Below are 115343 nucleotides of genomic sequence, written 5' to 3' on the forward strand. Positions count from 1 at the left end.
TTCTCCAAATCGCCTGCAAAGTATGCCTCGAAGTTTCTGTTTTTTCATCATACGTTACTGCCCAAATCTTTAAGAAGTCCTCTAATACTCTTTCTTCGGGATCACTTTTTGCTGCCAATGCGCATAAAAATTGTGCAGCACTTGCACGTACATGTCCATTTTTGTATGTAAGAGCTTGAACAAGTTGTTCCCAAACTGAATATGTCCAATCAACTGGTTCTTGCATAATTTTCATTAATTCTTCGTATGATTTGTATTGAATATCAAGGTCACGCTCTGTTAAATTACTAAAAAGTTGCAAAATCTCTTTTTCCATGATTCATCCCTACCTTTATTGTTTCAGAACGTAAAAATGGTAAACTTGTAAGTATTGTATTAATTTCTATCATTCGTTACTTTACTACTACGAAACTAAAGTCACAAACACTTTTAATTTCAAAGTAAGGTCCCAATTATTATATTTCAAAATTATCAGAAATGAGTATCAATATGCAAGGAAACATTTCTTTCGGCTATAAAAGACACATTTTACATGTTAGCTTTATAATCGGAATTAGCCTTCTATGAATCCAAGCGAAATACGCTATAACGATGGCAATCATTATATGGATAATTGATGCTATACCTTACATCGGCTCTATTTTCATTTTAGTAACTGGTAATATGGTAGTAAATATATCTACTTATGTAAATAAATTCATCCTAGATGTTATTTTACTCATTATTCATCGACTAGTCGAGCCTAAATTAATGGATCACTATATCAGGGATGATAGGTTTACTCGCAAAATCTTGAATACCGTCAAATATTAAAAAAGGTCATCTTTGTAATTTTTTTTACAAAGATGACCTTTTCGCTATTTAAATCGTCTATATAATAGTAGGGCTTATTGAATACGACCGAAGCCTACTAAATATTGATTCCACCAATCAAGTGATTCAATGACAACACCTTTATTTTGAGCATCGATCATCGTGTTATTTCCTAAGTAAATACCTACATGCGCTATGCCTGAACCATAGCTGAAGAATACTAGGTCACCTACACGTGCTTCACTTGCTGAAATACGTTGTGTTGCTAAATATTGTTGTGATGCTGTACGTGGTAAAGATACGCCTGCTTGTTTGTAAGACCATTGCACAAGACCTGAACAGTCAAATCCTGTTGATGGGTTACTGCCGCCCCAAACATAGCTACGGCCTAAGAATTGCTTTGCAGTTGAAATTGCATCACCTGAAGATGCAGTACCTGAACCAGAACCAACAACGACTTTTTGTAGTGATTTTTCATTGTTCGCTTTGCCACTATTGTTAGTGTTGCTAGTATTACTGTTACTATTATTATTGTTACTAGTATTATTGTTAACGTCGTTATTTGTTGCTTGTACTACTGGAGTAGCTGCTTGAAGTGCACGTAAACGAGCTGCTTCTTCCTCTGCTGCTTTACGTTCTGCTTCTAAACGTTCTTCTTCTTGTTTCGTTGCAATTTGTGCCTTTAAAGCTAGAGATTTCGCTTCATTCTCAGCTTTTTTTACTTCCATTTCGCTTTCCTTTTGTTGAAGCTCTTGGAATTGTTTTTGAAGCTCTTTTTGTTTTTCATCTAATGTTGTTTTTTGTTTCTCTAAATTAGCCTTATCCGCTTCTTGTTGATCTACTAATTCTTGGTCAGCATCCATTAATGTTTTTACCGCTACGACACGGTCCATTAAATCTGCAAAGCTTTTCGATTCAAGAACAGCACTTAAATATATACCTACAGTGTTATCTTGAGCTTGGTATGCAGCCATACGTTCACTTAAAATTGTTGAACGTTGCTCAATACGTTTTTTAGTATCTACAATATTTGCATCAACTTCTTTAATATCTGCTTGTACTTTGTTAAATACTTTTACTTTTTCATCGATCTCTTTTTGTAAATTAGTTAATTCTTCTTGTAGCTTTTTAACCTCTGTATCTATTTTAGCTTTCTTATCAATCATTTGTTGAGATGTTTCTTCTGCGTGCACTACGGTTGGTTGAACTGTATTAAATAATAAGCCGCCAGCTAGTGCTAATGCTAGCACCATCGACTTACGCCATTTATTGCGTTTACCCACGTTATTCTTCCCCTTCACTAGTCAATTTCGCTCTTCGTATTTTAATGTAATCACTGGAACGATTTCTTTTATTTTCTCTTATATATTTATTAGCCTTTTAAAGTTTAGCATTATTAGCATAACTTTTATACTATTTCACGGCTTTTTAATCGTTTAGTAAAACTCGCAACATTCTTGTAATATTCACGTAAATTCTATTAAATTCTACAAAACTACATTTTATTCTACATAACAACGTTTTTAACTGCTTTACCATTAGACCCAATTTCTGTTTTGTAATGTTTTTGTAATATTTCTCGAGAACATTTACCCATTATGCCTCTGCATAATTGCGTCCAGAATCGGCTAAAAGAAGTTAAAATAAAAAAAAGGTAAGGGAGCATTTCCCCTACCTCATCTTGTCGCAAATGTATTTCAATGAACAAAGATATTAATTTCCACTCCAAGTTGGCGCTTCCTATTGCCTCATAGAACGTAACGCTTGGATAGAAAGGCGTACCAAAAGAATGGCACATAAAAACAATCCCAAGTATGCAGCTGTATTTAAATAAACAGCGTATGCATCACGAATAAATTGCGAGATTGCTAAAAGTGCTACAGAAACAATGCCAAAGGTAATACCTACGAGAAGTAAGACGAAACGGGAAAACAAATTTGTAATAAAACGAGCATTATCCTCATCCGAAAAAACATCGTGATGTAAGATAATTTTTCCACTCTCTACCCGTTGAATGAGCTGGTTAACTCGTCTTGGCATTTTGCGCAATGCCGGAATAAGCATTGCTAATTCTTCTTGTAAACGTTCCTTCGTTGCCATCGGTTCTTTAAATGGCTTCAGGAAGGATGCTCGCATATATGCAGATGAAAAATCTTTTGCTTCCGTAAAAATATCAAAATTCGGGTCAATTACCCGTAAAGTCCCCTCTAATGTTACTAATGAACGCAGCGCTAAACCTACTGCTGGATAGAAAGCAAGACCAAAATCCCGAACAACCGTAAATAACGCATGTATTAATTCTTCTGTCGGAATTCGATCCACGTAAGAAATTTTCAAGAGAATTTGATCAATTGCTTGTTCTATCTTTGCACGATCTGCATGATCAGCGTTTTCAACCAATAATGTTACACCGTCAAATAAAGTATTTGAATCATTTAGATGAATCCCCATTAAAATTAGCTTTAAGCCCTCTTGTTGTGTAGCTCCCAAACGGCCAACAGCCCCAAAATCAAGGAGGATCGGTGTGCCATCCGTCTCATCAATCTGAATATTTCCTGGATGTGGATCTGCATGAAATATACCCGAAACAAGCATCTGTTCAATGAAGGAGTATAAAACAGTCCGTGCAAACTGCCTACGATTATTTCCTAATCGATTAAATTCAGCCGCAGCATTTGCAACGCTTTTCCCCCGTACATATTCCATGACAATAATATTTTCATTACAGTATTTTGTATAGATTTTAGGAATCTTCACCTTATAATCGCTTTTAGTAAGAGCATTCGTCACCTGCAATGTATTACGAGCCTCAATATCTAAATGAACTTCCTCGCGTAACCCATCGCCAAATCCTTTAGCAAGCTCTCGAAAACCAAGTGACTCAGCCCATGTAGATTTGTTTGAAAGCCAATTGGCAAATTCCTCTAAAATATCGAGATCGTCTCGCATGATTTCCTTCACGTCTGGACGTAGTAGCTTCACCACGACTTCATCAAAATTTTTCAATCGTGCCTTATGTACTTGTCCAATAGATGCTGCCGCAATAGGCTCCATTTGAAAGCTTACAAATATTTCATTCATAGGCTTCGGAAGTGAATCTTCTAAAATTTGTGATACCTGCTCTGACGATAAAGGCTTCACATTATGTTGTAGCTTCTCTAACTCGTCAATAAAAATAGGCGAAAACAGTTCCTTACGAGTAGAAAGTACCTGACCAAATTTAATAAATATCCCACCACATTGCTCCAAAGTTATCCTTAAAGCAACGGCAAGCTCCTTTTCATTTTCTCGTTGTCTTGCGTATTTAATCGTTTGAACAACACCATTTGTCACTGCTATTTTTAACACCTGACGCAAACGCTTTTGCTGCCGCCAGTAACTACGAAGGCGCAATAATAAATTTTTTTTGCCATTCCGACGATCTCTAGCTGTAATACCACTTGGATCAAAAAGCTCAAAAACGAGGTAGAGTAACATCGAAATTAGTAGCATGCAACCAATCCAAACAAGTGTACTAACCTCTGTCACTGTTTGCATCATTGGTTCGTATAAAAAATCTGTATGGCGTAAATAGGTATACCAATAAACAAAGGACGTTAGCGTCACACTAATAACTACAGAAAGAACCCTACGTATAAAATTAATATTTGAACCAATTAATCGACCACTTACAAAATAAATAAGCACTGATACAACAATGAGTTCGATTAAAAATTTCAAAAAAATCAACAGCGTCACCTCCGATGCTACTTCCTAATACTGCTAGTATAACAAAATACGACCTGTACATCTTTGTATAAAGCCAGAGAAATAGTTACTTTAATAAAGGGTGTGGTTCTATAATAGTATCTTTTTTCGGCATGAGGTCACCATCTATATCTTGAAAAAATAGAGGCAGTCCTTCCGCTAAGACAGGATGTATAACTTTCGTTGGATCTTGTCTTTGATGGTGAATATGCAAATGAGGCTCCGAGGATGAACCGCTATTTCCAACACGCCCTATGAAATCTCCAGGTTCTACAGTATCTCCAACTTCAACAGATACGCTACCTTTTTTAAAATGATTAAGTAAAAGATACGTACATGTTTCGTTTATTTTTATGTACACGTAATTTCCTTCAATCGACTTAAAATCTTCTGTCCCTGGTGTAATGTCAGCTTCATTATTTGAAACAGCAATAACAACTCCAGAAACAGGTGAGTAAATTTCTTTATTCCATATTCTGTAATCCTCATTGCTTTCACTATTAATATTATATGGTTCCATTACTAAATCGTAGGCCCATCTCTCTGATGCCCATACTGCATGAGGCAAATTATCTTTAACATCATTACCGCCCCACCCAACTACAGTTTCTGCAGTTAAAGGCCAGCTTACAGTTATAGATGGTTGGGCACGTTCAATAGTGTTCGGGTAAGCATAAGAAATAATATTCATGGTCATTAGTATTGGAAAGATTAACATTATGTTTACGACTATATTAATAAACAGCTTTACACCTTTCTGCTTTTTAATAATAAATATAATCACCATAATCAAATTAATCATCAATCCTAGCGCCCCTACGATTGGTAAAACTAATTTAAGTATTGCCCATGAATACGCTCCATATATGCCACCAATAAAAAAGACACTGATCCATAACAATAAAATAAATCCTATTAAAGCACCATTTGTGTAACCATACTTTCGCAACACTTTTTTAATAATAAACTTCCTCCTTATGTCTAAAATCCGTAATAATAATCACCATTACTAAATATAGCAATCGAAGGATAACGCGCCTATACGGCCTCAGATGTAGATTTCCATCTTTAGATAAAAAAATACCTTTAGACAAAAAATTATCTAAAGGTAAATCGAAACGTATATTATTTCTACTCGCAAGAGATGGTCCCTCATCTTAATTAGTAGAAAGTACTTGCTCCCAATTTATTGTGCCATTTTTAACTTGTTCCCGTTTTTCTTTATTCATAATATCATTAGGACGTCCGCCTTCTGGCCAATCTTTATCATGATTTGCCCATTCAGGTCGATCCTGCGATAAAATAAAGGCTGCTAAATCAGCGGCATTTTGATCTGTCAAAGTACCCTCTGCACCAACTGGCATATTATGTTTGATGTAGCCAGCCATTTTTGACATTCTCGCCATACCCGCTCCATCATTGAATGAGTTTTTACCCCATAATGCTGGGCCTGTATTAGCACCTGTACCTGAGCCATCAGCTGCGTGACAAGCAATACAAGACTGGGCATATACTTCCTCACCGTTCTTAACATCTGGTATAGGAATGTTCTTCATAGTACTTGTACCTACCCATTCACGCTCTGCCCCGATCGGTACACCTTCTGAAATATAGGCGAAGTATGAGACCATTGCTTCTAACTCTTTACTATTCATGTCAAATTTCTTACCGTTCATACTGCGAACCATACAACCGTTAATACGCTCCTCAATCGTTACAATATCACCTGAGCGTGCAATATATTGAGGATAATTCGCCATAACACCTACCAATGACGAAACTTGTTCATCATAACCCGCTCCTGCATGACAGCTTGTGCAAGACAACTGATTCCCAACATATTCTTCTGCAGCAACATGTGTATTATTTACAAGCTCATAGCCGTATAATATCGCTTCCTTCATAGGTCCATCTGGTACTTCTTCAATACTTGGCGGCGCATAGACAACTGACTGAGCAGCTGCTGTCGTTGGTATTTTTGTTTGTACAGCAACTTCTTTACTTTCTCCTTTAGCATCCCCTAAAATTTTGTCGCTAATGACCGCCCCCACAAAAAGTGTACCTACTAACAGCACTGTCCCCGCAACCCCTGCTACTATAGGTTTCATCTACAATACCCCCCTTTGTATAATCACCTATATTTTAGCAAAACGATATGTTTTTCGATGTGATTTTTCTCACATTTCACGTAAATAGAACCATTTAGAGGATATAATTACAAATTCTTTTGTTCTATAACACATTAAACAAGACTTAATACCTCATACAGTATGAATTATTTCCTAATACAAAAATGCCGAGCACAGCATTGCACCCAGCATTTTAGCGTATTCTTATAATTTACATTCACCATCAGCACAAATAGCTTCACCATCACCTACCATCTTTAAAACCGGCTGAATACCCGCTATCTCCGCCGCTTGATGTAAAGTACGTACGAAAACCTCAGTTGGCTCTGCACCTTTAATACCGTAACGATTTTCAAAAACAAAGAACGGAACACTTTGTATACCTAGCTGTTGGGCATCATATCGATCTCTATCTAAAACTTCACTGAAGTCTTTTGATGCTAGTACGCCCTTTGCCATTTCAACATCTAAGTCTAAATTTTCAATGACTTTTAACAAGAACCTATCATCGTTTAAGTCTTTTCCTTCCAAAAAATAACCACTCATAAGTTCTTCCGTATAAACCGACTCTTTACCAAAATCTCTTGTCCATTTTGCCAATCGATGGGCTTTTTCAGTATGAGCTGTTTTCATATCCTCAAAATTGTAATGCAAGCCAACCTCTTCGGCCCGTATTGCTATACCCTTAGTTATTTCCTTTACTTCTTCTATCGTGGAGTCAAATTTCGCAGTCATACCCTCATATAAAGTTGGTGCATCTTTCTTAGGCGTATCTGGTCCAATTTGATATGCTTTGTATTCAATTTCTACCTGCCCTGAATAACCTGCTAAGTCAATAGCACGCTCCAATTCTCGTTTGCCAATATAGCAGAACGGACATGTAAAATCGGAAAAAACCTCAATTTTCATTTACAACTGCCTCCTATAATATATTCATCCAAATTTTGATAGCAGTTGCCAATATAAGTACTGCTAAAATAGCCTGCAAAATTTTCGTATTTAAATTTTTCCCTGCCCTTGCACCTAATGGAGCAGCTACTAGGCTAGCTATAATCATAATGACTGCAGGATAGTAATTAACTTGTCCCGTCATCAATTTTCCAATCGTTCCACCTATTGAGGATATCAAGGTAATCGCAAGGCTTGTAGCGATTGTCATACGTGTGGGTATACCTAATACTACTAGCATTATCGGTACTAACAAGAAACCACCAGCTGCCCCGACAATCCCCGATCCAATACCAACAATAAACGCTAAAACGGCTGCTATCGGTTTATTGAACGTTACCTCATCTAAAGGCTTGTCGTCAATTTGCTTCTTAGGAATAAACATCATCACCGCGGCAATCAACGCCAATACACCATAAACGATGTTAACTCCCACTTCAGATAAAAATTTAGAACCATAACTACCAACGAAACTCCCTACTAATACGGCACCACCCATATATATAATCAGTGATTTATTTAAATAACCACCTTTTCGATATGCCCATACTCCTGCCATAGAAGCAAACAACACTTCTACTGCACTAATCCCTGACACCTCGTGTGCTGAAAATGCTGCAAAGCCAAGTAAAGGTGGGATATATAATAACATTGGATATTTAATAATTGCTCCGCCAATTCCTAGCATTCCTGATACAAACGAACCGACAAAGCCAATCAAAAATATTGTAATAATCCATGCTAAATCCATACTCTTCCTTCTTTCTGGTTACTTCACTAAGAACCAATAACAAAAGGAGGGGTGTTCTACTTTCCAATAGACAACCCCCTCCAGTCTTAAGCTTTCTGAATAAAGAATGTAATGACACCAGCGTCTTCAGTTTTATCTAAAATTGTATGACCACCGGCTTTTACCCAAGCAGGGATGTCCGCTAGCGCTCCTTTATCTGTTACTTGAACCTCTAAAACTTCCCCTGAAGCTAATGTATCTATCGCTTTTTTTGTTTTCACTATAGGCATTGGACAAGATAGACCTTTTGCATCTAGTTGTAAGTTTGATTTCATATTTTTCTCCTTTGGAACGGCAAAGGTTGTAAGCGATTTTGCCGGTTCTGTTTGTTTTTTCACGACTTTACGAAGGATGAGCGCCTTCGCTTCGCGGTATTTACATGCTATAACCATGCATGCGTACTCATTGCATTTCACTTAACGGACTATCGAACTGCGCAGCGATTCGGACCAATTTCCATCTCTGTTTGCTCATCCTGCGTCGGGGTAATCTTACCCATATTTACTTGACGAATTTCTTGATATGCATTTGGCTGTGGAGGCAAATGCTTTGTTACCACGCTTCGGAATTCTGCTTCATCTTTAATATTTAAGCCGTGATTTTCGGCAAATAATTGCCCAAGATGTTTTGCTACAGTTCCATCTTCATTTAGTTCATCAATAATCATAAAATGAGCCGGTAAAACAATTAAATCATCCGATAATTCTCTGTATCGTTTGTAAAGTGTTTCGCGTAAATCACCAACCCAATCTTCTGCAAGACCCGCTAAATCAGGGCGTCCAATTGAATCAATAAATAAAATATCTCCAGTTAATAAATACTTGTTGTCCACAACAAATGACGTTGAACCAATTGTATGACCAGGAGAATAAATCGCTCCTACATCAATTTTAGAGGCGCCAACTTGTACAGTTGTTCCATCCAGTAAAGGTGTATAGTCAAACACAACCTCTTCTGCATCTTTTGGTGGTAAATAATACGCCGCACCAGTAGTAGCTGCTATATGTCGTCCACCAGAAATATGATCAGCATGCAAATGTGTATCGAACACATATTTAATTTTTACGTTTTTCTCTTCCGCAAAGCTTGTGAATGTGTCAGTAAAACGCACAGCATCGATAATCGCAGCTTCTCCCTCAGAGATGACCATATAAGAAAGGCAACCCTTCCCTAAACGTACAAATTGATAAAGCTCACCACCATCTGTTAAATCTCCAACTTTAATCGGTTCTAAATATTCACTCCACGTTTTCATTCCACCTTCTAAATAAGCCACCGTGCGTCCCGCTTCTGATAACATCTCGGCTACCATCAGAGATGACCCTTCTTTCGCACAAACGACTAACACATCCATATCAGCTGGAATCTTCGGTAAAATATCCTCGACGCCGTCTAATAGCTCAAAATACGGAATATTAAGGTATTCAAATTTATGTCCATCAATTTTCCAATCTTCGAATGCATCCGCATTTCGAACATCTAAAATAAATAATTCTTCATTATTAATTACTTTTTTCGCTACTTGTGCTGCGCTCCATTTTAGAACTGACACTTCAGTTACCCCCTTAGGTATTGTTTTATTGATTTTTTTAGCGGAAAGGACTGTCCTCTCCGCCTGTATAGTTACAAATTAATTAGAATGTTAATGACGGTGCTGCATCTTTTGCAAACTCTAAGAATGTCACAGCTCCCCCAACCTCGATACCTTCAATAAAATCTGCTGTCGTTAAACCCATTACATCCATAGTCATTTGACACGCGATCATCTTCACACCTAATTCTTGTGCCATTTCCACCAATTGCGGAATTGCTGGTACATTAGCTTTAGCAAACCCTTCTGCAAAATGCTCCGCTCCCGCAGGCATAGGTAATGCGTGCATTCCTTGTTTATGAATTAAATTTAAACCTTCGAATGTAAAGAAGATGGCTACTTCTTTCTCTGTAGCAGCCGCTGCCGTCGCAATATTGAACACCTTATACGCATCGAAAAGACCACCGTTACTTGCAATTATCGCTACTTTATTTGACATAATAAATTCCTCCTAAATATTTTTTGTTAAATTTCCCGTCCAGGAAGTCATCCCTGGTAGAACGTTAAATACCTTTGTAAAGCCATGTGCTGTAAGCTTTTGAGCAGCTAAATCACTACGCTTCCCTGTTCGACATACGACATAAATCTCTTGTTCTTTATCAAGCTCAGAAAGACGAGCTTCTAGTTCCCCCATCGGAATAGACTTTGCTCCCTCAATATGCCCAAAAGCAAACTCCGCCTTCTCTCGAACATCGAGAATAAGACCTTCTCTTTCCATAACCTCTTCTAACTCAATTGTCTGTTCAAATGTTCTCTCATCCATTGTGTCATCTGAACATTTACGAATGTAATGTTTAAGCACACTCTCTTCTTCCACTGTCCCAATATATTGATGACCTACAGATTCAGCCCATGCAGCAATATCCGCCTTCGAACCCTTGTCTGTCGCTGAGACTTCTAAAATTTGACCATCTACTAAATCAGCCATTGCCTTTTTCGTTTTAACAATTGGCATAGGACAAGAAAGCCCCTTGGCATCCAGCTGAAAATCTGCCTTAATACTCATAACTTCCTCCTATATACCTACAAGGGTATTATTTTTACTAAAAAAATATAGCAAGCGTTACAGGTTTTACTTTACTTCACCATTCCAAGCGAGCATACCACCAACCATATTGGATACGTTGAAACCTTGGCTTTCTAAAAACTGAGTAGCACTTCCACTACGACCACCTGATCGACAGACCATAACATATGGTTCATTTTTATTTAGCTCATGCAGACGAAATTCAAGTAAGCCAAGTGGGATATGAATAATGCCCGGTATGTGACCTGCCTCAACTTCATCTACTTCACGTACGTCGATTAAATTTATTGCCTGACCTTGCTCTAAAGCTTGTTGTACTTCTTTTGTTGAAACTTCCTTCATGCTATTTTCCTCCTAATACGCACTCATGCCACCACGGACATTTGTGACACGCTCAAATCCTTGTTTTTTTAATTGCTTACACGCCTGACTACTACGCATCCCACTTTGACAAATGACCACTACCTCTTTATCTTTCGGTAATTTATCAAAACTCGAACCAAGTGGAATATTTTTAAATTGCGGGATATTTCGCCCCTTATATTCAGCCGGTGTACGCACATCGATAAAAACTTTATCCTTATCATTCAAAATATTTTTCAATTGCGCCGCCGAAATTGACTGCACCCCTTTCGTTGGCTTCATTCGCCAAACGAAAAATGCAATAACAACAGCAAGTAAAATCCATGTTCCCAAGTAACACCACCTCCTCCTGCATACTATTCAGGGTATATAAATTTATCTGCTTTTCACAACTAAATCCATCGCTTCTTGGATGGCTGTATTCACTTTTTCCGCATCCCCTTCAGCAGTCGTAACACATTCCAATAAATTTTCACTAACAATTACTCCAATAGTCCGATCAACCGCAGAACGCACGGCAGATAGCTGTGTAATCACATCTTTACAGTTTTTTTCTTCCTCCATCATGCGTAAAACACCACGCAATTGACCTTCTATTCGCTTCACTCGATTAGCTGTTTTTGTACCGTAAGCCATACTATCACGCCTCCCTTCAAAACGATCGATTGAACTTGCTTACGTGATTCATAATATACCCCATTAGGTATAATGTCAACATGAAAGCTCGAATTTTTCTTAATCATCGTTACAATGTCATTTCCCTCTTGTAGCAACGTTTTATCTCGTCAATAGACTGAGTTCCTCTATTTCAGCGGGTGTAAACACCGCTGAAATAAGTTAAAAAAAGCGAGAAATCCGACGATGCATCATCGAATTTCTCGCTTAAATAGAATTTATAGCACATTGCTATGAAGGCTTATTTCTTTTTAATAGTAATTGTCCAAGCAGCTTCGCCAACTTGTTCATACTCCGTTACCTCGTGCCCTTCTTCAGCAGCCCAACGAGGAATAGATTCTGTACCTTGTGTACAATCAAATTGCACTTCTAATTCATCGCCTGAATGTAAATCTTTTATAGCTTCTTTTGCTTCTACTAAAGGAAATGGACAAACCATCCCCATTACTTCTAATGTTTTTTTCAAATGAATACACTCCTTTTTTATGCTGTTATTACTCGCGCAGCTTGCTTAGCCTTTTTACTTGGTCGAACGAATACAAAGTAAGATGCTGTCCATGTACCTAAAATCATAAACCCTAATGAAATCCAACCTTGCCAAGTCATCATCGCTGTCATCACCAATCCATTACCAATTGAGCAACCTCCTGCTAAACCTGCGCCGAACCCCATCATAAGTCCACCACATAAGCTGTTTATCGCTGTTTTTGTATCTGGAATACGGAATCTAAATTCGCCACTCATTTTTGCTGCGAATAATGATCCTAAGAAAATTCCTAGTACAAGGAAAACACCCCAGTTGATGAAGCTAATTTGTCCTGTCACTAAAAATTGCAAAATATTAGCAGAAGGTGTTGTAACACCTAACCCACCTATGCGACCAGTAGCAACACTTAATGGCCACGCTAAAGTTGCAATTACGCCAATAATTGTTGCAGTTATAAATGGATGCCAACGTTTTTCAAATAAAATATGTGCTAATCCCGTTTTTTTCGGCTTTAACCCTGGGATTTTCAATCGTGGCTTCTTGAGCTCACGGTAAATGATCAATGCAACAACTACTACAAAAATCGTAATAATCAACCAGTTGTTTACGCCAATTGTCTCGGCAATAGAATTACTTTCAATGCTCGTTTCTTTAATAGCCTTATCTAATGGCAGCAATACACCTGATTTCATCATTGCTGCTACAAGCATATACCCAGCTAATGCAATCCAACTGCCAATTAAACCTTCTCCAGCACGATACCAAGTCCCTGTTGCACAACCACCAGCGAAAATAATGCCAATCCCAAAAATAAATGAACCAACAATAACAGCTACTATTGGTAAAGAACCAGCACTGAATTCAAATACCTTTAAACTAATTAAGGTATATACACCAACACTTTGAATTGCTATCGCAATCAGTAATGCGTAAAACATACGATTATCTTTTGTCAAATACATATCGCGGAAGCCGCCAGTCAAGCAAAAACGACCACGCTGCATTACAAATCCTAGTAAAGCTCCACAAATAAGTCCTGTAATAACCATTTGGACCATCCATAATTCCCCTTTCGATATCCAAGTATTCTTATAAGGTATATTACCACCTGTTTTACTGCGAATTCAATCACTTTTTTAAAAAAAATGAAAAATCTAATAACTCTTTCAAACCTACGCACTCAAAAACCCTTGCTACAAGTGCAAATAACTGCTTCTTATAACAAGGGTTCATTTATTTTGTTAATTGCATGGCTGGACCAAAGAATTCATAATGAATTTTTTCGTCTTTCATGCCAATCTCATGTGAATTTTTGATTTCTTTGTAAAGGTTTCTTATAGATTGTTTTCGTTTTTTTCGCAGTATGATTTCAAAGGAATTGTACGCTCTGCACAAATAAAAACATACTTTATAACACCCCCTATTTTTTATTTAACCTATAGAATTACAATGTTTTAATGGTTAAAAATACTGTGATTTAGTTTTGTGCTAACATGTTTATGAAATTCCGGTAATTCCTTTAACGGTTCTTTAAATGTAATTAGTACCTTTTCAATACCGATGCTACTTAATTCTTGTAATTTAGCAATTACTTCATCATAACTACCGATTAACCCTGTACGAAAACCTTCATTATTAGCTACAAAATCACTTAACTGAGTGGCATTTTTCCACATCCCTAACGTTTCTTTGCGATTCTGGAACTGCAGGATTGCTTCTTCATCTGCATGGTCAATAATAGATTGAAATTCTCGGAACGCTTCTTCAGAAGTTTTACGGGCAATCACAAATGCATTAACAGCAAATTTTATCGTCCGCCCCTTTCTTTTCGCAATCTCAGTTACATTTTCAATCTGTTTTTGCAACTCTACAATCGGAGCTCCGTTCATAAAATAAACATCACTGTGCACGCCTGCCATAACTTGAGCGTCTTCTGAATTACCACCTTGATAAATTGAAGGATATGGCTTTTGAATTGGTTTTGGTGTAAGCGTAGCATTTTTTATTGTATAGAAATCGCCCTCATAGCTAAAGTTGTCTTGTGACCAAAGACCTTTCAATACCTCTAAATACTCTGTTGAACGTCGATACCGATCTTCATGGTTGATCCACTCAATACCAAAGGTTTCTTGCTCTTTTTTAAACCAACCACTCACTAAATTAATATGAAATCTCCCATTTGAAATGACGTCTATTGTTGAACCTATTTTAGCTAAAGTTGCTGGATGGATGAACCCAGGCAAAACAGCTGCTATAAAGTGAATATTTTTCGTTTCAGCAAATAACGCTGCCGCAATCGTTAGGGCATCCAGCTGCCCTTCTTCAGCACTATCATTACCACCAATATTACCCATATATCGAATTGGAAATAAAACAGCATTTATATCTAACTTTTCAGCCAATTTTATCAATGTTTTATTGTACTCAAAGCTTCCTTCTGTATTTTGCTCTATCCTAGAACGTAAAAATCCACCTGCTAAATTTGAGCCCCAAATAACAAATTCCATTCAATGATCACTCCATTTACTCAAATAATGGCAATACCTTTTCTCCGAAAATTTCCGCTTCCTCTTTATGAGGGAAGCCTGATAAAATAAAGTGCCTTACGCCGATATCAATATACGCTTGCAACCCTGCTTTTACTTGCTCCGGTGTACCAACAATGGCGGTTCCTGCACCTTTTCGAATTTTCCCGATACCTGCCCAACTGTATTGATCAAATCGCTCGTTTTCAGCAGTAAGGACATTCATTCTTTTTTGAGCCACTGAATCTACCGTTTCATAATATCGATTAAGATTCGATTGTACAGGGTTTTCAATTTTACTAATAATGTTATAAGCAGCATCCCAAGCCTCTTGTTCTGTATCCCGTACAACTATATGAATTCGAATACCGTACTCTAATTGACGATTATACTTTTTAGCTCGTCTTTCAACATCTTGAATTTGTTCCTGAATGCTCGCAATTGGCTCCCCCCATTGCAAATAAACATCTGCAGCTTTAGCAGCTATTTCCTTAGCCACATCGGAAGAACCTCCAAAATAAATAGGAATACCTTTTTCTTGATAGAGAGTAGGAATCAACTTTCCTTCAGTTACATTAAAAAACTCGCCATCATGATGAAACGATTCTCCTCGCCATGTTTCTTTCACTACAGTTAAAAATTCATCTGTACGTTCATAGCGTTGTTGGTGTGATAAATAGTCACCGTCTTGTGCTAGCTCTTTTTCTGAACCGCCCGTTACAACATTGACCAACACTCTCCCCTTCGAAAATCGATCTAAAGTTGCTGCCATTTTAGATGCAACTGTCGGTGAAACAAAGCCGGGTCTAAATGCAATTAACGGTTTTATATGCTTTGTCTGATGAATGATCGCAGACCCTACAAGCCAAGAATCTAAATAAGGAATACCTGTTGGAATCAAAATCCCTTCAAATCCTGCTTTTTCTGCCGTTTGAGCTACATCTACTAAATACTCAAAGGTCGGCTCTCTTTCAGGTTGCTTTAACCCTAAATACCTTCCGTCTCCATTTGTAGGAGCAAACCAATAAAAATGTGGTTTCATAGTTCTCTCTCCTTACCTAATTAAATTCTTCCACTAGCTTTAACAATCGATCCTTTTCACTGTAATTTTGATATTGCGCTGCAAAGGTACGAACAGGATCACCTGAATAAAAACGTTCATATAATTCGTGACGCGCTCCAAGTTGACTACCTATTAAATCCCAAGCTAGTTTAATAAATTTGGTTCTTGCAAATGCACTTGTATGTGTACCTCCATAATACGACTGTATCTTGTCGCCTATTGGCCCATTGATTTCTTCAATAGTAGACGGCACTTGCAGTAATCCGCTTGCTCCAATTTGCTGTAATATTTCCAAAGCACGTGGATAATAACGTGTACCTAAATTTCGGGCAGTCGTTAAAAATCGTTGTTTAGGTAGATAAATTCCATTGTGTTCGATAGCTTCATATTCAGCCGCATTTAATAAGCCCTTTATAGTTTCTAACTGTATGATTAACTCACTCAACTTCTCTTTTACATGTAAAAACTCCGTCGCTCCAGCTGTTTCCGCTAGTTCGTTGCCAATTGAGACGACCGATTCTAATTTACTAATCAGGCGTACAACCGTTTGATGCTGACTTAACAAGGATGATGCCGTTTCTATTCGTAACTTCCAAGCTAATTCAGGATCTTCTGCTACCAACACCCTTTCCCAAGGGATTAGAACATTATCAAAAATTAAGACAGCATCCATTTCATCAAAACGAGAGCTTAAAGGATGGTTGTTTGTATCAGTTGAAGCAAACGATTCTCGACATACCATATGTAGCCCTTGAGCTGAGGTTGGAACATAAAATACATTTGCCATTAGTGCTTCCTCTAACCCTCGCTTATGATAAGAGGTTATGAGCAGTTCATCTACATATGGTGCTGCTGTAGCAATTGTTTTGGCACCACTCACAAAAATGCCTTCTTCATTTTTAGTAACTACACGTAATTTCCCGTGCTCTATCTCTTCAGCAGATTTTGAACGGTTTTTTTGCGGGTCATGTGCAGCTACCGTTGATAATAAATCTAAATCACGCGACTCTTCGTATAGTTTTTCAAGCTTTGTTGCAATGCCCGGTGTCAAAACATCTAATTGTTGTCTACTTGCATACCAACCTACTAACTGCGAACGAGAATATTCGGATAAACGGCTCATTACGCCAAATGTTTCATCTACCCAGCATTTATAAGCTAAACTTTTCCTTTTCAAATCATTGATTGATGTTGGAACTAAAAAAGATAAATGGGCATTTGTACCTTTTTCCGTTTCATACGTTAAAATCGATTTTGTCGGCTCCACTGTTTGTAAATTTAATAAATGCTGTATTGTTTGAACAGTCCCTTTAAAGGCGTTATGGTTTTCTAAATTATTAACAATCTCCCCATCTAACCAAACTGTTCGCCCATTATTCAACCTCTGCAAATACGGAATCGGCGTATTCATCTTCGTTTACCTCCCCTTCAATCAAATTACTCAAAAAATGATTTAGCTTATTTTTCAAATAGGACTTATCATAAGTTTCATACTGCAATGCATAAACGCGAATTGGATCCCCTGTATAAAACCGTTCGTATAAATCATGACGTGAGCCGAGTTGACTACCAATAAGCTCCCACCCAATTCTAAATAACTTTTCTTTTGTTTGTGCATCCACCTTTGCCCCTTTATAGTATTTAGAAAATAACGGGTATAGCTCATGATTTTCTGGGATCGGAGATGACGATAATTGAATAAAGCCTCCTGCTCCAATCTGCTTTAAAATATCTAGAGCACGGCCATAGAAATGGGTACCTAAATTTCTTGCTGTTTGGAGTGGCGTAATATTAGGTAAATAAACTTTCTGCTCATTTAGATGCCCTTCTTTTTCAGATGAAATTAATAAAGCTTCAATACTATCAATTTGTGTATAAAGCTCCCCTATTTTTTCTTGAACATGTAGAAAGTAATCTGCACCAATTGATTGAGCTATTGCTGTTGTAACTCCAGCAATAAATTCTAATTTTGATAGTAAACGAACCACCGTTTGATGCTGTGCTAGCGCATCGATTTGCTGATGCTGATGAGCTTTCAACACGCCCTCAGGTGAACCTTTAATAAGCACCCTATCCCACGGAATTAAAACATCGTCAAATAATAAAACAGCGTCCATTTCATCGAATCTTGAACTTAATTTATGATGTTCTTTATTTGAAGCAAATGATTCTCGACAAACAATTTGTAGTCCAGGTAAGTTTAATGGCACAATAAACATATTTGCTTGTGCTATTTGATTTGATGATAATTTTTGCGGAGAGGTAACAATGACATCATGTGCATACGGAGCACCAGTTGCAATCATTTTAGCCCCTCGTACAACTACCCCCTCCTCGGTCTCCCGTATAATACGTAATAATGCATCTTCACCTTGCTCTTCTGCTAGTTTCGAACGATCAATTTGAGGATCCAAAATTGCAGTAGTCACAATTCGCCGTTCATCTCTAGCTAACTCATAATATTTCGTTATTTTTTCAACAAATTCAACATCATATTGCGCAAACTGATGACGATCCAAATAGTATCCGGTAATTAGAGAATTAGCATAATCTGATAAACGACTCATCACTCCATAGGTTTTATTCGACCATAGAGCAAATGCTTTTTTACGCTTTATTAAATCCTCATAGCTACGTGGAATATAAAATGCACTATGAACAAATCGATTACTTTTCGGACTTTTAAAGCCTGCAATGCTTTGATTCTTCTCATCATCTAGAAGTGCTATTAAATTTGTGATAGTTTCTAATGTTCCCGTAAAGGCAGGATGAGTTGTTACGTCCACTTTTACTCCGTCCAGCCACACACTTCTTCCATCTTTCAAACTTCCACTAAAGGACATTTATTTCTCCAACTCCTTTTCATGAACACAAAAAACTCCCACCAAATCTCCTTCGCAAATCTTCGCTTAAGACATCAATGAGAGCTCCATTTTTATGGTCACTATGAATATTTTTTTAGGCAAAAAACAAAATCGGAGCTTTTAGTTCTAAAACTAAAGCTCCGATTTTTTCAGTCGCCACATTATATAAATTAATTTACATATTAAACCAAACAAAACCAATAAGTCAAGTATACTTTTAAAATTAATTGATCAATTTACCGCGGCTAAATTGCGTCCGCCGCATTCATCTCACCACCTATAGAAGTGGGAGACTTCTGTTACCTGTCTCTTCGCTTTCGCTACCAAAACACTTACTGAAAGAAGTTAAAAACTTATTGATTTATAAAAAAGCGTTTGCTATAATCCTACTAATCCAATTGGTATTAAAATAATTACTGACCGGAATCACCGGAGGCGTGTAAACAATTGTCGTTTACGCGTTTTTTTATTGCTTATATCTAGTAGTCAGTGTCAATATTACTTTTTTAGATAATGGAGGATAAAAAAAATGAAACAATTTCTTTTCCTTTTAAGTACTATGCTATTGATATCAGTGTTAGCAGCTTGTAATTCAAACGGGACTGCACAAGATACATCAAATAAAACAATTAAAATAGGTTTTACACCCGGTCCATACAGCGACCAATTTCAACTTGGCATTGCACCGATACTAAAAGAAAAAGGATACACAATTGAAACAATTGAATTCAGTAATATTATCCAGCCTAATATCGCTTTAGGTGATGGCTCAATTGATGCTAATATTTTTCAACACACAGCCTATTTGGAAAACTTTAAAAAAGAGAAGCATTTAGATTTGACAGAAATACTTAAAGTTCCTACTGCACCAATGGGGGTCTATTCAGATCGTTTTGATTCTATCGACAGTTTAGAAAAAAATAAAGAATATACAGTAGCAATTCCTAATGATCCAGCTAATATTGCACGTGCTCTACGAATCTTAGACGATCTTGGATGGATTGAACTAAAAGAAGGTTATTCACCCACTACAGTGAGTAAACAAGATATCACTAAATATGTATACACTATTGATTTCGTCGAAATGGAGCAAGCACAATTGCCACGTTCACTGTCTGACGTAGATTTTGCACTTGTAAATGGTAACTTTATTTTGTCATCTGGAAGAAAACTATCATCGAACTTAGCATTAGAGAACCCAACTTTCGAATACCAAAACCTATTAGCAGTTCGCACTGAGGATAAAGATAAAAAATTTGTAAAGGATTTAATTGAAGCATATCATTCTGCAGATTTTCAGAAATTTATTGAATCCAATAAAGACTACGAAGGATTTCATCGACCAGATTATTTTAAAAACTAATTCTTTATGAAATTAAAAAGATGACGTGCTTTTAAATAAAAGCACGTCACCTATAATTTTGAAAATTTTATTTTACTAATTGCATGGCTGGACCAAAGAATTCATAATGAATTTTTTCGTCTTTCACGCCAATCTCATGTAAATTTTTAATGACCGCTTCCATAAAGCCAGCAGGTCCACATACGTAAACATCTGCATTGTTGGCTACTTTTTCAGCTAAAAATTCTTTTGTTATTTTCTTATCTTCATCCGAATATAACGCTGTATATGTTGCATTTGGAAGCACATTTACTTTCTTTTGAATGTCATCGCTAAATGCTACAACTTTTTCATTGCGCGCACATTGAATAAAGCTCACTTCATTTGCCGCATCATCTTTTAGTGATTGCAGCATACTGTTTAATGGTGTTACCCCGATACCACCGCTTACAAATGTAATTGGAGCAGAAGTTTCTTCTAAAACAAATAGTCCTGCTGGAGCACTTACATCCACTAAATCTCCGACTTCTAATACGTCGTGAATAAAGTTAGATACTTTACCATTTGGCGTATGATCGCTTTCACGTTTTACAGAAATACGATAGCCGTCTTCTGTACTTGCTTGTGAAAGTGTATATTGACGGTTCATTAAATACTCTTCACCTGGTACTTTCACACGAATACTGATATATTGACCTGGCTCATAAGCTGGTAGAGGGGAACCATCTTCATTTTCAAAGTAGATAGATGTAACAAGATCACTTTCTACTACTTTTTTCGCTACTTTCAACGGTTTAAATAAGCGCCATCCGCCATTACCCTCAGCTTTTTGATATAGCTCTTCTTCTACTTGAATGAAGATATCTGCAATGACGCCATATGCTTCAGCCCATGCATTAATGATATCATCTGTTGCTGCATCACCAAGCACTTCTTTAATCGCTTTTAGTAAGTTTTCTCCTACTATTGGATAATGCTCAGGTAAAATTCCTAGACTACGGTGTTTATGAGCAATTAACATCACCGCTGGTAAAATAGCTTCTAAATTTTCAATATGAACTGCCGCAGCATAAACTGTGTTTGCTAATGCTGTTTGCTGACGACCTTTTTCTTGATTTGTATGGTTAAAAATATTTAATAATTCTGGATGAGCTTGGAACAAATTTTTATAAAATGTTTTAGTAATTTCCACTCCGTGAACTTCTAATACAGGAACTGTTGCTTTAATAATTTGTACTGTTTCTTGTTTTAACATATCGCTTACCACCCTTTCGTGATTACAATATAACGCTCTCACTTTTTAAAAGCAATATATGAAATACATCTTTAACAAAATGGACATAATTAATGTATTTTAAATACATCTTTAAAAAAGTATTGAATTTATAATACTTCAAGGTAAAAATGCTATAATTATTTTGAACTATAGAAAGTAGGGTGTTCTTATGCGCTTAACTTTATACACAGATTATTCCCTCCGAACACTCATATATTTGGGTGCGAAGGAAGATGGCCAATTATCAACTATCCAAGAAATTTCAGATGCTTATAATATATCGAAAAACCATTTAATGAAGGTGACACACCAACTTGGATTATTGGGCTATATTGAAACGATTCGAGGGCGTGGCGGAGGAATTCGCCTAGCAATTGATCCAAAGACCATTACAATTGGTGAAATAGTACGTCATACAGAAGAGGATTTTCATCTTGTCGAATGCTTTGACAAAGAAAATAATCTATGTAAAATTGCTCCGGAATGCCAGCTAAAAGGCGTATTATACGAAGCATTACAGGCCTATTTAACCGTCTTAGATCGCTATACTCTAGATGACTTTTTACATTCAAAAGAAAAGTTGATGGCACTGTTGCTTGGCGATTAAAAATACCCGCACAACTCAAGTTGGACGGGTATTTCTTTATGTCTAAAATATTTTACAATGCCTTTGAAAAGAAAATCATATCTAGTGCACGAATGCCATTTTCATAGATTGGCTCTGGGTAATTACTGAAAAAATCTTTTTCAATGGCTTCCATACGAAAACCTGCTTTTTGATAGAAGGCAATATTATCAATACTAGAATTTGCAGTACCAACTATTATCGTTTGATATCCTTGTGATTGACAAATGGTTGTTATTTGTCGCAGTGCTTCTTTCCCAAGTCCTTTACCTTGATACTTCGGTACAATCGCTATATTTTTCAACTCAACTGTTGAATCAGACTGTTTAAGAAGTAACGCTACGCCCGCTAACTGCTCACCACATTTAATCTCGTATAATTCACCGTCATTTAAATATTCTCGAACAGCGACTTCACTTTCATCAGCTAATAATAATTGTGGCAAATAGTCTTCCCTTACACCTTCCACTTTCTTTAAGGTTGTACGATATTGAACAAAATCTTCGCGCTCAAAAACATTTAAAACACACGGCTGCTTTTCTTTAATCTCTAGCCATGAATGCTCTTGCGGAAAATCATTCTCAACTCCTAATCGAATAAAAGACAACTTTTCCTGTGCCTTTTGTGAGCGTATATTGACCTTTCTAGCTCCTGCAAAAACACGCTTTAGCCCTAACTCAAAGAATGCAATATCTAAGATTGCAACTTTTGCTTGAAGATTATAGCCCTTTCCCCAAAACTCATGGCCCAGCCATGAGCCAATATGACAACTCTTTTTATTGTGATCAATAAACATTAACGCCGTCACACCAATCAGTTGCCCTTCCTCATCTAAGACAACACGAGGGACTGTCTTTCCAGCTTCTTCGTCCACACATTCACGTTTAATAAAATTAATCGTATCTTCCACTTTGCCAGCAGGTAACCCTAGTGCATCTCGAACCTGTGGCATAGAAGACAGTGCATGCATCGCTTCAGCATATTTTATATCGTGTCTCACTAAAGTTACTACCATATGCTATTCTCCTTTTAACATGATTAACAACGGACTGTGTAACATCCTCTACTAACATAATGAAGTTATTTCATCCATTTATTTATATATATTTCTTCTGAAAATCAATTATACGTTAGTTGCCAAGATACACCAAAACGATCCTGAATCCAGGCAAATTTCTTAGAAAATCCATAATTATTAAGTGGCATTAAAGCTTGTCCACCTTCTAAAATTTGAGCAACTAGACTGTCGATCTCTTCTTCAGACTCACATTCCATAAAAATAGAAGTTGACGGTGTAAATGTAAAGTTATGCTGTATTACACTATCATTCACCATCATTTTCAAACCTTTTAAATAAAGAACAGCCATCGCAACCTGTTGTGAGTTTTCCATGTAAGTTAAGCTTTCCACCTGTAATTCTGAAAACCACTGTTGATATTGCAGAATAGCTTCATTAGCTTGTCCCTGAAACATTAAAAATGTAGTGGCACTTTTCATTTATTTAACTCCCCTTCATATTTTGTAATCCATTGTGCTGGTGTCATTTTCGCAACAAGCTCACCTATTAATTCATACGGAATATTTTTAGTGCTTGTAAAACGAATACAGCTTTTCCCCATATTGAGTTTCGTCGGTACTCGTTTCGCATACTCCTCTTGGAACCACGAGAGTAACGCTTGATCTGTATAAATGCCCATATGATAAACTGCAATATGGCGTTTCTGTGCAGCAAGACTTATAAAGGGCAAGGGAGTATTCGGCGTGACATGATAGCCCTTCGGATAAGTAGTTAGTGGAACAACATAGCTTACCATGTCATAATACATGCTTTCTTCAAAACCCTCTGGTAAATTGCTTTCTACCACATCCACAAGTTTGGCAAAACTCTCCCGCCATTTTTCATCCACTTGCTCAATATATGAGTTCTTCATTCTCTGCCCTCTTTTCAACATAGTAGTGTGTGTTTTTATTAATTAGAAAACTCATTCCATAACATAGAATTGATTTCCGCTCCGACTAAATATTTAATCGCTCCGCTACATAATAAATCCTAATTGCTGTCTTATTTCACTAACTAGGCTAATCATAGGATTGCCAATTACAATGAATATAGCATCATTTATAGGAATCAATAAAGCCTCTATGTAATTTATGCTTTACCCTCCGCCTTTGCTTTTCGGTATAATTCCTTTGTTTTGTAGCCTAATCTAATAATTTCGCGCATCTCCTCTAAACGTGCTACTTGCGTCTCTTCCTTTTTTGCACTATAGATATATCGGGCCCAGTCCTTTTGATAACCCGGTGTTAATCCATCATAAAATATTAAATCACCCGGATTTTCCGCAAGTGAATCACACAATTGAGGAATCATACCTTCATAGTCACTAACGCACTGACTACTCGCTGTCTTCTTCTTGCCGCGTCCCTTGCCATCTCTCTTTATACTTACTATAGAAAATGTCTCATCTAATGACATAAGACTTGCAAATTTATAATCACTGCCAACAATGTATTTTTCCTCGTCCACTTGAATTGCTGGGAAGATTTCATCGCGGTGGATAAACTGATCATACTTCTTATTACCTTTTTTCGGATAAACAAAAAATAAATAACCTTGTTCCTTAAGAGTGTTTAACTTTAGTACATTTTGTAAATACGTTACCATTTCATCAATAGTAAACACAAAGGCAATTATTCGATCATGAGGTGCGTTCCCTGTTTGAGCTATTCCCTCTAATTGCATCTCCTCTGGTTGATTATGAATGGCAATGGATAGTCCATCCTTAATTTTAAATTTCTTTTGCATAGTTTTGACACCTCTTCTAATTATCAATACAATTTTCTCTTAGTTTTGATAGTATAGCTGATTTAGTGCCATTTTCGTACAAAAAAACGCTCGAATATTCTCGAGCGTTTAAGATTGAGATAAGCTATTTAATTTTTGTAGCCGTAACTATCCCTCTAATAATCGGAATGGCCATTACAATTAACACCGCTGGTAGAAACCACCAACCAAGACTCTCTGCCTCTCCAAGTGCAATACGTACCATTTGGAATGATATAGCTGTAAATATAATTAGACAAAGGTTTTTTATTTCATTCAATATTTTTCGGCTATTTAAATAAAATGCCTCTACATTACTTTCATTTAAGCGTGCTGGGTAATTATGAATATGCGGAATTTTTTCAAGGAGCCCTAGTAATATCCACAGCAATATTCCGATAAACGGAAGGATGAGTAACTCTATTTTCGAACCCCACCGATTAACTTCTCCTGCACCATTAAAATGACCTGGAATCTTTTCGGGTAGTTGGCCCCACATTACAACAATATAAAGGATGGACAGTACAAATAGCCCGCCACCGATAAAGTCCCAAATCTTTTCATATTTTGTTTTCGGCAATTTCAAAATTGGCCTATACATCTTCCCACACCCTTGCTTGTTCCTTTATTCATTTTACGTTACTACAGTTCAATTAGTTTCAAATTTATGCAAATTGTCATAATTTTTGAGATTCATAGGTAACTATCCGCCTTTACTTACTGTAAAAAAGCGAATCATTCAACTTTTTTATCATTCTACCCGCGACTAATTACCTTATTACCCCTTTTACATATTGTAAAAATAATCACAATACTTTGTAAAATTCGTATAATCTGATATAAATGGTATATACATATTTCACTTTTTTGTAACATTTCTACTAAATTACTGAGAAAGGAAACAACAACTATGCGATTTACTATCTACAAGAAGTTAGTACTCGGTTTTTTTATTGTTATTTTAGTATTAGTTGGAACAATCGGATTAAATTTTAAACAGCTTAATGCAGTAAACAAAACATATCGTGTGTTACTCGAAGAACAAACAACTAAATCTATTAGTATTCAAGAGCTACGCACAATTGCTAAACAAGAAATTATAAATATCAGAGGTTATCTATTACTTGGTAACGAGCAAAATTTTCAAAGTAATACGGCTTCACGTGAAGAATTTAAAAAGAAATATGATGAATTAAAGGCTTCGTTCGATTCTCAAAAATCTATTGAGTTATTAGAGGCAATCAATAAAAGCGAGCAAGATGTCCAACAGTTCGCAGATCGAATGTTTTCATTAAAGGCTGCTGGAGAAACAGAGCAATACGAAAAGCTTGATAGTACACAAGGCCGCCTACTTATTAAACAATTCGATAACCGTGTGGCTAACCTTGCTAACTACCAAGATGAATATATAAAAGGGCAAATAGCTGCTACATCAAAAGAAATACAATCCATTAAATTCCAAATGATTATTCTTGGCGTTTTTGCCGTCGTCATTAGTCTGATAATTGCTATGGTCATGGGAAGCCTTATCTCCCGCCCTATCAAAGGTATGGCAAAAGCTGCGAAAAAGATCGCTGATGGCGATTTAACAGCTGAGCAAATTCACATTAAAAATCGTGATGAGGTAGGTGATTTAGCACTTGCCTTTAATCAAATGGCAACAAATTTAAAGGATCTTATTACAAATGTACGTCATAACACCGTGCAAGTAAGTGGTTCTGCTGCTGAATTAACTGCAAGCGCTGAACAAACAATCCAAGCGACAGAACAAATCACTTCCTCTATACAAGAAGTTGCAAGTGGCTCCGAGGCCCAAGGAAAAAATGCTACTGAAAGTTCAGCAGCTATGAAAACTATGACAAAAGGCATTCAACAATTGGCTGCGACGACAGCTGCCGTTTCAGAGCTTGCTATAGAAACAAATACTGAAGCTAATAACGGAAATGAATCGCTACACCGTGTTATTACACAGATGGACACAATTAATTCAGCGGTTTTAGAATCGGCTAGCGTCGTGAAAAATTTAGGAAATCATTCCATTGAAATCGGAAATATTATTAGTCTCATCACAGACATCGCTGAGCAAACAAATTTACTAGCATTGAATGCTGCAATTGAGGCAGCGCGTGCAGGGGATCATGGTCGCGGTTTTGCAGTAGTTGCGGATGAAGTAAAGAAGTTAGCGGAGCAATCTAAGCAATCTGCTGAACAAATTGCAAGTCTGATTTCAGATATACAACAGGATACAAACCGTGCCGTAACTGTTATGGATACTGGTACACAAGAGGTAAAAGTCGGTATGCAAGTTGTAAAAGTAGCTGAGGAAGGCTTCTCAAAAATCGTTGAACTGATCGAACAAGTATCCCACCAAATTCAAGAAGCAACAACAGTTTCAGAAGAAATGTCATCGAGTGCTGAGCAAATTTACGCATCCTTCGATGAAATTGCAACAATCGCACAGATGTCTTCTTCAAATCTACAAAATGTAGCTTCTGCTTCTGAGGAACAACTAGCGACTATTGAAGAAGTTGCCGCTTCTGCTGCCACACTATCAAACATGGCCGAGGAATTACAAACACAGGTTTCGCGTTTTAAGGTGGATTAAGGAATTTGGTAAAGTTTCTATAATAGCTAATTATCATAACGTGGGGTTGATTTCCGTTCCGACTAGGCGCTTTCCTGGGGGCGTCCGATGAGCCGCTTCGCTTCGCTGCAGGGTCTCGGGCCAACACGATGTTGGTCACGAAGGAGTCGCCTAACCTCCACTCCAATAACTTGAATACATTGCATGCATTTTAACAATATTATGCCTCGAAGCACCACGACTATAGTTAAACGTATGAGCTGTTTTCAAAGTATCTACCTGGTAAAATACAGAAAACCATTGATTCTATGAGTGCAAAGTCAGCTCATAAAACAAATATATTTATCCTTTTCTTTTTAAAAACCAAAATAGTATAGCTACTATGAAAAGAACAAATGGTGTGAGTCCAATATATTTAAAAGTATTTTCTGCTCCTAAAAAATAAAATGCTATAGGCAAAAATGAAATTGTACTAATCAGCATAAAAACCCAAGACTTTTTAAAAATACCTACTATTAACGTGACACCAGAAATGAAAAACGAGAGCTGCCAAAGGAACAAAATTGTGTTAGGATCTACCATATTACCTTCTCCTTTTTAACATCTTCCTATATGAGAACGGACTCTGATTATCCATAGATGGTATCTATCGATGACATTCATTGTATGTGTACTGGAGTCTTCGATCTATGAAGGATTCCCAATACAAGTAGCACAGGAATCTAATCAGTTAAAGCCTCTTCTTTGTACTTTTCATTTAGCACACTTAACATCTTAATTATTGCCGTCTCCTCACTTGATACTTGTAAAGATGCAATCTCACGTACTTTATGTTCACCTACACAAACGCTTTCTTTCGCCTTTGCAAACATGGACGCATCATTCGCATCATTACCAAACGCGACAAATTCACCTTCAGCGATACCTAGCTTCGTCAGACCACTCCATTTATCTATGCCGTTCGGGCTCATATCTACAATATTTTCGGATGTATGTTCATATAACGAGATTGGTAGTTTTTTTAGCTCACCTACTATTTCTTTGCGTTGCTCTCCAGGAAATAATACAACTTTCACTATAGCCTTCAAATCCTGCAATGACACGTTTTTCGCAAGCTTTAGCGGATCTAAATTTTGATAAATTGGATGTACCTCACTTCCTGTATATGCATAATCCCAATCACCGTCTATTAAATACGGCAATCGAAATGCTGAAATAATATTTTGAATCTCTTCTACAATTATTGCTTCAAATGCTGTTACTTCAATAATTTCTCCGTTCCGTGCAACAAATGCACCATTTCCCCCAACCATTGAAAATTTTCGCATTGTTTCAGGTAATACTGGTAGTAAATCACGAATCGGACGAGCTGATGCAAAAATGATTTCATGCCCGTTTTCGATGCAAGCTTCTAGAGCATTAGTAATTCCCTCACTTAATGGTTGGCCCTTAAAACAAATCGTACCGTCTAAATCAAATACAAATTTCATAGTCACGCCTTCTTTCTAAACTGTTAATTACCTCCTTATTATCTCATAAATATTTACATTGATTGTGAAAAATAATGATTATCCCCATAACATGGAGTTGATTCCCGTTCCGAGTGGGCACTCCGATGAGACAAAATTAAGAGTACTTTTTTATCATTATCAAACGATTGATCATTGCCTCAACATAACACAGAAAAAATATAATTTTTAGAATTTTATTGACAAATTAAAAATACCCAAGTATCATTGCTTTCAACAACACATTATTGTAGGCCAAGATTGGAAATAGTAGAAATGCAAGTGTACTTGTAGAGAGTCGGTGGTTGGTGCAAACCGATAGGCACACATTTTGAACTCGTCCATGAGCCACTCCCTGAACTTTAAGTAAGGGACGTCGGTTTCCTCCGTTAACGGGATAGACAGTGATGGCTGTCGATAAGGGGACTTTTTCTATAAAGAAAAGGTCAATTAGAGTGGTACCGCGAGCATAAACTCGTCTCTATATTTTTATATAGAGGCGGGTTTTTTTGTTTTTATTTTATTGGCCTAGGTGTGGATTTCGTCTCTATTATGCAAGGCAGAGACTATCAATATAATGACAACTACTACAAAAGGAGTGTTTGAAAATGGGAAGAAAAATTTGGGTGTTTGATACAACTTTACGTGACGGCGAGCAAGTGCCTGGTGCAAAACTGAATTTATACGAAAAAGTAGAGATTGCACAGCAACTCAAAAAATTAGGCGTCGATATTATCGAGGCTGGTTTCCCGGCTTCATCACAAGGAGATTTTGATGCAGTTAAAGCTGTCGCACAAAAAGTTGGTCATACAAATGACATTATGATTACTGCTTTAGCACGTGCTGTACAGGCAGATATTGATGCTGTTTATAACGCTGTAAAATACGCTGAAAATCCGATGATTCATATGGTGCTTGGTACTTCTGATATTCATGTTGAGAAAAAATTTAGCAAATCCAAGGATCAAATTCTACAAATTGGCGTTGATGCAGTAAAATATGCGAAAACTCTTCTACCACAAGTCCAATATTCAACAGAAGACGCATCTCGCTCTGATTTTGAGTATCTTTGGAAGACCATTGAAGCTGTGATGAAGGCTGGCGCAACAATGATTAATGTACCTGACACAGTAGGCTTTGCAGAACCAGAAGAGTTTGGAGCGATGATTTATAAACTAAATGATCGTATGAAAAACTTAGACGATAGCGTTTTGTTAAGTGTTCATTGCCACAATGATCTTGGTATGGCAACTGCTAACACGCTTGCTGCGATTAAAAACGGCGCAGATAAAGTAGAATGTACGATTAACGGCATTGGTGAACGCGCAGGAAATGCAGCATTAGAAGAAGTCGTTATGGCGTTGAAAACACGCGGCTCTGTTTACAATGCTGAGACCCGTATTAACACAAGAGAAATTATGAATACGTCTCGTCTCGTTTCAAGCTTTATGGGCTTAGACGTACAAGTAAACAAAGCGATTACTGGGGATAATGCTTTTGCCCATTCATCTGGTATTCATCAAGATGGCCTTCTTAAATCTCGTGATGCCTATGAAATTGTCCATCCAGAAGATGTAGGTCTAGACGATATGGAGTTAGTCCTAACAGCTCGCTCTGGGCGTCACGCGGTGAAAAATGCCCTTGAAAAACTGGGCTTTTCAAATCTTTCAGCGGAGGAATTCGAAGGAATATTCGAAGGTTTCTTGAAGTTAGCAGATGCAAAGAAAGAAGTTTACGATCACGATTTATATGTTATTGTTGAAAGCTATTATGAAAAACATGACGCAAACAATGCCAATGCCACTCATTACAGTGATCAATTCTTCGACTTCGATGATCTACAAGTCGTCAGCAACGCAAGCTTCCCTTCAGCAAGCGTGAAAGTACGTAAAGGTGGCGAAGTATTTAAAGCAAGTGCAGTTGGCTCAGGTCCAATTGATGCCCTATATTCAGCCATCGCAGAAATTACAAACATGGATGTGAAACTTGTAGAATATAATATCAATAGCGTTTCTCGTGGTAAAGAAGCGCTTGGAAAAGTAAAAATTACAATCGAGCATGAAGGTGAAAAATATATCGCAAAAGCTGCAGATACAGATATTTTAAAAGCGAGTGCGCTAGCTTATATTAATGCGATCAATAGTATCGTTGTTGCTAAATTAACGCCTGTTATGAATTAAATAGTTGAAAGCAGTATGACACTATTGAGTCATACTGCTTTCATTTTCTCTATCGACTGCCATCTACTAACTTTCGATATTCCTCTTCAATTAATTCAACATCAAGACGTTCAAACAATGGTGTCACTTCACTAATGCTTGTCGGTAAGTCCACTTGTTCATGCCACTTCACTTCTTTGATTCCCAACATACCCCTCACCTTCTCAGCTGAAAACGGTAAAAATGGATGTAACAGTTGTCCAAGGTTAGCAATGATATAAACACACGTTGCCAGTGTTCGATTTCCAGCATCAACATTCTCTTTCACCTGTAACCATGGCTGCTGCTCGTCAAAATAACGATTAGCCGCACGAATGTATTCAAAAATAACCTCTAAAGCTTGTTTAAAATGACCCGCTTCTATATGAATACCAACATCATTAAATAGCTGAATGGTTTGTTCTCGAATAGTGGCATCTATTTCGACTTGAGGTACTTGACGATCAAACGATTTTTCTAAAAACTTCAATGTTCGATTGACAAAATTACCATAAGCACCAAGTAATTCGCCATTATGACTATAAATAAATTCTCGCCAAGAGAAATCCGTATCGCGATTTTCTGGCGCATTCATTGTTAAAAAATATCGAATGGAATCTGCATCGTATCGACTCAAAATATACGGCACCCATACCGCCCAGTTTTGGCTCGTCGATAATTTTCGTTTTTCTAATGTTAAATATTCGTTCGATACAATATGTGTAGGTAAGGCCTTTGCCCCTATCCCCATAAGAATGGCTGGCCATATAACTGTATGGAACGGGATATTATCTTTACCATGCACATAATACGATATCGTTTCTTCATTCCACAAATCTTCAATCGCTATTTGATGTTGCTTCGCCCATTCAAAACTCGCTGTTAAGTAACCTGCTACTGCTTCAATCCACACATATATTTTTTTGCCTTCAAAACCTGGTACGGGCACATCGATACCATTTGGCAAATCCCTCGTTACAGCGCGGTCAGGGACCCCTTCTGCCAAGTAACGTTCTGTTAAACCTAAAGCATTGTCTCGCCAGCGTTTTTCCGCCTTTGCCTCCGCTAAATAAGTCTCCAACCTCCCTTGAAACTGACTAAAAGCAAAATAAAAATGTTCTGTCTCCCTGATAATTGGCTCATTCCCACAAATTTTACAGCGCTTATCAATTAAATCGAGCGGGTCTAAAATGGTTGAGCAATTATCACATTGATCACCACGCGCCTTCGCACCACAGTTTGGACAAATCCCCTCTACAAATCGATCAGGCAGAAACTGCTTGTCCGTTTCACAATAGGCTTGTTCAATTTTCTTTTTGTATAAAAAATTGTTCGCCAGTAGCTGTAAAAAAATGGTTTGAACAGATTCATGATGGTGCTGCGCATCTGTTCGCGTATACAAATCATAAGTAAATCCTAAATCATTGAAGCATCTTGTAAATTCCTCGTGATAATGATTAGCAATTGCTTCCGTTGTCGTGTTTTCCTGTGCAGCCCGAATAGAAATCGGCGTGCCATTACAGTCACTTCCCGAAACATATAAAACCTTCTCGCCCTTTTGTCGGTAATATCTAGCCAAAATATCACCCGGTAATAATGCGGCAACATGCCCTAAATGCAAAGAACCATTTGCATATGGCCACGCGCCTCCAATAACAATTGTCATCCTAAGTTGCTCCCCTCTAAAATCAGAAAAAAAGTGTAGATCAATTACGCCTCGGTGTAATTGCCGCTGACGCTTCGCTTTCGCGCAGATAAACAATGCGTCTGGATTTTGAATTGTGCTAGCACAATTCTTCCTTTTAAAATCCATGACATCCGCCGGAGGCTTTATCTTTATTCAGGTAAGCCCTGAATGAAGATAAAAAAAACGCCCTAATCAAAAATTGATTAGGACGAGTATACCCGTGTTACCACCTATATTTACAAATAGCTCACACTATTTGCCTCCATCAGTGCGTCTCATTTCAAATTTCAATGAGAGATACTGCCGCTGTTATAACGAGTGCCCATCTCGTCGTAATCTACTCGCAAACTTGCTTTCGGTACGAAGCTCAAAGGTCATTTTCAAAAGGGATCATTTACCTCATTTCCACCAACAGAGGCTCTCTATATAATGTTTCTCCAATTTACTTTTCCTTATCAATGCTTTTACTATAGATTTCCACCCATTTTACTCTTTCTTCTTTTAAATTGCAATGCACGTCGATAAATATCTGAAAATTCGCGATAAGACAAAAAAGTTGGGTGATAAATCAGAGAATGTAGTCGATAAAATTTTATCCTAGCTTTAAATCAAGTAGCTCATTTAAATCATCGATGACTATGTCTGCTTTCTGTAATTCTGTGTCCTGCGCAAAGTCGAAACGTACACCAACAGAGAGTAACTGATTGTCATGAGCTGCCTGAATATCAGAAGAACGATCTCCTACAACTGCTCCGCGTTCAATGGCATTTTCCTCGATGACCTTTTTCACTAAATCAGATTTATGACCGCTCGAAATGGACTGAATACTATATGTATCTTTGATAAAACGTTGTAATTGATAGGTTTCTACTATTGCTTGCAAATACTCTGTTTGCCCATTACTGGCAATGAATAAATTATAGTTTTCTGCCAACGTAGCAAGTGTTTGCTCTGCATTTGGATACAATGCGCCCTGGCGATTACGTATTTGTTCAATAAGCTTAACATGGAATAATGCGTTGCTTTCTTCACGTGTCTCTAGCGTGTGCATAGGACATAACGTTGCCCAGACAACAGGTAATGGAACCCCCATAATTTCACGGTATTTCTCTATTGGTGTTTCTCCCTGCCACAAGCCCTTTGCACGTAGCACATCGAACGTTGCCGACAGTGCTGGCTCTAATATTAGATTTGTTTGAAATAAAGTACCATCCATATCAAAAATAATAGCTTTTTTCATAAAATCACCCCTTCTACTATTATTTCATTTTCCCAATCATTAGACATCAAAAAACTCCATATGCATTTTTTCCTTCTTATAGTAGTCCAATCGGTCCTGTAAAGTCCCTGTATGAAATTCGAATTTATGACCATCTAGATCCGTGAAGTAAATCGATTTTTTATCTCGTACATCTCTTCGTCTGCCTTCCAAAATGTTGACATTATAATGGACTAGCTTTTCATACATTTTGTCAAAATCGTCCTCCTGGATAGAAAACGCTATATGTGTATAGGATTGATGTATGTCATTGCGTGGGATATCCTTTTCTACATTCAGGGCAAGCCACAGCCCATTTGCATCTAAATAGGCTGTAGTTCTACCCTTCACTAATAATTTTGCGTTAAAAACCTTTTCATAAAATGCGATGGATTCCTCTAAATTTGAAACTGAAAATAATAAATGATTAATATTCTGGATTTTCATGCGTGTACCCCCAACTATGAAATCACCGATAAATCGCTCACTCTTATATCAAGTTTAATTTGATTTTTTGCCTTTCTTTAAGCCTTTCGCAATTTGCTTCGATTTGCGTTGCTCATTTAGTCTTGCTTGAGCATTTGTTTTGCGTTCGATAAAAGCAAGCTCTCTTTGCAATTTAAAGTAACTTTGGAGACGCGATTGTTCAAGCTCGCCAACAGTAATTGCTTGCTGTACAGCACAATGTGGCTCCTTCTGATGTGTGCAATCTCTATAACGACAGGCTGCAGAAAGTTCTTCAATATCCCGAAAACTAGAGGATAAGCTGTCACTTTGATCCCATAACTGTAGCTCCCGCATTCCAGGTGTATCAATTAAACAACCGCCACCTGACAATAGAACTAACTCACGATGTGTTGTTGTATGGCGCCCCTTCGCATCATCTTCACGAATATCCGAAACTTTCATAAGCTCCTCACCACTAAGAGCATTTGTCAAAGTGGATTTCCCTGCGCCAGAAGAACCAAGCAATGCTCCCGTCACACCTTCCGTAAATAGCGCACGAATATCTTCTAAGCCCTCGCCTGACAAAGCACTAGTCACAAAAACATCCACACCAAACGCTACAGACTCAACCTCACGTATTTTACTAGAAACATCTTCACAGAGATCGGCCTTCGTCAATACAACGACCGGCTTCGCACCTGAATCCCACGCAGCTACTAAATAACGTTCTAAACGACGAATATTAAAATCAGCATTTAAGCTCATAACTAGAAGTACGATATCAACGTTCGACGCTACAATCTGCTCTTGTATTTCCAGCCCCGCGGCCTTGCGGGAAAAAACTGATTTTCGTGTAAACAATTTATGAATAATCGCCTTTTCCTCACCCGGCATTTTCTCCACTAGCACCCAATCCCCTACCGCAGGGAAATCTTCACGTGCTAATGATGTATACGCGTAATGTCCAGCAATCGTGGCCAGCCACTCTCCTTCTTCTGCCAGCACACGATAGGAATGCTTATGCTCTAAAGTAACCCTAGCCGGCACACAATTCGTCAGCTTAGCCTCCTGTTTAAATCCAGTCATTTGCTCTTCAAAATATGTTGAAAATCCTAAAGTTGTTAAATTCAATTTGTTTTCCTCCTAAATGTGAATATCCTTTGTAATCAATTGATAATAAACAAAAAAACCTTGTCTCTGCGCAATTCGGCAGTTACAAGGTTCACAGGCACATTTAAGAGAATATACAAATCACCACAATTGTGAATTAAATACACTACGTGGTCAATTTATATATTTTAGGCGTGTGAAACTGAACAAACCGAATTGCAGTTCGTTAAAAACGGATCTATTCATCATGTCACATCACCTACTTCCGATTTAGTTGTTCTCAATGTAGCAAAATATTCTTAAATTGTCAATTGAATTCTAACAAGCATGTATCCCCTCCCCTCCTGCATACAATAAACCAGTCCACTATTTATGAAGGAGATGTTGAATTGTCAAAAATCATTTCTATCAGTACATACCAACCACCGTACACATTACAACAGACAAATGCCGAGGAGCTAACAAAGGAGCTTTTCCATGCAAAAATCCCTAAATTAGAACGCTACTTAAAAGTTTTTGAGAATGGTGGTATTGCAACACGCCATTTTTGTGTACCGCCTGAATGGCATCGTACTGATCATTCCTTTGAAGAACGCAACGATTTATATATTGAACTAGCTACACAATATAGCGTTGATGTCATTCAAGCCTGTTTACAAAATGAAGAGTTTTTACAATCACCGGTTTCTCCTAAAGACATTGATGCCATTATTTTTGTAAGTAGCACTGGTATTTCCACACCAAGTATTGATGCACGAGTTATGAATAAACTTCCTTTTTCAGACAGACTTAAACGTATTCCACTTTGGGGACTTGGCTGTGCTGGTGGTGCGGCCGGTGTTAGTAGAGCCTATGATTTTTGTCGTGCCCATCCAGAAGCAAAAGTTCTTGTCGTTTGTGTTGAGCTTTGTAGTCTAACCTTTCAGCCAAATGATTTTTCAAAAAGCAATTTAATCGGTGCCTCTCTTTTTGCAGATGGAGCCGCATGTATACTCGTCTGTGGAGATGAAGTGAATATCGCAGTAAAAAAACCAATACCTGCTATTATAGGGACTGGCTCTAAATGGATGCCCGATTCAGAAAATGTTATGGGCTGGAATATTAAAAACAATGGACTCCATGTCGTTTTTCAGAAAAGTATTCCTGCCATAATCACCAATTGGCTCGGCCCATTCATTGAGCAATTTTTATTGGAACACGAACTATACAGTGAACAGCTTAACCATTTCATTGCACATCCTGGCGGTAAAAAAGTGTTAAAAGCTTATGAAGATACTTTGTATCTAGCTTCCAAAAAAACCGATATTTCTCGGGAAATATTGAAATTTCATGGAAATATGTCATCTCCTACGGTGCTATATGTATTGGAGCAATTTATGTTACACGAAGGACAAGTAGAGGATACTGGTTTACTAGTCGCTCTCGGCCCTGGCTTCTGTGCTGAAGCTGTATTACTTAAATGGAGGGAGTAGCATGATTATTTACATTATTTTGATCCTCGTCATTCTACAAAGATTGACAGAAGTTTTCATTGCAAAACGCAATGAAAGATGGATGCTTTCACAAGGGGCATATGAAGTTGGTTCTTCTCATTATCCATATATGGTTTCTTTGCACACCGGTTTCTTCCTATTTTTAATTATTGAAGTAGTTACTAATCATAAAAGTTTATCGCCTCTATTTCCGTTATTATTCTTATTATTTATTGCCGTTCAAATATTACGCATTTGGTGTATCCGTTCATTAGGGTCTTTTTGGAACACAAAAATACTCATATTGCCGGATGCAAAAGTTGTACGGAAAGGTCCTTACACATTTATGCGTCATCCAAATTACGCTGTAGTTTGCTTAGAAATTATTCTACTGCCATTAATGTTTCAAGCATATTTCACAGCATTTTGCTTTACACTCTTAAATGTAACAATGCTGTCTGTGCGCATTCCAATTGAGGAAAAAGCTTTGCGAGATGCTACAAATTATAATCATGTATTTCAAAAGAAGATTTCGGAATCCTAATTTATTAAAAGTCAATAACTAATTCATTTAAGTTGTTATCTTAGTTAATTTATTAGAATGTTGCACATTTTAATGACTCTTTTAAGACGACATCCATCTATATGATGTCGTCCTGTTCATTCCTATACTTGCAGTTTTATAGAAAAGATTGATTAAAATCATCTCCCCTCTAGAGATTCCTTAGTTGAGAGATGGTTTTTTTATTGTATATTTATGTTAATATCACTATGGATATTGTGAAGAAATGTACTTAAACTAACGGAGCAGCTTAGTTGAATAAGTAAAAAATTACATATATGAAATAAAGCAATACATTGTTAAGATTTGATAGGTTAAATATTCTAAGGAAAAATCTTTAGAACGAAGGGAAGTATCTTAATGTGTGGATGGGGAGAGATTCTTTCAGGTTTTATCCTTATAGATAAAGCTCAAATAATTAGTGATACCTAATTAAGCAGTTATACCGTTTTCCCTGGTTTAACGTTCCAAGATGTTTCTGAATGACTATTATATTATGATCTGTAGAGAACCCTGTAGCTCATCGGAGAATTTGCGATAAGCTACAGGGTTCCTTTATTTTACGAGAAATTCTTTAATATATTTAATTACTCTGTAATCAGTATCGCCGCTGGGGTGTTAAGCGAGCCAGCTGTAGAAGTATAGACTGGATGTGTAACACTAGTTCCTTTAGGTACAGTAAATGTAGCAATCCGAACACCTTGGGTATTGGAAGACAGTGTAGGAATACCTTGAGTTGTACCGTTGTTCCAACGTACAGCACCGCCGTATGGACCTCCACGACCTGTCAAATATACCTTTAATGTCTTATCGGCTTGAGTTGGGTTTTTGAAAGTGATATTCGCCTTGTAAATAACACCATAATGCCCCTTATTAGTTGCTACAGCATCACCAGGCGAATAGCTAGTGTCTTTAGTCATTAAGTTGTCATTATCGCCATTATTTATGGAGAAACTTTTATTGCCGTCTCCGACAGTATATAGAGCAGCAGAGCCACCTGAAGTACCAAAGCCGTCGATATTGGAAAAGTTCCAAGAACCACGCGGATGAGTCCCAACTGGTGACACAACTGCATTTTGATTACTACGAAGATCGGCAGTAGTACTTTTAGCAGCTACTGTTCTGACTTTATAAGACATTGCAGAACTAGACGATAAAGTAAACTCAATAATTCCACCTACCAAATAACCATTTGGTACTTTCCATTCTTTAACTAATCCAACTTTCCCCGCTACAATGGAACTATCAACCGGAGAACTAGGAGTTAATGTATTCCCGAGTAAAGCTTTTGCGGCACATTTCCCATGAGCTACAAAGCCGGTAATAGTATCGATACAGTCTTTAACACCAGAGACTTTATAAGTACTGCCACTTGAACCATTACCAATGGTAACACCGAACTTGATAGTCGCACCCGTGTTATTTAGATGCCAAACAAACATCCGATAAGTTACACTCAATAATCCAGGTGCAGTATCTGCCCAAAGCGTTGCATAACCATTAGTAAATGGAACAGAGCTACTAATAGTCTCTGGATTATCAGACAAGAAAAAACGTTGATTATTACTTGCTTTACCGTATAACTTTAAAGATGGTACAACATTTGGGATTGTCACAGCAGTTAAATCAGATTGAGAACATGAAGCCATTATTATTTCCTCCTAAAAGTTATTTGAGATGTGAGACTAGTGGATGTCGTTGATTAAGGTTATCCACGAACCATGTTATCAACGATTTTTCGCTCTCATATAATTAAAGTGTTTAAGAGGGGAAAAAAAACAACCTTCATTTTATTTTTTTTGAACTAACGACGCAGTTTAGTTGAAGAGTGTTGTTTAACTTGTTGTTCAACAATCGGGCCATATTATTGAATAACAGCCTTTTATGAAATGTTACCAAACGACGCTTTGGAGGTTTTATATATACTATAGACTGGAATTCATAAAGTATTTCGGAAGGTGGTGTTGTTAATTGGAAAACAAAGAAATAATACTTAATATCTTAAATGAAATCAAAAATGGAAATATACCTGTTCATACAGATTATAATTTAAATTTAGACATGTGGGCAGATCTTATTGAGTATATGCATGATAGAACATATATTGCTGATGTTACTATTTATTGGTTTGGGGATGATGATACATATTACGATGAAAGAGTTCACTCTGTTGACCTATCTAAAGCCAGACTTACAACTTTTGGAGAAAAATTTTTAACTGAAGAAATGAATTTTCACCTTGTGCCATTACTTGTCCTAAATGTTACAGACCAGCCAAAATCTTCTTTTATTCCACGTTAATCGCCTCATAACATAAAAAAAAAATGGCTGTTTCACCTTACTTTTGAAACAGCCTTCCATAATACTTTATATAGTTTCATCAGCATTTATTTCCATAGTTAGCTCGTTTAATTTGTGTTCCAAGTCATCGAGCAAACGTAATTTATAATTCAACTGCTTTTCAAAATCCATTGATTGAGCCAATACCTTATTTACTTGAGCATCCAAATGTGCAAGGAACTCTGGATTCATCATTGTTTTTCGATCTAAAGAAAAGCTATGTTTTTTTACATCCGCTAATTCTTCCGATAATTTTTCTATTTCAGTACTTTTCCCCTCTATTTCTAAGACTAAATGCTTATTAAGAATGTCTAAATCGGCTTGTTCTAATTGAGATTTTTCAACGGCTTCAATCATAATCTTCATTTGTTGGCTTATATCCTTTGTAAAAACATTCAACTTATTTTCAAGGCCTTCCAGAATTGACCTATCATTAGCATCTGAATTCATAGAAAGCAATTCTTCTTTAGTGAATTTTAAAGATTCCTTTATTAATTTATTTTCCGCACGCAGTTCTTCTAATTCTTTTAATAAACTCTCTATCGCCGAAAGTTGTTTTTTCTTCTGGATTTCTCTTGCTTGTATATCGTCGTAGTAAGTTTTTATCTTTCTTTCATGGTCTCTCTTCTGCTTTAAAAGCTCCATCGAAAGCTCCTTTTTCTGATCTGTTAATTGAACATTTTCTCGCTCTAATCTCAGTACTAGTGAATAATAATCACTATCTCTGAGCCTTTTAACTTCATTTTTATATTTCGCTAATTCGGCTCTTAAAAAAATGATCATTTGCTGCAGCTGAACAGGATCATTGTTTTTAACAATATCATTATCCACACTTGCACCACCTATCACGACATTTTTCTAAGTAAACTAATCACTTCTTCAAATTGCTCCTTACTATCCTCTAACATCTCATCAAGCTGCTTAATAATCTTAATTTCTATTCCCTCATCACTAATTTCTTCAGCTTTGCTCTTTTCTCCTGACATTAAATAAGCAAGAAGTAGATTCAAAGTTCCTTTCTCGAGATAAGCAAAGCTGTTATTTTTCGTATTACTATAGTTAGATAGATTCGTAAGCTGTTCCTTTATTAGTTGATGGACAACACTATCTATTTTTTGATTTATATTTTCAGACTCACTCATTTTCATCCTCCTGTGTATGACTAATTCCATTGAGATTAATAGGATTTAAGACAACGACACCATCTTTTAGCTGATCACAATATGTAAAACCCATGATACTTCCTGAATAAGAAAAATTATGACCCCATTTGATTTGAAAGTTAGGGAATGATAGTGTTTCGTTTGGCTCCAGCGTTGTTTTTCCTATAGGTCTAAGCCAGAATTCCTCCTTGCTTGATTGATCATTGATTCGCTCCCAGCTACTGTTTCCTTTTAAATTTGGTGCGAAATGTTCATAGACATACCTTCCTGAGAATGAGAATGGAGATTCTTCAGGCAGTTTTATACATAGATACGGATTTGTTATAGGCTGATTACCTATATTGCGAATATGATAAGAGCCCAAGCATAAGCTCTCCTCATCAGGATTATAAGAAATATTGAACGAGGATGTGAAATAACTTATGATGTTGACACTATCCGGAATAAAAAGCTTCTCAACCGTTTTTTTAATTTCATGAACATAAAAATCCGTTTGTTTTTTTAGTTCATTTATTTTTTCTTCTACACGATCGATGCGAGTAAGCATAATCAGTACCCCTTTGCTAATAATATTGAATTAACCAAAGCAAATTCAAACTTCTTTTTATGGCTGTTACGTCCTTCCATAAAAAAAAAGAGAGGATTATCCTCTCTTTACAATATGATTTTCTTCTATGTGTTAGTACCATTAACCGACAGACGGGAATACAGCAGGGCATTGCGCTGGGCGAACTACACCCGGACATGCGAACGGTAATTCTGCTCTTGGCTCGCAGAAAGTTGCTAAGAATTCCACAGTAACTGGGAATGTAGATTGAATACTTTGGCAAACAGATACAGTAATAGTTAATGCAGAAAACGTAATTGTACCTGCTCCAGCTGTTAATGTTCCAGTTGTACACACGAAACAATCTAAATCTGTGAATAAAATTTCTACATCTGTCCCTTGCGGCGCACATAATGTAACTTGTTCGCAACGAGAAAGTGGAATAGTATTGCTTGTGAACATAGTGCCGTTCGGTAAACAAACAACTATCGTAAGAATAAAATTCTTTTGAATAGTTAAATTTTGAAGACATACAGTTGCACCATCAATTGTGAATTGGCGATTCTCACGGTTCAAGATCACAATAGGATTAGTTGTTGATGGAACTACCTTACATGTAACTACCGCACCTGTTAAATCAGTCGTTGGCGTTACTCCTGGAAAAGTAATTGGTCCAGTAGGGGAAAAATCAAAAGACATTTCCTTTACAATCCAGTCAAATACCTTATCGACGTTGATACAAATTAGTTCTTGCGCCTGGGATGGCATATTCTCTAGCATCCTTTTGACACCTCCATAAATTTTTTATCTTTCGTTTGTATCATATGTTTTCTAGCTATAAGTGTATGGGCTAATGAATAATTTGTTTTGATTTTTAATCAATGATGCCTCGGCATAGTTGCCGCTGTCGCGCAGGCAAACAATGCGTCCGGAATCGGCTTTGCACTTAGCCTGCAGATGTTTTCTGTGCGAAAGCGTAGCAGTAGAGGGCCGACACGATGTAGGTCATTTCAGTAATGCCACAGGCCGTGGCGTCTTAGACTGCGTTTCTCTATTTCAGTGGGTGTTTGGATACCCACCGAAAAGTAGCTTAAATACGCATTCATCTCTCCACCTATAGAAGCGTGAGACTTCTGTACCTGTCGCTACGCTTCGGTACAAAAGGCATTTGCTAAAAGAAGTTAAAATTCTTCAGTAACAGTATGTATCATTTTTACTTACATCTCCTCTTCTAATGAAGGAACTAAAATATTCAAAAGGATTGGTATATTTGTAACAGAAAGTAACTATTTTTAATAAAATATTAATGGACAGAAAGGGGTGAAATGCAATGGAAGATTCAAAATTGTACTCCACTCAAGAAATTGAAAAATTGAAGCAAAGGATAGAAGCCTACAAGGATACGTTAACTTCATTAAGAATGGGAACTTCAATTGAAGATTCCCTATTTATGAAAATGGATTTTGATGAGATTAAAACACAAATGGCATTTTTAGAAGAGCTTACTGAAACAATGGGTGATAAGCAAGAAAATTCACAAATCCGAGGCTATGAGGAGCAGGTAAAGTTTCTATCGGCACAAATTGAGTCTCTGAATCAAACGATTGAGGGCAGGAACCGAGAAATACTAATGGTTTTAAACAAATTACTCACGATTGAAAATACTGAAGCTTTAACCACTATACCTAAAACGGAAAACACATCTAAATTTATTGCTAACGGTGTACAAAGGGACCCAATCATTACACAGACAACAAATCAATCGGGGATTACATCAAAACAGCCATCTTATAAAATGTTACAAAGTCTGGCAGGTAAAGCTACAAATGCGCAATTAGATGGTAACAATAGCATACCTTCTACTCGCAACGGGAATCAAAGAGATGTACCCGAGGAACGCCATTTTAATCAACAATACTTTCAATCAATAAATACTCATCCAAGCCAAATATATAATGGCTTATATAGAAATACCACAACCGAATCCACCTTCCATTTTAAACACGCTACAAGCACGCAGGAAATTCCAGTTAATATGAATGAATCTGCCTTACCATCCGACAATGCCTCAACTCCTGACAATTACAGAAAAAAAAATACTGCTGTCACTGTAGATGAAATGAACTCAGAAATAACAAATAAGCCTGGCAATCATAATGCAGTTGAAACTGTTAATGAGCCTGACATCCTTGAAGTAGCTGAAACTATTAATAAGCCTGTCATTCTGGAAGTAGCTGAATCTGTTAATGAGCCTGTCATTCTGGAAGTAGCTGAATCTGTTAATGAGCCTGTCATTCTAGAAGTGGCGGAAACTGTTAATGAGCCTGTCATTCTAGAAGTGGCGGAAACTGTTAATGAGCCTGTCATTCTGGAAGCAGTTAAAGTGGTTAACGAGCAAGAGGACACAAATAAATCCCCTAGTTTAAAAAGTAATGAATGTGAATTTTTCGAACCTTCATCAGGGGTAGAAACCCAAGCACAAATTGAAGAAGTAAACAAGCAACCCGAGCTAAAAGAAGAATCACCTGAAGAAAGCCAGAAAAAAAATAAGGGTTCTTTGTTTTTCAATTTCTTTCGAAAATGGAGTTAGTTTAAAGTTGTGGTGTACAGTCTATGGAGATTTTACGATAAATCCGTCCAATACGTATGAAAATACATATTGGACTTTTTTCTGTTCAACTAACATTTTAGTAGAATGTCAAATTAATTAACGAATACTTGCCATCGACAAAAATCACCTCTAAAGAAGCCCCAATATTTCCGCATATAAAAATTGCAATAGAGTTAATTGCCCTAACCCTATAATCTTAGCTGAATAGAATAATGAAGAAAGGGGGTGTAAAAATGTGTATGAATTGTATGAATTCAACGTGCGGCGGCTGCGCAAATAAAAATGAGTGTACTGCACTCGGTCCTTTTGAAGCTATAGAAGCTGCATGTATTACTACTCCACCAGCAACAGGCTCGATCATCCCATTCGCATCAGGAACAGTTCCTGTTATTTTAACATCAGTTCTTGGTGGCGCGATCGGTACAGTAAGTATGGTAGGATTCGGTACGTCTATTCCAGGGGTAACTCTTACTGGTACAAATATAGACTTAACAGCTGCTACAGGAACAGAAGCCTTTTCAGTTCCACGTGCTGGTACTATTACATCTATTTCTGCATCATTGTCTGCAACAGTTGCTGTAACCCTTACAGGAACAGCAACTGTCAGAGCACAAATTTACCGCGCGGTTGCGGGAAGTAATGTTTTCAGCCCTACAGATGCATTTGTTGATTTAGCACCAGCTCTCTCAACAATAGCAGTAGGTACTATTACATTTGGTACTAGAAACGTTACACCAGTGCCAGTAGCTGCTGGTGATCGATTACTAATGGTGTTCTCCATTACTTCCTCAGGGATTGTTGCTACTGTTACTGGTAACGCAAGTGCAGGAATTAATATTGTATAAAAATTTATGTTCGTAAGTTAGATTAAAGCTACCATACAGTATCATTATCCGTGTAACATACGATAATTACTTGAAAACAATTTCAAAAGTAGGCGATTTTCTTCAAGATTAGGAAATCGCCTACTTTTCGCTCTAAAAATATAGTTGTTATTTCGCTAAAGCAATCTGTATATGTGCTAGATGATGCTTTCCATGCCAAGCATATAGTGCTACAGCTTTTTCAAGCGTCATTAATCCTGAATCAGGATGATGAAATGCTCGTTGTAATTGCTCTACTGTTAAGCTTGTCAGCAAATAAACCCAGCGTGCATGTAAGCCCTCAATCATTTTATAAGATGTCGAAACAGGCATTTCCGAATCCGGAAGCTGTGCCCATTCCACTTCGTTATAAGGTTTAATTGTCGGAGTATCCTCTGTTAAAGCTAGCTTAAAACGGATGTAGCTATTCATATGACTATCTGCAATATGGTGGACAAGCTGCGTAACAGTCCAACCATTTTCTCGATAGGATTTTGTTAAGGCTTGTTCACTTGCTCCGCTAAGTGCCTCTGCTAGTTGTGTCGGTAATAGACGAATATCCTCTATCCAATCCTTTACTTGCTGCACTGTCACTACTTCCGGAAATTGAAATTGTCCAATTGGATATCGTAAATCGGTCATGTAGCTATCCTCCATTTCTATTTTCTTACTTTTCATATTACCAATTTTATATTTTTCTCGCTATTCACCTTAATTTTTTTAAGTAAAACCCTCATTTTATAAGAATTTCTGCTTACAAAACGAGGGTCACATTATGTGGAATATTAACTTTTTATTTAGTAATAATTAACGTATCAAAATAGCTTCCATTCGTATAAAGTAAAATTGCCCATTCTCCAGGCTTCGGGATTGTCACATTCGAAGGTGCATGAGCATCTGCACCATTAGCAGGTCCTCCAAGCCCTATAGTCCAACCATCTACTAAAATAGGATGCACTGTTTTAGAATCTTTATGATACCCGACAATTGTTAACTTGGTATCTTGACCTTCTTCAATTCCCCAAATATGCCACATCCATTTTTGAGTGTTTAAACTCGGCATATCGGCACCGATAACACCCGATTTATTTGCATTACCAATAATACCTCTCTCTCCAAATTCAGCTACCTTTTGGTCCCAATCAATTGATTTAAAGTCACTTTCTTGCACAAAATCAGGTAAATCATTTGGCAGAGCAATCGCTTTCTCGCTCATTGTACAGCCTGCCAACAATAACAACACGGTTACCATAAGTACCCATCGCCTCATTACTACACTCCCTATAAGTTATGGCTATTTCCTATGAAACGAATTTTTCACACAAATCGTTACAGAGTATTCAGAAAATTCAGTGCGGACTATTATTCTATAGACTTCATCACAAATTTAGCTAACGACTTTAGCGGATGAGTAATCGTTAACGTTGACTCTTTTTCGAATCGCCGTGCAGCCTCAACCATTGAAAGTTGCGCAACTGAGATTTGCCGTTGTTCCTCCGCTAGATAATGAAGAGTTTGTCTAATAGCGTTATTATACGCTTCCTTTTTCCCCTGCATAATCAGTTCAAACGTATTGTCGATAACTTTTGCTACTGCATCTACTGTTTTTTCATGTTGCTCAGCGTATTGCTGAAGTCTGTTCATCGTACCTTCTACGGTTTCAGGATTTGTAAAAAGAATCATTTGAGGCTGTTTTTCTTCACATACTGTTTCAAAGAACGGCTCATCTATTTTAATAATTGGAATAGAAAGTTCCAGCTGTTCTTTCTCTAACAATGCAATATAATTCGTGCACGTTATTAAAATGGCATCCATATCACAACTTTCCATCCATTTGAGTTGCTCTTTCACCTTAAAACTAACCTGTCTGCCCCTTTCGATACTTGAAGTATAAGACCTGGATCCACAAAATGGACTAGTTCTACGTTCTCAATGTTTTGAAATGCCTGTTCTATATACTCAATATTTGAATGATGTGCATGTAAACAGCCAAGCTTTTTCCTCAAGAGCAGTCCCCCCTAATTCGTAAGCTGTTTCTCCATTGTCGCCACAGAAAGAGAGAAACCGTTACGATTTTCTTCCTTGCTTTCTTTTGTGACAATATAACCTAATGAGCGATATAACTCAATATTTCTTGGTACACTCATACGCACTTTACATTCACTAATCCTTTTTCCTTTCGTGCGCGCGAATTGTTCAAGCTCAGCAATTAATACTGTAGCCAATCCTTGTCCTTGCTTTTCTGGAATTACAGATAATCTAAAAAAATAAATTCCTTGAGCGCTAAGTGTAAATCTTACCATTGCAACTGGTTGTTCATCGATATATCCGATGAAGGCATGCTCTCCTTTCTTCATCATCGCCTGTTCAATCGATTCAATCGTTTCATTTAATGCACTTGATGGTGGTGTTGCATGTTCATACTCTTTAAAGGCTTGTAGCATAACGTTATGAATTACTGAAGCATCCTCTACTTGTGCTAAAATAATGTTCATCTGTCAACACTCCTTTTGTGGTTAAAAATACATTATAATGCATTTTTAATCATAAATAAACCGCATTACCTTAAGATAATGCGGTCACCACTCTTTATTTTTTGTTCACAAAACGTATTGCTCTACTCATAACAGTTGGAACGATTGAAGCATGATTTTCCTCCAACGCTTCATAGAAGGAGATATCCATGATATTCTGCAATTTACTCGCGATTTGTTGTGCATCATCAACCATAAAGGTTTCCAGTTCTCCCACACCGATGAATAGTTTTTCATAAGCAAATGGACGCTCTTTTAAAAATGTTGACGCATAACCTACTAGTTCATGCTCATTCCACCAAATAGAAGGACTAATCGCTATATAGCGTTGGAAACTTGCTTGATGATGGAATAATTGCCAAAGTACAAAGTAACCCGCTAATGAATGTCCAAATAGTGCTTCATGTTGCATATTTACAGGGAATTGAGCCTGAATATTTGGCTTTAATTCCTCCTCTAAAAATCTACTAAAGTTCTCTGCACCTCCATGTTTCTCATGGCCCTTACCTTTAAACCTAGCAGGATAAGTATACGTTTCGGCTTGTCCTGTAAAATCATAAAATCGTCGTTCATGCATGTCTGCGCCATGCCCAATGCCAACGACAACGGCTGGTAAAACTCCTGTTTTAGGTGCATTACGACTTTGTAGGCGAACCGCTTCCTTTACAAGATGAAAATAAGACGAGCCATCTAATACGTATAAGACTGGAAAGCCTCCTTCTGGTACTTCTCCGTTCGGTACATAAATATTTACCGTATACGTATAATCCGTAAACTTCGATACAATTTGCTGCGTCATATAATCAAGTGCTTTCACGATTTTCTCCTCAATCATTTGTTGGTCTCCTTCATAACATCATATCCATAGCATACTGGTGTTTTCGTAACTGGATCTTCCATAATACGTGCATTAATATTGAAGACGTTCCGCATAACATCTGCACATAAAATTTCCTCAGGTGTTCCGGTTTTCATTACAGCCCCCTGTCGCATTGCAATTAAACGATCGGAATATCGTGCCGCGTGATTAATATCGTGCAATACCATAACGATCGTACAACGATGCTGCTCGTTTAAATTTTTCACAATTTCTAACACTTCTAACTGATGTGCCATATCTAAATATGTTGTCGGTTCGTCTAATAACAAAATACTTGTTTCTTGCGCTAAGGCCATTGCAAGCCATACACGCTGGCGTTGACCTCCAGAAAGCTGAGCAAGCTCTCGATTTCGGTACTCCATTGTATTTGTCACATTTAAGGCCCATTCAATCATTTCCTCATCCTTGTTTGTTAAGCGATTAACGTTATTTCGATGTGGATAACGACCATAAGCAATGAGCTCTTCAACCTTTAACTGACCTGGCGCAACAGGAGTCTGAGACAAGATAGCTAGCTTTTTCGCAATTTCCTTCGTCGATAAATTTTGCATGTTTTGATCCTGTAAATAAACCGTGCCCTGTTGCTTCTTTAATATACGACCAATTGTTTTTAATAGTGTAGATTTCCCACATCCATTGGGACCGATAATGGTCGTAACCTTTCCTTCTTCTATTGTTAAATTCAAGTCTTCAAACACACGAATCTGCTCATAGCCAGAAGATAAATTTTCCATTCTAAATGCAGTTTGCACACTTTTTCCTCCTATGCCTTCGATTTCACTAGTAAATATAAGAAGTACGGAATCCCAATAATCGAGACGACAATACCAACTGCCAGCTCAGACGGCGCAAATACTGTTTTCCCTATAAAATCAGCTAATATAAGCAATCCCGCGCCTATCAACGCACTTACTGGCATGACATAACGATTTTGTATACCAACAAGCTGTTTAGCAATATGTGGTGCCATTAATCCAATAAAACCGATACTACCTGATACTGATACACAGGCACTTACTAAGCCGACGCTTGCCAATAACAGCTTCATTTTCTCTTTTTCTACCGCTATTCCTAAGCTAGTAATACTATCCTCTTCTAATTGAAAATAATCGAGCAAATACGATTTCCGATAAACATAAAAGCCTAATAAAATAAGCCACGGTAACATTGTCACAACAAAGATCCAGTTTGCATTATAAATAGAGCCTGCCATCCAAACAGCGGCAGCTTCATAATCTTGAGCATTCATTTTCAATGATAAAAACAGTGACAATGCCCCAAAGCCACTATTAATCGCAATCCCCGTTAAAATTAGCCGTTGCATATCTAAATGACCATTTTTTCGGGCAAATGAGAAAATCAACATAGCTGCCATCGCACCACCGACGAATCCAAAAATCGGCATCATCAAAATCGATAACCAGCTACTATAATCAGCGGATGTGAGACGTAATTGAAAGAAAAACATAAATATGACCACCGCTGCACCAGCCCCAGCATTGATCCCTAAAATCCCAGGATCTGCTAGTCCATTACGCGTAATGCCTTGTAGCACAACACCTGCCATCCCTAGGCCAACACCTACTAATGCTGCAATGACAATACGTGGTAGACGGAATTCAAAAATGACAAGATCAAATTTTTGATTTGGTTCAATGCGTAGCAATGTTTTTAAAACATCCATCACCGACATATCAAAGACACCATTTGTCATATGGAGATAGCTGGCACCTAAAATAAATAACATGAGTATGGAAACAGTCATAACGAATACACTTGAGGTTTTTTTACGCACGTTGTTCACCTCCGTGTTTACGAACTAAATATAGGAAGAATGGGACACCAACCAAGGCCGTTAATACGCCGATTGGAGTTTCGAATGGATAATTAACAAAGCGACTGAGTACATCACAGAGCGCTAAGAAAAACGCACCTATTACAGCTGCACATGGAATGATAAAGCGGTAATCGACTCCAACAAGGAAACGTGTAATATGAGGAATGACTAACCCTACAAAGGCTATCTTTCCTACAAGTGCAACTGCTGTACCTGTTAAACAAACTACAGCAAGCATACTAATAATTTTCACTGCTTTTGTTTTTTGTCCAAGTCCAATAGCGATATCTTCGCCTAGTGAAGTTATTGTAATAGCCTTAGCTGATAACAGTGCAAGAACTAAACCAATTAATCCAAATGGAACAGCTAACATGAGCATATCCATATCCACCATATGTACTTTTGTGTTATACCAAACACTTACCGTTTGTGATACTTGGAAATACATCGCAATGGCTGTAGCAATACTGCTTAAAAACGTACCAATGACCGTTCCAATAATGGCTAGCCTTACTGGTGATAAACCATTTCGAATTAAAGAGCCAAAACCAAAGACAATCCCTGCCCCTAATGCTGAACCAAGCATTGAAAGTAGAATCATTTGGTAATTAGGAAGCCCTGGGAAAAATACTATTGCTAACGTAATCACAAATGCTGAACCATCATTAACTCCCATTAATGATGGGGACGCTAAATAATTTCGTGTAATACCTTGCATCACTGCCCCAGCTACTGCTAAAAATGCTCCAACTAGTAACACTGCGGCAATTCTAGGGATGCGTCCTGTTCGAATAATTTGGTGATCCACATTTGAAGGGTCAAATGCAGTAATCGACTGCCACACCGTAATTGCGCTAATGTCTTTTGTGCCATACATAACAGATACTAATGCCACAACCGCAATTAGGAATGGAGAAGCTGCTACTATTGAAAATGCCACCATGTTTGTTTTTTTCAATTTCCACACCTTTTTCTATATCAATTATGCCTTTAAAAGGCTGGTAATAGCCTGGTGATGCCACCAAATCTACTACCAGCCTGTCTAAACTATTTAAGTAATTTTTCAGCTGCGATATCTAAGAATTTCACCTTAGACCATGCAGTACCACCTTGTGCTAACGGTTCAATTGCATTCACGAAAACCTGTTTATTTTGTGATGCCTTTAAGCTTGCGAAAATCGGATTTTTTTGTAGCTCTTCTAACGCTTTTGGTGCGTCAGCATTTTCTGATTCCTCGAATTGAAGGAAAATAGCATCAGGATTTACCTCTGCTAATGTTTCAAGCGATAGTTCGGCCTGTGCCTTTGCTGTTTTTAAAACCTCTGGTACCGGAGCCCCTAAATCTTCATATAAAACAGGGTTTAAGTAAACGCCTGCTGGATAGATATACATTATGCCACCACGTACCCGAATAACTAGAACTTGCTTGTCCGCTAATTGCTCTTTAGATTTCACTTGGGAATCAGCAACCTTCGCTTCATAATCAGCGATGATTTTTTTCGCCTCATCTTCTTTACCTGTAAGCTGGGCAAGTAATGTTAGATTCTCCTTCCAATTTGTAGAGACATGTGAATATGGAATCATCGTTTGAATTTTTTTAAGCTTTTCAGCCATTTCCTCAGGGTATTTTGAGGAACCTAAAATAACATCTGGATCAAGTTTAAGAATGGCTTCAGTATTCGGTGTCATTTTATTTCCAACAAGCTCAGCACCTTCTAATTCAGAAGCAAGATAGGAAGGAATTTTTCCACCGATATCAAGTACACCAACAGGCTTAATACCGAGCATTGCCGCATCTTCCATAGATTCTAAACTTGCAGCTACAATGTTTTTCACTTCTGCAGGAAGTTCATATTTTTCGCCTAAGTATGTAATCGTCTGTGTTTTCGCCTGATTTGTTTGTGTTTCTGTTGCACTAGTTTCTGCCGTATTATTTGTAGATGTATTAGACTCTTCCGCTTTATCCGTACCACATGCAGCCAAGGATAGAGCTAATAAAGCGGGTGCGCACATTTTAAAATATTTATTCATAGATTTATTCTCTCCTAACGAACTTAATTATATTGATAATGATAATCATTTTCATTTATAAGTCAATAGACTTTATTAATTTAATTGATATTCATTATCATTTACGGATACTATCCTAACAAAGAGAAAACCTGTTGTGAATGGACAATTTCATGAATCACATGGACTTTTGCCGATTTGAAACAACAAAAAAGCTGCTTCTTTTTTCAAGAAACAACTTTTTATACGTATTTAGCTTCCTCCATCATTAATTTCCGATAAGCTGTCGGGGACATTCCCGTACATTTTTTAAATACTCGACTAAAATAAAAGCAATCTACATAACCTACACATTCAGCTATTTCCGCTACTGGCGAATTGTCATATTTCAGTAACTCCTTCGACCGTCGTATACGATATTCCGTTAAGTAAATGCTAGGATTCATCCCAGTATGCTGTTCAAACAAATAGGCAAACCTACGACGCTCCACGCCAAATTCTTCAGCAATTTTCGAAACAGAAAGTTGTTTAGCATAATTCTCATGTATATACTGTAAAGCTTGCTCCATCTGCTCACTTGCCGTATCAAGAACCTTCACTTTTGCCGACATAAGAATGGCTTCCAAAAGATTCATAAATAGAATCTTTGCTTTGAATATTGACATATTACCTGGCATTGCTTGGCTTTCTATTAGCTGCTGTACATAGTCAATAATTTTTGTATGATAGCCTGTATTGATTAAAAAATGCTGAGCTGATAATGGATATTGAGGTATTTCTTCGGGAGGAATATGATAATGTACAACTGCATACTCCCATTCCTGATCGCTAGTAACTTTAATTTCGATTGGCATTTGTGGCCCTGCGTGTACGACCATACCCGGCTCCATTGCATAAGGGATACCGTTAAAGCTAAATATAGCGCTACCCGCCAGCGGCACAACCAAGCCACACTTCCCAGGAGCTGTTGTTCGACCAATATCTATTTGGCCCGGCTCCATTTTATTTGTAAAAACATCTGTAAAACTTACAGACGCATGTGCATAATAATCGATTAAATGCTTGATATCCACTTTATACCCTCTATATTCTTTAAAACTTTTTGTACTTGAGAAAAATGATGCAAATCATGATCTACTAAACTAGCAAAATAACCGGAAAGTGTTAATTCTGACGCACCTATTGTAAAAGGCTGCTGCCATTGCTTAACCACTATTTGATAAAGTGCGTCAATTAGTTGCTGTCTCTGAGTGATAAAATCGGCTATCGTTTCTTCTTTACTTTGTGCACGACTATTCCTTGCCGCACTAGCATTCATCTCTTCTACAGCCGGTCCTTTTGGTAAGCTTTCTTCTGTAAAAAGAAACGGTAGACGTTGTTTTACCACAAATTCATCCCACGGAGTAAGATGGCCAATGACCTCTGCAACCGTCCATTTTCCAGGCTCTATAGACGTGCGCCATTGTTCTTCTGTTATGTTTGATAAACTTTCCACAAACACGATAGATCTTTCATAATGCGAGATTATTTGATGTTTATCGTAATACAAGTCTTCAGCTCCTTCGCTTCATTTTAGTAGACAATCTGTAGCTTCGACCAGCTTAATTCCCACTGTTTGTTACGAACTCTATTCATATAAACCTCATGCATTGGAGAGCCTTTCATCCATGTAAAAAGATGAAAGTTGGATTTTGTGAGTCGCCCCATTGATTTATATTCTGTTTCACTGCTACCATCCCCTTCGCTCAATAATGACTTCCATTACTTACAATAATAACTATTTATATTTCAATTTCAAAGGGGCTATGCAGATGAACGTAAGCATAATAAATTAGGAGAGGTTGAAGCTTTAAGGAGACTGTATTTCGAGTAGTATTTAAAAAGAAAAAATCAGTTGTACTTTGTATAAATATCATTTATACAAAACGAAAAATAATATATTAGATTTATAAATTGTTTACCATTACCCTTTAACTAACAACATTAAAGGAGCCGCTTATGAAAAAAATTTTTATTTTCATTGTGACCGTTGCCATTGCAATAGGACTTTTTTATACAAAGCTTTCACTGACGCTCGTCGGTATCGGAGTTATTGCTGCTTTTATCGGTACACTTGCTGGAGGTGCTGGGCTAATTACGATCCCTGCTATGATGCTTGTTGGTATACCTATTCAAACAGGCATTGCTACGAATAAATTTTCATCGGGCATTGCAGCGTTGTCGAGCATCTTTTATCTTCTTTATCATAAAGAGCTTCGTCTAGCAGCTATTATGAAATATGTTGCTGTAGCAATTGCCGGAGGCGTGTGTGGAGCACTCCTAACAGTATCCATCTCGGAAAAAACAATGAATATTATTGCATGCATGCTACTTATTTTCGCCCTATTTATAACGTTGAAAAATAAAGAATGGACTATTAGCTCAGAAGAAAATAACACTAAACACAGTAATAAATTATGGCAGCCATTTTTAATTGCAGTTTATGATGGCGGCTTTGGACCCGGCTCTTCAACCTTCAGCATACTGCATTTTTTACGCTATCATTACTCCTACATAAAGGCTGTGCAGCTCACACGTGTACTTATATTCGGGAGCTGTACAGGGGCATTTTTAGTATTTTACCAAACTGGCTTTATTCAATGGCAATATGCAATAGCGATGGCAATAGGCTCCATTATCGGCTCCCAACTCGGACTTTTAATTCTACCGAAAATTCCGATAAAAGCAGCTAAAATACTACTAATAATCATCATTACATTACTACTTATTCAAGTAGCAATAAAAATCATTTAACTACTTAAATGTTCATGAATTAACTTCCATTCATTGTTTAGGACAGTAAAAATATTCGTTGCCCTTCCGCTACCTGATACAAATTTTCCGTTATGATAGCCCTCATAGTGGTATGTATAAATGCAGGTAGCTGATTGTTCATCAACCGTAAGCCACTGGACATTAGTAGCTGAATATATCTCTTCCTTTATCAAATTCCAAGCATTATTAAAATAAGCACCTATTTCTTCTAAGGTTATGCATGTTTTATCCGAAAACCAATACACTGCTTGCGGATGCAAAATTTCCTTTACGTTATTAAAATCATGGGAGTTTGTCGCTGCAATATAACTCTCTAAAGCTTGTTGATACGGCATGGTAATTCCCCCTTTTTACTAATATTAACCGGAATTCTACTACTTAGAAACAAAAAAGAATGAAATAGCAGAAGGTGTGACAAGACTATTTCAAACAGTTTATGATGAGGTAAAGTAAATAAGGAGGATCTTTATGCTCGCTACTATTCAAAAACAACAAAATAACTATGTCGTAAAATTCAACCGTCCGCTGTCACATTCAGCTGATGCTGTTTGGGCCGTATTAACGGAGAATGAAAAGCTTCAAAAATGGATGAATAATTTAGAAATCATTGATCTTCGAAAGAATGGCAAAATCCATTTTAATATGAATGATGAAACAAATGCTTATAAGGAAATAGCGATTACAGACTATGCCGAGAAGGAAGTACTCGAATTTGAAATTTGATTGGGGCAAAGATACAGTAAGATTTGAACTCTCCCCCACTGACAATGGCTCTATATTAGTATTACTTGAAACGATTGGTGGGCTAACTGACCATACGCCTAAAGATTTAGCCGGCTGGCATATATGCTTAAACCTGTTTTCGGACTTATTAAACGGAACTGTACATGAGAAATTTCCAATGGAAGAATGGCAAAAATGGTTTGCAGAGTATAAACAACTTGTGGATGCTGTAGAGGAGATTTAAACATATCACGAATAAAACTCCTAGAGCAGAGACACATGCTTTAGGAGTTTTATTCTTGTTGAAAAATAAAATGGTCAATGCAGACGTTTAGGTGATTTACGTTTTATTCGCTTTCGGAATAACATACTAGAAGATACATGCTAAGTAATATAGTTTGTCTTCGTTCCGATTAGACGACTTCTTGGGGATTAGTAATAGAGGAACAAAGTTTAACATGGCTACTTAATACGCCTAATTACCATCTCGAACATTCATACGAGCGAATATTTCTTCTTGCAATAGTTTGGAAGCGCCAACCACTTCTACTACTCCAACGGAACCCTGCAATAAACTCTCTTCCTACAGCAGTTAGGAAGAACCAAAAGCCTGTTCCATTTAACATCCATATATACGTATTCCTGAATAAGCATGATTGAATACCACTTGTACCTACTCCAAAAGGTGGAAGTGATGGCACAAAGCTAGGCGGTGGTCCAAGAGGCATTTGACCTGCTGGTGGTGGTCCAAAACTAGGTGGTCCAAATGATGGTGGCGGCCCAAAACCAGGCGGTCCAGACGGTGGTGGCGGCCCAAAACTTGGTGGTCTAGATGATGGTGGTGGTCCAAAACCGGGTGGTCCAAATGATGGTGGCGGTCTAAAGCCAGGAAGTCCAAATGATGGTTCGAAACCGGGTTCTGGCAGTGGCATAATTTCTTCATATGGATTGTACATGATAAACCCCTCCCTTTACATAATTCAATATATGTAAAAGGGCTAATAACCGTTGAGCAAATTGCCCATTGGTCTTGTATTCAGTCGTTCTAAAGCGTAATCGTATTTACAAGGTATGTTTTCCAAGAAAAAAAGTCGTACCTTTGCTGAAAAATATCATTTTAAATTCTATTAAAGCCCCGCAGGAACTAACTAAACACTCGGCAGTAATGTCCTATTCAATAGTACTTATAATCCTCTCCGTCAAATAACACTAATCGGAGGGGATTTTTTGTAATGTAATTATCTAGGCAAATACGCGTTCATCACTCGCCAATCCTCAAGCTTTTCTTCAAAAGATTTAATATTTTTACCTGGTATTGGGCTAGTAGAAGGCATTTTCTGATATGCTCGACCATCTAAAACCTCAAGGCCAATATGCTTTTTAAAAACTTCGAATGACTTTGCGCCATTGAAAAGCACTAACTCAATATTTGGATAGTGTTCAAAAAGCGTTTTAAAATCATTCGGTTTTTCATTACGAATGGCCGCATCTAAGCTTCCTTTACGCTCACACGATTCTATTGTATCCCAGAGACCAATATGATGGTCCTTTAGCCATTTTAATCTTTGTCCATAATCCTGAGGTACATCCATCTCTAATATTTCCCCAATAATCGGCCAAAAGTGATTGCGTTGGTTACCATAATATTGTTGTTTCTCTAATGATTGCTTTCCTGGCATTGAGCCGACGATTAACACCTTCGTTGATAAATCAATAACTGGTCGTAATACATTTTTAAGTTCATTCGACATTACAATCACTCCTTCCTTAAATTGTAGCGGAAAATTTGTGTCAATGTCATTGAAGGGCATGTATCAAATATCAAAAATCAAGGTTCATCACTATACAGTGGGGTTGATTTCCGTTCCGGCTGGGCGCTTTGTAGCTGACGCTTTGCTTTCGCTACAGAAAACATTTGTTATTGCTGTCGCTTCGCTTTCGCACAGAGCAAAGCTTCCTGGGGGCGTCCGATGAGCCGCTTCACTCGCGTTGCTCGCTCCAGGGTCTCGGGCCAACAGATGTTTTTTGCGCGAAAGCGTAGTGCTAACGTAGCGGCAGCAGCACCGATGTTGGTCACGAAGGCGTTACCACAGGATGTGATGGTTTTAGCCTTCGTTCCTCTATCGCTAATCCCCAAGGAGTCGCCCAGCCTCCACTCCAATCAACTTTCAAAGCCACTTATAACAAATGTCCTCCACATCTTTTAGTGATGGTTTCTCCACTATCTTAAAATAAATCAAGCTTGAGGGCCTTTCTCTATTTGTTGGATATTTATGATAGACTAATTCAAATGCACTCTTTTTGAGATGTTTTTGTTAGCATACTGTCACTTATTTTGTCACTTATTTTTTAAAAGTGCCTATACGAAGAAAAATTAATTCCGAGTATCAAACTACATAGAGGTGAAATATGAGAAGTTGGTTCCAATCTCTTACAGTTAAAATGATTTTTTTAATAAGTATTTTGATTCTTTTAATATGTGGTATGTTTATGTATCTTTTGCAAGAACATATTCGGGATACGACAGAAAAACAGATGGGAGAGGAAGCATTAAATATTGCAAAAACCCTCGCATCTATGGAAGAAATCATTACCGCATTTGATAAAGAAAATCCAAGTGAAATCATCCAACCAATCGTCGAGCCTTTAAGAAAAGAAACTGGCGCAGCATATATTGTCGTTGGTAATTCTGAAGGAATTCGTTATTCACATCCTATAAAAGATAAAATTGGAGAAAAAATGGTTGGTGGAGATAATGATGCTGCATTGCTAGATAGACAAGCTTATATTTCTAAAACTATAGGGTCATTAGGCGAATCTATTCGAGGTAAAGCCCCCATCATATTAGACAATAAAATTATTGGTGTTGTATCTGTCGGTTTTTTAACAGAAAATATCGATACAATCATCGAAAGCTATATTCACAAATGGATCAAATACACCGTATTTATTCTTATAATAGGCATATTGGGTGCAATAGCTATTTCCATTTATATTAAAAAGTTATTGTTTAATATGGAACCTATTCAAATTGCTAAGTTATATCAACAAAACAAGGTCATTTTAGAAACAACAGCCGAGGGTATAATAGCTGTCGATCACTTTAATCAAATTACGACCATCAATAAAAGTGCTTATGAAATGCTAGATTCAGCTCACAATAAATCTCTATCAGATTGGATGGGTGCAAAAATTGAACATATTTTTACGCCTAAAATTGTTGCAGAGAAAAACATTCATAATCTAGAGCTACCACTTGATGAGCATATTATCATTTTAAATAAAACGCCTTTAGTTGAAAAGAAAAGGAAAATTGGCTCACTATACACCTTTAGAAAGAAAGTAGATATTCAAAAAATCATCGATGAATTAAAACAGATGAAGCAGTATGCAAATGTTCAACGGGCATATACTCATGAATTTGCTAATAAGCTTCATATCATTTTAGGTTTACTTGTTCATAAGCATTACAACGAAGCCATTGAATTTATTAAAGAAGAACGAAATATACAACTTAAAAATCAAGCTTTTTTAAATAGCAATGTAACAACCCCTCTTCTACTTGCATTAATTCAGGGGAAAATTGCAGAAGCCGCAGAACTAGGCATCAAACTCGAGCTAAACGAAATTTCTTCATCTATCGAATTATCTAAGCAGCAAGAAAACGCTATTCTAACAGCTCTTGGTAATGTACTTCAAAACGCTATTGAAACTTTAAAAAGCTGGGAATCCTCAGATAAAGTGATTCAACTATCAATTAACAATTATAAAAATCATTACTTATTTGAGATTCAAGACAATGGACCAGGTATTGATAACAATATGTACGATAAAATTTTTACAAAAGGGGTATCTACTAAAGAAGGGTTAGATCGCGGACATGGGCTAGCTATAAGCAAGAAAGCCCTTCAGGAGATAAATGGGGAAATTTTATTGGATTCAGGTGATTTATCAGGAGCATGTTTTTTAATAATAGTTCCTAAAGGAGACATTGAGAATGACAATATCAAAAAGTGTATGGATTATTGAAGATGACTTTAGAGTAGCAAAAATTCATGCAGATTATGTTCATAATATAAAAGGATTTATCGTTACTGAAAATTTACGCACAGGAAAAGAAACGATTGAAAAGCTAAAGACGACCTCTAGTTTACCAGAAATTATATTAACAGATTTGTATATTCCTGATGTTGAAGGTAGCTCATTAGTAAGCCATATTCGCCACCTCTATCCATCTATAAAAATTATCGTAATCTCAGCAGCAACTGAAATAAGTTTAATAAAGGATATATTGGACTTAGGGATTTCAGATTACTTAATAAAACCCTTTGAAGAGCAACGACTTCAAAGAGCATTTCAGAAATATTTACAGGAACATCATTTATTTCAAAATAGCAAAAATGTCACTCAAAAGGATCTTGATTCATTATTTTATAGGGAATCCACCAATAAAATAATAGATGAAGAAACGTTTGTAAAAGGCATTGATTTGCACACATTACAGATTGTTAAAAGCATTTTCGAAGATCTCAAAACCCAGGAGCTTACAGCCTCACAATTAAGCGAACTCATCGGTTCAAGTCGTTCAACAGCCCGCCGTTATTTAGAATACTTAGTTGGCGAACAGTTTTTACAGACAAAATTGATTTACGGCACCGTCGGAAGACCTGAACGGAAATATGTATATCATGGAACTTATGAACAAAACTAATATTATATTCTTTATTTAACATATGACTATATTGTTTTCCTCCTTTTGGCACTATGATATTTTTTAAATAATCAGAATGATTGATCACAAAGGGAGGAAATATTTTTGAGTTTAAGTATAATTGGATTTTTAACAATTATTATTATTGTTGCTCTACTTATTAGTGGTCGTGTATCACCACTTGTAGCAATGGTAATACCACCTATCGTAGCAGCATTTATAGCTGGCTTTAATTTTGATGAATTAGGAGAATTCTTTAGTTCTGGATTAAGCTCTGTGATGAACGTAGCTGTTATGTTTATCTTTGCTATTATTTTCTTTGGTATTATGCAGGATGTAGGATTATTCGAACCATTGATCAATAAAATGATTGCGCTTTCAAAAGGAAATATTATTGTCGTTGCAGTAATAACAGTGATCATTGCTGTAGTAGCGCAGCTAGATGGTTCTGGTGCTTCAACATTTTTAATTACAATCCCAGCATTATTGCCTTTATATTTACGTTTACGCATGAATCCATATCTATTGCTGTTACTAGTTGGGGGAGCTGCAGCAGTTATTAATATGATTCCTTGGGGTGGTCCATTAGGTCGTGTTGCTTCAGTTTTAGAGACGGATGTAACTGAACTTTGGTATCCTTTAATCACTATTCAAATCATTGGTGTCGTGTTAATGATAGCTTTAGCAGTGTTCCTTGGTTTTAGAGAAAAGCGCCGTATTCTAAAACAATATGGTACCCTTGACTTCACAAATGATGATCATGTTATTACACAAGGTGTTGTTTCATCAGAAGTAGACACAAGCTTACAACGACCAAAACTATTGTGGATTAATGCAATTGTTACTGTTCTTGTTATCGGCATTTTAGTTGCAGGTATTTTACCAGCAGGACTAGCCTTTTTAATTGGGGTGGCCATCGCCTTACCAATCAACTATCGTTCTCCTAAAGAACAGATGGAACGTGTACGAGCACATGCTCCGAATGCCTTAACGATGGCATCTATCATCATTGCTGCTGGATTATTTTTAGGTATCCTTAATGGTACTGGGATGTTAACTGCAATTGCCAACAACGCTGTAAACATTCTACCATCAGCCCTATCATCTTATTTACATATCATTATCGGGGTATTAGGGGTACCATTTGATTTATTACTAAGTACAGATGCATATTACTTCGCTTTATTCCCTGTAGTTGAACAGATTGGCTTATCTTTCGATATTGATTCTCTTTCAACTGCCTATGCAATGATTATTGGTAATATTGTAGGTACATTTGTATCGCCACTTGCCCCTGCTGTTTGGTTAGCTTTAGGCTTATCAGGCTTAGAAATGGGGAAACACTTAAAGTACTCTTTCTTCTGGATGTGGGGATTGAGCATTACTTTACTTTTCATTGCTGTAGCACTAGGAATTATTGCTATCTAATAAATTAACTAGAATACCAGTTGTCGAGTATTAATCGGCAACTGGTTATTTTTCTATCCTCATAGCGTAGGGTCGATTTCCGTTCTGGCTGGGCGCTTTCCTGGGGCGTCCGATGAGCCGCTTTTGTTGTTGTTGTTGCTTTCGCACAGAACACATCCGCTGTGCTCTAGGGTTTCATCCGTGACGCTGCGATCTGTGATCTTGATCTGACCCCAAGGAGTCGCCCAGTCTCCACTTCTCCTTTTACTTAGGTATTGATTATAATGGAAAATCAGAGCCATCAAGTATTTCCTTTGAGCTTTTTACATGCAGGTTATTGGATGAATGATTTTTTTTATACGTCCTTACAATTTCATAACCAATACAATACCCTATCCATTGAGGAAGCTTTCCACCATATAAAAATTCAGCATGATTGTTTAAACCCTGAATATTGATTTGATGTAAAAAATGTTCCTTCCAAATTTCTAGCATTTTATCTAATGAGTAGGACCTCAACCATGGCGCTAACCATTTATCACCGTAAATCTCCTCCACTGCACATTCTGCTAATCCCTCTAAAATTAAAGAATCTAACAGAGTCACTTCATCTAGAGATTTATCTAAATATTGCAGACGACAAACATGATTATACTCATGTGCAAATAACGCTTTAAGCTCCTGCTTTTCAAGCTCTCCAATATATAAAAACATAGCATTTGGATAGGCTACACCGTTTTTATTAGTAATCGTTTGCTCCTGCGTGATCGGAAAGATATAGATTGGTATTGTTGGACCGTTCCATTTCTCCTTTAAATAGTTAAATTCCTTCTGTACTACTTCCCAAACGTTTTGTTTTTTTAACTTGTTAATGTCTATTTTTTCATGTGATTTAAAAAGCCCCTGTTGCTGTAGTTCAAATTGTATTTCATCTGGAGATCCACCAATAAAAATCCCTACTAAACGATCGCAAAGAATAGAACGTTGTAAGTCTTCAAAGTTTTTACTGAGATTAAGCCTTTGACTAGCTATTAATTGATTGAGCCACTCATCTGTTGGTATTACAGACATACATTCCCCCCTTACTATAGCTTATGTCTGAAGTAGACAATCGGCTAGTGATAATGATTGCAACCGCATATATTAGCTTATAAGGAAGTCGAAAGGAGGGATAGTTTGTGAATCCAGCTAATACTTATAATCTTTGTTGTCAATATCATGGTAAACGTGTAAGAATTGAAGAACGAGGTGGCAGAGTACATTACGGAGAAATAACTAGGGTGGATAGAAGACAGGTATGGATTCAACCTGATAGACGATTTGGCGGTTATGGTTTAGGTTATTGGGGTTGGGGAGGACCAGGAGCCGGTTTTGGAGTTGGTATCGCACTTGGAGCAGTTGCCGGAATTGCCCTAGCACCACTACTATTTTGGTAATATTGAAATGACTAATTATACTATCCGCTGCGCGATGAAAGACTTACTGTCATCGGGGAAAAAAACAAGCCATTTCATGTTGCTGAGATGGCTTGTTTTTCCTTATTGCACTTGCTCTTGTTGCTGTTTGCTTTTAATCAACTCGGATATTGTGACAAATGTATAACCTTGTTTTTTAAGTTCTGGTAAGATTTCTTCCAGCGCCTTAATGGTCTGCGTACGATCTCCGCCTCCATCATGGAACAAAATAACATCTCCAGGCTTCGATCCCTTCATCACTTTTTGGATAATTTTGTTAACTCCTGGCTGTTTCCAATCTTGAGTATCCTGATGCCAAGACCACATAACTACTTTGTATCCATCCTTAACAGCAGAATTGATCATTTGATCATTATAGTAACCACCTACAGGACGAAACAAAACTGGTGCAAATCCAGTAATACCATAAATTATTTCCTTTGTCTTACGTAGTTGTGCCTGTAATTCAGCTACGGAAGCTTTAAACGGATGTGAATACGTATGATTGGCCAGCTCATGCCCTTCAGAATAAGATCGTAAAACAAGGTCTGGATATTTTTCTGCATTTTTTCCAATAACAAAAAACGTCGCCTTTGCATCATACTTTGCCAATAAATCTAAAATAGCTGCGGTATATTTGGGATGAGGTCCATCGTCAAAGGTTAGAGCAATTATTTTGTCTTTTGTGTTAATATCCCACACAACTTCCCCTGTCTCCTCATAATAAGGTCGACCTTTATCCGCATAAGTTGTCAGCCCTGTAAAAAATACCGATATAATTAAAAAACAAAGGGATAAAACCAATATATATTTACGTGTCATAAGCATCACCTCCCAATTTCTAATTCACATAACTCCGTCAACTTACTATTTACGAATTACATTGAATTATACTTGTGAAGGTTTGGCTGTTTTCTCCTCTTAACTATTTCAAAAAAATTAAATTTCCTGTTATATTTTGAACGAAATGTGAAAACACTCACAAAGTACTTTCTTTTTTCACTAATTGATGTAAAATAAAAGACATAACTGATATATAACAACGCAAGAAAAAATCAATCATTCCACCATCTGTTATAATACAAAAAAAACAACAAAGGGGATCTTTCATTATGTGGATTATTACAGTTTTTGAACAAAATACTTATCGTATGTTCGAATATAAAACTAAAAACGAGGCAACGGTTGCGTTAAAAAATTTCAAGCAAACAGCTATGCTTTCTTATACAAAATAATTTTAAAGAATCAACTCATATGATACGGGTTGATTCTTTTGACTTTTTACGTATAAATCAATTTTCAGCAACATATCTTAACTTTTCAGGGTTTACCATATAATAAATTGCTTCGATTTGTCCATGTCCAACTTCGAAGCCAATTACTGCCTGAATTTTATTCTCGAGTATTAATGCTAAGCCAGTTGTACCATTAATATTCATCAATTCTAATGTATAATTTTCTTCATTATTTTCAAACTTACGAAAAAGAGCAGATAATAAACGGAAAACTTTTTCACGACCGTAAATAGGATGTAATGCAGCTGTAGCCTTTCCTCCACCATCTGCATAATAAACAACATCTTCTTTTAAAATATGAACAAGCTCCTTGACCTTTCCTTGTTGAAAAGCAGACATGAAAACAGTCACTGTATTTTTTATTTCCAACTTGTCTGTAACTATACTATTTTTTCTAACTAGCTTATGACTCGTGTAATATGTTCACTGGTGTTTGGTTTATTGATGCCTTCAATATTTTACTTAGCCTTGTCGCTTGTGGAATAGCTTCCTTACATGTCATACCATCTGGAAGATTATTTTTATAATCTACTACTAATGCGCAATCTCCAATGGAATAAATATGTTCCTCATCTTTAACCTGATAGAAATGATTAACAATAATTCGATGCTCTTCTGAGATAGGTAAACCTAATCTAGAAATGATTGGATTTGCTTCTACCCCAGGATTAAAGATACAAGTTCCTACAGAATATTTTTGGCCATCATTAGTAGATAACTGACCATCTTTACAATGAGAAACCCTTGTTTCATTTTTGACGACTACCCCAATATTTTCAAGATGGTTGACGAGTTTCTCACTTACTTTCACAGGTGCTTCTGGTAAAAGTCGATCCTTTGCATCAAAAAGTAAAACTTCCACTAAACTTGGATTAACACCTGCTTCTGCCAACTTTTCTTTAGACCACACAGCAATTTCAGCAGCTGTTTCAATACCTGCGATTCCTCCACCTACAACAGCTACCTTAAATAAACTTTGGTTTTGTTGTGATTTCTCCAAGGCTTTAAATGATTCCATCAGTGACAATAGTTGTTCTCTTATTTCTATGGAGCTCTGCTTATCTTTTAAAGTGATTCCACCAAAACCTTTAGATATCTCTCTAATTACACTTCCAAATGCCAGCACCAAGTAATCATAATGTAAATCTATAGTTTTCTCGTTTTCCATCTTAATAGTAATTTGTTGATTTTGCTTCTGAAGAGCTAATGCTTCCCCTTGAATAAATTCAATCCCGTTCTGACAATATTCGGTAAAAGGTATTTTCAAATTTATATCCCTTATCGCAGCCCGAACAAGTAATACTTTTTTTAAATGATAACTATTTTTATCAATTAAAATAACTCTTACTGATTTTCCGATTTGACCTTGAAATTCCTTTTTTAATCCCTCTAATAAATTTATTCCAGCATAACCCCCGCCTACAATGACAATATTCTTCATCATAACTCCTCCTTTTTTCCTTATAACGAATTTACTTAATCGGTTGTGACATCATTTATAAGGTTTTTAAAAGTTATGATCGAGGATAATACATTTGCGTCGTTCGTTTTAGGTAACAAATAATTTTTAATGAAAAGTCGAACACCTTTTTATCTATCGCCATATGTATATAGAGAAAAGGAGTGATTTCGGATGGTAATAATTGAGCCTATTATGATTAAAGGCCATTTTTTCACTGCAGTAGTTGTTCAATTGCCAAAAACAACACTGCTGACAATTTCAAATGATACGGGCTACATTATGTGTGGGGCTTTAGATGTTGGTCTATTAAATGACCGCTTAGCAGACCGGAAGATTATTGCTGGTCGAGCAGTTGGTGTGAAAACAATTGATGAGCTATTGACGGCTCCATTAGAATCCGTGACATATGAAGCGCATCAACTTGGTATTACTGAAGGAATGTCTGGCGTAGAGGCATTATTAAAAATGGTATAATCGATATTTTTGGATATAAATAAAGCGTCAAAGCATTAAACTAGGCGCTTTTTCTTCATTATAAAACTCAATTGAACGATTTCATCTTGCATAGTATGAGCCTTTTGAAAGGTGGTATTCTATGTATTATACAAATGTTAGTCAGCAAACTCCCCGTGTCATAGTTGTGACTGGAACCGGAAAAGTAATGGCTAAAGCAGGCTATGTCCAGCTTCAAGTAGAGGTAAGTACACAAGCGAAAAATGTACAAGATGCACAGCAGGAAAATGCGATGATTATGAATCGTGTCATACAATCCATTTTAGCTCTTCATATCCCAAAAGAACATATCCAAACGGCAGGCTACAATATTGCACCTCATTATGAATTTGAAAATGGTAAACAAGTTTTTAATGGCTATGAAGTGACAAATGCCATTTCCGTTAAAGTAACTAATACAAATCAGGTTGGCTCAGTCATTGATACAGCTGTGCAAAATGGTGCAAACCGCATTTCCTCTATACATTTTAACATTGAAAATACGGATACATACTACCAGCAGGCACTCAGCTTAGCTCTTCATAATGCCCAAATGAAAGCCAAAACAATTGCTGAAACGATGCATTTGCCCATCCAACCCCAGCCAATCGAAATCATTGAGGAACATGAAACTGGACCTGTCCTATATAGATCAATGGCGACGGTTGATTCCACCATTTCTACACCTATAGAACAAGGTCAAATTACTATTAATGCGAATGTCAGAGTGAAGTTTCAATATTAAATGAGCCTTCTACCTCATACCTGAAGGCTCTTGAGGTTATTGAAGCAGCCTCCAATCCAATCAACTTACACACTGAATACGTTTTAACTAGTGACATCGAACTTTTACTGAATAGGAGGCTATTTATTTTTATCATTCCCATATACGTTCTAGAGTCACTTCATGATCCTTAACACTTAACTGAAAAACATCTGGGTTACTTAGACGTGTCCAAAATTGAAAGTTAACATCGCTATTATAGTTTTTCAAAAGTAAGGTCATTATATTTCCATGACTAGCGATAATTGTATGTTCAGACTCACTTTTGAAAGTTTCCTCAACGACGTTAACGATACGTTCCATCGCTTCATTACTTGACTCTCCACCCTCAAACTTTAACTCCATATCGGTAAAAGTTGCTAGAAGTTTTTCATACCAATCGGGCAAATCACTTGTGCTTAATATGCGTTCTGAAAGGCGTTCGTCAATTTCAACATTTATATTTTCCCTCTTACTTAGCGGTTCTATAGTTTGAATTGCTCGTAAAAAGGGACTAGTAATAATTTGATCAATTTTTTTGTCAGCGAAAAACTCTGTTAAAACTTCAGCCTGCTGAAAGCCCTGTTCTGTTAAAGAAGCATCCGGTGACTGTCCCTTGGCTTCGCAATGCCTTATTACATAGATATGTTTAGCCATTTCTAACCTCCTAGAAGAAATATGGAGGACCGATCATTATTATCCACTACTTTTGAAACAAGTTCTCGTCTTAACAATATGCATTAACCTCACTGATTGTAAGTTTTTATTTTACGTTTATTATACCTCCTTTGCTAATTAGTTCCAATTCGTTTGATGCATCACCAATCTTACCTCTCTTTTGGTTTTCCGTATGTTTTTCTTTCTGGTAACCTTCTAAATTAACGCTTATGTCAGATGATTCACTGTTCGCTATAACCCCTAATGATTTTGGTGCCTCTTTGTATGAGATTGTAATATCCCCTGAAGACGTTTCTACAAATAGTGCTTTTCCTTCGCTGATTTCTTTCATTAAGACTTCACCGCTAGTCGAAGTAATTTTCGTTTTCGGACTGTTGACCCTAGTAATATAGCTATCACCATTTGTAGCAGCTATCGTTAATTCATTTAAAGAACTGTCTACGATACTTAATTCACCATCTTTTGATGTAATTGTACCTTTATCAGCCGATAGTCCTTTAATGATTTTAGCGCCAGAATCCGTTGAAATCGAAAGTTCTTCTGTTTCAATGTTGTTAATTTTGATATCACCATAACTATTTTTTAATGCAATCTTACTCACTGCATTTTTAGGGATATAAATGTGAATAGTATCTTTTTTTCCAAAGCTAAAGTTTTTCATAGCCCCTTTTTCAGTGTCTTGTTGAAGTACCTTTACTTTATTTCCGTCTTTCTTAATTTCAACAGGATTGCTTTGCTGCTTTTGTTGTTGCTTACCTTCAAATTCAATTGTTAGTTTATCAGATTCTGTATTTTCTAATGCTATATTCCAGGACTCTATGTTTAGTTCTAGTTCTTCTATTTGCTCAACATCAAAGGACTGTTCTTCAGTGATGCTCTTTTCTCCATTGATTTTAAGAGTGAAGAATATTCCTCCTACCGCAATAACGAATATTAAGGCTATGATTGCTTTTTTCACTTTACATCCTCATTTCTCATTTTTAAGTTAAATCTACTTTGTCGACTTTATAATAGGACAGATAGCCGATAATAAGCCCTAATAGACACATTATTGTTGGGACAATGATAAATTGAGATAAACTTGTAGATGTATCCCCATTTGAAACCGTTGCATTAATCAAAAATCCAATTAAAACAGCGGATGTAATTGTCGCAGCTGTTGATTTTTTTCGCATACCAAAATACAAAGGAATTAAGCTTACCCCAGCCATCATAAAAGCAATGATAAAAGTAGACGGTATAGTAGCTACCATATCCTGTATCTCAACAGGAGATTCAAAGAAGTTCATCATTGGATTTAAAAAATAAACAGCGATATTCATCATTAAGGTCGCAATGATAATGCTAAAGAAACAAAATCCGAAAACTAAAGACAGCTTAGCAAAAATAATTTTTTTCCTTTTTAATGGATACGTAAATAATAATTGAACCGTCTTATTTTTGTATTCGTCAATGACTAAACGAGATAGAATTACACTCGAAAAAATGATAAAAACAATGCGAATTAATATATTTGTCAAAGACATAAAATCTGTATAATCTTGAAACATCTTTTCATCTGCAGAACCAACTGCCATAAGTGCCACTGCCGCAAAAATTCCAATAATACAAATGGTTAAGCCTTTAAAATAGCTAGACATACTATTCTTTTTCCATTCAAGTTTTAATAGTTTAAGCAATTTGATTCCCTCCATTAATAAGGTTTAAGAAATACTCTTCTAAATGCTGTTGCTGTTTTTCAATGCTATTGACAGTAATATTATTGAATATAAGTTCTTTATTAATTTGAGATTGAGAAATATCTTGTTCAAAAATTCGAATACAATGCTGATTGACAATCTCATATTTTCGAATTCCTAACTTGTTCTCTAGCACATGAATCGCTTTTTTCACATCGTCTATTTTAATCTCCAGATACTCCATGTTCTCTTTTCGAATATCGTCCATTTTTACTTCCTTTAATAATTTCCCATGATGAAGGATGCCAATTGTATCTGCTATTGATTCAATTTCTGACACGATATGACTTGATATTAATATAGTGATTCCAAGCTTCTCCTTTAGATATAACAAGAGCTCTCGAATATCTTTAATACCTATTGGATCAAGACCATTTATCGGCTCATCCAAAATAAGAATTTCTGGTTTAGCAACAATGGCACGTGCGATACCTAATCTTTGCTTCATTCCTAGAGAAAATTCATGTATTTTTTTATGTTCAACACCATTAAGACCTACTATCTCTAATGCCTCTTCGGTAGCTCCTTTTTCATAAACTCCAATATACTCACAGTGAAGCTCTAAATTCTCCTTCGCTGTTAGCCTGTCATAAAATTCCGGGTACTCGATAATACTGCCTATTTTACTTAAGTATTGATAGGAAGTAGTAGAAATGGATTGATTCAATATTTTAATTTCACCTGAAGTTGGTTTTACTAAATTTAAAATCATCTTCATAATCGTTGTTTTTCCAGCCCCATTCGGACCTAAAAACCCATAAATCTCTCCCTTCTTAACATTCATATTGACATTCGAGACAGTTTCGATTCCTTTAAAGCTCTTACTTAATTGATGTAGTTGAATAACAGTTTCCATGTTATGTGCTCCTTACCATTTTGAATTCGTTACATTAAGCTTAATAAACGAAAGTAAAATCAAAGTAAACTCGATGGAAAATGACAGTAATTTTTTCAAGATAGTAAAGATATAAAAATCAGAAGCTGTTATGATGAAATTGAAATGAGGGATAAAAATGGAAACTGCTGAAAAAATCCTAATCGTAGATGATGAGATTGGTATCTTAAAATTATTAGAAATTACGTTACGGAAAGAAAACTTTATCAATATTGATACTGCTTCAACAGGTAAAAGTACACTACAGCTTGTAAAAGACAAGCATTACGATATTATTTTGCTCGATATAATGCTACCAGATATAAGTGGCTTTGAACTTTGCACAGAAATACGCAAGCATACAAATACACCTATTATTTTTGTCAGTGCTCGCTCTACCGATTTTGATAAATTAACAGGATTGGGTATTGGCGGAGATGATTATATTACAAAACCTTTTAATCCTTTAGAAGTCGTCGCTCGAATAAAGGTCATCCTTCGACGTCAAAAAATGTATGAAAGTGCTCAACAACAGCAGACTACAAAATTTGATTTCGGTTATTTTGCTCTCAATCCTGAATCTGCAACATTAACCGTTCACAATCAGCTCGTCGAATGTACGGCTAAAGAGCTAGAGCTACTGCACTTCTTTTGTAAAAATCCAAATCGTATTTTTACAACTTCACAGCTCTACGAATTCGTGTGGGGAAATGATGTATATGGTGAGGAGAAAACCGTCACGATTCATATTTCGAAGCTAAGGAAAAAGCTTGGGGATGATACGCGTAAACCTAAAATAATTGTGAACTTAAGGGGCATTGGGTATAAATTCATTCCACCGAAAGAGGATTCACTATGCGAATAAACACTCGATTTACGTTACATCTTGCATTGGGGATTATTCTGTGGATGCTTTTGAGTGGAATTTGTATTGTGATCGGACTCGAAGGTATTCTCCCACTCTTTAAAAAATCTGTTAGTGAAGCTTATCAGAGTCTACTAGTCGCATGGATTTTCGGATTCAGCACTATTGTTTGTATCGCTGTATTTGGCTGGTATTTCGGGGGTCCTCTTGGTTTTATAATGTCTTGGATCCATCAGCTATCACAGGAAAACTATACACAACCTGTTGGACTATCTAAAATCTATACACGCAAAGGAAAGCTCCGTATGCGTTATATGTTATATCAAGAGGTACTTCAACACCTACAATCCTTATCAGGAAAATTAAAAGCTGCTGAAACAGAACGTGAAAAGGTTGAACAAGCAAAACAAGAATGGATTGCCGGTATATCCCATGATTTAAAAACGCCATTAACGTATATTACAGGCTACTCTACCCTACTATTAAACGATCAATACGATTGGTCCAAGGAGGAAGCTCGTTCCTTTATTCAAGAGATTGCAGATAAAGGCAAGCATATGGAGGAACTTATTCAAGATTTAAGTCTTGTCATTCAGTTTAATAATACAGACGGTCAGTTACCCTTGCATAAAACAAATCAGGATATTGTGGATTTCACAAAAAGAATTGTTGCCAATATAAGCAACAATCCACAGGCCAATGACTATATATTGCATTTTAAAACTGATACATCTGTTATAAACATTGACATTGATACAAAATTCATGCAACGCATATTACAAAACATTCTTATGAATGCCGTTATCCACAATCCACCTAATACAGATATTTATACACAGATTTTTAACAGGGCAGAGCATGTAGAAATCCACATTGTGGATAATGGCATAGGTATGTCTCAACACATGATGGACAATATATTCCAACAATATTATCGAGGAACTACTACAGAATCTTCTTCTGAAGGTACTGGACTGGGCATGGCGATCGTTTATAAACTCGTTCAAGCTCATAACGGCACTATCTCAGTACAGAGCGAACCTTCTAATGGGACAACGTTTATTATTACATTACCTAAAAAGTAATATGGGAATTGAACACTTTTGGATGTCGCCCGAGTTGTCAGTTGTTGGACTTGAGCAGTTCTTCGGCGGACCTGATCACTTTTGAGGCTTACCCGATCACTTTCGGGGCGAGCCCGATCAACTTGAAGGCCTGCCAGAACCATTCATGAAATCGTATTGTTTGACATATATTAAAGCATCATAAATCGGTTCAATAAGGAGGATTCCATGCAATCTGAAAAATTGCGACTAAGAAAGATTCAACATCTTGCTCATGAAATTACTGATGAAATGAATAAAGGTGAAGAACTTACTCACTTAGAAACTTTGATTCCCGTTATTGATAATTTATCTCGTGCTATTGGTGATTTAACAGATTCCTATGGACAGTATTCATTAGATTATGTAGAGGAAAAAGTGAAGAATGCTCATGCGCTTTTATTTAGCAAGGTAAAAGTCGATGTCTATTTATAAAGATATTGGAAAAGGGTAACCATTTATATGGTTACCCTTACTATTTAATGCGTTTCAGGATTAAATGTCTTACAATCTGTTTCTTCACTATTAGATGCCTGTTGTCCCTTTTGACTTACAACATAGATTTTTTCTGCACCACATCTGTTTCCAGAGTTCCAAAATGTACAGTTATTAACTTCACAAAGAATTTCTTGTGCCATTGTTTCCACACCTCCTCTTTTTTATCATTAACAAAATTGAAGTATTCAATACAGAAGGTGTAATGAAACAGAAGAATATGGATGTTTACTGGCTTTTGGTAAAGAAACTCATCCATAATTCCAAAAAATGCTATTACCTACGAAGGTAATAGCATTTTTTTCGCGCATTATTCAATAACTTTTGTCGGTGTTGCCTCTTGAACAATTATCATGCCATCATATGCCTCAGCAGGTGTCATTTTAATCGTATAAAGCATCTGTGTGAACTTGTACCAAAAGCTAAAATCATCGCCGATATTGCCCATTCTTTGTTCTTTTGCTACGATGTCAGCTAACTCCTGAGATTCATTAGCCTTTTTAAAGTCTACATAGAAAATATTGTCCTTGATCTCACTAAAGGCGTCTACTAAAGCATTATGATGTTCAATCGTATAATTTTTTCTTTCGCCTGACCCATTTTGTGCCTGAAACGTATTGTTAACAAAGTCAGTCCCAATAGCATAGTACGCATCTTTATACACTTCGTCTAAGTATTGGCCCATAGATTTGTATCCTGCCATATTCGCTGAAGTTTTCTCTATATGCCCATTATGAGCAGACATCAGTACTTTATCATGACCTTGAGCCGCTTCAAAATCAACGATCCATTGTAAGTTGTTCGCTAAATACTCATCACGAAGACTCATATAATTGCTGTCATTTAAAAATAATTGCGTGCGTTGCTTGATGATTTGTGCATATTGAGCAGCAAATAAATATGCTTCTTTCGAGGATTGCTTTTCATAAGAATCTTTATTTTTTTGCAAATCCTTGATGATTGCATCAATATTTTTATCAAGCTCCTCTAGCTGACTAGTTGATAAATCTCTCATTGTTTTATTCGTTACATCTTTTAGCTGTGCCTTATATTTCTTACCGCCTTCACTATTAACCACTTCGTAATAATCTAGTAACCCTTTTTTACTATAATCATAGCGTTGCATATCGTTACCGTAAAAATAAATTCTATCTTTCTCATCTGCAGCCATGTTATAATCATGCATCCACTGAACAAACTCAATCATTTGCTCCGTTTTATAGATACCATAATCCAAAGCTTTTACCGCTTCCTCAGCTGTGCCAGTACCATTTAAAATAAACTGATTAATTTGCTGAGCGCCACCAAAATCTCCTTCTAATACAAAAACACGAACATTTTCATTGTTAATTAAAGCCTGAAATACATCCTTCTTTAATGTTTGGAATTCAACGTTTCCATGTGTTGCTTCTCCAAAACCAATTACTTTCACATAATTTGGAATATCGATATCTTCAACCGCGGATGTATATTTCGAAGCATCCTTAACGGCTTCTCCCTTGCCACATCCCGCTAGAGATAACAAAAGAAATAATGCTGAAATTAATAAAAAGCTCTTTTTAACAAATACCATTTATAAAATTCTCCCTTAAAAGTTTATCCCTTATCGCCCTATTGGTGAAGACTAAGTGGGGATGAGTAAATCCCCATTTCACTTTATACAGCTTTTCGTTGGAAATATAAATACCCTCCAAGGAAAAACAGTACGAACCCTCCTCCTACAACTGTTAATAATTGATCCCAAGATACGAAGAATACATCATCCATATTGCCGCCTACATACATCATTGAGAATGGTTGAGCCCATGGATAGTAGGGTCCGATAGTTTTTGAATTGATTGCTAATATAGAAGGTAAAGTAAAAATTACATTAACAGCAAATGGAGCAGCGAAGCTTTTAAACATGATAGACATCCACAACTGCAAAGCCACTAGTGGCAATGTCGCTACCCATCCTCCGATAATGCTCTTCCAAACAATCTCCATCGGGAAAGGATCTGTATAGCCCTTTATCATGCCTACAGCAAATATAGAACATAAATATAATAATTGCATCGCCATCATAAGAATCATGATTAACACATATTTTGCAGCAAATACTTTTCCTCTTGTTACCGGCAATGCTAGAAGCTGTTTCCAACCACCACATTGATGCTCATATCTACAAATAAGACTTGCAAATACCCCTGCAATTAAAGGTAGAAACAATAATGCATACGTTAAATTCATTGAAAACAAAGAAATGTACCAATGATTCACATCAATACCTTGCATATTAGATTCCATATTTGATGTTAATCCGATAAAAAGTCCGATTATCGGTCCTGCTAAAATGATTGGCACCATTTTTGATTTTCTCAATTTAAACCATTCAGCGCTCAGTATAGACCACATTTACTTTACATCCCTTCTAGCAAAATCTATCATTCCGATAATATACAGTAAAATACCAATACCTACTCCAAGCATGACATTAATAACAGGCTCATCCCATTGATTCATTAACGAAGGCCATTTCCAAATCATCCAGTCAGGCAATACAAATGATGAATAAGCAAAAATCACGCCGAAAATACCTACTGTAATTGGGATCCCTTGATTATGACAAACACTCGCAATCCAAAGTTGCAGTGCCAATATTGGCAACGCTGCAAAGTATGGATAGTAAGCAAATTTAGCAATTTCCATATAGGGTGTGCTATCGCCTAAATCTAAAAAGATTCCGTAAGCCAGTGTCATTAACATTAAAATCGTGGAAGACAAGAACAGTAAAATCGCTAGAACCGTGAACTTTGATAAATACACCGTTAATTTAGACACCGGTAGTGCAATTAATTGCTTCCAAGCGTTCGTTTCATTTTCAATGCTCGCCATAAATGAAGTTAAAATAGCAATCCCTAATACGATAGCAAGTGGTGTAAATGAATGAACATTTAATAAATAGAAACCCCAATCGTCCTCGCTTTGCTCTAACAAATAGTCCTTCCTTACGCCGTAATTTACCATTTGCATGGCAACAACACCAATTGGTCCTAAAGCTGTTAAAAACCATAATCCTTTGCGTTTAATTTTCAAAAAGTCAGAAGTTAACAGTTTCCCTATCATAGCGCTTGCTCTCCTGTTGTCATTTGAAGGAAAATCTCCTCTAAAGATCGTTTCTCTTCCTCTACTCGATATACCGAAATACCTTCTTGTACAAGGATTTGTACAATATGTGCTACTTTTTCATCTGAACATTCATCAAATAAAATGAGGTCATCCTTATGTTCTGCCTTAATGCCATTTGCCACTAATGAACGCCAGCCCTTTTCACTATCGCTCACTTTAATTACTACCTTTGGCTGAGCAAATCTACGCATTGCTTCAATTGAATCTTGGAAAATCATTTTCCCCTTTGTCACAATGCCCACTTGCGTTGCCATTTGATCTATTTCAGATAATAGATGGCTTGAAATAATAATCGTCATTCCATATTCTTCAGGAAGTCGTTTAATCAAATTACGAATTTCAATAATACCAGATGGATCAAGACCATTCGTTGGCTCGTCTAAAATAAGTAATTCAGGATTATGTAACAAAGATGCAGCAATACCTAAACGTTGCTTCATTCCAAGTGAAAAGCCTTTTACTTTTTTATCTGCAGCATCCTTTAAACGAACAATTTCTAATACTTCATCGATGCGTGACTTCGGTACACCTAAAATTTTTCTTAACGCTTCTAAATTTTCATAGGCCGTCAAATGTGGATAATAAGAAGGATTCTCTACTAATGAACCAACCTTTGCTAAAATATTAATTCGTTCCTTCGTTAAATCTTTTTGGAAGATTTTGATTGTCCCAGAAGATGGCTTCATTAGCCCAAGAAGCATACGAATCGTCGTCGTTTTTCCCGCTCCATTCGGCCCTAAAAATCCATATATTTCACCTTTACGTATTTTTAAATTTATATTTGATACAGCTTGCTCTTTACCAAAGCTCTTTGATAAATTTTCTGTTTGTACGATATATTCCATTGTCCTCACCTCTGTAATTATCATAAGTAATGAAGGTTAAAAACAGGTAAGGCTCAAGTTTAAATTTTGTTTAAAAAAGATACTTTATCATAACGTGGGTTGATTTCCGTTCCGACTGGGTGCTTTGCCGCTGTCGCTTCGCTTTCGGGCAGATAAAACATTTGTTGCTGACGCCTCGCTTTCGCACAGAGCAAAGCTTCCTGGGGGCGTCCGATGAGCCGCTTCGCTTCGCTGCAGGGTCTCGGGCCAACACGATGTTGGTCACGAAGGCGTTATCACAGGATGTGATGGTTTTAGCCTTCGTTCCTCTATCGCTAATCCCCGAGGAGTCACCCAGCCTCCACTCCAATCAACTTATTTACATGGCGTACGTTTTAACAAATGGTATCCCTACTCTTGTGATGAGCATTAAAAAGAAGATAGCAATTCCTATTGCCTTACTCCATTCTACTTTCCCAAGGAGTCTGTATGCATTATGAATAAAAAAACAGCATGCCATAAGCTTTGCTGGCATACTGTTTGAACAATTACTGAAATGAAGCATGCCTTAGCATGCTTCACGAAATATTCTATTTGTAGTGTTTAATTTTAATCTTTGTGCCGGATTCGCTGGACTCTATATCCCACTCTAAATCCATGCTCTTCACCATAATATCAACAATCGATAAGCCGATACCAGCACCTTTCGCATTGGATTCATTTTTCATTCCTTTTCCGTGATCCTTTATGATAAATGCATCATAGCGCTCCGTCGATTCGGTTTCGACGCCAATATATTTCCCGCTACTCGCATGACGTAATATATTTTGAAACAAATTATCAAATATACGTCCAAGCCAAATCGGATCAATTTGCCATTCATTTTTCTCAAATGGATGTAGCTCAATATCGATTTCAAAGCCTTCCTTTTCAAACACTGGATACCATGTCGTCATTTGCTCACGTACAAAACGTATAACGTTGATTTCTTTCGCCTCAAATTTATATTTACTAGCCGTCAGCAATGTATAGGACATTAAATTTTCTATTAAGGCGTCAATATTAACAATCGACGTTTCCATTGCCTTAATCGCTTGTTTTCCATCCTCTGATAATACCTCTTTACTAACTGAATATGATTGTGCTCGTATTTTCGTTAATGGTGTTCGTAAATCATGTGATAAATTAGCAATCAATTCACGTCTTAACTGTTCTTCCTTCTGCTCACGATTCTTACTCTCCCTAAGCTCACACACCATGCGATTAAAGCTTTGTTCAAGCTGACCAATTTCATCCTTCTTCTTGACCTTCGTTTCAATAGGTAAGCCATCTACATCACGAATTTCCATCGCTTCCTGAAGACGCAATAGTCGTCTTCGAATCCCTCTGAAAAACAAAAAGGAGACTATAATGAAAAATAATATAATCGCAATAACACCGAAAAATACGAATGCTCCATATTGTTCATAAACATTTTTAAGAGGTGGATTAAACACTTCTCTTGGAATCTCAAAAACGATAAACCCATTTGATTCGTCCTGTCCTAAAAAAGCTATAACTGTAAACGGATCTTCCCCATATCGCTCTTTAATAAATTTTGTAGTATACGCTGGAGTCCATTTCGATGGAAGCTGTTCCTTCACATTCACTTTTGTTAGTAAAGTTCCATCCTCGTCTACCCAAAACATAGAAGATTTTGGATATTGCTTTTGCCAATCCTCAAAATGTTGAGAAACGGCTACATCTGTAAAACTTTTTATACTTTTAGCTTCCGTATGCCATTTTTTCTCTACTTCGTTTTCTCTGAGAACTTCACTTGAAAAATCAGTTTTTCCTATTCCAAAAATAAAAGCGGCACTAGCAAAGTATGATAATTGAACAATAGAGATGGCTAAAAAAATAATCAACATATACTTTGCTAATAATGATCGGAAAAATTTCATAGCTTCACCCTATACCCAATGCCTCGAATGGTTTCGATAATCGTCGGTTTGGCTGGATTTACTTCTATTTTTTCTCTTAAGTATCGAATATGCACCATTAATGTTTTATCACCTTCTATGTAACTTTCACCCCAAACACCTTCATAAAGCTGTTCCTTCGTTAAAATTTGATTTAAGTGGCGAATAAAATACTGTAATAGATAGAACTGCTTACCTGTTAATTGAATTTCTTCATCGGTCTGCTTATTGATAATCCGCATATCTTTCGTATAAATTTTTAGATGCTGAAGATCTAGCACATCATCATTCTTTTGATATCTTCTTAGTAAAACCTCAACCCGAGCTATAAGTTCATCTGGGTGAAATGGCTTTGTCAAATAATCATCTGCAAAATTGAGACCCTCTATTTTATCCTCTACAGCAGTTCGTGCTGACAGCATTAAAATCGGGATTTCTTTATTTTCCCGCTTAATTCTTTTGCCAATCGAAAAGCCATCTAAGCCTGGTAGCATCACATCCAATATAGCGATATCCTTAGAGGCTATGTGCTGATCGACTTCTTCACCAGATTCAAGCCATGTAACCTCGTATCCTCTTTCCGTTAAATCCTTTGTCACCCATTGGCCAATCTCTTTTTCGTCTTCTATGTACAATATGCGATACAATAGTAATCCTCCCAATCTAAGCTATATTTTAGAAATAATGTTATTCTGTATTATACGATTTCATAGATTTGTACTCAATCGTTGTTTGTAAAGTGAGAGATTCATTTAATAAATGCTCGAACATCATATCTAGTGCTAGGTATGTCGATAAAACTAAAAAGTTGGGCGATAACTATCAATTATGCCTCGGCATAATTACGTCCGTAGGCTTTAATTCCATCGATAAAACAAGCTAACAATAAAAAAACGTATTTGGATCCCCCAAATACGTCTATATCTTTAATTATTAATAATAATCAACATATCATTATCATCAAACTGCCACATGTCCCCATAAGCAACTTCCCAATAGTAGCCGTTTGGGTCTTGAAAATAGCCACTATAGCCTCCCCAGAATACAGTTTCTGGCTCCTTGACGATTTTTGCTCCTGCCTTTTTAGCTAAATCAAATACTTGATCTACCTCTTCTTTAGATTTTCCATTATAAGCGAGTGTAATTCCGTTAAAGCCATCTCCTATCGCAGGTGGATTTGCTTCATTAATATCTTTTACTAAACGGTCAATCGGAAACAGTGAGATTTTTGTCCCTCCATTATTAAAGAAAATAACATCCGGATTTGTTTCTTCACCATAAACAATTACTTCAAACCCTAGACCCTCTCGATAAAATTTAAGAGACTCTACCATATCTTTTACACCCAATGTGATTAAATTTAAACGATTCATCCTACTCTCTCCTTTATAAAAGATTCAATTACTTATTCTATCTTAAGCATTGAATCCCCTTCTAGCTTCTTGCAATTCTCATGTTGCTCCTGTCCATATAATCTTTGTATAAGCCATCTTTAATCCACAGCGCTCCATATTATTTTGGCTAATGGATGCAAATTTTGCGTGACCTATCATGAAACTACAGTTTCGTTTGGAGGCTCATTTAAACGAAACTATATTAATGCTTGATAAACATTAGTTAACCTATGCGAGCGAAACTTCATAATAGATTAAATTAACTTTCTAAACATCTGTATTTGAGTACCTTTGTTGGAAGAAGTATAATTTACGGTAATACCTATTTTTTCTGAAACATTATTTATAATTTTGAGACCTGTATTCTCATTTTTACGCATTTCCTGTTCAAAATCAAAACCTGATCCAAAATCTATAATAGATATACATTCGTGTACTTCCCCGTTTGAAGGTACATAATTAATTATAATTTTATCGCTATCTGATGCATGATTTACAATGTTTTGGAAGATATTATCTAAAATTCTTTCAAACCATAATTTATCGATTTTCCAAACTATTAAATGTTTAATATTGTTATGAATTGTTATGTTTTCTTTCTTAAATAAATAATTCCATTTCTTTAGTGATTCCAATATAATTTCTTGAATATTTTCTTCTATTAAAGGAATGTCTACATCTTCTTGTTTTATAAAAGTTTCATCATACATATGATCAATTAATTTAGTTAAATAGTTAATATTATAATTAATTTTTTGGATGGCTTGTGGAAGATTTTTTTCATTCTCAATATAATACAGTTGGGTTTTTATTACTGATAAAGGCGTTCTAATATCGTGAGATAATTGATTCATATATTCTTTTCTTAGTTTTTCTTGTTGAGCAATCTTTAATTGATTATAGATTAATCTATCTAGTAGCCTATTTATTGCTAAACTAAGTTTTGATATTTCATCTTCCCCTTTAACGGGAAGCTTAACGGGTATTTTAGAATTGCTGTAAATGTTATCAATCACATCTCTAATATTATTAATATCATCTGTTAGCTTATCAATTATTTTTGATGATAAATAACCGTATAAAAAAACTATACATAAAAAGAGTATTATAATATATGGATATGCATCTCCAGAGTTAAATATAGAATATCCCTTCGAGAAAAAATTACTAATTAAGAAAAATAAGTAAAAAAGGTAATTTGATATTAAAAACAAAAATGGCATACTTATTAAGGATAAATATAAGAATAATTTATATTTTCTTCTAAAACTCACCTTTTCTCATTCCAATCAAGGTTAATAATTTAAACGATAACCATAACCATATATTGTTTCTATAATAGTTGGGTTTTGAGGGTCAATTTCAATTTTATCTCTTAAATGCTTTATATGCACCGATAAATTTCCATAAGTACTATAATTTTCCCACAAATAAGACATAATTTGTTCTTTTGAAAGGTTAATATTTTTATTATGAATGAAATATAAAAATAGATTTAGTTGTTTATCAGTTAATGATATCTCTTCATTATTAAGTTTATTATGTAATCTTTTGGTTTGCATATTAAATAGTAAATGTTTAATTTCAATAATAGAATGATATTTTTTGTTTGCTATAGAGTTTACTCTAGCTAGTAATTCCAATGGGTCAAAGGGCTTTACCAGATAGTCATCAGCCATGGTTATTCCCTTTATTTTATCGTCTATATTATTTTTAGCTGTTAAGAAAATAATGGGCAATTCTGGATTTTGCAATTTTATCCTGGAACATAAACTAAATCCATCCTCGAATGGTAACATAATGTCCAGTATTACAATATGTACACCATTAAATATTGATAAGTTACATGTTCCATCTTTAAAACAAATGACACTTTTGAAGTAATTAGAGAAGAAGTCTTGTAAAAATTCGCAAATATCTTCATTATCTTCAATAATTACTAAGTTTAGATGTTTTAGCATTCCACAATCCATTTTTATCTCCCCTCTCCAAAATATAGTCCAAGTAAATAATATTACGAGGACTATATTTAATTCTTTTTCTTTTTGCAACAATCCATTATCAAGTTTATATGATTTACACCATCGATATTTTTATGTCTATGTGAAATAAATAGTATTGTTTTGTTAGTAGCAAATAAATTTTTAATTACTGCTTCCTCAGTATCAATATCTAGGTTACTTGTGCCTTCATCTATTAATAACATTTCAGGATTAGCGGCAAGGGTTCTTGCAATTGATAATCTCTGTCTTTGTCCACCCGATATTGTTGCTCCATAGTCTCCTAACACTGTATTATACCCCATTGGAAATTTAATGATTTCTTCATGGATGCATGCCATTTTTGCAGCATGTACAATATCCGAAGATGAAACATTATTATTATAGAAGCGAATATTATCTTCTATAGTCCCATATTCAAAAGATCCTTTTCTGATCTTTTGAATGTTACTCTTTTTTCTATTTTTCAATAATTAATTTTCTTGAAGTGAAAAATACATATAAACAATATAAAATTAAAATGGTACTACACCAAGCTATACTTCCCACTATTGTGGCAGACATAGTATTATCAAAATAGTAATCTTTATCTATTATATACAGACCTAGCCTATACGAGAATGTTGAAAAAATAGTATAAGCAAAGGGTGCAGCAATTAGAATCATTGAGAATAGTGAAAATACGATAGAAATAATGCTACATATAACAATATTTCTAGACCAGACCATTACAATTGTGCTTAAAAGTAAAATGGGCACACTTAAAGAAAAAGTCATAATCAAATATGAAATTGTGATATCAACAATATTCTTAATTAAACTTTCTTTCCCCCAATCAATAACTGTCCCATAGATCAATAATAATATATAATTTAAAGCTGCTAATAAAAACAAACAGAACGAAGCCGTAATAATTTTTGCCCAGAAAAGTTTATTTTTCGAAAAGTTATATGTTATCCAGTTTAGATAGGTACCATTTTTGTACTCTATATAAAATACCGAACTTACTAAAGTACCAACAATAATAGGGAAGAACATAAAATATTGATTATAGAAAATAAAATAAACATCTTTAATATTCGAATCTTTATTGTTAACAATATAATTAATTATATTCATCGCTATAGGTAATAGATTTAATGCCAGTAGAAACCAAATAAACTTTTCTCTTTTTAATTTTAACAACTCATTTTTAAATAATATTTTCATTTTAATAAGCTCCTTCTTAAGAACACATTATTTCCTCATATAAATCCTCTAATGTGTATTTTTCAAAAGTATAATTACCATCTTTAATCAACTTTTCATCATCCCCACTATAAATATATTTATTAAAGTTTGATTCTAAATGCAATTTAGAAACATATGGGTTTTCCGAAAAATCGCTGGCAAGACTCTCTTTATTTTTTAAAGTAACAACATAGAATAGCTTATTATTATTGTTCTTAATTTTTGTAATAATTTTCCCTTTTTTTATAAATATTAATTCATCTGAAATTGACTCGATTTCTGTAAGATTATGACTAGAAATTAATATACAGTTAGTAGGTTTTCTTAAAGAGTTTTTAATCAAATTTCTAACAGATTTAATACCGAGTGGATCTAACCCATTTGTAGGTTCATCTAATAAAATAACCGAAGGATCCCCCATAATGGCCCTAGCTATTCCTAATCGCTGTTTCATCCCTAAAGATATTTCCGAATATTTTTTATCCTTAGCTTCATAAATGTCAAAACCACTAAGGATTTCCTTATAATCTATATTTTCAAGGTTTGTGTATGCTCCATGAAGCTTCAAATTCTCTAACACGGTTAAATTATTATAAAACATGGGATATTCAATTAATTTACCAATATGCGCATCTTTTATAGGTCTATTGTTGTGTAATATTTCCCCATCATAATTAGTTAAACCTAATATAGATTTAAATAAAGTTGTTTTCCCTGAGCCATTAGGACCTAACAAACCGTATATTTTCCCATCTTTGAAGTTAAGATTAATATCTTCTAATATTATTTGTTTTTTTGTTTGTAAATTTAAATCAATAATTGAAATCATTTAAACATGTCTCCTCTAAATATTTTTAAATAACACATAATGTGCCATAAATACCCTACGAAAAATTAGCGTATTATAGATTTTTTCTACACGTAGCAACAGCAAACAGTATGCCACTTGAACAATTCAAAAAGAACTTGTAGTGTCTCAAATACTCATCATCGGCTTACGCAATGAAATTCCTAATTTAGAAATGCTTATTCAGAGTTATAGCCAATCACAAAAACAAAAAAGAAAACAACATAAACGACGAATAAAATTTTTACTATTTTAGACTCAAATACCAACTTACCGTTTTTTATAAATTCATAAAGAAAGACAACAAATGTACCTAACAAGGCACACATAGAAATGACTAAAGCGATTTTTTCCATAAAAACTACCTCCCTCTATAGTGCATTATTGGTTTTAACCATAAACTTTAAATGAGTAATTACCCTTTATTAATAAAATTACAGCACAATGTTTTTTGGATAGAATGAGAAATCTCTCATCAAAATGTTTAACTAAAGCATATTAATATCATGTTCTTATACAGATTTGGATACTTACTCAATTCGTTTATTAACAAATTGAAATGATCTTCAAATTACCTAAAATACATACATTGGAATTTTTCAAAATTTTCGTTTTAAAATACTCTTATTTACAGAATAAAAAATAATTATTAAAAAGTTATTAATTATCATCAAATGTATTAATTTGTATCCTCTAAATTTAGAAGAACTTCAATTAGATCTAAGTATGTAGTCTTTTTAACACCTCTTTTTACAACAAATATGTATATGTAATAATAATTGCCGGGTATTTTCATATCACCAATCACTGATTTCGCATAAAAAACTTTTATACCAGGTTGGTGGCAGCGACCTATCTGAATCCGAAAAAATGTAATATTCCTAAGGGTTAAATCCCCTTCTAACTTCCGCAATCCACTCATGTTGCCTCTGTCCATATACTCTTTGTATAAGCCATTTTCAGCCCACACAGTGCTCCATATTATTTTGGCTTATGGATGCAAATTTCGCGTGACCTATCATTAAACTACAATTTTGTTGAAGAGCTTCGTTGATACGAAACTGTATGAATGCTTGGTGAATCCCTTGATTACGGGCAATTAGTTTCACGGCAGATGCAGCTAATATGGCTGTCCCATCATTTATATACAAGGAGCCGATACCAACATCCTCATCTTGAAAAGAAGCGATATAAAACGACCAACCTGGTTTGTCATACAAAACTTTATTATTCGCTGTGACACTTTCTGCTAAAAATGCTGGCATACCAAAACCTTCAACATAGATATTTCCGTAACGATCAAATTCGGCTTCATCGATTTGTCTTATTTTAATGGAAGAATTCTTTGTTTTCCCTACCCTCTCCTTCATTTAGCTCACAATATAATGTTGCATGAAGATCACTCTGAAAAAGACCGGCGTTATGTAATTTTTGTAGTGAAGTAGCATTTGCGTATTGTGGCGCTAAATCAAAACGAGCTGGTATTTCTCTTTCCTTATAAAAGTTAAGGATTTTATCTATGGCATTCTTTGAACTAAAACAATTACCTTTTACCACATTGTAAGAGGGACCGGGGATATTTTTTATGGAGAAAGCATAGGCACCATCAAATTGGCCAATCTCAACTCTCATAGCATTGTCCTGAATTTCCTTAATTGCATTCAGCCTTGATTCAAACATCTTTATTTCGGTCTTTTCTAAGTGATTTGCCAAGTTTTTTGTTATTACCATGAGTTCACCAACTATTTTCAAATATTCAATTTTCTGCCATTAATTGTAACGCATATAGAAGGCTGAACCACGTAAACTAATAAAAATTTCTTATAGCGAACCATTGATATCTCACAAAAGTTACCTCCACGTTTCTATGAAACTAAAAAGTGCGTACTTTTTTTTGCAATGGCATGGAAGCATAATAAGAAAGCAACAAAGCACAAACGAAAATCGGAGGACAGAAAAATGATTAATCATTTACAAGATAAAATTACATTAAATAACGGCTTACAAATGCCTGGTATGGGTCTAGGCGTATTTCAAGTACCGAATGATATTACAGCAGAAATGGTAAAAAATGCGATCGAGGTTGGTTACCGTAGTATCGATACTGCCGCTATTTATGGTAATGAAGCAGGGGTTGGCGAAGGTATTCGTCAGGCACTAGCAACTACTGGTTTAAAACGTGAGGATTTATTTATTACATCAAAAGTATGGAACGATGGCTTGAGCTATGAAGAGACAATTGCAGCATACGAAGACAGCTTAGAAAAATTAGGGCTAGATTATTTAGACCTATATCTTATTCATTGGCCAGGTAAAAATAAATTTGCAGAAGCTTGGAGAGCACTCGAAGATTTATACGATCAAGGGAAAATTAAAGCTATTGGCGTATGTAATTTCCATGTGTCACATTTACAAGCCCTTCTGAAAACAGCTCGTATCACACCAGTTATTAACCAAGTGGAATTACATCCACGATTACAACAAACTGAGGTACGTTCATTCTGCGAAGAGCACAATATACAAATGGAAGCTTGGGCACCATTAATGCAAGGTGGACTTCTTGAAAATGAAACTATTTCAAAAATAGCTGAAAAATACGGGAAATCAAACCCTCAAGTTATCTTGCGCTGGGATATTCAAAATGGTATCGTCACAATTCCAAAATCTGTGCGCAAAGAACGTATGATTCAAAACGCTGATATTTTTGATTTCTCACTAACTGATGAAGAGATGACTATCATTAACGCCATGAATCTAGATCAACGTGTTGGACCAAACCCAGATGAGTTTGATTTTGTCATGTAAACGATAGCTATGTAAACGTGAAAGAGACTGTCTTATTTTCTTAGTATAGAAAACTTTTTAGACAGTCTCTTTCCAATCTATTTAAGATGTATGCTTTATTGCGATATCTTCATCCCGTTGCATTAACAGAACATCTTCACCTTTTTCTTGTAGCACTTCGATATGTTTTTCACCCCAAGTGCAAAGGATGTTCAGCACAGGGTCCATCTCTTGACCATAAGGTGTTAATGAATATTCAACTTTTGGCGGTACTTGATTGAAAACCTTACGATTAATTAATCCAGACTGCTCCAATTCACGCAACTGGCTTGTTAGCATTTTTTGCGAAATGCCTGGAATCAATCGGCGAAATTCATTCGTACGAATCTGACCATGGTGGTTAAGATGACAAAGAATAATAGGTTTCCATTTGCCTCCAATGACTTCAAGAGTGGCTTCAACACCGATATTATAAACTTTTTTCATTGTAAACCCCCTGTAATATTCAAAAGTAACTAAAAGTACCCTATATAACTTTTAGGCATGTATGAATATTACTATATACTATACAAAAAATCAAAGGAGATATTAATAGAATGAAAAATACAAAAGTGCCGAATGCTAAACTAACATTACTCGCACTTGCGATCAGTGCTTTTGGTATTGGCTCTACAGAATTTATAAGCGTCGGACTTCTACCATTAATTACAGAAGATTTCGGTATAACGTTAAGTACTGCGGGTTTAACCGTATCCATATATGCACTAGGTGTAACTATTGGTGCACCGCTTTTAACAGCCTTAACATCGCGCCTTAGTCGTAAAAATGTATTGCTGCTCGTCATGGTGCTTTTTATTATCGGGAATTTACTTGCAGCTCTAGCACCCTCATTCTCATTACTACTTGCCGGCCGTGTTATTTCAGCATTAGCACATGGCGTGTTTATGTCTATTGCCTCTGTAATCGCTGCAGATGTTGTGGCACCTAATAAACGAGCAAGTGCAATAGCTTTTATGTTCACAGGGTTAACATTAGCAACTGTCACAGGCGTCCCGCTAGGAACTTTTATTGGACAAGTAACTGACTGGCGAATGTCATTCATTTTCATTGTTTTAATTGGTATTATCGGGTTAATTAGTAATACTCTGCTTGTGCCGAGTCAGTTATCGAAAGGTAAACCAATATCTATTCGAGATATCGGGAAAGTATTAGGGAACATACAAATGCTATTAATTCTCTTTATTACAGCAATCGGATACGGCGGCGTGTTTGTAGTATACACATATGTTTCCCCTATATTAGAGCAATATATGGGCTACTCACCTCAAGCAATTGTCATTATCTTAGTTGTATTCGGTATCTGTGTTGCTATCGGTAATACACTGGGTGGTCATTTTGCTAATAATAATCCATTACGTTCTATCTTTATTATCTTTATCGGCTTAGCATTAGCACTACTCGGCATCAACTTCTTTTTAGAATCATCAATCGTTGGATTAATAATGGTCTTTATGATGGGGCTATTTATGTTTATGAATGTACCGGGATTACAGCTTTATGCCGTTCAGCTTTCAGAAAAATATATACCATCAGCTATTTCAATGGCTTCAGCATTAAATATTTCAGCCTTTAACATTGGTATTTTTCTAGGATCATACATTGGAGGAATCATCGTTCGCCACCAATCATTAGCTCATACACCTATATACGGATTCGGCATGGTGATGCTTGCCGCAGCTACTACATTTCTATGGTTACTCTTTGATAGAAACAAACTTTGAAGATTTATCGGAACAATTTCAGTTTTTATCAACGGGTGACTCCTTGGGCAGACGAGACCCTGGAGTGAAGCGGTTCATCGGATGCCCCCAGGAAACACCGAAAGCCTTTGTTGTACATAATATATGGTATCAGCATAGGATAGGAGGAATTTAGTTGTATTACAATCCTTATCCGTATTTTGTCTATCCTAATTATTATCCAACATGGGCATGGGCAATGGCCAATCAACCAACTACTCAACAACCTTTTAGACAGCTAGCAATGCCAACAAACCCAACGAATAGAAGTCCATTTCCACCCGTCAATACAAATAGATTGAAGACTTCTGCGAAACGGATCAAAGCTATTATGAAGCAAGCACAGATACTTACGGATAAAATTGATGAATCCGAGCCATTTGCACATGATCTTATGAACGCAGCACAGCAATCAAATAAAACAGAAGTTGAAAAATTAATCACGTCAACAGGCATTACTTTAAAATTCGAAACGAACTATACACCAGATGGATTTCGAATAACATTTACTGATCAAGGCTGTTGTAAGCTAACATTAATTTTGAATTGGTGAAGAGTTGGCCCTTTGAAGAGGGCCACTTTTTTTGCCTTTAGCATCTTTATGAATTTTAACCTTGTATCCCTATTGAACTTGTAAACTATAAATAAATATGCTAAAGTGTTTGTAATCTTTATTTCTGAAAATTCTTATATTGTTTTTTCTTATCAAGAGAGACGGAGGGATTGGCCCTATGAAGTCTCAGCAACCAGCCTATAGGTATGGTGCTAATTCCAATTGGCGAAATTTAGCCTTGAAGATGAGAAGACTTACTTTAGTTGCTTTGCACAAGAGTCCTCTTTCTACAAGGAGGGCTCTTTTTTATTGTTACATCCAAAAATAATTAAAAGAAAGCAGGAAGATATTATGGCAAACGAACTTTTACAAGCAATTCAACTATTGAAATCGAAAGAATGGGTGGATTTAACACATACATTTGGTCCTAATTCGCCCCACTTCTTTATGTTTGATGATGCAAAATTTGAAACATTATTTTCCCATGATGATGGCTTCTTTGCGCAGCAATTCACTTTCCCTGGGCAATACGGAACACATATCGATCCACCTATCCATTTTGTGCGAGATACACGCTATTTAGAGGAATTGGAGCTAAAAGAACTAGTGCTACCACTAATCGTTATTGATAAATCAAAAGAAGCCGAAGTAAATAACGACTTCACGTTAAGTGTTCAAGATATTCTTGACTTTGAAGCTGAAAATGGGGAAATTGAAACAGGTACCTTTGTTGCGTTGCGTACCGATTGGAGTAAACGTTGGCCAGATAAAGAATCTTTCAGCAACAAAGACGCTGATGGCAATAATCATATTCCTGGCTGGGGATTAGAAGCGTTACAATTTTTATTCGGCGAACGAAAAGTAAGTGCTATTGGCCACGAAACCTTTGATACGGATTCAGCAACAGATTTTCGTAAAAATGGTAAGCTAGATGGCGAATATTTTGTGCTTGAGCAAGATACTTACCAAATTGAGCTCATGACAAATTTGGATAAGCTCCCTCCAAAAGGTGCTGCTATTTTCAATATTGTACCAAAGCCTGAGAAAGCCTCTGGATTCCCTGTGCGTTCATTTGCAATATTGCCTTAAAAGATAAAAAGGTCTGATTCACAACCTGAGTAGGTATTGAATCAGACCTTTTTTACTTTGGCGAATTCCTTTTTTTGAAAATAAAATAAACGATTAACATTAGTATTAGGAACAATACTATAAGATAAATACTGTAGCGGGATAAATATACCCCAACATAACGCCAGTTCTCCCCAAGTACCTTTCCTAAGGTAATAAAAGTAAATGTCCAAATAACTGCTCCCGTATAGGCAAAGAAAGCAAATTTTTTATAAGGATAATTATTGATAGCCGCAATATATGCTGTAAGATGACGCACACCAGGAATAAAATATCCTATTAATAATAATCCCGGCCCTATTTTTGCAAATAATTTTCTAGTAAAGTCAATTTTCTGTTCAGTAATGTGGATTTTTGGACCGTATTTTTGCAATAACGGTAGCCCAAATCTATAGCCTATATAGTAGCTCAGAGTAATTCCCCCTGCCGCACCTACCATAGCGCTGATTAAAGCTGGAATATGTGCGAGGGTTTCTTTATATACGCTATATCCTACATATGTTAAAAATATCTCATCGGGAAGTGGCAGCCCAACAATCCCGCCAACTAGGATAAGAATGATGCCAAAATACCCGTAATGTTCTATTAGAGATTGCACGTGATGCGCCATAAATCCTTCCCACCTAAAGCATAATGAATTTCTTTTTACAGATAGCTTTATAATAACTCAAAGCAAACAATATTATGAGTATTATGACTTTAATACAATTTTCTCCAGGATTTATTATCACTGCCTGTAGATTGTATAGATGGAAAAATTATTTCTTTTTAAAAACTTTCTCCAATGTTGTATAGTGGTCGATTCATGCTATAAATCTCATTTCTCGGCTACTACTCTATTAAATTATTTGTAGCTCCCGAAGAGCATAATCAATACCATCCTCAGTTGATTTCTTCGTTACATAATTAGCGACATTTTTTAATGCTTCACTACCATTGCCCATTGCAATACCAAAGCCAACCTGCTCCAGCATGTCAATATCATTATCTCCATCACCAAAAGCAAGTGCTTCCCCAGGACTCAAGTCGAAATAATCTAGTACAGCATGGACAGCAATAGATTTAGAAACATCATGTTGCAAAACATTTGTAATATACGGGTGCCACCTTTTAAATAATAAATGAGGGAATTTTGAAGTATACTTTTTCTCAATATCCTCATCGCCATATAAACACATTAAGTAAACCTCTTGCGTTAAAATATCTTCATTAATATCAGGAAACTCTAGCAAAGATAATGTTTCTTGCATAGCTTTTAATGTCTTTTCTTCTTGGACGTTATTCATCGATAATTGTTCTGTAAAAAATGATAGACTTTGTTTATTGTCTTCAGCAAAAGCCTTAACTGCGTGGACAATTTCCTTTGCAATAGGCATTTTATGTATTACTCGATCTTGATACTTAACATGGGCACCATTAGCTGTAATAAACGTTTCTATGCCTATGTTTCTTAAATCTTGGCACATTGACAAGGGTCTTCCTGTAGCAGCAACAATATGAATTCCTTTGTTTTTTAATTGCTTAATAGCGGTTCTTGTACTTTCTTCAATACGACCATCTTCATAATTAACAAGCGTTCCATCTACGTCAAAAAATACAATTTTATAATCCATCGTTCGCTCCTTATCGTTTTACACAATTTTATTAGGTATATCATTTAGAGGAACCTCACCATAACATGGCCCACTTCGGGTAACACCTGTGACGATGATCTCCAAGAAGTCGCTCAGCCCTACTCCGATCACCCTGATATAAATGTCATTTTCCACTACAGGCGAGTGTTGAGTGACTCCCCTTTGTTGCTTAATAATAATCCTATATTTCCCCAATCAATATACTTGTAATTTTACATTAAGAAACATCTTTATACCAAAATCACGAAATAGGCATTATCGCCTACACATTCAACTTTATAATAAAAACATCAATAATTATTTAAATTTGTACGTTATTTGACAAACTAAAACGAATGTATAACTTGCTTTAACTACACCGATAAATACTATTACGGGTACATATTGAAATTCCAAATAACTAAGAAAATAATGAACATTTTTATTTTAATAATTCTAAAGGAGTATACCAAAGAACATAGAATTGTTAATATAAAGGTAACTAAATTAAACACATTGAACGATACTGTCCATCGTATAAATAGAACAAAAGAAATAATAATCGTTTTTTATGTAAAGGAGTTGATTCTTATGGCATTTAACATTTACTACTATGAAAGTAGTGTGGATTGCAAGTTTTGCAAGAAGCATTTTACCACATATAAAGTACGCCCTAATCGATATAAAATTATCGAAGAACAAACAGACTTCATGCCCGTTTACGAAGGTTTAAACCCGTTATTGTATGAAGTTGCCGTCTGTCCACATTGTGGCTATGCTTACCACAAATCTATGACAAGAACATATGGGCCTTTCATGCTTCTTATTGATGAGCTATACATAAAAGCGCTTCAAAAACCAATGGATATGTGCAAGGAACGTACAATCGATGATGCCATTGTAAGCCTTAAATTAGCTTATCTTGTATCAAGGGCATCAATGGAAGAGTCACTTCTTATGGCTAATTTCGCACTAAAAATAGCCTGGCTATATCGCTTAAAAAATGATCATGAATCAGAATTGCGCTACCTCTTTGCTGCAAGGGACTTTTACAGCAAATCTTTTGCATCCAATCAAGAGGGCGGAGAGAGAATTCAATTTTTACATGCAGAATTAAGCCTTCGACTCGGAGATATTGCTGAAGCGAAAAAAGGATTCTCTCGACTAATAGCAGATCGAAATGTCTCCAATAAATATCGAAAACTAGCACGAAATCGCTGGGAAAATTATAAATATGATGAGCAACCTAACAATGTAAATGACCATATAGGAGAAGTCATCAATTGAAGTAAACGAGGAGAATAATCAACATGCAGCTATTTAATAAAAGGATTGATGTGAGCGAAGAAGATATTTTTTCAGAACTACATCATTTTTTACTGAGAAAAAATAATCGCTATTTAACGAACGATGAGGTAGTTACATTAACTGGGGTTTCATCTGAGCTACTCTATAAATGGGTAAAAACAGGAAAATTAAAAAAATCGATTTTCCCTAATTTAGGCGCACCCTGTGAGCGCTGCGGACAAGTTACTCAGGCAAAAATCTGTGTTAGTTGCTCATCAACCATCGTTAACACTTTAAAACAAGAGGAAAAGGATCGTGCATGGTTCAATCAAATACAGCGGAATAATCCGAGAGCTAGCACGTATCACTATAAATAAAATAGTTAACATCTCTACAGTGTACATACGCTATGGAGATGTTTTTTTATCTGCCTCCGCTCGAATAACCCAAAATAATGACACCCAACCAAATTTAAACAAAATTTAAACAAACTCCCCTTTTACTTTAAACTTCACTATCTATAATTGACCTTAACATATAGCGAAGGACTGATAGAAAGTGACAAAAGGTAAGAATCGTAAGGTTTTATTATCATTAAGTATTGCGTTAGCAAGCTTTACAGCGTTCAGCGGAGTATCAAATGCATCGGCAGCAGTTCCAGCGATAGAAGAACGTGTAGCTTTGGAGAACAATTTAGAAGTAAAGCAAGCCCGCACATCCAATGAAACACTTCAAGATTGGAAAAAGTGGACAAACGATCATGCTTACGGCTTAACATCTATTCAACCTGAAGCAATTAGTCAACAAAACATTCCATCCACTAAATTTGAAGATTTAGAGATGTTAAAGCCTTTATTGCATGATAAGCGCATCGTTTTTTTAGGGGAAAGTTCACATGGCGCAGCAGAATTTAGCCTAGCGAAAACACGTTTAATTCAATTTTTACACCAAGAAATGGGCTACAATGTCCTAGCCTTTGAAAGCGGTATGGGGAATGCCATGAATGCGCAAGGACAAATTGATAAACAAACAGCGCAACAAACGATGAAGGATGCTATTTTTGGTGTATGGTGGTCAAAAGAAACACTGCCGTTATTTGAGTATGCTAAAAAAACACAGAATACCGATAAACCTTTGAAATTAGCAGGCTTTGATATTCAACAGCAAGGTGCGTTCACGAATGGTGAGTGGCTGCAAAATAGTCAGCTTGCTAAACAGTTCAGTGAAGTAGAGAAGCAACTTGTAGACTGGAGCTTTGGTACGGATCTAAAAGGCTACCAAAAGGCGAAACCAAGCATTATCGAAGTGTATAAACAAGTAAAATCTCAAGTTCAGCTAAAAGAAAAAGAGTTAAAAGCAGCTTATCCGAGCGAGCCTCATATTGTAAAGCTTATGGAACGTACTTTAGCTGACCGTATCCGTTTAGCAGACGACTATGTAGAACTATCAATTCAATCAAATATTGATTTAGAACAAAATAAATATGATTCTTTTTTAAAGACAATGGAATGGCGTGACCAATCAATGATGGAAAACCTTCTTTGGTTAGCAGAGGAGATTTATCCAACTGAAAAATTTATCGTCTGGGCGCATAATGACCATATTCGTAAAGCACAATCCGAAGTAATGGGTTCTCCTTATCCGGTAAAATTGATGGGTGAACGTCTACCAGATATCTATAAGAAATATAGTTATGTACTTGGTCTTTATATGACTAGTGGCGAAACAGCAAACAATATGGGTGAACCTATGGCCGTTTTACCGACAGTAAAAGGATCAATCGAGGATATTCTATCATCTTCAAATAAACCATACACATTTATCGACATGCGAAACCGTCAAAATGAGCGAGGAAACTCATGGATGTTTGAGCCACGTTTATCGTATAGCTGGGGAATGATTCAAGAAAGTCTTGTTCCACGAGATCAATATGATGGCCTTCTGCTGATTGATAAAGTAAGTAAACCACATTATATAAAATAAGAATATAAAAATAGCAAACTAGTTTTTCTAGTTTGCTATTTTTTAGTTCTTTTCTAACTGCTTTGAATTAAATAGTATGTTGTTGACAATTAAAATGTCTCACTCTATTATTATAAATACATTCGAATGTATCTATAAGGAGATATTTTATGGCCAGAAATAAATATCCAGAAGTTACAAGAAAAAGAATTATTGAATCAGCTGTTAAATTATTCACTGTAAATGGTTGGGACAATGTAACAATTCAAGAGATTGTAGATGATGTGGGAGATATCACTCGAGGAGCTTTCTATCATCATTTTAAAACACGTGCTGATGTTATTGATGCCATTACAAAAGAAATGCTGATGGCAAATAATTATTTTAATGAAATATCCGATTTAGAAAACTTAAATGCTTTAGAACGTTTAAGGCAAGGAATTTCTTTTTCAATTTCTCAAAGTGTCAAAGAAGAAAACCTATCCACCATCCCTTTAAAAATGAATTCTGCTGAGTTTGTTTATAGTCGCATCACAGAAGGAATACTGGTTGTTGCGCCAGGCATTCAAAAAATTATTGAAGAAGGAAATCGAGACGGATCACTACAAATTGCTTTTCCGAAGCAAGCAGCTGAGACCTTCACAATGCTTTTTGACATTTGGATGAATCCAGAAATATTTCGTGTAAGCCGAGCTGAGTTTATTCAAAAAATCGAACATATTAGTTTACTGTTCGAAGGGATTGGAATGCCACTGGTAAATGATGAATTGAAGAACGTTTTTTTAGCTTTATTTGATAAAGTTCACGAATAGTAGACTACTTTATGTAGTTTATTATTTTAGTCACATACATACATTTGTATGTATGTATCGACTGCTTGTAATTCTACACCACCGAACAATTACATACATTCGCATGTATGTAAAAGGAGATGTAATATGAAAACCTTAGAAGTTATATTTACGATTGTTTTATTATTATCAAGCATTTTACTGACTTTTAGACAGCGTGGGATAACTAAAATTAATGTTTTTATGTTAGTTGCCAACTATATATTACTATTAGCTACAATTATTTCAATTGGCGCTAACTGGCGTATAATCCCTGCTTATATTGTTTCATTAGTATTGACACTGCAGGTTTTTGTAAAGCCTAAAAGCACGATTGTTTCAAAAAAATTAAGTATGAAGATTTTTAAACTTGTAGGTATTGCTGCAGCAGCATTTGGAATGTTCACCTTACCAAAGCTTTTTCCAATCATATCTTTTTCTGAACCTACAGGTGAATATTCAGTAGGAACCCAGGAATTTCACCTCATCGATAAGAATCGTAAAGAATTTGTCGTACCTAATCATCAGGTAAATCGAGAATTAATGATACAAGTCTATTATCCTGCTGAAAAAGGGACTGGACAGCTCTCTCCTTACTTTGAACATATAGAGGCCTTAACACAACAATTAGCAATCACACAAAGTTTTCCGTATATCGCTACAACACATTTAGGATTGACGGAAACCCATTCTTATAAAGATGCGACGCCGATAAAGGCAAAAGGCAAATTCCCGCTTCTATTCTTTGCCCATGGAATGAGTTTATATAGTCGCCAAAACACCTTCCAACTAGAGGAGTTAGCAAGCCATGGCTATGTAGTTGTCGCGCTAAACTTTACAGGTGATGCGACAACAACTGTATTTCCAGATGGAGATCGTGTGGATTTTACACCAATTGAAAATACAATTACCTTCCTGAGTGGTCGTATCAAGCTTTGGGAACAGGATACATCATTTGTTTTAGATGAGGTCATTAAAGGTGATTTTGATAAGAATTTTAAAGCAATTGCAGCGTTAATTGATTATGACAATATTGGTATGCTCGGCCACTCTTTTGGTGGTGCGACTTCTGCACAAATGCTTGTAAAAGATGATCGCATTAAAGCGGCAATTGATATGGATGGTGGTTTATATGGTGACGCTATGCCAACAAATGGCCCAGAAAAGCCGTTTATGCTTTTGAATGCGGAGGCATCCATTAATTTTATGAAAGAAGCATATAGCCAACAACCAGGTAATCGAGATGAATTGTTTGTAGAATCCTATTTAAGAAATAAAACGATTGAAAAGCCTGGTGTTTACACAGCTATTATTCCAAAAACAAATCATGGAAGTTTTACAGATTTAGCAGCAGTTTCACCAATTATTAATGAATCTGGCGCAGATGTGAATGCTATTTTTAAACTGATTAATGAATTGTCAGTAGGCTTTTTTAATAAAAATTTAAAAGGAATCAATGACAATAAATTAGAAGAAATTCAGAAGGAACATCCTGATATAAACTTAACGTTGCACTAAAGCATATTGGAAAGCCGGGTTGTTGATAGTTAACTTATCAACAACCTTTTTTAATTTCTATCATAATTTTCGTTACATAATCCTCTTCACGATTTCTAATAACAGCATCATAAATATATTCTTCAAATACGTACTGCCCTAGTTCAAAACCTTTTTCCTGCATAACCTTAAATAATCGCTCGTAAGTTTCACCAAGTGTAGTAGAATCTCCTACATGGTATCCAACAATAAAATCTCCTTCAATCGCCTCGAAATAAGGATGACCTTCTCGTGGGTGTGGTTGCTCTATATACAAATGACTATAATTATCATAGTTGCCGGCTAATACTTGCTCTCTTCTTGTAATCCCTCCTATGGGATAACCTGTGTCTAATTGAGAGCGATCTAATTCATCAATAAAATCTGAAATAGCCTTCGTAAACTGTTCTTCCGTCGAATCCTCGATATTTTTACTTAAATACAATGTGGCCACTGGCAGATGCTCAACCGTAATACTATCAAAATCAATGTGTAAGGCTTCCTCTGTTAAATCGATTTTTACATCAATAATGCTTTCAATCATCTCCAGCTCTCGACGTTTTTTCGCTACAATTTCCTTTTGCTGATACATTAATTCTAAGAAATTTTCAGGTGATTTTTCTGCCATATATTTTTGAATATCCTTTAAAGACATACCAACCGCCTTTAATAGCTCAATCACACTAAAAAATTCATATTGTGCAATGGAATAATAACGGTAGTCTTTACTATCCTTCATAATTGGGGATAATAAACCGATTTGATCGTAATAAATTAGCGTTTGTTTATTGACTTTACAAATTTTGGCGAACTCACCAGTTGTAAAATATTTTACATTTTTATTAAACATTTTTAAGTTTCCCTCCTTGACCATATAGTTACTATATACATTAGATTGTAGCTATTCACAATCAATTATGCCACGACATAATTGTAGCTGTCGCTACAGAAAACATTTGTTGCTGTCGCACAGATAAACAATGCGTCCGGGACCGGCTGAAAGAAATTAAAAATAGAAAGGTTTTGACATTATGTTCACGGAAATTCGTGACATTACGGCTTTAAACAAAGAGAAAGTATTAGCATTACGTATTGCTGATCATCAGCAAGATTTTATTGAAAGTACAAAGCAATGTTTAGCGGAAGCAGAAATAGACGAACGCTTTATTCCTGTTGGATTGTATAGAGGAGATATTGCAGTCGGCTTCGCTATGTATGGTGTGTTCCCACATAAGGACAATACAAAACGTGTTTGGTTGGATCGCTATTTCATTGATGAGCGTTATCAGAACAAAGGATTGGGAAAATACTTTTTACAGCAGCTAATAAATTATTTAGTAGCTAAATACAGCTGTCAAAATATATATTTAAGCGTTTATGACAATAATATAGTAGCTATTCAGCTATATAAAAAGTTTGGGTTCGTCTTTAACGGTGAGCTAGATGACAAAGGCGAAAAGGTGATGGTAAAGGAGGTACATGCTCATGACTACCATTAATCCAATTGAAACAAGACCACTGAAGCCCTTGTTTTTATCATACTTATTTCCAGCTATGATTGGTATGTTGCTGATGTCAGTCAATATTTTAGTGGATGGTATTTTCGTTAGTCACGGAGTGGGGCCAACCGCTTTAGCTGGAGTAAATATCGCTGTACCCATATTCTCGATTTTACTCTCTATTTCCCTTTGGATTGGTATGGGTGGGGCAACACTATTTTCAATTTCTCTCGGTGAGGGCAATAAAAAAAGAGCGAACCAGCTCTTTACATTAGCATTTACAGCAATGGTCGTTGTCGTTATGACGCTGATTCTAATACTTTTATTCAATTTAAAGGAAATCTCCTATATATTCGGCGCAAGTGATGCTACCTTTCCTTATGTACAAGACTACTTACATGTTATTTTGATTTTCGGTGTGTTCTACACAATTGAAAACTTACTAAGCATTTTCATTCGAAATGATGGCAATCCAAAGCTTGCGATGATGGGTTTAATCACTACATCTGTGTTAAACATTATTTTAAACTACATCTTTATTTTCGTGCTCCACTACGGCGTAACTGGCTGTGCCCTGGCTACAGCACTTTCCACAATAATCGGTATGTCGGTGCTTTGCCTACATTTCTTCCGAAAGCAATCCGAATTAAAATTTGTGCGTAATTTTATCAACCTATCTGATCTAAAGAAAATTTTTGCTATTGGGCTACCAAGCTTTATTGTTGAGGCCTCCGTCGCTGTTATGGTTATTTTATATAATGTGACATTTTTACACTATTTGGGCTCAGATGGAGTAACCGCCTACGCGATGATTAACTATATTCATACCGTACTATTAACTGTATTCCTTGGTATCGGCATGGCCCTACAGCCTCTCGTTAGTTATCACCACGGTGCGAGATTAATTGAGAGATTAACAGCGTTATTGAAAATCGGTATAGCCACTGCATTTATTCTAGGTTTAACTACTGTCATAATTGCTACATTATTCCCTTCTCAGCTAATAGCATTATTCGGTGATAGTACGTTTGAAATTCGTAATATGGCAGCTCAAGGCTTTGTACACTTTGCAATTGGATATGTATTCCTTGGAGTGAACATGGTCTTTGCGGAATTCTTCCAATCTATTGAAAGAATTCGTCTTGCAACAACCATAATGTTACTTCGCAGTATTATATTATTTATCCCTGCTCTCGTACTATTGCCTAAATTACTTGGCCCACAAGCTATTTGGTGGACATTCCCCGTCGCTGAAGGTATTACCGCATTATTAATTTTTATATTTATGAAGAAAAAAACACATACTATTTTCTCAGAAGCAAGTTCCTTAAAATAAAGCAATATAAATAAAGTTAACCCCCTTTCAATACAATAATCGAGAGGGGGTTAGCTATACTAATGGCTCTTTTTTAATTGCATATATTCATCACGGAGAATACTCATAATTATTTCATCAAAATACTTACCGTTCATATATAAGGATTGCCTTAAAGTTCCTTCCTTTTTGAAGCCTACCTTTTCGTACGATTTGATTCCCCGAATATTATGAGAGAAAACTTGTAACTCTAGGCGATTAAGCTGAAGCTCCTCGAACGTAAATTTTTGAACAAGCTGAACTGCCTCTGCCCCATATCCCTTGCCGCAATCTTCTATACTATGTAAAGCTATGCGAAATATTGCTTTTTTATTGTCTAAGTCTATTTCCATAATGGTTAAATCACCGATAATTTGGCTATTTTCTACTAAACAAATAGCAAAATCATGGCGTGTGGAATCTTCGCTAAATCGAATCAAAGCCTCTCTAATCTGATCCTTCGTTAAAATGTTACGTGTACCTGTCATATACATAATTTCTTCATCTTGAAAGCACTTGTAGATACTATCAACATCTTTTTCTGTAATTGGTCTTAAAAATACACCTTGCCCTGCAATCATAAAAAACCCCTCCCTTTAACTATTGAACAAGATTTGTAGTAGAAAGAATATGCCTAGTTTAATTTAGAAACGTTTTAGACATATGAAAAGCACTAACATATCCACTGCTAGTGCTTTAAAAATTACTTCGTATATACAATTTTTTTAATCGTTTCTACCGCTAAATGATACTCCGTAGATAATTGTTCAATTGAAGCTTCATTCGTAAACGCTTCTTTTATAGACTTATTCCTGTCCTCAATATATTTCTTTGTGCCTGAACGAGCACCCCACTCTAAATAAGTGTTTTCTATTTAAGGAATATAAATCGTTTCACCTTGAACATATTTTTGGATTTCTAATAAAAGCTCTTTTGGTAAGATAACTGAAGCCTTCTTATAAGCCATTTATTCCAACCCCTCATTTTTATTTTGAAATTAATAAAACAAGGTAGCAAAGCTAATTTTATAAGAAATACTTCAAGGCAAATATTGGAATTCACCCCATACAAAGTATTGCCATATCAAAATTAGGCTTTGCATGGGCTGCTTTCGTATCTAGCAACTTAATGATTTACTCACTTCTCTCCCCCCTAACTTGTCAACACATTCATAGTTCATCTTAGCATATGTAAATATTTTCTATAAACAAAAATAAAAAGGAATCATACACACTTGATTCCTTTTTGAACGAAAACTTTATTCAATTTTTTTATCCTCTTGTATTTCCATCGCCTGTTCCAGTTCATCCTCTGAGGATGTAACTCCTAGAATATCCAGAAGGAACATGAATAATGGAATACCAATAATTAATCCCCATACACCAAGAAAATGCTCTGAGAAGAGAATGACGATGAATGTATAGAAAATTGGAAGATTCGTCTTGGCAGACATCAGCTTTGGATTTAAGAAGTATGCCTCCAATGCATGTAGTACCATAACAATCATCAAAATATAGACAATGTACATAGGACCACCGATACTGTATGCGATTATAGTTAGAGGAATCAAGGACATGATGACCCCTGCAACTGGCACCAATCCCAGTATAAAGAGCATAATTCCTAGCGCAATTAAATGCGGGAAGCCCATAATGTATAATGCAATAACAGATAAACCACAGTTAACAGCGGCAATAATGAACTGCGCCTCAATAACTTTACCGAAAGAACGAATAAATATCTTTGAGAAATAATGTAGTTCATCGTAGAGATGGCTCATTTTACTATCTTTAAATTTTGCTGTAAATTCTATAATACGTTTCTTCTCAAGTAAAATAAACAAGCTCAAAATTAATGCGATGAAAATATGCAGAATGATTTTACCAATATTCGTAAGATTTTTTAGCGTGAGGTCTACACCCTGCTCTAAATATTTACCCAGTTCAATCTTGTCAAAGGTTGGAGCTAAATACCTCGCAATCTCGTTATCATTTGGATTGAGACTAAAGCTAGCAATAAGATCAAAGAGCTGTGTAATTTGTTGGGTCACGATAGGCAAATACTTGTAGATAATTGCAACAATACCTGCAACAAGTAAAAGATAGAGGGTAACTGTCACAGCCTTCTCGCCCATCCGTACGTACTTTCTAACCTCTTTTGTTGTCTTCGTGGTAAGTTGATTCATCAAGTAAGTAATAATGAACGTGAGAAGAATAAGATTGATCATACTTCGCATCATATATAGTGCAATAGCGATCCCAACTAGGATTAAAAAACGTTTAAATCCATTGCTTCGAAAGAAATTACTCATGTATTCACTCCTTCTACAAAACGGCTTTGCTGCCTTTACTGCCTGGGTTTCGCTATCAAATGAACAAAAACAATTAATAAATTGATGTAAAACATTACGTATCATTCTTATGTAAACGCCCCCTTCATTGGATTATTATTTCCATTAATACTTAGAATAAGACTTAAATACTTGCGCTTTATAAGTCTCATAATAAATTAATGCATCCAAGGAGCGAAAAGAATAGTATGCCTTATCAAATTAATAACAATATTTTTGAAAGCTGTATCAGCGTTATAAGCCTTAATTCTATTAGTCTATTATAACCCTTTGAACACCATCATATCCAATGTAAGTTCTTTTATAATAGTATTAAAATTATAATTTTTTTCTTTTGTTTCTGCTCTTCACCAAAATTTTCACATGACTTCCAGGGGTACACATTTCACAGGCTCTAAGCCTCCCTCCGTTCCATGTGCTTTCATCCAAAAATACTTTTGTAATCAAGAGCAGATTTTGGCATTACTCCTCAGTTTCAGTATGATATTCTTATAAAAATTTTAAACTGAAAATAATAGAAAGTATGGCGTATTTGAAAGTTACAAACCTTAAAGGACATTCATCACTAGTTGCTCCTTATGTACATCAATTTGAACTAACAGTACCTTAGAGTATCTGGACAAATTGGATGGAGAAAGCCGAAGAGCCATTCACTCAACTGAAGTTGGAACCAGAAATAGGTGAAGAATCTTGAAAACTTCAAGATTTAACGAAGATAATGTTTTTTAGATGGGGAAATAAATACGGCACAAAAAAGCTAATAATAAACGACTTTCTTGGCAATCACCTTTCATGTTTGAATTTGAATCCTGGATATGTAAGGGAATTTAAACTTATAATATGTCAATCTTTACAAGGATGTGCGTCCAGCTCTGATTTAATTTAGTTATAAAAACACCTCTTTAGAGCTAAAGAGGTGTTCATCATATTTATAGATCTTCATTTTTAGAGCTTATTTTAGCATGCTTGTATCCATAGCCTATATAAATAACTAAACCTATCGCTAACCAAATCAAAAAGCGCACGATAGTAAATAGCGGCAGACTAAAAATTAATACAATACATCCTCCAACACCTACAGTTGCTACAAGCCATAGCGCAGGTACTTTAAATACACGTGGTTGATTTGGTCGTGTATAGCGAAGAACAACAACACTAACTGTTGTTAAAGCAAAAGCAGTTAAACCGCCGATGTTAGCAAATTCCGCTAATTCTCCGATCGATAAAAATCCTGATAAGAGAATGCCTGTTACAACTACAATTAAAGTTGATAATACAGGTACTCCTGTTTTTTTATTTGTTTGTGCAATACGTTCTGGTAGAAGTCCATCTCGGCTCATTGCAAACAGCACGCGTGTCGCACTTGTTGTATTTGCAATCATCGTAGCAAGCAATCCAAAAATAACTGATACTGCAATGATAGCACCTCCCCATTGAATCCCAACAGATTCTAGTGCATATACAGTAGGATTTGGAACATCCAACTCAGGGGATGGTACAATACCTGTTAATACTAGTGCAACAATTGCATAAATAAGCGTTAGTATACTTAGACCACCAATTAAAGCTTTTGGTATTGTTTTTTGTGGATTTTTTACTTCCTCAAGAACTGTTGTTACACCATCAAATCCGGTAAAGGCAAAGAACACTAGTGCCGCTCCCGCCATTACACCTGACCAGCCAAATGGTGTAAACGGTGTCCAGTTTATAGGGTTAACGTGAAAAGCCCCTATAGCAAGGAATAAAATAATCGCGCCAACCTTAGCAGCTGTAAATAACATATTTGATCGGCCCACATTTTTAATTCCACTCATTGAAATCCAAGCTACAATAAGCCAACCAGCCACAGCAGGTAGATTCACAATCCCACCATGAGCAATATCCTTTGTTAAAACTTCTGGCAAGTGAATTCCCACAGATTGTAAAAACGAATTGACGTAGCCACTCCAGCCAACTGCGACTGTACTAGAAATAACGATAAATTCTAATAATAAATCCCAACCGATTATCCAAGCAATCATTTCACCTAACGCAATATAAGAATAGGTGTAAGCACTCCCGGCAACAGGGGCCATCGCTGCGAATTCGACATAGGCTAATCCAACTGCTATTGTTACAAGACCCCCTATTAAGAATGAAACAACGACACCAGGACCCGCATGTAGAGCAGCTGTAGTTCCTGGCAGTACAAAAATGCCAGCTCCTATTGTAGCCCCTAGTACATACAGCAATAATTGCAACGACCCTAGTTCACGCTTAAGTTTAAAACGTTCGACTTCAGTTATTTTATTGGCTTGCTCGATTGACTTCTTCCGTAAAAAATTCGCCATAATAACCACTCCACTTTCAAAAAAAGAAAATAAATTTCATTTTTATGTATTTTTATCAATAAACAGTATATTATCTGCATTTTCGAATTGAGTCAACAATTTGATTATTATAACAATTTACCTTTTTACTAGAAAACGAGTTAATAGTTCACTTATGTTACGTTGCTGATGAAGAAGCTAAACTTCACAGTGGGCAAGTCCAATTCCTCAATTAGTGCCATAATCAGCATTACTTGCCTGATAAGTCCTTTCTCTCGATCTCTCCTAATGCAATAGTTGTTATTGATTCCTGCAATTTATGTCATTCGACCTTTTAAGGATTAATCTATTTCCCGTTTATCGTAAAATAAGAGAAATAAATTCTTTACTAGCATAATGACTTTTGTTTATTTATCATTGTTAGATATAAGTGATCCAATCAGGAGGTGTAATCATTTGGAAGAAAAAAAATATTCAATAGGTGAAACAGCTAAAATGATAGGATCCACGATAAAGACAGTCCGTTACTATGACGAAATTGGATTGCTGAAACCTACAAGTTATACTGAGGGTGGACATCGATTGTACACAGCTGAAGATATATGGCGCCTTGAAATGATTACAAACCTGCGTTATCTGGATTTCGGAATTGATGAAATAAGCAAAATGATATCTGAAGAAATATCAGTTGATAAAACACTTGATTGGCAGATCGAATCGATGGAGACACAGGTTACTACGCTTATGGATATGATATCGATTCTTCGTCAAGCAAAGGAACATGACGGGGATTCATTGCAGTATATTCATAACTTAGTAAACGAACGAACAATAAATACCGAACATAAAAAACAATTTATCGATAAAAAATTGAAGGAATGCCAATTATTAATTGGCATTCCTAAAGAGTGGAAAGATTCGTTTTTTTATTATTTTGATAAATATATTATTAATCAAGTGAAAGGCTCCGCCAAACAAACAGCTACTTGGCATGAATTACAGGAGCTTATAAATGATCCTCAGTTTATAAAAGACTTGAAAAATACTGAATTTCTGTACTTTAATATTGTTCATCAGTCAAATATAATGCTACAACATTGGTCAGAAAGCTTGAGAACATCCATGATCGATTGAATAAGGCGCTGAAGCAAAAATTGCCTGCCAACAGTCCAATTGTACAGACCATTATCGACGACACTGCTTGGCTGTATGCGAACTCACAGCAATTGGACAATAAAGAAGATCACTTCCGCTACTTTACAGAATATATTCAATTAACCAAAACCAAACGACTCGAACGATGCGAAACGTTATGTGCTATTCTAAGCCCACAATACTACCAACTCTCAAAAGCCAATCAATTACTATTTCAAGGAATAGAATGGCGGCTTGAACATATGGAAGAATCATAAAACGAATAATCGAGGGCTAAACACCCTCAACTATTCGTTTTGGTAGTCAACCTTTCAGTAACGTAAACTCTGGATGATCGCCTATATTTTGCTCCAATAGTTTGAATGGCTGTTGCTTCAAATAATGATCGAAGAAATCCAATGAATAATCGTTAATTAATCGGTATGCCTTTTGGATGTCGACCCCTTCCATCCGTTCATAAAGCGGTGAAAACAGGTATAAATCGGAGAAGCCCATATGCTTCATATCTTTAATTTTCATCCAATAGTTTCCTCCCACAGTTACATACTCGTACCGTGGCAAAGTTTCCTTTACAAACTCGATGAGCTCCTTACCATCCGTTTCCTTCGCCTCTCTGATTGTGTCATCGGCACTCATCATCATAAACGGCTTCTTCAGCCCATCCACAGGAACTCGGAGTTTTCCATATAAAACACCGTCCATATTAAGAGCTGCTTTTATTCTTGAATCTGTCATTAGCATTTGGGTGCTTGTTGCTCCACCAAAGGAATGACCAAACATACCTACATTCTCCATATCCATTCGACCTGTAAAACGGTTTTCAGGATCATTCTGGGCCAGCTGCTCCACTTGATCCAGCACAAATTTAGCATCTTCTACCCAACCTTCATTTGCTTTATCTAAATATGCAATTGATTCAGTTTTTTGAGGCACGTAATTTGCTACACGACCATCAGAAAAGACTGAAGTCGTGCTACTGTAAGTATGATCCATACCTACCACGATATAGCCTTGACTGACTAATTGCTCAATTTGAAAAGTGTTCTGATTTTTATGTCCACTAAAACCATGAGAAAACAGGAGCACCGGATAGGTTGTTTCCTGATTAGAAATCTCAGCGTTCTCAATAGCATGTGTTTTGACATAACCAAAATTTGCAAATAAAAACTTCGGTAAATTCAGGATTTTACTATACCCCTCTGCAAAAACATCAGAATCGGAAATATAAGGAGCCGTATTACCTTTAGCAGTCGTATCAGCAGGATACCAGATTTGTACCATTAATTCGCGTTTGTCATCAGGCTCCGGTGTAAGAGTCTCTTCCCTTTGAGTATCCACCCAATCGTAGGTGACTGTTCCAATTTTGTACGGACCCACTGGCTTTTCAAAAGTAAATACCGGAAGCACGATAGGCAGACTAACTGCTACAGCAGAATAAAGTACAGCTAATGTTGAATTAAGAACAACGCGTGATCGGCACATATTTGATTGTTGTTCTTTTTGATCTTTTGGGTTAAAAAAGTGCCTTATCACAACAACAACGATAAAAAATAATGTCATTAAATAGGTCGGAATCATTTGCCAGCGCATACCTTCTATGATCCCATGGACAAGCAGAAATAGAATAGACATACCACCACCTATCAGCACCCCTTGCCGTGACTTGTTTCTACCAAAGACTAACCAACCTAGCAAAACAATATTAAAGATGATATAAAACAATTCAATAGACCTCATAATGAAAAACCTCCTTGTTTTTTTGATCTTGCTGATTCAAATCAAAGTGTATTACCTCCAGTAAGAGGAGAATCAACACTTCATACAAAAAAACACTGACATTTTTTATAATTGTCCACTACTTTACAAATTTGAGATCGTTTATATTTGAAGATTGAGAAGTTATAAAAGATTACCGTTATAATAGTAAGAATGGTTACTATGAGTATTTCATGGCTTTGTATAGGCTATAATAAGTTATTTGAGAAGTTAGGGGAGGGCAACATGGATTCCTATGAAGTATCAACATTAAAAAAGGGTCTTTTGATTTTAGATGTATTACGTCAAAAGCATTCTCTTACATTAACTGAAATTATGGAAGAACTATCAATGAATAAGACGTCCGTTTTTCGCATGCTTTATACGCTAGAAAAAATGAATTATGTAATTAAATATAATAAGTATTATCAATTAAATCCGCATATCTTTAGGGATGAGCACTTATATTGGCACAAAGATATCCAATGGACGTCTCTCGTGGCGCCATATCAATTAGCTCGCCAAGAAGAAATAACTACTTACATTGGTATTTTGGAAGATTGTGAGATGGTGATAAAAAATGTGATTAGGGAGCCTTTTGAACATCCTGCTTATCAAGCAATCGATACTCGGACACCTATGCATTCAAGCGCACTCGGAAAAGTAGTATTAGCTCATCTGTCAGCTAAAAAACAACGTGAACTATTAAATAGTATTGAACTAAATACATTTACAACAAAAACCTTCTATGATTATGGCCTATTGATTCCTCATTTACAGGTCATTAAAGCACAGGGATATGCTTTTGATCACGAAGAAACGAATGTAGGTAAAATTTGTATTGCAGTTCCGATTTATGTGAATGAAGAAGTCATCGGCGCAATTGCTTTGCACGGTTCGACGAATCAAATTAAGAAAACGGCCATACGGTCATTTGTCAAAAGGTTAGAAGAGGCAAGCAAGCAATTGACGGAAGAAATCAATTACCTGTTAGCATAAAAGAAAATTTCAACCGATCTTCTATTTGCAATTAAAACGCTTTTGTTTCTATATATGAAACTATAACTTTGTATGTTGGTAAAATATTTTTTTTACTCTATTCTGATTACAGAAAACAGAGGAGGTAGGAATATGAAATTTCATACATTAAAAAAAACAAATATTAAGATTTCCGAAATTGGTCTTGGGACGAATGCTGTAGGTGGCCATAACTTATATGAAAACTTAAATGAACAAAATGGGAAAGAGCTAGTCTCCGCTGCCCTTGACTTAGGGATAACTTTTTTCGATACAGCTGACATATATGGAAAAGGGCGTTCAGAAGAACTTGTTGGCGAAGTATTAAATAAATATCAAAGGGAAAATTTTGTTTTAGCGACAAAGGGAGGTAGACACTGGTTTGAGGATGGTTCAGTAAAAACAAATAATCATCCGCAATATTTACGAAGTGCACTTGAAAATAGCTTAAATCGTCTACAGATGGATTATGTGGACCTTTACTATTTACACTTCCCAGACAACGAGACCCCTCTTGCAGAGTCGATTGGTGAATTATCACGCTTAAAAGAGGAAGGAAAAATCCGAGCAATTGGCATTTCAAACGTTACATTAGATCAACTTATAGAAGCTAATGTGCACAATGATATTTCAGTGTTACAATCTCCGTACAATATGTTAAACCGTTCAGCAGAGCAAGATTTATTGCCTTACTGTGTAAAAAATGATATTTCATTTATTCCATACGGTCCACTTGCATATGGTCTACTTGGTGGCAAGTATACAAAAGACTTTAAGTTAAGCACTGGAGACTGGCGAATTTCGGATCCTTTATTCCAAGGTGAATTATTTGAACAAACATTATTAAAAGTAGATGGATTAAAAGGAATTGCAGGGGAAAAACAAACGACATTACCAAATCTAGCGCTTGCTTGGTTATTAGCTCAAGATGGTATTGATGCAGTTATCCCAGGCGGAAAACATAAAAACCAAGTGGCTACCAATGTGAAAGCAAGCGATATCCCATTAACAAAAGAAGATTTAGTGAATATCGAAAGAATTTTTGGATAAAGTAAAAATGCGAAAATGCTGTTAAGTCAACATTTTCGCATTTTATTTTTTATTCTGGACGTTCTATCTCAAATATATCTCCAATTTTTGCGTAATTTGAGCCGGCTAGTCTGCTAACTGCTTTTAGTTTTCTTGGATCAATTCGTCCTTCATTATAAAGGGTCTCATCTATATGATATTGTACGACTTCACCAATAAACAAATCACCTGTCTGTTCGTCACCATTCATTAAAGGAATCGTCTGTACTAAACGGCATTCCATTCGAATCTTTGCCTCTTGAATACCTGGTACAGATATAAGCTCACTATCGGTTAATGTAAATTGAACTCGATCAATTTCACTTTCAGTTACAGGTAATGAAGCTGCCGTTTCATTCACCTGCTTAACATTATCCTCATCTACAATATGCACAACAAATTGCTGATGATGATGGATATGGCGAGCGGTATCTTTTAAGCGCCCATTTGGTCTTTGAACGGCCAGAGAAATCATCGGTGGATTGGAAGACACGATATTAAAAAAACTAAAAGGTGCACCATTGATGACCCCTTGCTCTGACTTTGTCGTAACAAAGGCAATAGGTCTCGGAATAATACTGCCAATCAATAACTTATAATTCTCACGTTCCGTATTTTTCTTAGGATCAATTGAAATCAAACGTCCCATCTCCTTTAATCAAGCGCACGCACTTTGATTGGAATTAATGTTCTTTCCAATTGTTCACGATGCTGTTCGTATTGAGATGGTAACATTAATTGGCTACCCATTGTCTCAGGTGTTTCATCATGAGCGAATCCAGGTGGATCTGTCGCAATTTCAAATAAAATCTCACCGGGTTCACGGAAATAAATCGCATTAAAATAATTACGATCTTTCACTTCAGTTACATGTTGTCCATGATTCATTACATACTCATGCCATTCTAGATGATCCGCATTATCCTGGGCTCTCCAGGCAATATGATGAACTGTTCCGACTCCCATTTGACCACGCATACCAGGAACAACTTTTAAATCTACCGTATTGCCGATATCTGCAATGGATTTATAACGAGTATACTCGCCTTCCGTTGCTACTTTCTCAAGCCCCATAACTTCGGTTAAGACTTTTGCTGTTTCTTCTGGGTGACTTGAATAAAGTGTTGCACCACCAAATCCTTTAATCGCAACCTCAGGAGTTACCTCACCAAATGTCCATTCATTCAATTCGCCTTCTGTACGTGCAACTAATTCAACATGAAGTCCGTGTGGATCATCAAATTGTATTACTTGTTCACCAAAGCGTTCAGCTTTTTGGAATGGAATACTGAATTTTGCAAGACGATTAATCCAAAAAGGTAGTGCTCCTTCTGGTACAACATAAGTAGTTACGCCAACTTGACCATCACCAATACGTCCTTGATAAGCATTTGCCCATGGAAAGAATGTAATAATTGTACCAGGTTTACCACCTTTGTTACCAAAATAAAGATGATATGTGCCCGGGTCATCGAAATTTACCGTTTGTTTAACTAAACGTAGGCCAAATACACCAGCATAAAAATCAATATTTTCTTGTGGATGCCCAACAATGGCTGTGATATGGTGAATACCCGCAGTATGTTTTTTCATGTTAACAGTCCCTTTCATGATAAATGTCTTTCTCACCTATACTTTATCCAATAACGTTCTACCTCAATCTTTGAACATATTATCGAATTGTATATAAAGCTTTTGACCAAGGAATTAATTGGTCTAACATTTGGTTAACAGAATCTGATTGCACTGCTTTTGGTTTGAAATCAGTACCATTTTCAAAGTCTGTGAATAGTGACAATGCTGGATGCACACGGACATCTGCAATTAAAAGCTCACCCATAATACCACGTAAATGTTCAGCTGCACGTGCACCACCTACAGAACCATACGATACAATACCTGCAGCTTTGTTATTCCATTCTACACGTAAATAATCTAGTGCATTTTTAAGAGCTCCTGTAATAGAGTGATTGTACTCTTGTACGATAAATACAAATCCATCTTGTTTTGCAACGATTTCTGACCAAGCTTGAGCGCCTGAAGCGTCTTGCCCTGGTTCACCTAGTAAAGGTAATTTGTAATCTGCGATATCAATAATTGTATAGTTTGCATCTCCTCGTTGATCTGCGATTTCTTTTACCCATTGTGCTACTTGTGGACTTACACGACCTTCGCGTGTTGATCCGATAATAATTCCGATATTTAATTCTGCCATTGTTTTTTCCTCCTCTTTTTTTGAAGCAAATAATTTATTTAAAAAACCCATATGATTACCTCCTTATGATGAAAAGTAAAACTTTACTTTCTACATGGATTAAAAGGTTCGAATTCATTTATCTTGAATTTATTTATCTTGAATTCGAGATAATAATAACACGATGGTTCAATTTACGTCAACATGTTTGTTTAATGTTTTAAAAAAGCAGAGATGTTATGGTATCAACATCTCTGCTTTTCTTAATTAATATGGCTCATCACTATAACGAGTGGTTGATTTCCGTTCCGACTGGGCGCTTTGTAGCTGACGCTTTGCTTTCGCTACAGAAAACATTTGTTGCTGACGCTTCGCTTTCGCACAGATAAAACACTTGCCGCTGTCGCTTCGCTTTCGCACAGATAAAACACTTGCCGCTGTCGCTTCGCTTTCGCGCAGATAAAACAAACCTATAGTTTTAAAATGGTATGTCATCGATTTTAATGGGCGTTGTGCTACCTAAAATCCAATCATCTTTGATTGCACCATAAACGATACTATCTGTTACAGTACCATCTGCATTTTCCCAAGCATTTCTTAAATAGCCCTCTTTTACAAAACTAGCTTTCGCAAAACATTTCCTCATACCAATATTATCAACTCTCGTATAACCCTCGATACGAATCTTACCTTTTTCTCCAAACAGGTAATCTTGTAACCAAAGAAGTGTTTTTACTCCGTATCCTCTTCCTCTATAACGCGTATCTAAACGGATATCGAATAACGGGATCGTATCGCTTATGTCATGAATTGTAATAATCCCGACCTTTTCTTCATTATCAATTATCCAATGCGTCTCGCGATCGCTGTGATAGTATCCTTCTGCAAATGCTTTTCGAACGGATTCCTCTTTTAGATTTTGGTCGGTATGATAAATCCACTTGTTTTGAGTTAATAATTCCACTAAATCTTCAATTTCATCTTCGAATAGTTTAAAGTTCATTCATATTATCCTCCATCATAAAATTGGGCTCATCACCATAGCGTATGGTTGATTCCCGCTCACAGTTATTTATGAGTATAGCTTCTTACTTCACAACCCTCAAAACAAAACCATCATATCCTTTGCTCCCAACTGTTTGAATGGCTGTAGCATCTATCTGTGATTCCTCAGATAATAAATCTATAAATTGACGAATTCCCTGAACATTTAAATCCTCACTGTCGTCGTCAATAACATGTCCTTGACGAACTACATTATCCCCAATAATAACTGTCCCTGGTCTTGAAATTTCTATCATCCATTTCAAATAATGGGGATTGTTTTGTTTATCTGCATCGATAAACATAAAATCAAAATAAGTAAAGCCCTTTTCTTTTAGGGTCGGTAATATTTCCAGTGCAGGTCCCACCATTACTTTAATTTTCTTTTCTAAACCGGCCCTTTTTATGTTCTCTTCAGCTACTTTTGCGTGCTTTGCATCAAATTCAAGTGTTATTAGATGTCCATCATCGGGTAATGCTCTCCCTAGCCAAATGCTACTGTATCCGCCAAGGGTTCCGATTTCTAAAATGTTTTTTGCTCCCTTCATTTTAGCAAGCAAGTACAACAGCTTACCTTGGTTCGGAGCTACATCAAAGCAGGCAAATCCGCTTCTAAATTCGCTTATAATACTGAATCCATAACATCATCAGAACTATAAAGTTTAGTGCTAAAATAATGATCTATCTCATTCCATTTCTTTGTCTTCATATACCTTCACCTCGAAATTACCTTAGTAGTTAGAATTACTTTACGCTTACTATCACGCTTCATCAGGGCCCATCGAGAAAAGAACATGCCAAGAAAAGCGAAAAGTACACAGACAATCCCAATTCCAATTCCGTTCAATACTTCTCCTACCATGATCCCGAGAACACCAAATATTTTGCCTATTTGAAAGACAAATCCATTAAAAGCCATATAAGCACCTCGACGGGAATCATCTACAATTTCCGCCAGCAAGGATTGCCTTGTAGGTACATACATTAATTCTCCGACTGAAAGCACAACAACACCAATAAATAAAAGCGTTAAATTATTTGAAAAGGCAAGAATTGAATAGCCTAACCCGAATAATAAAAATCCAAAATACATAACTTTTTGAACCG

Annotated in this window: 123 protein-coding genes, 3 pseudogenes, 1 riboswitch and 2 other annotated features (2 of these 129 cut by a window edge); of the genes and pseudogenes, 36 read left to right on the forward strand and 90 right to left on the reverse strand. The window is 36.1% G+C overall.

Translation table 11 applies throughout. From position 1 onward, the window contains the following. From ACQKOG_RS05200 to ACQKOG_RS05295, 20 genes are all read right to left on the reverse strand, one after another. Nucleotides 1-316: the 5' portion of a hypothetical protein gene (locus ACQKOG_RS05200; RefSeq protein ID WP_370077049.1), read on the reverse strand. The gene continues 233 nt to the left of window position 1, outside the view; the window shows 316 of its 549 coding nt (coding positions 1-316); the start codon lies at nt 314-316; its stop codon lies off the left edge, out of view. A 571-nt stretch (nt 317-887) separates the two neighbouring features. Then, nucleotides 888-2096: an NlpC/P60 family protein gene (locus ACQKOG_RS05205; protein ID WP_370077051.1), complete on the reverse strand. Its 1209-nt coding sequence runs from the start codon at nt 2094-2096 to the stop codon at nt 888-890. A gap of 457 nt (nt 2097-2553) precedes the next feature. After that, nucleotides 2554-4542, reverse strand: a complete 1989-nt coding sequence (locus ACQKOG_RS05210) for an ABC1 kinase family protein (protein WP_370077053.1) — start codon at nt 4540-4542, stop codon at nt 2554-2556. A gap of 85 nt (nt 4543-4627) precedes the next feature. Continuing rightward, nucleotides 4628-5461 carry a M23 family metallopeptidase gene (locus tag ACQKOG_RS05215; RefSeq protein ID WP_370077055.1) on the reverse strand — a complete coding sequence of 278 codons (834 nt, stop codon included), beginning with the start codon at nt 5459-5461 and terminating at the stop codon, nt 4628-4630. A 256-nt stretch (nt 5462-5717) separates the two neighbouring features. After that, complete coding sequence (locus ACQKOG_RS05220; RefSeq protein ID WP_370077057.1) at nt 5718-6668, reverse strand: c-type cytochrome; 951 nt, start codon at nt 6666-6668, stop codon at nt 5718-5720. Nucleotides 6669-6893: 225 nt separating this feature from the next. Next, nucleotides 6894-7598, reverse strand: coding sequence for a DsbA family oxidoreductase (locus tag ACQKOG_RS05225; protein WP_402870103.1), 705 nt, complete (start codon nt 7596-7598; stop codon nt 6894-6896). A gap of 13 nt (nt 7599-7611) precedes the next feature. Beyond that, on the reverse strand, nt 7612-8388 hold the full coding sequence (locus ACQKOG_RS05230) for a sulfite exporter TauE/SafE family protein (RefSeq protein ID WP_402870100.1): 777 nt from the start codon (nt 8386-8388) through the stop codon (nt 7612-7614). A gap of 86 nt (nt 8389-8474) precedes the next feature. Then, nucleotides 8475-8702 (reverse strand): sulfurtransferase TusA family protein, encoded by a 228-nt coding sequence (locus ACQKOG_RS05235; RefSeq protein WP_402870236.1) that lies wholly within the window; start codon nt 8700-8702, stop codon nt 8475-8477. A gap of 149 nt (nt 8703-8851) precedes the next feature. After that, the gene (locus tag ACQKOG_RS05240; protein ID WP_402870097.1) at nt 8852-9979 is read right to left on the reverse strand and encodes an MBL fold metallo-hydrolase; all 1128 of its coding nucleotides are present in this window, start codon (nt 9977-9979) and stop codon (nt 8852-8854) included. 82 nt (nt 9980-10061) lie between these two features. Further along, nucleotides 10062-10457 carry a DsrE/DsrF/DrsH-like family protein gene (locus ACQKOG_RS05245; RefSeq protein ID WP_370077063.1) on the reverse strand — a complete coding sequence of 132 codons (396 nt, stop codon included), beginning with the start codon at nt 10455-10457 and terminating at the stop codon, nt 10062-10064. Between the two features lie 12 nt (nt 10458-10469). Further along, complete coding sequence (locus ACQKOG_RS05250) at nt 10470-11024, reverse strand: sulfurtransferase TusA family protein (RefSeq protein WP_370077065.1); 555 nt, start codon at nt 11022-11024, stop codon at nt 10470-10472. Between the two features lie 66 nt (nt 11025-11090). After that, nucleotides 11091-11387 carry a rhodanese-like domain-containing protein gene (locus ACQKOG_RS05255; protein WP_370077067.1) on the reverse strand — a complete coding sequence of 99 codons (297 nt, stop codon included), beginning with the start codon at nt 11385-11387 and terminating at the stop codon, nt 11091-11093. A gap of 12 nt (nt 11388-11399) precedes the next feature. After that, nucleotides 11400-11741 (reverse strand): rhodanese-like domain-containing protein, encoded by a 342-nt coding sequence (locus tag ACQKOG_RS05260; RefSeq protein ID WP_370077069.1) that lies wholly within the window; start codon nt 11739-11741, stop codon nt 11400-11402. Between the two features lie 42 nt (nt 11742-11783). Beyond that, nucleotides 11784-12044, reverse strand: coding sequence for a metal-sensitive transcriptional regulator (locus ACQKOG_RS05265; RefSeq protein ID WP_249074807.1), 261 nt, complete (start codon nt 12042-12044; stop codon nt 11784-11786). Between the two features lie 280 nt (nt 12045-12324). Then, nucleotides 12325-12549: a sulfurtransferase TusA family protein gene (locus ACQKOG_RS05270; RefSeq protein ID WP_132361421.1), complete on the reverse strand. Its 225-nt coding sequence runs from the start codon at nt 12547-12549 to the stop codon at nt 12325-12327. Between the two features lie 17 nt (nt 12550-12566). After that, nucleotides 12567-13628 carry a YeeE/YedE thiosulfate transporter family protein gene (locus ACQKOG_RS05275; RefSeq protein WP_370077072.1) on the reverse strand — a complete coding sequence of 354 codons (1062 nt, stop codon included), beginning with the start codon at nt 13626-13628 and terminating at the stop codon, nt 12567-12569. 396 nt (nt 13629-14024) lie between these two features. Continuing rightward, nucleotides 14025-15077 carry an LLM class flavin-dependent oxidoreductase gene (locus ACQKOG_RS05280; protein ID WP_249074810.1) on the reverse strand — a complete coding sequence of 351 codons (1053 nt, stop codon included), beginning with the start codon at nt 15075-15077 and terminating at the stop codon, nt 14025-14027. A 16-nt stretch (nt 15078-15093) separates the two neighbouring features. Then, nucleotides 15094-16137 carry an LLM class flavin-dependent oxidoreductase gene (locus ACQKOG_RS05285; protein ID WP_427445425.1) on the reverse strand — a complete coding sequence of 348 codons (1044 nt, stop codon included), beginning with the start codon at nt 16135-16137 and terminating at the stop codon, nt 15094-15096. A gap of 16 nt (nt 16138-16153) precedes the next feature. After that, nucleotides 16154-17569 (reverse strand): 4-hydroxyphenylacetate 3-hydroxylase N-terminal domain-containing protein, encoded by a 1416-nt coding sequence (locus tag ACQKOG_RS05290; protein WP_370077076.1) that lies wholly within the window; start codon nt 17567-17569, stop codon nt 16154-16156. Beyond that, complete coding sequence (locus ACQKOG_RS05295; RefSeq protein ID WP_370077078.1) at nt 17532-19001, reverse strand: 4-hydroxyphenylacetate 3-hydroxylase family protein; 1470 nt, start codon at nt 18999-19001, stop codon at nt 17532-17534. The genes ACQKOG_RS05290 and ACQKOG_RS05295 overlap by 38 nt, the downstream gene beginning before the upstream one ends. 550 nt (nt 19002-19551) lie before the next feature. Between ACQKOG_RS05295 and ACQKOG_RS05300 the strand changes: the two genes are divergently transcribed. After that, on the forward strand, nt 19552-20385 hold the full coding sequence (locus ACQKOG_RS05300; protein WP_370077080.1) for a MetQ/NlpA family ABC transporter substrate-binding protein: 834 nt from the start codon (nt 19552-19554) through the stop codon (nt 20383-20385). Nucleotides 20386-20452: 67 nt separating this feature from the next. Here the strand turns inward: ACQKOG_RS05300 and hmpA are convergent, their stop codons facing one another. Continuing rightward, complete coding sequence (gene hmpA, locus ACQKOG_RS05305; RefSeq protein WP_370077082.1) at nt 20453-21619, reverse strand: NO-inducible flavohemoprotein; 1167 nt, start codon at nt 21617-21619, stop codon at nt 20453-20455. Nucleotides 21620-21809: 190 nt separating this feature from the next. On the opposite strand from hmpA, the gene ACQKOG_RS05310 reads away from it, so the two are divergent. After that, entirely contained in the window at nt 21810-22247 is a 438-nt protein-coding gene (locus tag ACQKOG_RS05310; RefSeq protein ID WP_370077083.1) for an Rrf2 family transcriptional regulator, read from the forward strand. Nucleotides 22248-22299: 52 nt separating this feature from the next. On the opposite strand, the gene ACQKOG_RS05315 is transcribed toward ACQKOG_RS05310, so the two are convergent. The 5 genes from ACQKOG_RS05315 to ACQKOG_RS05335 all read right to left on the reverse strand — a co-directional run bounded on the left by ACQKOG_RS05315 (nt 22300) and on the right by ACQKOG_RS05335 (nt 25690). Further along, nucleotides 22300-23280: a GNAT family N-acetyltransferase gene (locus ACQKOG_RS05315; protein WP_427445431.1), complete on the reverse strand. Its 981-nt coding sequence runs from the start codon at nt 23278-23280 to the stop codon at nt 22300-22302. A gap of 104 nt (nt 23281-23384) precedes the next feature. Beyond that, a complete protein-coding gene (locus ACQKOG_RS05320; RefSeq protein WP_427445433.1) occupies nt 23385-23762 on the reverse strand; it encodes a VOC family protein in 378 nt (125 codons plus the stop codon). Continuing rightward, complete coding sequence (locus tag ACQKOG_RS05325; protein ID WP_427445436.1) at nt 23759-24196, reverse strand: DUF1801 domain-containing protein; 438 nt, start codon at nt 24194-24196, stop codon at nt 23759-23761. Before ACQKOG_RS05325 ends, ACQKOG_RS05320 begins: the two co-directional genes overlap by 4 nt. A 218-nt stretch (nt 24197-24414) precedes the next feature. Continuing rightward, a complete protein-coding gene (locus ACQKOG_RS05330; RefSeq protein WP_427445439.1) occupies nt 24415-25071 on the reverse strand; it encodes a YdeI/OmpD-associated family protein in 657 nt (218 codons plus the stop codon). A 124-nt stretch (nt 25072-25195) separates the two neighbouring features. Beyond that, entirely contained in the window at nt 25196-25690 is a 495-nt protein-coding gene (locus ACQKOG_RS05335; protein WP_427445442.1) for a DUF1648 domain-containing protein, read from the reverse strand. 309 nt (nt 25691-25999) lie between these two features. On the opposite strand from ACQKOG_RS05335, the gene ACQKOG_RS05340 reads away from it, so the two are divergent. Further along, complete coding sequence (locus ACQKOG_RS05340; RefSeq protein WP_427445445.1) at nt 26000-27694, forward strand: methyl-accepting chemotaxis protein; 1695 nt, start codon at nt 26000-26002, stop codon at nt 27692-27694. Nucleotides 27695-28015: 321 nt separating this feature from the next. On the opposite strand, the gene ACQKOG_RS05345 is transcribed toward ACQKOG_RS05340, so the two are convergent. Both ACQKOG_RS05345 and ACQKOG_RS05350 read right to left on the reverse strand, forming a co-directional pair. Beyond that, nucleotides 28016-28255 carry a hypothetical protein gene (locus ACQKOG_RS05345; protein ID WP_370077096.1) on the reverse strand — a complete coding sequence of 80 codons (240 nt, stop codon included), beginning with the start codon at nt 28253-28255 and terminating at the stop codon, nt 28016-28018. 140 nt (nt 28256-28395) lie between these two features. Beyond that, a complete protein-coding gene (locus tag ACQKOG_RS05350; RefSeq protein WP_370077098.1) occupies nt 28396-29163 on the reverse strand; it encodes an HAD-IIB family hydrolase in 768 nt (255 codons plus the stop codon). 266 nt (nt 29164-29429) lie between these two features. Next, nucleotides 29430-29667: a binding site (T-box leader), on the forward strand. Nucleotides 29668-29789: 122 nt separating this feature from the next. Here ACQKOG_RS05350 and ACQKOG_RS05355 point away from each other — a divergent pair. Next, nucleotides 29790-31361, forward strand: coding sequence for a 2-isopropylmalate synthase (locus ACQKOG_RS05355; RefSeq protein ID WP_370077100.1), 1572 nt, complete (start codon nt 29790-29792; stop codon nt 31359-31361). 49 nt (nt 31362-31410) lie between these two features. On the opposite strand, the gene metG is transcribed toward ACQKOG_RS05355, so the two are convergent. The 4 genes from metG to rsgA form a co-directional block, all read right to left on the reverse strand. After that, on the reverse strand, nt 31411-33045 hold the full coding sequence (metG, locus tag ACQKOG_RS05360; RefSeq protein WP_370077102.1) for a methionine--tRNA ligase: 1635 nt from the start codon (nt 33043-33045) through the stop codon (nt 31411-31413). 222 nt (nt 33046-33267) lie between these two features. Continuing rightward, nucleotides 33268-33534 (reverse strand) — a binding site (T-box leader). Between the two features lie 124 nt (nt 33535-33658). Next, nucleotides 33659-34306, reverse strand: a complete 648-nt coding sequence (locus ACQKOG_RS05365) for an NIF family HAD-type phosphatase (protein ID WP_370077104.1) — start codon at nt 34304-34306, stop codon at nt 33659-33661. A gap of 39 nt (nt 34307-34345) precedes the next feature. Beyond that, a complete protein-coding gene (gene fosB / locus ACQKOG_RS05370) occupies nt 34346-34771 on the reverse strand; it encodes a metallothiol transferase FosB (RefSeq protein WP_370077106.1) in 426 nt (141 codons plus the stop codon). Nucleotides 34772-34825: 54 nt separating this feature from the next. Continuing rightward, a complete protein-coding gene (gene rsgA / locus ACQKOG_RS05375; protein ID WP_402870068.1) occupies nt 34826-35902 on the reverse strand; it encodes a ribosome small subunit-dependent GTPase A in 1077 nt (358 codons plus the stop codon). A gap of 368 nt (nt 35903-36270) precedes the next feature. On the opposite strand from rsgA, the gene ACQKOG_RS05380 reads away from it, so the two are divergent. Together ACQKOG_RS05380 and ACQKOG_RS05385 are read left to right on the forward strand one after the other, a co-directional pair. Then, complete coding sequence (locus tag ACQKOG_RS05380; RefSeq protein WP_427445452.1) at nt 36271-37353, forward strand: type III polyketide synthase; 1083 nt, start codon at nt 36271-36273, stop codon at nt 37351-37353. A gap of 1 nt (nt 37354) precedes the next feature. After that, nucleotides 37355-37897, forward strand: coding sequence for an isoprenylcysteine carboxyl methyltransferase family protein (locus ACQKOG_RS05385; protein ID WP_370077111.1), 543 nt, complete (start codon nt 37355-37357; stop codon nt 37895-37897). 605 nt (nt 37898-38502) lie between these two features. Here the strand turns inward: ACQKOG_RS05385 and ACQKOG_RS05390 are convergent. Then, nucleotides 38503-39564 carry a hypothetical protein gene (locus ACQKOG_RS05390; RefSeq protein ID WP_402870062.1) on the reverse strand — a complete coding sequence of 354 codons (1062 nt, stop codon included), beginning with the start codon at nt 39562-39564 and terminating at the stop codon, nt 38503-38505. A 322-nt stretch (nt 39565-39886) separates the two neighbouring features. Between ACQKOG_RS05390 and ACQKOG_RS05395 the strand changes: the two genes are divergently transcribed. Continuing rightward, a complete protein-coding gene (locus ACQKOG_RS05395; protein WP_370077115.1) occupies nt 39887-40216 on the forward strand; it encodes a hypothetical protein in 330 nt (109 codons plus the stop codon). Between the two features lie 66 nt (nt 40217-40282). Here ACQKOG_RS05395 and ACQKOG_RS05400 read toward each other — a convergent pair whose 3' ends face one another. The 4 genes from ACQKOG_RS05400 to ACQKOG_RS05415 all read right to left on the reverse strand — a co-directional run bounded on the left by ACQKOG_RS05400 (nt 40283) and on the right by ACQKOG_RS05415 (nt 42745). Beyond that, nucleotides 40283-41086: a hypothetical protein gene (locus tag ACQKOG_RS05400; RefSeq protein WP_402870060.1), complete on the reverse strand. Its 804-nt coding sequence runs from the start codon at nt 41084-41086 to the stop codon at nt 40283-40285. 14 nt (nt 41087-41100) lie between these two features. Continuing rightward, the gene (locus ACQKOG_RS05405) at nt 41101-41397 is read right to left on the reverse strand and encodes a hypothetical protein (protein ID WP_370077118.1); all 297 of its coding nucleotides are present in this window, start codon (nt 41395-41397) and stop codon (nt 41101-41103) included. After that, nucleotides 41390-41965 carry a hypothetical protein gene (locus tag ACQKOG_RS05410; RefSeq protein WP_370077120.1) on the reverse strand — a complete coding sequence of 192 codons (576 nt, stop codon included), beginning with the start codon at nt 41963-41965 and terminating at the stop codon, nt 41390-41392. Before ACQKOG_RS05410 ends, ACQKOG_RS05405 begins: the two co-directional genes overlap by 8 nt. Before the next feature lie 141 nt (nt 41966-42106). After that, nucleotides 42107-42745: a hypothetical protein gene (locus ACQKOG_RS05415; RefSeq protein WP_370077122.1), complete on the reverse strand. Its 639-nt coding sequence runs from the start codon at nt 42743-42745 to the stop codon at nt 42107-42109. Nucleotides 42746-43295: 550 nt separating this feature from the next. On the opposite strand from ACQKOG_RS05415, the gene ACQKOG_RS05420 reads away from it, so the two are divergent. Next, the gene (locus tag ACQKOG_RS05420) at nt 43296-44555 is read left to right on the forward strand and encodes a hypothetical protein (protein WP_370077124.1); all 1260 of its coding nucleotides are present in this window, start codon (nt 43296-43298) and stop codon (nt 44553-44555) included. Nucleotides 44556-44809: 254 nt separating this feature from the next. Next, nucleotides 44810-45421, forward strand: coding sequence for an exosporium glycoprotein BclB-related protein (locus tag ACQKOG_RS05425; protein ID WP_370077126.1), 612 nt, complete (start codon nt 44810-44812; stop codon nt 45419-45421). 147 nt (nt 45422-45568) lie between these two features. Here the strand turns inward: ACQKOG_RS05425 and ACQKOG_RS05430 are convergent, their stop codons facing one another. The 11 genes and pseudogenes from ACQKOG_RS05430 to ACQKOG_RS05480 all read right to left on the reverse strand — a co-directional run bounded on the left by ACQKOG_RS05430 (nt 45569) and on the right by ACQKOG_RS05480 (nt 54249). Further along, entirely contained in the window at nt 45569-46081 is a 513-nt protein-coding gene (locus ACQKOG_RS05430; protein WP_370077128.1) for a YfiT family bacillithiol transferase, read from the reverse strand. A 151-nt stretch (nt 46082-46232) separates the two neighbouring features. Beyond that, a complete protein-coding gene (locus ACQKOG_RS05435) occupies nt 46233-46709 on the reverse strand; it encodes a hypothetical protein (RefSeq protein ID WP_427445460.1) in 477 nt (158 codons plus the stop codon). A gap of 92 nt (nt 46710-46801) precedes the next feature. Beyond that, nucleotides 46802-47445 (reverse strand): annotated as a pseudogene (locus ACQKOG_RS05440) (hypothetical protein). Between the two features lie 12 nt (nt 47446-47457). After that, the gene (locus ACQKOG_RS05445) at nt 47458-47934 is read right to left on the reverse strand and encodes a GNAT family N-acetyltransferase (protein WP_427445463.1); all 477 of its coding nucleotides are present in this window, start codon (nt 47932-47934) and stop codon (nt 47458-47460) included. A 94-nt stretch (nt 47935-48028) separates the two neighbouring features. Next, the gene (locus ACQKOG_RS05450; RefSeq protein ID WP_370077136.1) at nt 48029-48808 is read right to left on the reverse strand and encodes an alpha/beta hydrolase; all 780 of its coding nucleotides are present in this window, start codon (nt 48806-48808) and stop codon (nt 48029-48031) included. Next, nucleotides 48805-49587, reverse strand: coding sequence for an ABC transporter ATP-binding protein (locus ACQKOG_RS05455; RefSeq protein WP_415730835.1), 783 nt, complete (start codon nt 49585-49587; stop codon nt 48805-48807). The genes ACQKOG_RS05450 and ACQKOG_RS05455 overlap by 4 nt, the downstream gene beginning before the upstream one ends. A 29-nt stretch (nt 49588-49616) precedes the next feature. Continuing rightward, complete coding sequence (locus ACQKOG_RS05460; RefSeq protein ID WP_427445467.1) at nt 49617-50648, reverse strand: FecCD family ABC transporter permease; 1032 nt, start codon at nt 50646-50648, stop codon at nt 49617-49619. Next, nucleotides 50641-51648, reverse strand: coding sequence for a FecCD family ABC transporter permease (locus tag ACQKOG_RS05465; RefSeq protein ID WP_427445470.1), 1008 nt, complete (start codon nt 51646-51648; stop codon nt 50641-50643). The genes ACQKOG_RS05460 and ACQKOG_RS05465 overlap by 8 nt, the downstream gene beginning before the upstream one ends. Nucleotides 51649-51737: 89 nt before the next feature. Further along, nucleotides 51738-52721 carry an ABC transporter substrate-binding protein gene (locus ACQKOG_RS05470; RefSeq protein WP_370077142.1) on the reverse strand — a complete coding sequence of 328 codons (984 nt, stop codon included), beginning with the start codon at nt 52719-52721 and terminating at the stop codon, nt 51738-51740. 221 nt (nt 52722-52942) lie between these two features. After that, nucleotides 52943-53773 (reverse strand): helix-turn-helix domain-containing protein, encoded by an 831-nt coding sequence (locus tag ACQKOG_RS05475; RefSeq protein ID WP_370077143.1) that lies wholly within the window; start codon nt 53771-53773, stop codon nt 52943-52945. Then, nucleotides 53755-54249, reverse strand: a complete 495-nt coding sequence (locus tag ACQKOG_RS05480; RefSeq protein ID WP_370077145.1) for a DinB family protein — start codon at nt 54247-54249, stop codon at nt 53755-53757. Before ACQKOG_RS05480 ends, ACQKOG_RS05475 begins: the two co-directional genes overlap by 19 nt. 449 nt (nt 54250-54698) lie before the next feature. On the opposite strand from ACQKOG_RS05480, the gene ACQKOG_RS05485 reads away from it, so the two are divergent. Beyond that, a complete protein-coding gene (locus ACQKOG_RS05485) occupies nt 54699-55493 on the forward strand; it encodes a sulfite exporter TauE/SafE family protein (RefSeq protein WP_370077151.1) in 795 nt (264 codons plus the stop codon). On the opposite strand, the gene ACQKOG_RS05490 is transcribed toward ACQKOG_RS05485, so the two are convergent. After that, the gene (locus tag ACQKOG_RS05490; protein ID WP_370077153.1) at nt 55490-55849 is read right to left on the reverse strand and encodes a YybH family protein; all 360 of its coding nucleotides are present in this window, start codon (nt 55847-55849) and stop codon (nt 55490-55492) included. The two genes, ACQKOG_RS05485 and ACQKOG_RS05490, sit on opposite strands and share 4 nt — an antisense overlap. 133 nt (nt 55850-55982) lie before the next feature. Here ACQKOG_RS05490 and ACQKOG_RS05495 point away from each other — a divergent pair. Next, nucleotides 55983-56481 (forward strand): annotated as a pseudogene (locus ACQKOG_RS05495) (SRPBCC family protein). 235 nt (nt 56482-56716) lie between these two features. Here the strand turns inward: ACQKOG_RS05495 and ACQKOG_RS05500 are convergent. Continuing rightward, on the reverse strand, nt 56717-57193 hold the full coding sequence (locus ACQKOG_RS05500) for a hypothetical protein (RefSeq protein WP_370077155.1): 477 nt from the start codon (nt 57191-57193) through the stop codon (nt 56717-56719). A gap of 282 nt (nt 57194-57475) precedes the next feature. Continuing rightward, on the reverse strand, nt 57476-57988 hold the full coding sequence (locus ACQKOG_RS05505; protein ID WP_370077157.1) for a DNA-deoxyinosine glycosylase: 513 nt from the start codon (nt 57986-57988) through the stop codon (nt 57476-57478). A gap of 691 nt (nt 57989-58679) precedes the next feature. On the opposite strand from ACQKOG_RS05505, the gene ACQKOG_RS05510 reads away from it, so the two are divergent. The 3 genes from ACQKOG_RS05510 (at nt 58680) to ACQKOG_RS05520 (ending at nt 62376) form a co-directional block, all read left to right on the forward strand. Further along, a complete protein-coding gene (locus tag ACQKOG_RS05510) occupies nt 58680-60266 on the forward strand; it encodes an ATP-binding protein (RefSeq protein WP_402870035.1) in 1587 nt (528 codons plus the stop codon). After that, entirely contained in the window at nt 60235-60948 is a 714-nt protein-coding gene (locus tag ACQKOG_RS05515) for a response regulator (protein WP_427445477.1), read from the forward strand. Before ACQKOG_RS05510 ends, ACQKOG_RS05515 begins: the two co-directional genes overlap by 32 nt. Before the next feature lie 105 nt (nt 60949-61053). Next, on the forward strand, nt 61054-62376 hold the full coding sequence (locus ACQKOG_RS05520; protein WP_370077163.1) for a CitMHS family transporter: 1323 nt from the start codon (nt 61054-61056) through the stop codon (nt 62374-62376). A gap of 258 nt (nt 62377-62634) precedes the next feature. On the opposite strand, the gene ACQKOG_RS05525 is transcribed toward ACQKOG_RS05520, so the two are convergent. Further along, nucleotides 62635-63426, reverse strand: a complete 792-nt coding sequence (locus ACQKOG_RS05525) for a DUF2268 domain-containing protein (RefSeq protein ID WP_402870029.1) — start codon at nt 63424-63426, stop codon at nt 62635-62637. 107 nt (nt 63427-63533) lie between these two features. On the opposite strand from ACQKOG_RS05525, the gene ACQKOG_RS05530 reads away from it, so the two are divergent. Continuing rightward, a complete protein-coding gene (locus ACQKOG_RS05530; RefSeq protein WP_370077167.1) occupies nt 63534-63791 on the forward strand; it encodes a hypothetical protein in 258 nt (85 codons plus the stop codon). 102 nt (nt 63792-63893) lie between these two features. Here the strand turns inward: ACQKOG_RS05530 and ACQKOG_RS05535 are convergent, their stop codons facing one another. Further along, nucleotides 63894-64631, reverse strand: a complete 738-nt coding sequence (locus ACQKOG_RS05535; protein WP_370077169.1) for a polysaccharide deacetylase family protein — start codon at nt 64629-64631, stop codon at nt 63894-63896. Nucleotides 64632-64921: 290 nt separating this feature from the next. Between ACQKOG_RS05535 and ACQKOG_RS05540 the strand changes: the two genes are divergently transcribed. Beyond that, the gene (locus ACQKOG_RS05540) at nt 64922-65044 is read left to right on the forward strand and encodes a hypothetical protein (RefSeq protein WP_256469487.1); all 123 of its coding nucleotides are present in this window, start codon (nt 64922-64924) and stop codon (nt 65042-65044) included. Nucleotides 65045-65101: 57 nt separating this feature from the next. Here ACQKOG_RS05540 and ACQKOG_RS05545 read toward each other — a convergent pair whose 3' ends face one another. Continuing rightward, complete coding sequence (locus ACQKOG_RS05545) at nt 65102-65443, reverse strand: hypothetical protein (protein ID WP_370077171.1); 342 nt, start codon at nt 65441-65443, stop codon at nt 65102-65104. Nucleotides 65444-65507: 64 nt separating this feature from the next. Next, nucleotides 65508-66545: an NAD(P)/FAD-dependent oxidoreductase gene (locus tag ACQKOG_RS05550; protein WP_427445484.1), complete on the reverse strand. Its 1038-nt coding sequence runs from the start codon at nt 66543-66545 to the stop codon at nt 65508-65510. A gap of 192 nt (nt 66546-66737) precedes the next feature. On the opposite strand from ACQKOG_RS05550, the gene ACQKOG_RS05555 reads away from it, so the two are divergent. Both ACQKOG_RS05555 and ACQKOG_RS05560 read left to right on the forward strand, forming a co-directional pair. After that, complete coding sequence (locus ACQKOG_RS05555; protein ID WP_049663111.1) at nt 66738-67040, forward strand: YunC family protein; 303 nt, start codon at nt 66738-66740, stop codon at nt 67038-67040. 121 nt (nt 67041-67161) lie between these two features. Next, nucleotides 67162-67803, forward strand: a complete 642-nt coding sequence (locus ACQKOG_RS05560) for an SIMPL domain-containing protein (RefSeq protein ID WP_370077173.1) — start codon at nt 67162-67164, stop codon at nt 67801-67803. A 132-nt stretch (nt 67804-67935) separates the two neighbouring features. On the opposite strand, the gene ACQKOG_RS05565 is transcribed toward ACQKOG_RS05560, so the two are convergent. From ACQKOG_RS05565 to ACQKOG_RS05580, 4 genes are all read right to left on the reverse strand, one after another. Continuing rightward, on the reverse strand, nt 67936-68478 hold the full coding sequence (locus tag ACQKOG_RS05565) for a histidine phosphatase family protein (protein WP_402874371.1): 543 nt from the start codon (nt 68476-68478) through the stop codon (nt 67936-67938). Nucleotides 68479-68584: 106 nt separating this feature from the next. Continuing rightward, complete coding sequence (locus ACQKOG_RS05570) at nt 68585-69457, reverse strand: DUF4097 family beta strand repeat-containing protein (RefSeq protein ID WP_370077177.1); 873 nt, start codon at nt 69455-69457, stop codon at nt 68585-68587. A gap of 22 nt (nt 69458-69479) precedes the next feature. After that, the gene (locus ACQKOG_RS05575) at nt 69480-70178 is read right to left on the reverse strand and encodes an ABC transporter permease (protein WP_370077179.1); all 699 of its coding nucleotides are present in this window, start codon (nt 70176-70178) and stop codon (nt 69480-69482) included. Then, the gene (locus ACQKOG_RS05580; RefSeq protein ID WP_427445489.1) at nt 70171-71094 is read right to left on the reverse strand and encodes an ABC transporter ATP-binding protein; all 924 of its coding nucleotides are present in this window, start codon (nt 71092-71094) and stop codon (nt 70171-70173) included. The genes ACQKOG_RS05575 and ACQKOG_RS05580 overlap by 8 nt, the downstream gene beginning before the upstream one ends. Nucleotides 71095-71251: 157 nt before the next feature. Here ACQKOG_RS05580 and ACQKOG_RS05585 point away from each other — a divergent pair, with 157 nt between their 5' ends. The 3 genes from ACQKOG_RS05585 to ACQKOG_RS05595 all read left to right on the forward strand — a co-directional run bounded on the left by ACQKOG_RS05585 (nt 71252) and on the right by ACQKOG_RS05595 (nt 73515). Further along, nucleotides 71252-71977, forward strand: coding sequence for a response regulator transcription factor (locus ACQKOG_RS05585; RefSeq protein WP_370077183.1), 726 nt, complete (start codon nt 71252-71254; stop codon nt 71975-71977). Further along, on the forward strand, nt 71968-73062 hold the full coding sequence (locus ACQKOG_RS05590) for a sensor histidine kinase (RefSeq protein WP_402874361.1): 1095 nt from the start codon (nt 71968-71970) through the stop codon (nt 73060-73062). Before ACQKOG_RS05585 ends, ACQKOG_RS05590 begins: the two co-directional genes overlap by 10 nt. A 207-nt stretch (nt 73063-73269) precedes the next feature. Next, nucleotides 73270-73515, forward strand: coding sequence for a group-specific protein (locus tag ACQKOG_RS05595; RefSeq protein WP_370077188.1), 246 nt, complete (start codon nt 73270-73272; stop codon nt 73513-73515). A gap of 44 nt (nt 73516-73559) precedes the next feature. Here ACQKOG_RS05595 and ACQKOG_RS05600 read toward each other — a convergent pair whose 3' ends face one another. From ACQKOG_RS05600 to ACQKOG_RS05675, 16 genes are all read right to left on the reverse strand, one after another. Beyond that, nucleotides 73560-73718, reverse strand: coding sequence for a DUF1540 domain-containing protein (locus ACQKOG_RS05600; RefSeq protein ID WP_082172635.1), 159 nt, complete (start codon nt 73716-73718; stop codon nt 73560-73562). Nucleotides 73719-73885: 167 nt separating this feature from the next. Continuing rightward, nucleotides 73886-75148 (reverse strand): erythromycin esterase family protein, encoded by a 1263-nt coding sequence (locus ACQKOG_RS05605; RefSeq protein ID WP_427445493.1) that lies wholly within the window; start codon nt 75146-75148, stop codon nt 73886-73888. Between the two features lie 83 nt (nt 75149-75231). Continuing rightward, a complete protein-coding gene (locus ACQKOG_RS05610) occupies nt 75232-75969 on the reverse strand; it encodes an ABC transporter permease (RefSeq protein ID WP_370077192.1) in 738 nt (245 codons plus the stop codon). Continuing rightward, the gene (locus tag ACQKOG_RS05615; RefSeq protein WP_370077194.1) at nt 75970-76680 is read right to left on the reverse strand and encodes an ABC transporter permease; all 711 of its coding nucleotides are present in this window, start codon (nt 76678-76680) and stop codon (nt 75970-75972) included. After that, nucleotides 76677-77588 (reverse strand): ABC transporter ATP-binding protein, encoded by a 912-nt coding sequence (locus ACQKOG_RS05620; protein ID WP_427445498.1) that lies wholly within the window; start codon nt 77586-77588, stop codon nt 76677-76679. Before ACQKOG_RS05620 ends, ACQKOG_RS05615 begins: the two co-directional genes overlap by 4 nt. Nucleotides 77589-78157: 569 nt before the next feature. Then, complete coding sequence (locus ACQKOG_RS05625; RefSeq protein ID WP_427445501.1) at nt 78158-79510, reverse strand: HAMP domain-containing sensor histidine kinase; 1353 nt, start codon at nt 79508-79510, stop codon at nt 78158-78160. Next, nucleotides 79507-80175 carry a response regulator transcription factor gene (locus ACQKOG_RS05630; RefSeq protein WP_370077200.1) on the reverse strand — a complete coding sequence of 223 codons (669 nt, stop codon included), beginning with the start codon at nt 80173-80175 and terminating at the stop codon, nt 79507-79509. Before ACQKOG_RS05630 ends, ACQKOG_RS05625 begins: the two co-directional genes overlap by 4 nt. A gap of 279 nt (nt 80176-80454) precedes the next feature. Beyond that, a complete protein-coding gene (locus ACQKOG_RS05635) occupies nt 80455-80901 on the reverse strand; it encodes a VOC family protein (RefSeq protein WP_402874351.1) in 447 nt (148 codons plus the stop codon). 275 nt (nt 80902-81176) lie between these two features. Continuing rightward, nucleotides 81177-82196 carry a sensor histidine kinase gene (locus ACQKOG_RS05640; RefSeq protein WP_370077204.1) on the reverse strand — a complete coding sequence of 340 codons (1020 nt, stop codon included), beginning with the start codon at nt 82194-82196 and terminating at the stop codon, nt 81177-81179. A gap of 21 nt (nt 82197-82217) precedes the next feature. Then, nucleotides 82218-82895, reverse strand: a complete 678-nt coding sequence (locus tag ACQKOG_RS05645) for a response regulator transcription factor (RefSeq protein ID WP_386844672.1) — start codon at nt 82893-82895, stop codon at nt 82218-82220. A gap of 56 nt (nt 82896-82951) precedes the next feature. Further along, the gene (locus ACQKOG_RS05650) at nt 82952-83392 is read right to left on the reverse strand and encodes an ATP-binding cassette domain-containing protein (protein WP_427445508.1); all 441 of its coding nucleotides are present in this window, start codon (nt 83390-83392) and stop codon (nt 82952-82954) included. Next, complete coding sequence (locus ACQKOG_RS05655) at nt 83382-84131, reverse strand: ABC transporter permease (RefSeq protein WP_370077210.1); 750 nt, start codon at nt 84129-84131, stop codon at nt 83382-83384. Before ACQKOG_RS05655 ends, ACQKOG_RS05650 begins: the two co-directional genes overlap by 11 nt. Before the next feature lie 16 nt (nt 84132-84147). After that, entirely contained in the window at nt 84148-84981 is an 834-nt protein-coding gene (locus ACQKOG_RS05660) for an ABC transporter ATP-binding protein (RefSeq protein WP_370077212.1), read from the reverse strand. A 197-nt stretch (nt 84982-85178) separates the two neighbouring features. Then, nucleotides 85179-85355, reverse strand: coding sequence for a hypothetical protein (locus ACQKOG_RS05665; RefSeq protein WP_427445512.1), 177 nt, complete (start codon nt 85353-85355; stop codon nt 85179-85181). 603 nt (nt 85356-85958) lie between these two features. Next, nucleotides 85959-86369 (reverse strand): hypothetical protein, encoded by a 411-nt coding sequence (locus ACQKOG_RS05670; protein WP_370077216.1) that lies wholly within the window; start codon nt 86367-86369, stop codon nt 85959-85961. Further along, nucleotides 86329-86730 carry a hypothetical protein gene (locus ACQKOG_RS05675; protein ID WP_370077218.1) on the reverse strand — a complete coding sequence of 134 codons (402 nt, stop codon included), beginning with the start codon at nt 86728-86730 and terminating at the stop codon, nt 86329-86331. Before ACQKOG_RS05675 ends, ACQKOG_RS05670 begins: the two co-directional genes overlap by 41 nt. Before the next feature lie 228 nt (nt 86731-86958). On the opposite strand from ACQKOG_RS05675, the gene ACQKOG_RS05680 reads away from it, so the two are divergent. Further along, a complete protein-coding gene (locus tag ACQKOG_RS05680; RefSeq protein WP_427445516.1) occupies nt 86959-87804 on the forward strand; it encodes an aldo/keto reductase in 846 nt (281 codons plus the stop codon). An 81-nt stretch (nt 87805-87885) separates the two neighbouring features. On the opposite strand, the gene ACQKOG_RS05685 is transcribed toward ACQKOG_RS05680, so the two are convergent. Next, on the reverse strand, nt 87886-88269 hold the full coding sequence (locus ACQKOG_RS05685; protein WP_370077222.1) for a winged helix-turn-helix transcriptional regulator: 384 nt from the start codon (nt 88267-88269) through the stop codon (nt 87886-87888). Nucleotides 88270-88379: 110 nt separating this feature from the next. Here ACQKOG_RS05685 and ACQKOG_RS05690 point away from each other — a divergent pair, with 110 nt between their 5' ends. The 3 genes from ACQKOG_RS05690 (at nt 88380) to ACQKOG_RS05700 (ending at nt 91224) form a co-directional block, all read left to right on the forward strand. Next, nucleotides 88380-89564 carry an MFS transporter gene (locus ACQKOG_RS05690; RefSeq protein ID WP_370077224.1) on the forward strand — a complete coding sequence of 395 codons (1185 nt, stop codon included), beginning with the start codon at nt 88380-88382 and terminating at the stop codon, nt 89562-89564. A gap of 154 nt (nt 89565-89718) precedes the next feature. Continuing rightward, nucleotides 89719-90135: a hypothetical protein gene (locus ACQKOG_RS05695; protein ID WP_370077226.1), complete on the forward strand. Its 417-nt coding sequence runs from the start codon at nt 89719-89721 to the stop codon at nt 90133-90135. 146 nt (nt 90136-90281) lie between these two features. Continuing rightward, a riboswitch (SAM riboswitch) is annotated at nt 90282-90386 on the forward strand. A 100-nt stretch (nt 90387-90486) separates the two neighbouring features. After that, nucleotides 90487-91224, forward strand: a complete 738-nt coding sequence (locus ACQKOG_RS05700) for a cyclase family protein (protein WP_370077355.1) — start codon at nt 90487-90489, stop codon at nt 91222-91224. A gap of 52 nt (nt 91225-91276) precedes the next feature. On the opposite strand, the gene ACQKOG_RS05705 is transcribed toward ACQKOG_RS05700, so the two are convergent. Then, the gene (locus tag ACQKOG_RS05705) at nt 91277-91873 is read right to left on the reverse strand and encodes a DedA family protein (protein WP_370077228.1); all 597 of its coding nucleotides are present in this window, start codon (nt 91871-91873) and stop codon (nt 91277-91279) included. Between the two features lie 229 nt (nt 91874-92102). Continuing rightward, nucleotides 92103-92876: a Cof-type HAD-IIB family hydrolase gene (locus ACQKOG_RS05710; protein WP_402874336.1), complete on the reverse strand. Its 774-nt coding sequence runs from the start codon at nt 92874-92876 to the stop codon at nt 92103-92105. Between the two features lie 591 nt (nt 92877-93467). Between ACQKOG_RS05710 and ACQKOG_RS05715 the strand changes: the two genes are divergently transcribed. From ACQKOG_RS05715 to ACQKOG_RS05735, 5 genes are all read left to right on the forward strand, one after another. Beyond that, nucleotides 93468-94163 carry a DUF2225 domain-containing protein gene (locus tag ACQKOG_RS05715; RefSeq protein WP_402874333.1) on the forward strand — a complete coding sequence of 232 codons (696 nt, stop codon included), beginning with the start codon at nt 93468-93470 and terminating at the stop codon, nt 94161-94163. Nucleotides 94164-94186: 23 nt separating this feature from the next. Then, nucleotides 94187-94540, forward strand: coding sequence for a hypothetical protein (locus tag ACQKOG_RS05720; RefSeq protein WP_427445523.1), 354 nt, complete (start codon nt 94187-94189; stop codon nt 94538-94540). 181 nt (nt 94541-94721) lie between these two features. Further along, complete coding sequence (locus ACQKOG_RS05725; RefSeq protein WP_402874327.1) at nt 94722-96146, forward strand: erythromycin esterase family protein; 1425 nt, start codon at nt 94722-94724, stop codon at nt 96144-96146. Between the two features lie 149 nt (nt 96147-96295). Continuing rightward, nucleotides 96296-96937 carry a TetR/AcrR family transcriptional regulator gene (locus tag ACQKOG_RS05730; RefSeq protein ID WP_402874325.1) on the forward strand — a complete coding sequence of 214 codons (642 nt, stop codon included), beginning with the start codon at nt 96296-96298 and terminating at the stop codon, nt 96935-96937. A 126-nt stretch (nt 96938-97063) separates the two neighbouring features. Next, nucleotides 97064-98473 (forward strand): alpha/beta hydrolase family protein, encoded by a 1410-nt coding sequence (locus ACQKOG_RS05735; RefSeq protein WP_370077240.1) that lies wholly within the window; start codon nt 97064-97066, stop codon nt 98471-98473. 37 nt (nt 98474-98510) lie between these two features. Here the strand turns inward: ACQKOG_RS05735 and ACQKOG_RS05740 are convergent, their stop codons facing one another. Continuing rightward, entirely contained in the window at nt 98511-99341 is an 831-nt protein-coding gene (locus ACQKOG_RS05740; protein WP_370077242.1) for a MerR family transcriptional regulator, read from the reverse strand. Between the two features lie 181 nt (nt 99342-99522). Between ACQKOG_RS05740 and ACQKOG_RS05745 the strand changes: the two genes are divergently transcribed. Beyond that, the gene (locus ACQKOG_RS05745) at nt 99523-99990 is read left to right on the forward strand and encodes a GNAT family N-acetyltransferase (RefSeq protein WP_370077244.1); all 468 of its coding nucleotides are present in this window, start codon (nt 99523-99525) and stop codon (nt 99988-99990) included. Further along, on the forward strand, nt 99977-101326 hold the full coding sequence (locus ACQKOG_RS05750) for an MATE family efflux transporter (RefSeq protein ID WP_370077246.1): 1350 nt from the start codon (nt 99977-99979) through the stop codon (nt 101324-101326). Before ACQKOG_RS05745 ends, ACQKOG_RS05750 begins: the two co-directional genes overlap by 14 nt. Before the next feature lie 59 nt (nt 101327-101385). On the opposite strand, the gene ACQKOG_RS05755 is transcribed toward ACQKOG_RS05750, so the two are convergent. The 4 genes and pseudogenes from ACQKOG_RS05755 to ACQKOG_RS05770 all read right to left on the reverse strand — a co-directional run bounded on the left by ACQKOG_RS05755 (nt 101386) and on the right by ACQKOG_RS05770 (nt 106024). Then, nucleotides 101386-101925, reverse strand: coding sequence for a GNAT family N-acetyltransferase (locus ACQKOG_RS05755; RefSeq protein WP_370077248.1), 540 nt, complete (start codon nt 101923-101925; stop codon nt 101386-101388). A 122-nt stretch (nt 101926-102047) separates the two neighbouring features. Beyond that, nucleotides 102048-102311 (reverse strand): annotated as a pseudogene (locus ACQKOG_RS05760) (CD3324 family protein). A gap of 291 nt (nt 102312-102602) precedes the next feature. After that, nucleotides 102603-103655 carry an AI-2E family transporter gene (locus ACQKOG_RS05765; RefSeq protein ID WP_370077250.1) on the reverse strand — a complete coding sequence of 351 codons (1053 nt, stop codon included), beginning with the start codon at nt 103653-103655 and terminating at the stop codon, nt 102603-102605. 968 nt (nt 103656-104623) lie between these two features. Further along, the gene (locus tag ACQKOG_RS05770; RefSeq protein WP_370077252.1) at nt 104624-106024 is read right to left on the reverse strand and encodes an amino acid permease; all 1401 of its coding nucleotides are present in this window, start codon (nt 106022-106024) and stop codon (nt 104624-104626) included. A gap of 435 nt (nt 106025-106459) precedes the next feature. Between ACQKOG_RS05770 and ACQKOG_RS05775 the strand changes: the two genes are divergently transcribed. Together ACQKOG_RS05775 and ACQKOG_RS05780 are read left to right on the forward strand one after the other, a co-directional pair. After that, nucleotides 106460-107137 (forward strand): MerR family transcriptional regulator, encoded by a 678-nt coding sequence (locus ACQKOG_RS05775; RefSeq protein WP_427445532.1) that lies wholly within the window; start codon nt 106460-106462, stop codon nt 107135-107137. 20 nt (nt 107138-107157) lie between these two features. After that, nucleotides 107158-107415 carry a hypothetical protein gene (locus ACQKOG_RS05780; RefSeq protein WP_427445535.1) on the forward strand — a complete coding sequence of 86 codons (258 nt, stop codon included), beginning with the start codon at nt 107158-107160 and terminating at the stop codon, nt 107413-107415. Nucleotides 107416-107461: 46 nt separating this feature from the next. Here ACQKOG_RS05780 and ACQKOG_RS05785 read toward each other — a convergent pair whose 3' ends face one another. Continuing rightward, nucleotides 107462-108895 carry an alpha/beta hydrolase family protein gene (locus ACQKOG_RS05785; RefSeq protein WP_370077254.1) on the reverse strand — a complete coding sequence of 478 codons (1434 nt, stop codon included), beginning with the start codon at nt 108893-108895 and terminating at the stop codon, nt 107462-107464. 264 nt (nt 108896-109159) lie between these two features. Between ACQKOG_RS05785 and ACQKOG_RS05790 the strand changes: the two genes are divergently transcribed. Together ACQKOG_RS05790 and ACQKOG_RS05795 are read left to right on the forward strand one after the other, a co-directional pair. Next, nucleotides 109160-109912: an IclR family transcriptional regulator gene (locus ACQKOG_RS05790; protein ID WP_427445538.1), complete on the forward strand. Its 753-nt coding sequence runs from the start codon at nt 109160-109162 to the stop codon at nt 109910-109912. A 132-nt stretch (nt 109913-110044) separates the two neighbouring features. Next, nucleotides 110045-110980, forward strand: coding sequence for an aldo/keto reductase (locus ACQKOG_RS05795; protein ID WP_402874313.1), 936 nt, complete (start codon nt 110045-110047; stop codon nt 110978-110980). Between the two features lie 49 nt (nt 110981-111029). Here ACQKOG_RS05795 and ACQKOG_RS05800 read toward each other — a convergent pair whose 3' ends face one another. From ACQKOG_RS05800 to ACQKOG_RS05825, 6 genes are all read right to left on the reverse strand, one after another. Next, nucleotides 111030-111638 carry a flavin reductase family protein gene (locus tag ACQKOG_RS05800; protein WP_370077260.1) on the reverse strand — a complete coding sequence of 203 codons (609 nt, stop codon included), beginning with the start codon at nt 111636-111638 and terminating at the stop codon, nt 111030-111032. A gap of 14 nt (nt 111639-111652) precedes the next feature. Continuing rightward, nucleotides 111653-112591, reverse strand: a complete 939-nt coding sequence (locus tag ACQKOG_RS05805; RefSeq protein ID WP_427445542.1) for a ring-cleaving dioxygenase — start codon at nt 112589-112591, stop codon at nt 111653-111655. Nucleotides 112592-112670: 79 nt separating this feature from the next. Then, on the reverse strand, nt 112671-113264 hold the full coding sequence (locus ACQKOG_RS05810) for an NADPH-dependent FMN reductase (RefSeq protein WP_370077263.1): 594 nt from the start codon (nt 113262-113264) through the stop codon (nt 112671-112673). 406 nt (nt 113265-113670) lie between these two features. Beyond that, the gene (locus ACQKOG_RS05815) at nt 113671-114195 is read right to left on the reverse strand and encodes a GNAT family N-acetyltransferase (protein WP_402874307.1); all 525 of its coding nucleotides are present in this window, start codon (nt 114193-114195) and stop codon (nt 113671-113673) included. Between the two features lie 85 nt (nt 114196-114280). Next, a complete protein-coding gene (locus ACQKOG_RS05820; protein WP_402874305.1) occupies nt 114281-114796 on the reverse strand; it encodes an O-methyltransferase in 516 nt (171 codons plus the stop codon). Between the two features lie 155 nt (nt 114797-114951). After that, nucleotides 114952-115343: the 3' portion of an MDR family MFS transporter gene (locus tag ACQKOG_RS05825; RefSeq protein WP_402874302.1), read on the reverse strand. 889 nt of this gene lie beyond the right edge of the window; 392 of the gene's 1281 nt are visible here — the last part of the coding sequence; the start codon falls outside the window, past its right edge — the gene reads right to left on this strand; it ends in the stop codon at nt 114952-114954.

The sequence above is a fragment of the Lysinibacillus sp. NPDC093216 genome, from assembly GCF_050280325.1.
GTDB lineage: Bacteria > Bacillota > Bacilli > Bacillales_A > Planococcaceae > Lysinibacillus.

What these genes read in the sequence shown, in the direction of transcription:
- ACQKOG_RS05220 (WP_370077057.1), bottom strand. Translation starts at nt 6,668, where the DNA reads ATGAAACCTATAGTAGCAGGGGTTGCGGGGACAGTGCTGTTAGTAGGT.
- ACQKOG_RS05225 (WP_402870103.1), bottom strand. Translation starts at nt 7,598, where the DNA reads ATGAAAATTGAGGTTTTTTCCGATTTTACATGTCCGTTCTGCTATATT.
- ACQKOG_RS05230 (WP_402870100.1), bottom strand. Translation starts at nt 8,388, where the DNA reads ATGGATTTAGCATGGATTATTACAATATTTTTGATTGGCTTTGTCGGT.
- ACQKOG_RS05235 (WP_402870236.1), bottom strand. Translation starts at nt 8,702, where the DNA reads ATGAAATCAAACTTACAACTAGATGCAAAAGGTCTATCTTGTCCAATG.
- ACQKOG_RS05245 (WP_370077063.1), bottom strand. Translation starts at nt 10,457, where the DNA reads ATGTCAAATAAAGTAGCGATAATTGCAAGTAACGGTGGTCTTTTCGAT.
- ACQKOG_RS05250 (WP_370077065.1), bottom strand. Translation starts at nt 11,024, where the DNA reads ATGAGTATTAAGGCAGATTTTCAGCTGGATGCCAAGGGGCTTTCTTGT.
- ACQKOG_RS05255 (WP_370077067.1), bottom strand. Translation starts at nt 11,387, where the DNA reads ATGAAGGAAGTTTCAACAAAAGAAGTACAACAAGCTTTAGAGCAAGGT.
- ACQKOG_RS05265 (WP_249074807.1), bottom strand. Translation starts at nt 12,044, where the DNA reads ATGGCTTACGGTACAAAAACAGCTAATCGAGTGAAGCGAATAGAAGGT.
- ACQKOG_RS05275 (WP_370077072.1), bottom strand. Translation starts at nt 13,628, where the DNA reads ATGGTCCAAATGGTTATTACAGGACTTATTTGTGGAGCTTTACTAGGA.
- ACQKOG_RS05280 (WP_249074810.1), bottom strand. Translation starts at nt 15,077, where the DNA reads ATGGAATTTGTTATTTGGGGCTCAAATTTAGCAGGTGGATTTTTACGT.
- ACQKOG_RS05285 (WP_427445425.1), bottom strand. Translation starts at nt 16,137, where the DNA reads ATGAAACCACATTTTTATTGGTTTGCTCCTACAAATGGAGACGGAAGG.
- ACQKOG_RS05290 (WP_370077076.1), bottom strand. Translation starts at nt 17,569, where the DNA reads ATGAATACGCCGATTCCGTATTTGCAGAGGTTGAATAATGGGCGAACA.
- ACQKOG_RS05295 (WP_370077078.1), bottom strand. Translation starts at nt 19,001, where the DNA reads ATGTCCTTTAGTGGAAGTTTGAAAGATGGAAGAAGTGTGTGGCTGGAC.
- ACQKOG_RS05300 (WP_370077080.1), top strand. Translation starts at nt 19,552, where the DNA reads ATGAAACAATTTCTTTTCCTTTTAAGTACTATGCTATTGATATCAGTG.
- hmpA (WP_370077082.1), bottom strand. Translation starts at nt 21,619, where the DNA reads ATGTTAAAACAAGAAACAGTACAAATTATTAAAGCAACAGTTCCTGTA.
- ACQKOG_RS05310 (WP_370077083.1), top strand. Translation starts at nt 21,810, where the DNA reads ATGCGCTTAACTTTATACACAGATTATTCCCTCCGAACACTCATATAT.
- ACQKOG_RS05315 (WP_427445431.1), bottom strand. Translation starts at nt 23,280, where the DNA reads ATGGTAGTAACTTTAGTGAGACACGATATAAAATATGCTGAAGCGATG.
- ACQKOG_RS05320 (WP_427445433.1), bottom strand. Translation starts at nt 23,762, where the DNA reads ATGAAAAGTGCCACTACATTTTTAATGTTTCAGGGACAAGCTAATGAA.
- ACQKOG_RS05325 (WP_427445436.1), bottom strand. Translation starts at nt 24,196, where the DNA reads ATGAAGAACTCATATATTGAGCAAGTGGATGAAAAATGGCGGGAGAGT.
- ACQKOG_RS05330 (WP_427445439.1), bottom strand. Translation starts at nt 25,071, where the DNA reads ATGCAAAAGAAATTTAAAATTAAGGATGGACTATCCATTGCCATTCAT.
- ACQKOG_RS05335 (WP_427445442.1), bottom strand. Translation starts at nt 25,690, where the DNA reads ATGTATAGGCCAATTTTGAAATTGCCGAAAACAAAATATGAAAAGATT.
- ACQKOG_RS05340 (WP_427445445.1), top strand. Translation starts at nt 26,000, where the DNA reads ATGCGATTTACTATCTACAAGAAGTTAGTACTCGGTTTTTTTATTGTT.
- ACQKOG_RS05345 (WP_370077096.1), bottom strand. Translation starts at nt 28,255, where the DNA reads ATGGTAGATCCTAACACAATTTTGTTCCTTTGGCAGCTCTCGTTTTTC.
- ACQKOG_RS05350 (WP_370077098.1), bottom strand. Translation starts at nt 29,163, where the DNA reads ATGAAATTTGTATTTGATTTAGACGGTACGATTTGTTTTAAGGGCCAA.
- ACQKOG_RS05355 (WP_370077100.1), top strand. Translation starts at nt 29,790, where the DNA reads ATGGGAAGAAAAATTTGGGTGTTTGATACAACTTTACGTGACGGCGAG.
- metG (WP_370077102.1), bottom strand. Translation starts at nt 33,045, where the DNA reads ATGACAATTGTTATTGGAGGCGCGTGGCCATATGCAAATGGTTCTTTG.
- ACQKOG_RS05365 (WP_370077104.1), bottom strand. Translation starts at nt 34,306, where the DNA reads ATGAAAAAAGCTATTATTTTTGATATGGATGGTACTTTATTTCAAACA.
- fosB (WP_370077106.1), bottom strand. Translation starts at nt 34,771, where the DNA reads ATGAAAATCCAGAATATTAATCATTTATTATTTTCAGTTTCAAATTTA.
- ACQKOG_RS05385 (WP_370077111.1), top strand. Translation starts at nt 37,355, where the DNA reads ATGATTATTTACATTATTTTGATCCTCGTCATTCTACAAAGATTGACA.
- ACQKOG_RS05390 (WP_402870062.1), bottom strand. Translation starts at nt 39,564, where the DNA reads ATGGCTTCATGTTCTCAATCTGATTTAACTGCTGTGACAATCCCAAAT.
- ACQKOG_RS05405 (WP_370077118.1), bottom strand. Translation starts at nt 41,397, where the DNA reads ATGAGTGAGTCTGAAAATATAAATCAAAAAATAGATAGTGTTGTCCAT.
- ACQKOG_RS05410 (WP_370077120.1), bottom strand. Translation starts at nt 41,965, where the DNA reads ATGCTTACTCGCATCGATCGTGTAGAAGAAAAAATAAATGAACTAAAA.
- ACQKOG_RS05415 (WP_370077122.1), bottom strand. Translation starts at nt 42,745, where the DNA reads ATGCTAGAGAATATGCCATCCCAGGCGCAAGAACTAATTTGTATCAAC.
- ACQKOG_RS05420 (WP_370077124.1), top strand. Translation starts at nt 43,296, where the DNA reads ATGGAAGATTCAAAATTGTACTCCACTCAAGAAATTGAAAAATTGAAG.
- ACQKOG_RS05425 (WP_370077126.1), top strand. Translation starts at nt 44,810, where the DNA reads ATGTGTATGAATTGTATGAATTCAACGTGCGGCGGCTGCGCAAATAAA.
- ACQKOG_RS05430 (WP_370077128.1), bottom strand. Translation starts at nt 46,081, where the DNA reads ATGACCGATTTACGATATCCAATTGGACAATTTCAATTTCCGGAAGTA.
- ACQKOG_RS05435 (WP_427445460.1), bottom strand. Translation starts at nt 46,709, where the DNA reads ATGAGGCGATGGGTACTTATGGTAACCGTGTTGTTATTGTTGGCAGGC.
- ACQKOG_RS05445 (WP_427445463.1), bottom strand. Translation starts at nt 47,934, where the DNA reads ATGAACATTATTTTAGCACAAGTAGAGGATGCTTCAGTAATTCATAAC.
- ACQKOG_RS05450 (WP_370077136.1), bottom strand. Translation starts at nt 48,808, where the DNA reads ATGATTGAGGAGAAAATCGTGAAAGCACTTGATTATATGACGCAGCAA.
- ACQKOG_RS05455 (WP_415730835.1), bottom strand. Translation starts at nt 49,587, where the DNA reads ATGGAAAATTTATCTTCTGGCTATGAGCAGATTCGTGTGTTTGAAGAC.
- ACQKOG_RS05470 (WP_370077142.1), bottom strand. Translation starts at nt 52,721, where the DNA reads ATGAATAAATATTTTAAAATGTGCGCACCCGCTTTATTAGCTCTATCC.
- ACQKOG_RS05485 (WP_370077151.1), top strand. Translation starts at nt 54,699, where the DNA reads ATGAAAAAAATTTTTATTTTCATTGTGACCGTTGCCATTGCAATAGGA.
- ACQKOG_RS05490 (WP_370077153.1), bottom strand. Translation starts at nt 55,849, where the DNA reads ATGCCGTATCAACAAGCTTTAGAGAGTTATATTGCAGCGACAAACTCC.
- ACQKOG_RS05500 (WP_370077155.1), bottom strand. Translation starts at nt 57,193, where the DNA reads ATGTACAATCCATATGAAGAAATTATGCCACTGCCAGAACCCGGTTTC.
- ACQKOG_RS05505 (WP_370077157.1), bottom strand. Translation starts at nt 57,988, where the DNA reads ATGTCGAATGAACTTAAAAATGTATTACGACCAGTTATTGATTTATCA.
- ACQKOG_RS05510 (WP_402870035.1), top strand. Translation starts at nt 58,680, where the DNA reads ATGATTTTTTTAATAAGTATTTTGATTCTTTTAATATGTGGTATGTTT.
- ACQKOG_RS05515 (WP_427445477.1), top strand. Translation starts at nt 60,235, where the DNA reads ATGACAATATCAAAAAGTGTATGGATTATTGAAGATGACTTTAGAGTA.
- ACQKOG_RS05525 (WP_402870029.1), bottom strand. Translation starts at nt 63,426, where the DNA reads ATGTCTGTAATACCAACAGATGAGTGGCTCAATCAATTAATAGCTAGT.
- ACQKOG_RS05535 (WP_370077169.1), bottom strand. Translation starts at nt 64,631, where the DNA reads ATGACACGTAAATATATATTGGTTTTATCCCTTTGTTTTTTAATTATA.
- ACQKOG_RS05540 (WP_256469487.1), top strand. Translation starts at nt 64,922, where the DNA reads ATGTGGATTATTACAGTTTTTGAACAAAATACTTATCGTATGTTCGAA.
- ACQKOG_RS05545 (WP_370077171.1), bottom strand. Translation starts at nt 65,443, where the DNA reads ATGTCTGCTTTTCAACAAGGAAAGGTCAAGGAGCTTGTTCATATTTTA.
- ACQKOG_RS05550 (WP_427445484.1), bottom strand. Translation starts at nt 66,545, where the DNA reads ATGAAGAATATTGTCATTGTAGGCGGGGGTTATGCTGGAATAAATTTA.
- ACQKOG_RS05555 (WP_049663111.1), top strand. Translation starts at nt 66,738, where the DNA reads ATGGTAATAATTGAGCCTATTATGATTAAAGGCCATTTTTTCACTGCA.
- ACQKOG_RS05560 (WP_370077173.1), top strand. Translation starts at nt 67,162, where the DNA reads ATGTATTATACAAATGTTAGTCAGCAAACTCCCCGTGTCATAGTTGTG.
- ACQKOG_RS05565 (WP_402874371.1), bottom strand. Translation starts at nt 68,478, where the DNA reads ATGGCTAAACATATCTATGTAATAAGGCATTGCGAAGCCAAGGGACAG.
- ACQKOG_RS05580 (WP_427445489.1), bottom strand. Translation starts at nt 71,094, where the DNA reads ATGGAAACTGTTATTCAACTACATCAATTAAGTAAGAGCTTTAAAGGA.
- ACQKOG_RS05585 (WP_370077183.1), top strand. Translation starts at nt 71,252, where the DNA reads ATGGAAACTGCTGAAAAAATCCTAATCGTAGATGATGAGATTGGTATC.
- ACQKOG_RS05590 (WP_402874361.1), top strand. Translation starts at nt 71,968, where the DNA reads ATGCGAATAAACACTCGATTTACGTTACATCTTGCATTGGGGATTATT.
- ACQKOG_RS05595 (WP_370077188.1), top strand. Translation starts at nt 73,270, where the DNA reads ATGCAATCTGAAAAATTGCGACTAAGAAAGATTCAACATCTTGCTCAT.
- ACQKOG_RS05600 (WP_082172635.1), bottom strand. Translation starts at nt 73,718, where the DNA reads ATGGCACAAGAAATTCTTTGTGAAGTTAATAACTGTACATTTTGGAAC.
- ACQKOG_RS05605 (WP_427445493.1), bottom strand. Translation starts at nt 75,148, where the DNA reads ATGGTATTTGTTAAAAAGAGCTTTTTATTAATTTCAGCATTATTTCTT.
- ACQKOG_RS05610 (WP_370077192.1), bottom strand. Translation starts at nt 75,969, where the DNA reads ATGTGGTCTATACTGAGCGCTGAATGGTTTAAATTGAGAAAATCAAAA.
- ACQKOG_RS05615 (WP_370077194.1), bottom strand. Translation starts at nt 76,680, where the DNA reads ATGATAGGGAAACTGTTAACTTCTGACTTTTTGAAAATTAAACGCAAA.
- ACQKOG_RS05620 (WP_427445498.1), bottom strand. Translation starts at nt 77,588, where the DNA reads ATGGAATATATCGTACAAACAGAAAATTTATCAAAGAGCTTTGGTAAA.
- ACQKOG_RS05625 (WP_427445501.1), bottom strand. Translation starts at nt 79,510, where the DNA reads ATGAAATTTTTCCGATCATTATTAGCAAAGTATATGTTGATTATTTTT.
- ACQKOG_RS05635 (WP_402874351.1), bottom strand. Translation starts at nt 80,901, where the DNA reads ATGAATCGTTTAAATTTAATCACATTGGGTGTAAAAGATATGGTAGAG.
- ACQKOG_RS05645 (WP_386844672.1), bottom strand. Translation starts at nt 82,895, where the DNA reads ATGGATTGTGGAATGCTAAAACATCTAAACTTAGTAATTATTGAAGAT.
- ACQKOG_RS05655 (WP_370077210.1), bottom strand. Translation starts at nt 84,131, where the DNA reads ATGAAAATATTATTTAAAAATGAGTTGTTAAAATTAAAAAGAGAAAAG.
- ACQKOG_RS05660 (WP_370077212.1), bottom strand. Translation starts at nt 84,981, where the DNA reads ATGATTTCAATTATTGATTTAAATTTACAAACAAAAAAACAAATAATA.
- ACQKOG_RS05665 (WP_427445512.1), bottom strand. Translation starts at nt 85,355, where the DNA reads ATGGAAAAAATCGCTTTAGTCATTTCTATGTGTGCCTTGTTAGGTACA.
- ACQKOG_RS05670 (WP_370077216.1), bottom strand. Translation starts at nt 86,369, where the DNA reads ATGAAGGAGAGGGTAGGGAAAACAAAGAATTCTTCCATTAAAATAAGA.
- ACQKOG_RS05675 (WP_370077218.1), bottom strand. Translation starts at nt 86,730, where the DNA reads ATGGTAATAACAAAAAACTTGGCAAATCACTTAGAAAAGACCGAAATA.
- ACQKOG_RS05680 (WP_427445516.1), top strand. Translation starts at nt 86,959, where the DNA reads ATGATTAATCATTTACAAGATAAAATTACATTAAATAACGGCTTACAA.
- ACQKOG_RS05685 (WP_370077222.1), bottom strand. Translation starts at nt 88,269, where the DNA reads ATGAAAAAAGTTTATAATATCGGTGTTGAAGCCACTCTTGAAGTCATT.
- ACQKOG_RS05690 (WP_370077224.1), top strand. Translation starts at nt 88,380, where the DNA reads ATGAAAAATACAAAAGTGCCGAATGCTAAACTAACATTACTCGCACTT.
- ACQKOG_RS05700 (WP_370077355.1), top strand. Translation starts at nt 90,487, where the DNA reads ATGGCAAACGAACTTTTACAAGCAATTCAACTATTGAAATCGAAAGAA.
- ACQKOG_RS05705 (WP_370077228.1), bottom strand. Translation starts at nt 91,873, where the DNA reads ATGGCGCATCACGTGCAATCTCTAATAGAACATTACGGGTATTTTGGC.
- ACQKOG_RS05710 (WP_402874336.1), bottom strand. Translation starts at nt 92,876, where the DNA reads ATGGATTATAAAATTGTATTTTTTGACGTAGATGGAACGCTTGTTAAT.
- ACQKOG_RS05715 (WP_402874333.1), top strand. Translation starts at nt 93,468, where the DNA reads ATGGCATTTAACATTTACTACTATGAAAGTAGTGTGGATTGCAAGTTT.
- ACQKOG_RS05720 (WP_427445523.1), top strand. Translation starts at nt 94,187, where the DNA reads ATGCAGCTATTTAATAAAAGGATTGATGTGAGCGAAGAAGATATTTTT.
- ACQKOG_RS05730 (WP_402874325.1), top strand. Translation starts at nt 96,296, where the DNA reads ATGGCCAGAAATAAATATCCAGAAGTTACAAGAAAAAGAATTATTGAA.
- ACQKOG_RS05735 (WP_370077240.1), top strand. Translation starts at nt 97,064, where the DNA reads ATGAAAACCTTAGAAGTTATATTTACGATTGTTTTATTATTATCAAGC.
- ACQKOG_RS05740 (WP_370077242.1), bottom strand. Translation starts at nt 99,341, where the DNA reads ATGTTTAATAAAAATGTAAAATATTTTACAACTGGTGAGTTCGCCAAA.
- ACQKOG_RS05745 (WP_370077244.1), top strand. Translation starts at nt 99,523, where the DNA reads ATGTTCACGGAAATTCGTGACATTACGGCTTTAAACAAAGAGAAAGTA.
- ACQKOG_RS05750 (WP_370077246.1), top strand. Translation starts at nt 99,977, where the DNA reads ATGACTACCATTAATCCAATTGAAACAAGACCACTGAAGCCCTTGTTT.
- ACQKOG_RS05755 (WP_370077248.1), bottom strand. Translation starts at nt 101,925, where the DNA reads ATGATTGCAGGGCAAGGTGTATTTTTAAGACCAATTACAGAAAAAGAT.
- ACQKOG_RS05765 (WP_370077250.1), bottom strand. Translation starts at nt 103,655, where the DNA reads ATGAGTAATTTCTTTCGAAGCAATGGATTTAAACGTTTTTTAATCCTA.
- ACQKOG_RS05770 (WP_370077252.1), bottom strand. Translation starts at nt 106,024, where the DNA reads ATGGCGAATTTTTTACGGAAGAAGTCAATCGAGCAAGCCAATAAAATA.
- ACQKOG_RS05785 (WP_370077254.1), bottom strand. Translation starts at nt 108,895, where the DNA reads ATGAGGTCTATTGAATTGTTTTATATCATCTTTAATATTGTTTTGCTA.
- ACQKOG_RS05790 (WP_427445538.1), top strand. Translation starts at nt 109,160, where the DNA reads ATGGATTCCTATGAAGTATCAACATTAAAAAAGGGTCTTTTGATTTTA.
- ACQKOG_RS05795 (WP_402874313.1), top strand. Translation starts at nt 110,045, where the DNA reads ATGAAATTTCATACATTAAAAAAAACAAATATTAAGATTTCCGAAATT.
- ACQKOG_RS05805 (WP_427445542.1), bottom strand. Translation starts at nt 112,591, where the DNA reads ATGAAAAAACATACTGCGGGTATTCACCATATCACAGCCATTGTTGGG.
- ACQKOG_RS05810 (WP_370077263.1), bottom strand. Translation starts at nt 113,264, where the DNA reads ATGGGTTTTTTAAATAAATTATTTGCTTCAAAAAAAGAGGAGGAAAAA.
- ACQKOG_RS05815 (WP_402874307.1), bottom strand. Translation starts at nt 114,195, where the DNA reads ATGAACTTTAAACTATTCGAAGATGAAATTGAAGATTTAGTGGAATTA.